Source organism: Sinomicrobium weinanense (genome assembly GCF_018863395.1).
GTDB lineage: Bacteria > Bacteroidota > Bacteroidia > Flavobacteriales > Flavobacteriaceae > Sinomicrobium > Sinomicrobium weinanense.
Map to the genome: position 1 here is coordinate 115,343 of NZ_JAHKRR010000005.1, position 115,343 is coordinate 230,685.

A 115,343-nucleotide genomic window follows, 5' to 3' on the forward strand; every position below is an offset into this window, starting at 1 on the left:
GTTTTCCGGATAATTGTAATTCCAGCACCCCGGGTGTCCGGATCCCGGGAGAGGCTTCGCCGGAAACGATAAAAAAACGGTCGCTTTCCCGGAACCCCAAAGTGGTGACCGGCAATGGCCGGGGCAGGGTATCCCGGACCGACCATTTTTCCGTTACGGTGTTCAATGCCAGGATGCGGTTTCCAAAACCCGGGTGGTTTTCCAGGATGCTGTCACGGCAACGGATCTTTTGTACCCTTTCGGGAGCGGTCGCAGGGAGTTCCCGGATGTGACGGTCCAGCTTTTCCAGCAGGGAGAATAGCTTTCCGTCAGACCCTCCGAGCATCAGTAAGTGCATACTTCCGGCAGGCATTGCCGTTCCTCCCATTAAGGTTTGTGGTTCTCCTTTGATCAAAACGGGTTTTTCCCGGCTCCAGGCACCGGTATCCGGATCATAGCCGAGATAGGTTTGGAGCAATTGTGTAGGTTTTCCGCGAACAAAATTCTGTCCCCCCACCACATAGATCTTCCGGCTGTTTCCGGTTTCCTGTACTACGCTGCAATGCTGGCTTCTCGGGGCACCCGGAAAATCATCCATTCGTTCCCAGGCCCGGTCCGTACCGTATTTCCACCGGTATACGGTAGCATAGGTACGATCATTGTCCCGCCCCCCGATGGCATAAACATAGCCCCCGTCCAAAACGGCAGACAGGCCAAACAATGGTTGAGGAAGAGAGGGGCATGATGTTATTTTTACCCCCTTATCATAGTGCAGCAAAAAGACCTTGTCGCTTACTTCGCTTTCGTTATTTCCCCCCATACAGAGAATGCCGTCCGGTGTCTTTACGGAAGCCCCATAAGCCAGGGCAACGGACAAGCGGACCTCTGACGTTTTCCATTTACCGTCTTTAAACACATGGATGTCCCTGCTCCAGGCCTTTTTTCCGCCCTTCCACGGCGGTGCCTCCGGAAAATTGGCCCCTCCGGCGGCAATGATCACCCCGTTGTGCATTCCCCCGACCATCCCCGCATATCCCGGTTGAGGGAATTCGGGGAGCATATCCATTTGTACGGCCAAATCACTATTGTTCCCCTGGGCGAAAAGGGAAAAAGGAAAAAGAAGGGCAAAAAACAGGCTGTAAAAAAATGATCGTTTAACGAAACGCATATCTCATTATCGCTTGAGGGTTGTTTTCAGTTCGTGGAAAAAACCCAGTTTTTCCAATTCGGCATACAATTGGTCATAGTTTTGGGAAGACAGGGGCAAAACAGGTGATTTTGGGTCTCCGAAATCATATCCGATCATTTTCATTATGGCTTTTTGAGCCGCCAGGCCATCGTATTGCAAAAAGGTGTCTATGACCCGGATAGCCTTAAAATAATTTTCATTGGCCTCTTGTTGGTTTCCCCGGCCATACTCCTGTATGATATTCTGGTAAACGGCCGGCATAAAATTATAAGTGCTCCCGATAAAAGTATCGGCTCCCATGGCCAAAGCAGGTAAGAACAGTTCGTCGACACCGAAGAGCATCTGGTAACGATCGCCGTGCAACTGGCTGCACAGCATAAAGTCATTGAGCTCCGGTGAGGTAAACTTTATTCCGCCCAATTGAGGCAAACGGGTTCCCAGTTCATCGAGCAGGAGGTGCATTTTAAAGTTAAGCCCGGTTTTTCCGGGAATATGGTAGTAAATAAACGGAATACTGTCCTGGCTATCGGCTATTTTTTCGATCCCGTAGATCAGCTGGTTCAGGCTGGTAATGGGATAATAGGATTGTAGGGTAGCAGACACCCCGTCGGCCCCGGTCTCTACGGCATGCCTGGTAAGGTCATTGCTGATGGCATAGCTGCTATGACTTACATTTACGATCACCGGGACCCTTCCGTCAATGGCCTCTATATAGGCTTCGGTGATCCGTATACGATCGGCAATTTTCAGCAAAAGGCCTTCGCCGGTGCTCCCCATCAGGTAAAACCCTGTAATTCCTTTTTTAATTAAATCGTCAACCAGGGCAGGAATAACCTTTACATTGACAGAGCCATCCCTGTGGAACGGGCTAAAACCTGCAGCGATCAGCCCGTTAAAATTTGTTTTTTGGTATTTCATGAAGTTATATTGGTATATCTGCTTTGCCGTTCTTCCCGTTTTCAGGAGTATCGAAACAGAGGGATATCCCCCTGTTCCGAAATCCATTAACTAAACTAAAAGAACTCAATGAAAACAATTGTTTTTAAATTTAAAATGATCTAAACTTTTTGTAATTACACGTTTGTGCTCAAACTATCCCGGTAGGGACTCGGGACTGTTCAAAAAGGAATTTTTACGTCACCCCGAACTTGTTTCAGGGTCCCATCCCGACGGCCCGATCAGTGTTATGGGATGCTGAAACCTTCAGCCGCACTCAGTGCAGGCTAGTTCAGCATGACGGATATAGACTTTTTGGACAGCTCCGTATTTTGGAGCTTATTTTCAAACGTCTGTATTTTCCTTGGGTCAGGGTTTTCTAACCCTCCGATCCCGATCAAAGATCGGGACCACCTCCCTTTGTCAAAAGGGAGGAGCTGGGAAAAATTACAAGAAATCTAAATGTTTCCTTGTTTTTATGGCATTCTGATCATATGCAATTATTTTAATAGGTTACAGTTCAAATAAAAATACTATTTCTTCGTCAGTTAGGGCCTTGTTGTATATGACCAGGTCGTCCAGCATACCTGTATAGAATGTCTTGTACTCACCGGGCGGGCCTTCCTGTGCTCCTATTTTGAAATCCTGTGCGTTGGACACTTCCTTGACTGAGGAGGCATCTCCCTGTTTTACCAGTACACCATCAACAAAGAGACTGGTAGTCAACCCCTTGCGGACACAGACTATATGATGCCACTGCCCGTCAAAAATATCTCCGGGGAGGTCGGCTTGTTCCGCACTCTGAAAAGCGCCTCCGCCGGAATCTTCAACAGCGAACTGGATCACTTTGTCATTGTTGCCAACCCTCATCCAGGCCTGGTTATCACGGGATCCGTTGGCCCCGCTTTCCTGCCAGACCATCATTTTGGAATTATTTCCTGTTTTTACCCATACGGCCACGGAAAAATCGGATGTTCCGAAGTTCAGTGCCGGATTATCGGGGATCACCAGGGCGCCTGAACCGTTGAACACCGCTGCATTTTCGGATCTTCTGTCCGTTCCGTCAAAAGTGATACCGCCAATGTTGTTTGCCGCGATATTATTGGGGCCTGCATCTGAGGCATCGCCATCGTAAGGATAATAGGCTGCGAGGTTTTCGCCGGGAATGACTACTACATAGGCTTCTTTTTCCAGGGTAGAGCTATTTTTTTCATTGGATGCGGTCAGCGTAACCTTGTATTTGCCCGGGGTGGAATAAGTAACCGTAGGGTTTTGCACTGTGGACACTGCCGGGGTTCCGCCTTCGAAAGTCCAGGACCAGGATGTGGCTGTTCCTACGGAAGTGTCCTCGAAAGTGACCTGCCCCCCCGAATATGTGCCACGGCTGCCTGCCGTGAAATCTGCTTCGATGGAAAAAGGATCGAGGACGGTGATATAATCTTCTTTTGTAAGGGTTTCGGAAGCCTCCGGATTGGAAACGGAAAGTTTTGCGCTGTAAGTGCCGATCTCCTCAAAAGTCACTACGGGATGTTGCCCCGTTGCAGTAACCACTACTCCGTTCTCATTTTTAAATTCCCATGCCCAGGACTCTGCAATCCCGGTGGATTTGTCGGTAAACTGCACCTCTTCCGATGCCAGGACCGTGGTCCTGTCTGCGCTGAAATCGGGAGAGAGCCTGCCGTAGGTTACGGTAATAAAGTCTTCTTTCACGATCTTGTCACTGCCCCCGTTGTTTGTGAGTTCCAGTGTTACGGAATATGTTCCCGGCTCGTTGTAAACCACCGAGGGGGCAGAGAGCACGGATGTGGAGGGGTCGCCTCCTTCAAAGGTCCAGTTCCAGGTGGCAGGTGCACCGGTAGATCTATCGCTGAACACTACACTATCCCCGGCAGCCACGGTTACGGTATCGGCTTCGAAAGCAGCCTGCAAGGGCATTTGGTCGTCATCATCACAGGCCAAAAACACAAAGAGGCCTGTAAGTATCGTCAATATCAATAAGGTTGGTCTTGTTTTCATGTTTTTTTATTTAAGGTCTTCTACGGATACAATCTCAAAAACAATACTTTCGTACGGGCGGCCTTCTCCTCCTTCATATAAAATACCCACTTCCGTATCCGATAGCATCACCAGGTCGGAATATGCGGAAGGACCGGAATAAATCAGCTTTTGCCTGTTCCAGGACTCTCCGTTGTTTTCACTCATTTTCAGTGTCATGTTCACCCGTTCCGTACTTGAAGCATTGGCAAAGAACAGCCTGTACGGATCGGTATCTGATGTAACCATGCTTCCCTGGCAATGCGGATCGGTCAGGGCATATACGGTTTCCTGTTCGGACCAGGTCATCCCGCCGTCACTGCTTCTGCTGATCTGCCGCGCCTTTACGGAACTTGTTCTGATATTCAGCAGCAGCGACCCGTCTTCCAGTTCGGCAACAGTGCATTCACCGGCCTGGGCCTTCGGGGCTGGATCTCCGGATTTCCAGGTTGCGCCGTGGTCGTCGGAATAAATAATGTGTGAATAGGTCTCTGCTTTGCCATTCCTGCGGGTGGTAAAGTAATTGGGAGAGACCAGCCTTCCCTTGTGTTCCCCTTTCTGAAGTTGTATGCCGTGAACAGGCCCTGTGCCGTACCAGTCCCAGCTTTCGTCCTTGACGGACGAGGTGATCTCCACAGGGGAAGTCCAGCTTTTACCGTCATCATCGGACCAGGTGTAATATACCCTCCGGGTGTCTACCCCGGTTCCGGAGCTAAGGTCCCCCCAGTCGTCATCGCCGTGATTCCAGGTCATTAAGAGGTGTATTCTCCCGGTTTCGATATCTATAATGGGTACGGGATTGCCGCAGGTGTTCTGTCCTTCATCCCATATGATCTGCATCTCGCTCCAGGTCTTCCCGTTATCCGGCGAGGATTTGACAACGAGGTCAATATCCCCGGAATCGCCGTTGCTTTTTAACTTCCGGGCCTCTGCAAAAGCCAGTAGGGTGCCCTCAGTGGTTTTGGCCATGGCAGGTATTCTGTATACCTGGTAGCCGTTGGTCCCTTCTTCATAGACCAGTGTTCTCCCGTCATCTTCGGGAGGAGTGTCGTCGTCGGGCTGGTCTACCGGGTCTTTAATTTCCGGGCCAGAATCGTCACTTCCGCAGGCTGTAAGCGAACACAATATGGCCAGGCAACTGTACAACAGGCAAATTATTCGTTTTGTTTTCATTACATCGGGTATTTAATATTATCGAGTTATACATTTAATTTCTATACAATACTTTGTGTTTCTCTGTGCCCGCTTTGTGAGTCTCTGTGATAAAATAAGGCCCGTGACAGGGATAACCGCAAAGACCACAAAGCAGGCACAAAGTCAAGCTCTTTTGAAATACTCATTCATTTTACGAGTTTGCAGATGTTTTATCATTTGATTGTGAGTTTAATACGGATATCATCTATGGCATCACTCAATAATATTATTCGTAACCTTCGGTTTGTTTTAAGTTGGGGTTCCTGTCGATCTGGACTACCGGTATGGGGAAATACAACGGCACATTTGTCCCGGACAGGTTGGGCACTTCACTATAAACATCAATGGTACCGGCATAGTGAAACCTGAGGAGGTCGGGCCATCTTTTCAGTTCCAGGTAGAGTTCCCTGAACCTTTCTTTGAGGATCTCGTATTCCACAGTATTTTTTCCCATATCTCCATTGTAGTTCCCGATCTGTGCCCTGTTGCGTATTTTATTGAGTTCGGCCACTGCTTCTCCTGTCCTGTTGAGTGCGGCCAGCGCCTCGGCCCTGAAGAGGATCATTTCGGCCAACCTGTACACAATAATATCGGAGTCGTATTCACGGTTTTCGGTAACGACCGTCCCTCTCATTTTGTTGTCAAAAACACCGATCACGGAATTATCTTCAGCAATGGCTTCAATAATGGAAATGTCCTTCCTGATGTCGTCGGGGTTTTCATCAAATGCAGCTTCGAGCTTCGGGGATGGGGCGTAACCGCTCCGGGCTCCGCTCCGGGCGTAAGGGATATCGTCAAAATTTACAGCGTCCTGGACAAAAATATCCCTTGGTTTAAGGTTTTTACTGTAATGGCTAAGGTCGTCACCCTCGTTTCCTGACTTTTCCTCAAAATCAAAATGCAGGGAAAAAATGACCTCCGGTCCGTTCTTGTTTTCCGTATCATAGATCTTTGCAAAGTCCTGTTCAAGGCTAACCCCTGCACTGGCGGCATCGACACTGGCGATCACTGCCTCAAGGTCGGCATCGCTTCCTCCCAGGACTTTTGCCTTCCACAGCAGTACATCCGCCCTTAGGGCATGTGCTGCGGCCCTGGAAGCCCTGCTTTTACTGACCAGTCCATCACCGGGAAACAGCTCCAGGGCCATATCGATATCTGACAGGACCTGGGCCATGACCTCATTTTTCGGGGCCCGGGGAAGCTGGGGTTTGGAAGCGCTTTCTGTGGGTTCGAGTTCCAGGGGGGCATCTCCCCAGGACTTCAGCAGGGTGAAGTAAGTGAAGGCCCGGATAAAATAGGTTTCCGCCACGATCTGGTTTCTGTCCTCCGCTTTCTGAAATTCTATATCTGCCGAATGTTTGAGCAGTAAATTACAGTGGTGAATAAGGTTATAGAACGTTAGCCAGTTGGGGGCGTTCTGCGGGCTCAGGTTCTGATTCCAGGCAGTGGACAAGCCTGCTTCCAGCCCGGGGACAAAGGTATCTCCCCTATCTTCGAAATAGTAGGTAGAGTTTTGCGTGTCGCGGAACTTGTTGTAGATACCGAAAAGATAGCTTTCCACATCTCCCTGTGAGCTCCAGTATTGATCGTTGGTAATGTCAGAGATGGTATCGACCTCGGTCAACTCGCAGCCTCCGAGGATCAGGACAGACACGATCAGCAGTATATGTTTTGTTCTTTTCATAAATCAAAATTTTGGATTAGAAAGAAATTTTTGCGCCCACATTGAGCTGTCTGGGCCTCGGATAGGTCCCGTAATCCCGTCCGGAATATATTTCGGGCATTAATCCGTCATAACTGGTAATATAGCCCAGGTTGTACAGGCCTATAAAAAGCTCAAGCCCGGATAAATTCAGCTTGTTCATCATGTCTGTGGGAAACTGGTAACTCAGGGAGACTTCGCGGAAGGCCAGGAAATCACCTTTACTGTAATAAAGGCTGCTGTTACTGCCTCCATCCTTGTTTCCGATCTGGTAATCCCACCTGTTGTGGTTCCTGAAATTGTAATCGTAATCACTTTGCACGTTGTACCTGGGATATTTGGCATCGTGGCCTTCGTATTGCCAGCTTTCCGTAAGCGCTTCCTTAAATGCGTTATTATTGTTACGGGCACTGCCCATGACCCTGGACTTAAAACCATTGTCTATGACATGACCCATGGCCCAGTCGGCCACAAGCCTCAGGGTAAAGCCTTTGTAGTTGAACTGATTGACGATGCCCCCCGTCTTATCGGGGCGGATATACCCCATGAACACCATATCGCGGTTATCCAGGACACCGTCGTCATTCCGGTCCTCGAATATGGCGTCACCGGCGGTCTTTGTCCTTCCGGATGCGTTCAGGTCCCGGGGTGCGGTGCTGGCTTCTTCGTCTGTCTGGTATACGCCTTGGTAGTTAAAGGCCCATCGCCCACCGAACCGTTCACCTTCGGCCAGGCCTCCGACCTTGATCTCCTGGCCGGTGGCAGGATCGTATATAAAATTTCCGTCTATGCGGTTCTTGTCCTCCCCGTTTTCCGGTAGTTCTATTACAGATGCCTTGTTATAGGCAAAGGTCATGCTCAGATCCCAGGAGAAATGGTCGTTTCTAACGGGGGTAGCACTTAATTCTACCTCAAATCCCCGGTTCCGGATGGTCCCGAAATTACTTTTTATGGAACTGAACCCGGTAGAAGACCACAGCGGTTTATCGAACAGGCGCTCCGAGGTGCGTTTATCATAGTAGTCCATCAAAAAATTTACGCGATTGTTAAAAAGGCCGAGGTCGAGCCCCACATCAAAGGAGACGGTCTCCTCCCAGATCAGGTCGTCGTTGATCAGGGTGGTATTCAGTATGCCTACGTTGCCGTCGTACATATAACCGGTAGAATATTTACCCCTGGAATCGAAAATACTAAGGCTGTTATTTCCCGTTTTTCCCCAGCTTCCCCTGAGCTTTAAATTGGAAATAACCTGGGTAAGGGGACTGAAGAATTTTTCATTATGAATATTCCATCCTGCGGAGATCCCCGGGAAAAATCCCCATTCATTATTTTTGGCAAAGCGGGACGACCCGTCATACCGGGCACTGAGGGACAACATATACCTGTGGTCGTAATGGTAGTTGGCCCGGCCAAAAAAGCTCAGTATGGCATCGTAGGATTTGGTTGTGGAAACCCGCTGTGTCTCTTCGGATGTGGCATTTAACGTGGGAATGAGATCGGTGAGCGCCTCTCTTCCACTGCCTCTCATCCTGTATTCATAATCGTGGTTATAGCTGGTTCCCAGTACGGCATTGAGAAAATGCGATCCCCTGAATTCCTTGTCATAAGTAAGCAGGGCATCGAACTGTAAATGGCGGTCGAGATTGTGCCTGGCAGAAGCAGGACGATTGGTCACGGTTTCGTTATAGGCTTCAAAATAATTTTCTATCCCTTCGGTACTGAAATAGTAAGCCGTAGGTGCAAATTGCAGTCCCGGGCTGATCTGCCAGACCCCTCCGAGCTGGAAAGTGGTCCTGTATACATTGATATCATTATATTTGGTTTTATAGTAGATCTCGTGCAGCCGGTTCCGGAATGAGGAGATCCCTTCCCCGGGTGCGGGCAATCCGTTTTCGTAGTATTTTCTATATGTAGGGGGCATAAGAACACTTCTGGCCAGTACCCACTGATAGTTATTGGGGGCATTGGCATCCCTTATCTGGAGACTGGCCTTTGCGTTTAAGCTCCAGGCATCGCCTAACCGGAAGGTACCTTTGTAAAGGGCATTGTAATTCTTATAGCTTGTTCCCCTCACAATACCTTCCTGGTTCAGGTATCCCAGGCCAAAATAATAGGTGATGTCTTCACTTCCCCCGCTGATGTCAAAGTCTACTTCCTGCCTGTAACCGGTCTGGAATGTAGCATCCTGGTAATTGTTGTCCTGAAAGATCAGTTTTTTTCCGGTCACGGGATCTTCCATGGTCTCCCATCCCTGATTGTTAATAAGGTCGGCTACATATTCCTGGCCGTACTCTCCCAGGTATACGTCCAAAAACTCCAGGGTATTCTTGGAGTCCCTGGGGTTTCCGGTAGACATCCCATATCTTCCTCCGGTGAGAAAGAAATCGGGATTGGTAGTGTTGAACTGATCGGTATTCTTTCGGGTGAGGTATACGTAATCCCTGGCATTTAACAGCGGGAGGCTTTTTTGTTGCGTGTCCACACCGCTGGTGAAGCGCAGGTTGATCCTGGTTTTCCCGGCCGTACCGGACTTGGTCTCGACGATAATGATACCGTTTGCTGCCCTGGCCCCATAGATCGCGGTAGATGCGGCGTCTTTCAGCACCTGTACGGATTTGATATCGTCCGGGTTGAGATCGCTGATATTGCGCATGGCCCCGACAATACCGTCAACAATGAACAGTGGCGAGTCGTCTTCCGGTGATGTGGAAGAACCTCCCCGTATAAATATCTCCGGATTGGCCCCCGGCTGACCGTTTTGTACCTGGAGGGAGAGACCGGCAACTTTTCCCTGTAATTGCAAAAGCGGGTTGGCACCGGGTGCTTTTTGCATTTCCTGGTCGTCTATGAGCGACAGGGAATTGGTTACGGTAGACCGGGACTGCTCTCCATAACCGATAAGAACTACTTCGTCCAGAGCACTAACATCGGGTTTCAGCTTTACATCAAAGTTGCGCTGGTCTCCGACAACCAGTTCGTGGGAAGCATATCCCAGGAACTGCATAACCAGTACCGACTGCTCTGAAGGAACATCCAGCGAAAAATTGCCGTCAAAATCGGTGGAAATACCAACAGTTGTCCCCTTTACAAAAACGGAAACCCCGGGAAGAGGGGAACCCGTTTCCGCATCTAAAACTTTACCACCAACGGTGATAGGCTGGTTTTGGGCGACAATCGATGACAGGGAAAAAACGGCAAGTGTCAAAGTCGTCAAAATTTTTGGGTGGAGTAATCGTTTCATCTGTTCTTTTTTATGTGTTTTTTAATGGTCAGATGTAATTCGCCAATGAACATATCGGTTGATATCAACAAATCTGCTACGGCTCATTTCATAATTTAAATTAAGTAGTTATGTAATTATGTAGGACAAATAAAAATAAAAAAAATCAATAAACCAAAATATTATCATATTCAGACAAAAATATAGTCAGAATAAACGCTAAAATATTGTCAAAATGATATTTATGAGGAATATATCACAATTTGAAGTACGGAAAATATGTAATATGATGGCTGAAATTATGAGCTTGTTTATAATAGGGAGTATCTGAAAACACAGGTTTTAAATCGGGACTGTCTCAGAAGTCATGAAACCGTCATTCCGGACTGTCACCCTGAGCCCTTCGGCACTTCGACTTTAGTTTATCCTGAGCTTACCGAAGGGCTCAGTGCAGGTAGGCTCAGGATAAACTAAAGCCAAAGGGTTGTTTCGACATGACGGATAAGACCTTTCAGAAGAGGCCCCTTCCCCGAGTTTGGGGATCTGCACTGTTTCCTGGTATCCATAAAAGAAATGTCGACTATTTCCCGGAGGGATAAGGGCAATGTCATTTGGTTTAGCAAATTATGCCACCCCTTCGGGGTTTATGTATTGTCTTACCGTTCCTGATCTATAATTATGTCATCCCTTCGGGATTTATAAAAGCCTGAATGGCTGACATTTTTATAGAACCAAGGGCATTAAAGAGATTCTAAACCCTGAAAGGGTGATACATTTATTATCTATGACCTTAACCAAATGATATTGGGAAAAAGAAGAAAAAGTTTATGCAATGGTATCGAAATGCGGCTTCAGATGTTCGTACATGGCCGACTGAAATTCTTCCGGCGTGCCTGTCTTTAATATCTCGTACAGTCCCTGATGGGTGACCTTTCCCTGGGAAACTTTGTCTTTGAGTTTCAGTTCGTAAGACAGCTCGTAGTCAAATACCGGAAGTAATAATTTTTGAAAACGCCCCAGAATATCATTCCCTGCTATTTTGTATAATGTAGCGTGAAAATCTATATCGCATTGCACTCTTTCCTTCACCGATTTGGCATTGATTTCTCTTTGAACGATCTCTTCCAGTTCCGATAGCTGCTCTTCCTTTATTCTGGCGAACACCAGGTGAGCCAGGCCCATTTCCAGCACCAGCCGTAATTCGAAAATTTCCTTCCGGGCATGACTGTCCAGGATATACGGGTCGAGTACCCGCTCCAGTGAATTTAAGATATCCGGTTGGGCCATGACCATACCCCGTCTTTTCCTCGTTTCGATCATGCCCAGCATTTTAAACCTGCTCAGTGCTTCCCGGACCACATTCCTGCTTACTCCCAGAGCCTCCGCAATTTCCATTTCTTTGGGAATAGGGTCTCCGGGAACCAGCCCCTGACTCTTAAAATACTCGCCCAGACGGTTCTCTACCCTGTCTGTCATGGAGATCTTCTCCAATGGTTGCAGGTTTGTATCCCCGGATCCCTTCTTTTTTTCTATCATCTGTTAAAACTTAGATCGTTAAAAAGTCCTTATGTAGTACAAATATAAGTAACTTTTCATTATAGAGGCTCATGCCCTGTCCTACAAACCTTGTATACACGTGCTCTGGCGAACAGTTTCAGTGCTGTTTTTTAGAGGTACCGGAGCATTCCAACTATACACTTCGAATATCTTAAACATTAATTATCAACGAAATATAATAAAGTTACTGTTATCCCTTATGCTTAACTATACCTTTTTATTTTCCTTCGAACCATCCTGGGCATAATCTGTGGGTGTCATCCCGAAGTGCTTCTGGAAATTCCTTCCAAAGCTCGTCTGGGACTTATAGCCTACTTTTTCGGAGATCTCATAGATCTTGAGGTTGGTGGTCTTTAGTAATTCGGCAGCCTTTTTAAGCCTGCTCATGTTTATTAATTCATAAGGCGATAGGTCTGAAATATCCTTGATCTTGCGGTAAAGTGTGGAGCGGCTCATATACATGTGTTTGGCCAGCATATCGATATTGAGGTCCGGATCGTTAAGGTTTTTGTCAATGACCTTATCGAGTTTGGACAAAAAGGTCTTGTCGGTATTCGATGTGGCCAGCGATCTCAAATGTGCAAGCGGGGAACTCGAATAATGCCCCAGTATGGTTTTTCTGTTTTTCAGCAAGTTAGAGATCTGCACCTCTAAATGGTTCATGGAAAACGGTTTTGAAATATAGGCATCGGCCCCCGACTCCAGGCCTTCGATCTTGGCATTCAGGGCACTTTTGGCCGTGAGCAGGATCACCGGAATGTGACTGGTCTCTACATCTCCTTTTATGCGTTTACACAACTGGATCCCGTCTGATATGGGCATCATCACATCACTAATGACCAGCTCCACTTCACGGTCGGAGATCACAGCCCATGCTTCCTTGCCATTTCCGGCCTGTATCACATTATAATTTTCAGACAATTCGCCATACATAAAATTAGCAAGTTCTTTATTGTCCTCGGCTATCAGGATCAAAGGGGCCTGCTTTTCAAAACCCGGCCGCTGTGTTTTCGGATCGGGAGCGCTCATCCGTTCATGGTCACTGCCTATGGTTTTGAATTCTTCATCCTGATGAAGCGGTATTTTAAGGATAAACGTATTCACAGCCCTTCTTTCTTCATCGATATAAAGTTTACCATGATGCAATTCGGTAAGCGAATGGGCCAGGGAAAGCCCGATCCCTGTTCCCGGATTTTCCGCCTCCCCGGGAAGCCTGAAGAACGGCTCAAATATACGTTTCTTCAGGTGGGTAGGGATCAGCTGGCCGTCGTTTTCTATGCTGATCTGAAATTCCGTTTCGTCCGTACTGAGAAATACCTGCACACGGCTTTCGGAATACTTTATGGCATTGATGAACAGGTTACTGAATATTTTCTTTATGGCCCCCTCATCGACAAAAGCATAGACGTCGTTCTTGTCTTTGATGAGATCGAAATGCAGGCTCCTGTCCTGGATAAGCTGGCTGAACCGAATATAAGTTTCTTCCAGGATATCGCTGATATTCACCTCCACAAAACTCAGTTTCATATGTTTCATCTCGGTTTTCCTGAAATCCAGCAGTTCATTGACCAGGTTGATGAGCCTGGCGGTGTTTTTTTCCATGATCCCCAGGTTTTTCGGGATCTCAGGGGACTTATATTGCCGCTTAAGCAACTTTTCCAAAGGATTTTTGATCAGTGTTAAGGGTGTCCTGATCTCGTGGGCAATATTGGTAAAAAACTCTATTTTGGCTTCGTAAATCTCTTTTTCCTTTTCGTTTTCGAGCTCGTGGATCTTCCTGTTGCTTTTGTTTTTTGTGTACCGATGATAATAACGCAACAGCAAATAAACCAACAGCAGGAGCAATATGGCATAGAGGGCATAAGCGGTATTACTGCCCAGGAACGGGGGCAAAACCTCTATTGCCAGGCTGCTTTCATCGCTCCAGGCCCCCTGGCTGTTCAGCGCCTTTACCTTAAAGGTATAATTTCCGGGAGGCAATTCGGTAAACCTCACCTCGTGGTTTTTACCCAGGGCAACCCACTGATCGTTCAGGCCTTCCAGTTTATACCAGTATTGGGCCATTTCGGGAGTGGTATAGCTCAGGGAGGCAAATTCCAGGCTAAAGGTCGATTGCTTATTGTCAAGGACGATCCGTTCCGAAAATGAAATGGACCTTTCCAAAGGGGAATCCTCCCCGCCCACCGGCACTTCCTTGTTATTTACCTGAATATTGGTGATGTAAACCGGGGACCGGAAATCATTACGGACAAACTTATCGGGATTAAAACTGATCAACCCGCTGACCCCGCCGAAATACATCTCCCCATCCTCGTCCTTGAATGCAGAACTGTAATTGAACTGATCGCTCAGCAATCCGTTAGACCTTGTATAGACATTGAACACCTCTGCTTCCGGGTCAAATTCGAGGAGCCCGTTTGACGAGCTGATCCAAAGGTTTTTATTATCGTCTTCGAGTATGGAATAAGTGACATTGGTGGGCAGGCCGTCTTTTTTGGTAAACCTCCTGAAGTTATTGGTATCTTCCTGAAAAAGATTAAGGCCGTTTTCGGTAGTGATCCAAAGCCTGTTCCCGGAATCTTCAAAAAGGCCGTTGATCACGTTTGAACTAAGGCTGTTGGGGTTGTTCTGGTCATACCTGTAAAACCCCTTGTCATTGGTCGCCGGGTTGTAATAATACAATCCGTCCCAATAGGTCCCGGCCCAGAATACTCCGTTATGGTCTTCGATAAAGCAGGTATAATGAAAAACTTCCGGGAAACCTTCTGCCACCTTGAACGTATCTTTTTCCGGCAGGTATTGATAAATTCCGGATGAAGTAAGCACATAAATATCCCCGGCCCTGGTCTTGTAAATAAAGAAAATAAAATCGCTCCGGAGGTTGCCTTCGTCCTCTCCCGTACCAAAATGCTTAACAACTTTTCCGGAATTGATGTCCATGATATCGAGGCCGTGTTCAAAGGTCCCTATCCACAGTTTGTCCCCGACCGGCAGCAAACCGTGGATGTTGTAGTTGGCCAGATTTCCCTTTTCACCTACGGTAGTGTAATTGATAAATTTTCCGGTTTCGGGGTCAAACCGGTTCAGGCCGGCGTCTTCGGTCCCGATCCAGAGGTGGCCAAAACGGTCTTTTTCGATCTCGCGAACAGCATTCCCGCTGATCGAATTTTCTCCGACCTTAGGAAAATACCTGCGAATGGGTGTATACTGTTTAGAATAATAATTGACTCCCCCGAAATAGGTGCCGATCCAGACGCCCTGTTCCTTGTCCAGCACCAATGCATATATCGCATTGTCCGACAGGGCATACGGATTGTTGTAGTCCTTCCTGAGATTCCGGTAGCTATGGTCCCGGAGGTCGTAAATATAAATCCCGGACTCGCTGGCGATCCAGAGTTCGTTTTGGTTCTTTTTCAGGAAATCCCGGACAAACAACGGATTTTCACTTTCTTCCAGCAGGCTGATCAGTTTTTTTTCCGACCTTTTATAAAGCAGGGGCCCGCGGTTTTTCGTTCCGATCAGCAGGGAATCCTTTCCCTGGGAAGAAATGGCCGTAATAATAAATCCTTCGTCGGGGCTATTCTGGTTAACCAGGTCTATTTTCTTCAGTGAATTGTTGTCCGGGACAAACTGGTAAAACCCTTCCCTGGCAGAGACAAACACTTCTCCCGATATATTGCTCGTAAGGAGGGAAGCATGGATCTGATTAAATTTTTCTTCTTTTCCGTCCGGGTCGTTTATATTCAACCTGTGCAGATCACCTCCCGCAATAAACCACAGGTTCCCTTTTACATCGCCCTCGATATCGAGGATAGGCCGGTCCTTTGTACTTTCAATCAGGATAAAGGATTCGGTTTGTTCGTCGTACCGGAATAATCCCATATCCGTACCTACCCAGATATAATTGCCATACTCGTGGAGGCATCGTATAAAATTGCTCCCTATACTTTTTTCATCTCCCGGCTCGTGCTGAAATAATTTAAAATTATACCCGTCATAGCGGTTCAGTCCGTCTTTGGTGCCGAACCACAAAAAACCACGGTTGTCCTGCAACATACAGATCACGGAATTATGGGAAAGCCCTTCCTCGACCCTCAGCTTCTTAAAAGCATAGGTCTGGGCCTGTGACCTTCCGATGCAGAAACAACATATTAAAACCAGCCAGAATCCTCTCATAATGCTACAAATCAACTCATTTTGATAAAAACCTCCTCATACAGATCGTACCATTCTTCTACAAATCATTTCAAAATATACCCTTTTGCGGAACTACCGGATAAGTTGAGCTTTTTTGAAGAAAAACTGAAACAGTTTCTCTGCTCCTTTCTGAAATAAAATAATCTATTTTGAAAAAGACAATACACCAATATTTTACTTACAATTTTAAACAATAAACAAAATAACAAGTAAAAACTTAACTGATCGTTAATTTCGGGAATTTTGTTTGATGCCAATGACATTGACGGGGCAGAAACATTATTTCTACAAATTGTTTCATCACAACCAAAATCCAAAAAATTTCAAAATGAAATGCTAATGAGAACTATGCTAACATTCGTTTTCAGGTTTAAATTCGCGCTACTTCTGGCCGTGTTCCCTATGCAAAATGCACAGGCACAGGACACCCTGGAAGTTTCCGGGAGTATCACCACTCCGGACGGCGCCCCCATCCCCTTTGCCAATGTCCTGGTCAAGGATACAGATACCGGGACGTCGGCAGACATGGACGGGAATTATTCCATTACCGCTTCTTCAGACGCCATACTGGTATTCAGTTATGTCGGGTTTGGCACCGAGGAAATCCCGGTAAATAATCAAACCGTAATACATGTACAATTAAAGGAAGATGTCGCGGCTCTTGACGAAGTTGTTGTGGTAGGTTATGGTACCCAACAGAAAAAGGACCTGACCAGTGCGATCTCCATCGTAAAATCCGATCAGATCCAGAAACGGCAGACCACCACGATAGCCGAAAGCCTTCAGGGGCTGGCCCCCGGGGTAAATGTCCGTGGTGGCGGACGCCCCGGGCAGGAAGCCAGGATTGAGATCCGGGGACTTAAAAACCTGCAGAGTGCCAATCCGCTTTATGTTATTGACGGCCTGATCACCACGGCAAACCGTGACTTTAACCCCAACGACATCGAGTCGGTCCAGATCCTTAAAGATGCAGCAGCAGCAGCCATATACGGGTCAAGAGCGGCCAACGGCGTGGTGATCATCACCACTAAAAAGGGAAGAAGCGGTCCGCTCAAGGTCAGTGCCAGTTCCAAAATGAGCCTCACCGAAGTGCCCCGTTACGACCTTGCCGGCCAGGAAGAATTTGTACGGCTCAACAATATGGCCTACGACAATGCCGGGCTCTCCAGGCAGGAGCTCGACCTCAATGTAAATACAGACTGGCAAAAGGAAGTTTTCAGGACCGGGCTTATCCAGGACCATAACGTCAGCTTTTCCGGTGGTGGTGACAATTCTTCCTACTTTATTTCCACCAACTATTTCGGGAACAAAGGAACGGTGATCTCTACGGATTTCGACCGGGTCTCCCTCCGTGTAAACACAAGTGGCCGCAAAGGCATCTTCAGCGTCGGAGAAAATCTGGCCCTATCGAACTCCAAAACGGAAGAAACCGGGGCCCCCGAAGCATTTAGGGGCAACCCTTTTATCGACGTGATACGCCTGTTCCCTACCATTCCCGTGTACGACGATGAAAACCCGGGAGGCTACGGATACGGAAAACAGGGAGTAGCCAACACCTTTGCGGCAAACCCGGTGGCCATTGCAAACCTCATCGACCGGAAAACCGAGAACTTCAGGATCAGGGGAAACCTCTGGGCAGAGATCGATCCGTTTCCATTCCTTAAATACCGGTTTAATTTCGGTTATGAAACCAGTTTTGACGATTATTTGTATTTGAGGCGCGAAGGGAACTGGACCCTGAACCAGCCCTACGAACCTTCTTTCACCAATCAGAACAAGGCACAATCCGAAACCAAACTCCTGGAAAACACCCTTACTTTCGACCAGGAGTTTGGTAAACACCATATTACCCTGGTCGCCGGTACCACTTACCAGAAAAACAACTATGAACAAATAAACGGTACCAAGAGAAACCTTTTGGTCAATCCCAACACAGGCGAATATTTCGATGTCCTGGACCTGGGAGACCAGGGAATAGTAGGCGGATTCCGCAATGAATCGACCCTCATATCCTATCTCGGAAGGCTGGAGTACAATTACGACGACCGTTATCTGCTCAACGCCGTTCTGAGGCGTGATGGCTCCTCTAAGTTCAGCGATGAGAACAAATGGTCCAACTTTCCTTCGGTCTCCCTGGGATGGCGGTTAAACAACGAAAGTTTTTTCAGGTCCGAAACCATCAGTGACCTGAAACTACGTGCGAGTTATGGCGAATTGGGCAGTGGTGATATTCCCGACTACCAATACATAGGGCTGATCAACACCTTCGGGGCTATTGCCCTTGGAGACGGCCAAACGCTTTATCCCTCTGCCACCCAGGTAAGACTGGCCAACTCCCAATTGCGTTGGGAGACCTTAAAACAGACCAATATCGGGATAGACCTCGGATTGTTCGACAACAGACTCCAGTTAACGGCCGATTACTTTATCGCCCGAACGGAGAATGTGCTTTTTGAATTTCCCATACTCCTAACCACCGGTAATGATGGCGGAAGCCCGCTCATTAATGCCGCAACCGTGGAAAACAGGGGTTTTGAGTTTAATGCAGCCTATAACCAGGTAGTCAATGACGATCTCAGCTTTAATGCCTCCCTGAACCTCAGCACCCTTCGCAACGAACTGATCTCACTGGGCAGCGGCTTAAACGAAAGTATTCAGGGCAATACCATAACACGTTCCGGGGAACCGGTGGGCATGTGGTATGTATTGCAGACCGATGGCCTGTTCCAGAGTCAGGAGGAAATCGATAATTATACCAATTCCCAAGGCCAGGTGATCATGCCCGATGCGCAGCCGGGGGATATTCGCTTTAAGGATGTAAATGACGACGGGCAGATCACCAATAAAGATAAAACCGTGGTAGAAAGCCCCTGGCCGGATTTTGAAATGGGATTCAATGCCGGTGTACAATACAAGGATTTTGATTTTTCCATGAACTGGATCGGTTCTTTTGGGGCTACCGTTTACAATGGCTTCAGAAGTATCGTAGACCGGTTTGACGACGACAGTAACTACCGTTCGGGAATCCAGCCCTGGACCCCGGAAAATCCGGACACCAATTTTCCGAGAGTGGTAAAGGGGACTACCCTCAATGCTCGTGGGGATAGTGACCGCTGGCTCGAAAACGGGAGTTTTGCAAGGTTGAAATACATAGGTATCGGATATAATGTTCCAACCGAACTGTTAGGCAAGATCGGTTTCGACAGGGCGAGGATCAGCCTGTCCGCCCAGAACATCATCACCATCACCAGATACAATGGACTCGATCCTGAATTCAGCAATAACGATATTTTCCAGAGAGGTGTTGATTTCGGGTCTTTCCCTAATGTGAAAACATATTCATTAGGAATAGAATTTGGCTTTTAAACATAAACCAATCGCGATGAAAAAATTATTAATCATAAGTACAGTGATATGCACTCTTTTTGCAGTTACCTCCTGCCAAAAAGACGAACTGGACCTCAAGAACCCGAATGCCCTTACTACCGACCAGTTCTGGGTAACCCCGGACGATGCCGAAAAAGGGGTCAATGCCATTTACGCCATGTTCTATAAAGACGGTTTATGGGCGAGATGGGTCTATTTTCGGCTCGACCTCACTTCCGACGAAGGTTTTAGCCAGAGCCCCTGGGTGGAACTGGCAGACTGGACCCGGTTTGGTTACATCAATTATAATTTCTGGGAAGGAAATTCGGTAACCTGGCGGGATACTTACAAGGCTATTTTCAGGGCCAACCAGGTACTGGCCAATGTCCCGGACATTGAATTTTCGGATGAGAACAGGAAGCAACAGCTCCTGGGCGAAGCCAAATTCCTGAGGGCACTGCATTATTACTACGCCGGAGTGCTCTGGGAAAATGTCCCCCTTGTACTGGAACCTTCAAAGCCGGACGATCTCCATCCGCAAAATACCAAAGAAGAAGTTTTTGCCCAGGTAGAACAGGATCTGACCGAAGCCTTTGCAGCATTACCCGAAGCCTGGGACGCTGCACAAACCGGAAGGCCTACAAAAGGGGCGGCAAAAGCCATGCTTGCCAAGCTCTATATGCAGCAACACCGCTGGGAAGATGCCAAATCTACCCTGGAATACCTTATCAAGGGAGAGGGGGCCATGTACAGCCTGGTAGATCATTACGAGGATAACTTTACGCACCTCAATGAGAATAATTCCGAATCCGTGTATGAGATCCAGTTTGGCGACCAGCGACGTGGCGGGACCGGTGAAGGCCAGGATGCCTCCGTGTCTACAACAAGAGCGCAATTCTTCGCTCCCCGGGGGATCGGATGGTCCGACGGCCAGGCCCGTTTCTGGCTCGTGAATGCCTTCAAACAGGAGCAGACCTCAGATGGAAAAATTGATGAACGGCTGCGTTATTCCCTGTTCTATCCGGACCTTTTTAAAGATTTCGGAGATAAAATCTACGGAAGGGACTGGGAATGGGGCGATCAGGAAGCCTGGTTCCGGAAATACCAAAGGGACTATTACCGCGAAAATGAGGACTACTACTCTGAAGTGAATTTCCGGTTGATCCGCTATGCCGATGTGCTGCTTCGCTATGCCGAGGTACTGAATGAACTCGGCATGACCTCCGATGCCTACCAGTACGTGGACATGGTCAGGGCAAGGGCAAACATGGCACCTCTGGCAACGGCCTATCCCGGGATCGGGAATAACCGGGAAGCGTTCCTGAACCGTTTAAAAACCGAACGTGTACTGGAACTCTCCGGCGAAAGTGTGCGATGGGAAGACCTGAAAAGATGGGGTGACCTTGAGGATCAGGCATCCGTAGATGAAATTGCGGAAAGAGACCCCGATTTCGAGAATTTCGAAGTCGGCAAACACCTCCGTTTACCTATACCCCAGGTGGAAGTTGAAAATAATCCTAACCTGGAGCAAAATCCGGGATATTAAAGGGAGCATATAAAGTGTTTACAACTGGTTAAACTTAAATAGCGACCCGCAGAGAACGATAAGATCTGTGCCTTTCTGCGGCATCTGCGGGACAAAAAGGCAAAGAAAACTCTAAATTAACTTAGAGACTGTCTAAATTTTGTTTTTGGAATATTTTATAGTGTATTTTTTCGTCAGACGAAGGTATTTTGAGGCACATAGCATTAGCTACGTGGCGAAAAATAGCTGAAGTACGGTTGCTGAGCGCAGCCGAAGCATGGCGGAAAAAGACGCATAAAAGAACCAAAGGATAAAACTTAGACAGTCTCTTAACCTATTCCGAAAAAAATATTCGGGCCATTTATACACATCATAATGAAGACAATTTTAAACTGGAAATTTTATGCAATGCTCATCCTTATTCTGGTGGGCTGTAAAGAAAAAACGAACAAAAACACAAAAACCGAAACAAAGACAGAAACAACCACCCGTTCCGTCTGGTCTGAAGAGAAAGCCAATCAATGGTATGAGAACCAGCCCTGGCTGGTGGGTGCAAACTTTAGTCCCAGTACGGCTATTAACCAGCTCGAAATGTGGCAGGAAGAAACCTTCGATCCCGAAACCATAGACAGGGAACTGGGGTGGGCGGCAGCGATCGGCATGAACACTATGCGGGTTTATTTGCACGACCTGCTTCATAAACAGGACAAAGAAGGTCTTTATGACCGGATGGATCAATACCTTGCCATTGCTGACAAGCACCATATCCGAACATTGTTTGTCCTGTTCGATTCCTGCTGGGACCCGTTTCCTGCCCTCGGTGAGCAAAGGGCGCCGAAACCCCACGTGCACAATTCCGGCTGGATGCAAAGCCCCGGGCAGAAAGTACTTCAGGATGCTTCGCAATACGGAAGACTGGAAAGCTATGTAAAAGAAACCATTGCTGAGTTCAAAGACGATGACCGCATACTTGGATGGGACTTATGGAATGAACCGGATAATATGACCGGGCCTTCCTATGAAGATGTCGAGATCCCCAACAAGGCAGATCTGGTCCTGTCTTTGCTCAAAAACACCTTCGCCTGGGCAAGAGAGGCCAATCCGAGCCAGCCCCTGACCTCCGGGGTCTGGACAGGAGACTGGAGTTCGCATGAAGACATGAAACCCATGCACAAATTACAACTGGAACAATCGGATATCATATCATTTCACAATTACAACGATCCGGAAGATTTTGAAGAAAAGATCGGACAACTCCAAAGATATGGCAAGCCCATGCTATGTACGGAATATATGGCAAGGCCCAATGGCAGTACATTTGAAGGGTTTTTACCTGTCGCCAAAAAACACCGTATCGGCATGTACAACTGGGGGCTGGTTGACGGAAAAACACAGACCAAATACCCCTGGGACAGCTGGACAAAACAATACACTTCCGAGCCGGACCTCTGGTTTCACGAAGTCTTCCGAAAAGACGGCAAACCCTATAAAAAAGAGGAAACCCAATTGATCTCGGAACTGACATCGGAAGTAAACGCAAAATAAAGACATGGATTTAACAGCCCCGATCTTCAGGACGTGGACCATAGTACCGGCCCTGTTCCTCTTTACGATCTGTAATGCCCAGCAACCCGATCCTCCCGGGCAGGTAGCGGAAGGCGAAAAACCCGAAAATGAGGCCTATCTCTTTGCACATATGACACACGAAGACTATGGCCGCCTGTATTATACCGTAAGCCTGGACGGGTTGCATTGGAATACATTGAATCGCGGGAAAAAGGTCTTTGAAGATTATCATGGCCACCCCGATATTGCCAAAGGGCCCGACAATCGCTATTATATTGCAGGAAATACGAGCGATGCATCTCCCGATATCAATATCTGGGTCTCGGAAGACCTGATCTCCTGGAAAAAGCATTCCGTTTATACCCCCGACCTGAAAAGCACTCCGGATTACGATGAGGCCCTGCAAAGGATCGGTGCCCCAAAATTGTTCTATGACGAGGCTTCCAACCAATTTATAATGACCTGGCATACCCCGCACAAGGAGGGCACCGAAGAAGACCCTGAAAGATACTGGGCGAGCCAGCGAACCTTATATGTCCTTTCAAAAGACCTGATCTCTTTTGAAGGACCTCCCAAAAAATTGTTCAATTGGGAATTCGGTACGATAGATGTCATTATCCGAAAGGTTGAAGACACCTATTATGCCATTTTAAAAGATGAGACCTACCCCACCCTCTACTGGCCTACCGGAAAAACGATCCGCATTGCACGTTCAGACGCTTTACTTGGTCCGTATTCCCTGCCACAGGATCCCATAAGCCCGAATTTCAGGGAAGCCCCCGCATTGATCCCGTCGCCGGATGGAAAAATATGGTATTTGTATTACGAACAATACCCGGGAGTTTCTTACGGCCTTTCCATAGCCGATAATCTCAACGGCCCCTGGTATCAGGCTTCCGGATATACCTTTTTCAGCGATTGGGATAAATACAGTTTGCCGGCCAAAGTGAGGCACGGCTGTATGCTACCTATTTCGAAAAAGGAATACGATACATTGGTCCAAAAATTCGGAATAGAAAACAATGAGAAATAAAAACAGGAAGGATCATGTGATCATATGCTAATACAGTAAGCGTAGTCCATGTATGACAATTCGATAATTGAAGAATAGTGTTATTTTACCACAGAGTGCCACAAAGTTGTTACACAGAGATCCACAAAGGGCCAGGCAGAAACCAGATTTCCGGCGGAAAAAACCCGCAACCGGCAACTGGCAACCGGCAACCGGCAACAAAAACAAATACATGAAAAAACAACTCATACTTTTATTCCTGCTCGCCTGCGGAAGCCTTTTCGCACAGGAGCGAACCTTTACCAACCCGCTGTTGCCTTCGGGGGCGGACCCTTACAGCACATATCACAACGGGTATTATTACTACACGCACACCCTCGGTAACAAGCTGACGCTCTGGAAAACCAAAAACCTGGCCGACCTCAAAAATGCAGAAAGCAAACTCATCTGGACACCGCCGGAAGGAACTTTATATTCCAAAGATATCTGGGCACCTGAGTTCCATATCATCGACGGAAAGTGGTATGTATATTTTGCAGCCGATGACGGGGACAATAACAACCACCGCATGTATGTACTGGAAAACACTTCGGAAGACCCCTTCCGGGGAACCTGGGATTTCAAGGGCAGGGTCGCGGCCTGGCCGGACCGGTGGGCCATTGACGGGAATGTTTTTAAATACAACGATGAACTTTACATGATCTGGTCCGGCTGGGAAGGTAACACCAACGGGCAGCAGAATATCTATATCGCCAAAATGAAAAACCCATGGACCATGGACGGCAAACGCGTTTTAATCGCCGAACCGACCTATACCTGGGAAAAACAGGGCGACCTGGACGACGAGATCAATCCGCCACACGTCAATGTCAACGAAGGCCCTCAATACCTGGAGCACGACGGAAAGATATTTATTGTTTTTTCTGCAAACGGATGCTGGACGGATTATTATGCCCTGGGCCTGCTAAGCCTGGAAGGCCGGGATATCCTGAATCCCGCTTCCTGGAAAAAGCACCCTGAGCCCATCTTTACCAAATCGGAAAAGCATTCGGTCTATGCCCCGGGGCACAATTCTTTTTTTAAGTCCCCGGACGGTACGGAAGACTGGATACTGTATCACGCCAATTCCAATCCCGGTGACGGTTGCGTGGGAAAACGCTCCCCGAGAATGCAAAAGATCGAATGGAACAAAGACGGGACCCCGAACCTGGGCATCCCTGTTTCGGAAGGCACGGTGTTAAAAATACCCTCGGAAAATTAATACCGAATGACTGTTGATCCACTAAAATTTAAGCTGTTGACGCAATTTTTAGCTTTTGACCAGGTGCTGGAACTCCCCTCTTCAAACGAGGAGGGGCGTCCCGCTTGGTGGAACGGAGAGTTTAACCCGGGCCATGACCTGGGCGGCTTTCTAACCCCCGGTCTCCGGGGTTGAACTTCAAAAATTAACATATTATCTGCAATATCGGGAACGGAAATATCAGAACTCATGAGATCATATTTTAATATACTGTTCTTTTTCTTAAGCGGATTTGCAGCCTGCCAGGAACCTGCTTCACCCAAACCCGGGGAGGGACATCAGCTATTTACCAATCCCGTAGTAGCCCGGAATTTTCCCGACCCCACAGTGATCAAAGCGCATGACGGGTTTTATTATGCTTACGCTACAAATACTACGGTAAACGGGGAGACCCTGAACATTCAGGTTTTAAAATCGAAAGACCTTTTACACTGGCAGGCCTGTGGGGATGCCCTGCCTGAAAAACCGCACTGGGCGTCTTCGGATTTCTGGGCGCCTCATGTGATATACAGGGAATCAAAAGGGAAATACTACCTTTACTATTCCGGCGAATCCGTAGCGGATGATACGGGGAAATGCCTGGGTGTTGCGGTTTCCGATACGCCGGAAGGCCCTTTCACAGACAAGGGAGAACCTTTATTATGCGGAAAGGGCTTTGTGAACATTGACCCCATGGTCTTCCAGGATCCCGGTTCCGGAAAAATATTTTTGTACTGGGGTTCAGGGTTCGAAAGTATTAAAGTCCGTGAACTTTCTGATGATATGTTAGATTTCAAAGCAAATTCAGCAACAACGGCACTGGTCCATCCCGTAAAAAACAACGATCAGCACAATTATGAAAAACTGGTCGAAGGGGTATGGGTAACGAAACACAAAAATTTCTACTACCTTTTCTATTCCGGCGACAATTGTTGTGGAGAAAATGCCCATTATGCCGTAATGGTTGCCCGGTCAAAACATCCTGCCGGGCCCTTCGAGAAGTATAAAAACGCACAGGGAACCCCCGTTATTCTCCATCAAAACCACAAATGGCTTGCCCCGGGACACAATTCGGTCATTGCAGATGATTCCGGCAGGCATTGGATCATGTATCACGCTATAAACAGGCAGAGCCCGGAAAAGGGAAGGCTTTTTCTTATGGATAGGCTCATATATTCAAACGGATGGCCCGAAATTAAAGGCGGCTCCCCCTCCATAGATCAAATAAAAACACCCCTAATAAAACAGTAATGAAAAACCGGAAATACATTGCCCTACTGTTTTTACTTTCTTTGAAAGCATGGGGCCAGGACATTGAGAAAGAACAGATATACCTGGCAGACCCCACGATCTTTAAAGACAATGGCATTTATTACCTCTACGGCACAAAAAACGACCCCAGGATCGAGGGCGAAGGGTTCCTGGTCTATACTTCCACAGACCTTAAACACTGGCAGGGGCCTGTTGGGGCAAAAAACGGTTTTGCCCTGAAAAAAGGAGATGCTTTTGGCACTGAGGGATTCTGGGCCCCTCAAATATTCAAATACCATTCAAAATATTACATGGCTTATACGGCCAACGAGCACATTGCCATAGCTACCGGTGATAGTCCTCTGGGGCCGTTTACCAATAACATGAAAGCCCTTAAAGCCCCGGTAAAACAGATCGACCCTTTTGTTTTCTTTGATGATGGAAAGATTTATTTGTATCACGTCAGGTTACAGGACGGAAACAGGATCTTCGTTGCAGAGATGACAAAAGACCTCCAGGGCATTAAACCGGAAACCCTGAGGGAATGTATAAATGCCCGGGAAGGCTGGGAAAATACAAAGGATGCGGAATGGCCTGTCTCCGAAGGGCCTACCGTACTTAAAAAAGACGGGCTTTACTATCTGTTCTATTCGGCCAATGATTTCAGAAACCCGGATTATGCCGTGGGGTATGCCGTTAGTAAAAACCCGCTCGGCCCCTGGAAAAAGAGCAAATACAACCCCGTCATTTCAACAAAAAACACGGGCAAAGCAGGCACCGGGCATGGAGATCTCATAAAAGATGACAAAGGCTCCCTCTATTATGTGTTGCACACCCACTATTCCAACCGGGAGGTACACCCGAGAAAAACGGCGTTGATCAAATTCGATTTTCAGGACCACAGATTTAAAGCCTCAAAAGACAGTTTTCAATGGATCGGGTTATAGTTGATGAGCTGAACACACAGCGGGTCATTTATTATATGTTACAACAACCATCACCGGATAATGATCGGACGGAAGCCTGATCTTATTTCCGTATAATTTTATTTCTTTCGGATAATTCCCGGAATTGACCAGTTGTTCCAGGCTTTCTCCCCTGATCTTGTACGAATCGGTCAGTACCCCGTGTTTTTTCACCTTAAAGCCGGGCGATACAAATACGTGATCTATCCTGCTTGTAGTTGTTGAATTGGGGTCGAACCCATTGTAAGTTCCTTCAGCACCGTATTTCAGCAAGGCTAGGTCGTAAGTATCGGTCAACTGTTCAGAAGCATTCAATATCTTATAGCTGGGGCTGTTCTGGTCCACATTAAAATCTCCTGTTAGTACAACCGGTATTTCTCCTGCCAGTTCTTTTATTTTTTTGAGGATAAGACGGGCACTTTCCTTTCGGGCCACTGTACCTACGTGATCGAAATGGACATTAAAAAAATAAAACTCAAAACCGGTATCCTTTACCCGGAACCTGCCCCAGGAACAAATGCGGGGCAATACGGCATCCCAGCCCTTATTCGGATATGCCGGGTCTGGCGACAGCCAGAAATCTCCCTGCTCCAGCACACTTAGCGAGGCTGTTTTATAGAATATGGCAGAATGCTCTCCTTTTTGTTTTCCATCGTCCCTTCCTACGCCTATAAAATCATATCCCGGTAATTCCGTCTTTAGCTGATTGAGCTGGTGCTGAAGCCCCTCCTGACTGCCAAAGATGTCGAAATCGTGGAAGCGGATCAGTTTGGCAACGGTCTCTTTTCTGAATTTCCAGTTATCGAGGGAATCTGACGGGTTGTCGTACCTTAAGTTATAACTCGCCACGTTCAGGGATTGTGCATAAACCGTACAAAAGCTGCATAGCACCCATAGTATGGCCAAATAATAATTACGTTGAACTTTTTGTTTCATTTTGTTCGAAAATTTCTGCTCCGGATCTTCTTTGCCCGGATATCTGTTTTTCCGTAAAATTATAAAGTTTGTCCATAACCATTCCTATTTTTCCCGGGTTTTTCCGGGTGCGTTTGGCAAACGGATTCTTTATGATTTTCCGGAAAGAAGCAATAATACCTCCTCTTGTATATTTTGTAGACGCTTTGTAGACGTCTCTTCTAAAAGTTGTAGTTGCTATGTATGCGGTTAAATCTTGTTGTGTGCCTGAGGATGCTATACATTTGTTTCCGGATTTTAAACAATTTCCTGATCTGAATCAAATTGTTATAACCGCAAAAACAGCCTCAACCGTATTGTATACTACCATCATCGGGAGGATTATTGCCTGTTTTTAACACAAAGGAAGCGAACAAAAGAGTAAACCTATATATTATCACCTTAAAATCAACAACTCATGTGGATCAGAGTATCAAAAACAAGTGTAAAACAAGTAGATGCCGCGCATCTTAAAAACCCCAAAAACCCGGGCACTCCTATGACACTCAATCTGTATCAGGCAGAAAGCAGAACAGTGTTTTTTGTGATAAAGAGTAAAAAAGCCATTGGAGAATATCTGGAAACACCGACAGGAAGGCGTATCCCGAAACGGAAATGGTCTCCCCAAATGGAGGAATTGTCAAGGAGCCAATCGGCCATGGTATCACCATTGAAAGGGGGCTTCAAAGTAACACTCCTCGGCTGGCCTGTTTTATTGCTCGTTATTTACTTAATTGGCAATGCTGTATATGAAACAGCTACACTACCGGCCCGGAAGAAAGCCTATGAGCAGGAAATGGCAGAACTGGCAACCGTACACGAAGGGGAGATTTACTTTGGCAGGTACCGGGTGTATAAAGAAAAAGGGAATTTTATGGATAGCAAAGAAAGTGGCTTTGGCTGGTTTAAGGTGATAAAGGTTGAAGATGACACCTACCACATTGCTAAAAGCGTAGAAATAAGTGACATTGCCAAACCGAAAGAAGAATTGAACAGCAGTGATTTTGAAGAAGAAAGTTTTGTCGTCAAGGCAAAAGAACTGGAAGCCTATCATAAAGCATTTGCCTCGGAAGACAGACTGGTAGAGATTGTGCTTTCCGAAAAGAAAGAATGAGTGTACCGCACTGATCATGCTGATTTAACAGATATTCGGGGATAAAACAATGCAAATACGGAAATACCATTTTTTATCTTGAAACCCTGGACGGTTTTTACAACAATGATGTGTTAAAGGACACAAAGGATGAATTTGGAGAAAATGCTTCCCTCATTAAAATAAATTCAAAAACTTATGTAAAGGAGGCAGTAAAAATAAAAACAATCAGGAGGTTAGCTTAGTTACCGGGTTTGAAAACGGATTCTTATGGATTAGGATTGAGATAGAAGGAGAAGAAAACTCAAAATTGAACGAACTCCATAAAAATAAAATAACGTATACCAGTAATAACTCTTGTTTTTAGCTGTAAAAATGATAAACCTGTTCAACAAAAAAGCCGAACCGGCAGACATCGACTATAAAGAGGGTGCTTTTTATATCAACGGAGTAGCGGTTTCCTTCCCGACTTCCGCTACGGTGCTGTATAAGGCGCTGGGAAAGCCCTCCCGCAGCGGAAAGACCAGAACTACCAAAACCACCATCGACTGCTGGGACAAGCTCGGTATTTATGCCGACTATGCCAATGCTTCCCACATATTGTATATTTTGTTGATTACAAACAAGCACAACGGCATACAAATGCAGCCCAAACGCTTTTACAACGGTGAAATTACAGTCGAGGGCAAACCGTTTGCACAACAGGGTAAACGCTCCTTATCACTGGGCCCGCACGAAATAGGCCAACTGGTAAAAGACGGAAAGACCTTAGGGTATTACATCGGATGGAACGTTTATTATAAAGAAGAAGTCCCCGCCGATAAATACACCATTCATCCCCTGGAAGAAGAAGTGATTGATTTTAACGATTTTGGGTTTAAAGTCTCCATTATTCAGGAATTGATGTATAACAAAAAATTACTTCAGCCGGCATTTGACCTCTATGAATTTGCGGAATGGTACGACAAGCGGAAAATTGATATTGAAGAAGAAGGCTATGAGCCTATTTCCGAAGTAACGCAATATTTTAAAGACTTGCCCATTCCAAAACGGCTTGCCAGAGAAGTGACCGAAATCTATCAGGATGGTGGAAATGAAATCTATCTGCACTTATTGCGCTTTGGCGAAGGCCGGGAAGACTATTGGGACATTGAAAGCACCGAAGATGCAAAACATTTTCCCAACTTAAAGAAAGCCGTTTTGTGCTATGCCAAAGAACACGTTATTGAAGAGCTTAATGAAAAGGGGATAAAAGCCAGGTGGCTGTAAGTTTAAATGAGTTTACTATTCACGTCAAGTGACCGCGGAAGGATTACTTCGTGATCCTTAACAACTCCCCTTCACAAATACCAAGCCCGCAAAGCTCTCGCTTTGCTCTTTTTGTTTTTTTCCAAAGTTTTGAAACTGCGTTTCAACTTCTCCAAAAAACAAAAATCCGCTAACAAAAGTTAGCGGACTTGGTACTTGTAGTGACCGCGGAAGGATTCGAACCCTCAACCCTCAGAGCCGAAATCTGATATTCTATCCAGTTGAACTACGCGGCCATACTCCGATCTGCCGGTAAGCGGCAAATCTGAGGTTTATTTTATGTCAATTTTTGTTTTACGATAGTAGAAATGATCTTTCCGTCCGCTTTTCCGGCCAGTTGTTTTGTGGCCATTCCCATCACTTTTCCCATATCCTGCATGCCCTGGGCACCGGTTTCGGCGATGATCTTTTCTACTGCCTCCGCAATCTTTTCTTCGCTGAGCTGTTCCGGTAAAAACTTTTCGATGATCCCGGCTTGTGCTATTTCGGGTTCTGCAAGGTCTTCTCTTCCCTGTTCCTTATAGATGGCGGCACTGTCTTTTCGCTGCTTTACCAGCTTCTGCAACAGTTTCAGTTCCTCTCCTTCGGTCAGTTCTTTGGCGCCGCTTTCGGTCTGGGCCAGTAATAATGCAGATTTTACCGCCCTTAAAGCCTCCAACGTTATCTTGTCTTTGGCTTTCATGGCAGTTTTCATCTCTTCCATGACCTTTGTTTGCAGACTCATATTTTCAGCTTTTATTACCGGACTGCGAATATAAGAAAGAATTACAAATTGTACGGCGAAAAATTACAAGATTTTTCCCTTTCGCCCAAAAACAGTTAAACGTCATGGTTTTAGAAAAAACACACAACGTTTAACGTCTTCGAAAGTATAACTTAACCCTATATTCGCTATTCCCCGACCCATGATCGCCAGGAACAGTGACCTTTTCTAGTCCACATTATCGTGCAGGAAAGAATTATTGGAACGCAACTGTATATCGTCGTTACTGTCCTTCCCTACGGAGATCCTGGAGGTGCCGTCTTCAGATGTTCTTTCGTGCAGCTCAACTCCCATTCTCTTGTATGCGGGCTGTTTTTCTATTTCGTCTATTTTGGAGGAGTTGTTGTTAAATTTATAATTAAACTCCTTCAGCTTTTTCCTGCGCTCTTCAGCTCTTAATTTAAGGCTTTCTTCTATGGAGGTATTAAAAGGGTCTACCTCCTTGTTTTCACCCCCTTCAACGGGATCGTTTACCACTTTTTTTTCAATGGCCAGCTCCTTGTCAACGATCTCGTTCTTTTTCGGGGCAGACTTTGGCTGGGCGTTGGAGAGCTTGTTTTCCATTTCCATATAGTCGTCCAGGCTATACCTTCTTACGCCTTCTTCAGAAACCTCGGTTACGGGGACAACCTCTACGTGGTCTTTCACATCATAGTCCTTTGCATCCCGATCCATATCAAAGGTAAAGACATTGGTCTTCTCTTCGTTATTTTCCTTTTTTGCAGAAGGGGCAGGCTCACTTTTTCTTGTACTCAGGGGCATATCGAAAGAAAGTGTGGTCTGCTGCTGCTCTTTTTGTTCTGCAGTTTGTACTTCTTCGGCCTGTACATCTATGTTCCTTATATTCTCGGTGGTATCTATGATCACGAAGTCCTCTTCCCTGGCATAGACTTCGTCGTATACCACATTTATGTCTTTAATAAGGTCTGTTGTGGGAACGAGATCCATCCTCTTTCCTTTATCCTCTTCGGTGAGTGTGTGTTTTATCGTCGTCTCTTTTTTTTCCTCCCGCTGAGGTTGGGCCATCACCCCGGGAAAATTCATTGTTGACGCGGTTTTGTCCGGAGTAAGGTTCTGAGTAGCCTTTTGTTCGTCTTCCAGGGTATGGATGATCTTTTTGGCTTCGGTATTTACTATTTCGTGTTGTTGTTCTATATTAAAACCTGTAGCGATAACGGTAACGGAAATAGCGTCTCCCAGGGAATCGTCTTCTCCCACACCCATGATGATATTGGCACTGTTACCTGCTTCATTCTGAATATGGTCGTTGATCTCCCCTATCTCGTCTATGGTGATCTCCTCTCCGCCCGAAACGATAAGTAGCAATACGTTTTTGGCTCCGGTGATCTTGTTGTCGTTCAGCAGGGGTGAGTCGAGTGCCTTGACAATGGCATCCTGTGCCCTGTTGCCTCCGGATGCGGAAGCAGACCCCATAATAGCGGTACCGCTATTGGACAGTACGGTCTTGGCATCCCTGAGGTCGATATTCTGGGTATAATGATGCGTAATTACTTCGGCTATCCCCCTGGAAGCGGTAGCAAGCACTTCATCGGCCTTGGAAAATCCGGCCTTGAATCCCAGGTTACCGTAGACTTCCCGAAGTTTATTATTATTAATTACAATAAGCGAATCTACATGACTACGTAGATTTTCTACTCCCCGGCGGGCCTGTTCGTTACGCATTTTTCCTTCGAACTGGAAGGGTATGGTAACAATACCCACGGTGAGTATGTCCATTTCCTTGGCCATCTTGGCCAGGATAGGTGCAGCACCGGTTCCTGTACCACCGCCCATTCCGGCGGTTATAAAAAGCATTTTGGTATTGCTGTCGAGCATACCTTTGATGTCTTCAAAACTTTCTATGGCCGCTTTTTCACCTACTTCCGGATTGGCTCCCGCCCCCAACCCTTCGGTCAGGGCTACTCCGAGCTGTATTTTGTTTGGCACCGGACTGTTATCCAGGGCTTGCGAATCGGTGTTACACACTACAAAATCGACTCCTTTGATCCCCATCTGAAACATGTGGTTTATGGCATTGCTGCCTCCACCCCCAACACCAATGACCTTTATGACATTACTCTGGTTCTTGGGCATGTCGAATGAGATGTTTCCAAAATCTGTGTTGCTACTCATAATTCTTGTTTACAGGTTTTAATTTCTTTTTCTTTAGTCAATACAATCTGTTTATTCTGCATTGTCTAAAAAGTCTTTTACTCTATCTGACCATTTTTCCAAAAAGGACTTTCGTTCCTTTTTTGGCCTCGATACAGTTTCGGGCTCATTGGTTGGTTCCTGGGGTTGCTGTATATTTTCTCGTTCGGCTTCTTCCTCTTCTTCTATGATGGCCTTTTCCCGCCTGTCCAGCGCGTTCATCACCAGGCCAACGGCTGTGGCGTAAACGGGACTGGCCACTTCAGGGTCCGAATCCCCGGCGAGGTGCTCATTAGGATAGCCTATTCTGGTATCCATCCCGGTAATATATTCTACCAGCTGCTTCAGGTGTTTCAGCTGGCTTCCTCCTCCGGTGAGCACTATTCCGGCGATGAGCTTCTTTTTTTGCTCTTCGTGGCCGTAATTCTTGACTTCCATATACACCTGCTCTATGATCTCCACGGCTCTGGCGTGAATGATCTTGGAGAGGTTTTTCAGGGTTATCTCCTTGGGTTCCCTGCCCCGCAATCCGGGGATGGACACGATCTCGTTGTCTTTGTTCTCACCCGGCCATGCGGAACCGAACTTGATCTTGAGCAATTCGGCCTGCTTTTCTATAATAGAGCAGCCTTCCTTGATATCTTCCGTAATGACATTTCCACCGAAAGGTATCACGGCCGTATGACGGATGATCCCGTCTTTAAAAATAGCGAGGTCGGTGGTTCCGCCCCCTATATCGATAAGCGCTACTCCCGCTTCTTTTTCTTCCTGGCTAAGCACTGCATTGGCCGAAGCCAGCGGCTCCAGGGTGATCCCGCCCAGTTCCAGGCCGGAACTCTTTACACACCTTCCGATATTGCGTATGGAAGACACCTGCCCCACCACAACGTGGAAGTTGGCTTCCAAGCGTCCGCCATACATGCCTATGGGCTCCTTGATCTCGGATTGCCCGTCCAGTTTGTATTCCTGCGGCAGTACATGTATGATCTCTTCACCGGGAAGCATTACCAGTTTGTAGACCTGGTTGCACAATCTGTCTACATCGGCCTCGTCGATCACCTCGTCCGAGTTAGGCCTGGTTATATAGTCGCTGTGCTGCAAACTTCTTATATGCTGTCCGGCGATACCGACAACCACCTCAGTGATCTTTTTTCCGGAGTCGTTCTCGGCTTCCTGTACCGCCTGCTGAATGGACTGGATGGTCTGGGTGATATTGTTCACCACCCCCCGGTGCACGCCCAGGCTCTTGGCTTTTCCTATACCCAATATCTCTATTTTGCCGTATTCATTCCGCCGGCCTATCATAACCACGATCTTCGTGGTTCCTATATCCAATCCTATTGCATATTTCTCCTGTTCCATAACTTATTTTTTGGTACACACCACCTGGTCATCAAACCGAAGATCGACTCTTTTGTAATTTTTCAACGAACCGTCTTTTAAAGCCTTTTGATAAAATGCTTTAAAATTAACGACCTTCTGTTCCAGGTTGTCCGTATTCCCCAGAGCTACAGTAAAGTCGTCCATTCGCAGCTTCAACTCGTATCCCGATCCCGTTGTGTGTATCCCTACAATATTCCTGTTTAAAAATCTGTCTTCATTTATATACTTTACCAGCGCATAGATTTCATTCAGGGCGTTTTCATCTACCTTCCCCGTAATCAATGGTACACGGGCGGTATGTACATGGGACAGGGGCATCTGCTTCCCCTCTCTGTCTATGTAAAACGAATCCTGCCCTTCTACACGGGCCAGGGGTTCTCTCTGTTTTACTTTTGCACCAAGTTGCCCGTTTACAGTCAGATAGACCTGGGCTTCCTGTATCATTTCGTTAGAGTTTAAAATATTCTCCAACTTATTCAAAACTAATTTTTCTTTAGGTATGCTCGTGACGGAATCCGCATTTTGTATTAACAATTTATTAACCATGGGATACGTTACAAACAGGTTGTCACCGTCCAGAAATTCGATATTAACGCTGCGTATTGTTTTTTTGTTATGTCTTTGATTGGCAAAAGAATACAGAAATACCAGCACTATAAGTACGAAAAACAACTTTATGATATATATGACTTTTCGCATTTTACGGATGTTAGTATATTATTTTTTTGTTCTTGTCTGTGTTCCTTGTCCTGTTTCGCGGTATTGCTGCCATCATTTTATGATCTTTGGGACAGCACTTCCCGGATCTTGTTCACTTCCATCCCAATGTCCCCGGCACCAAGGGTAAGCACAACCCCGGCATCGGTAGTTTCCATCAGCGGCAGCAATTCTTTTTTGCTTAACAGTTGTTTGTTTTTATTATCTATTTTGTCCAGCAGGCGACCGGAAGTCACGTCCTCGATCGGCTCTTCCCTCGCGGGATAAATATCCAGCAAAACCACCTCGTCGAATTGAGAGAGACTTTCTGCAAACTCATCCATAAAATCCCTGGTACGGCTAAAGAGGTGAGGCTGAAAAACAGCCAGTACTTTTTTCCCGGGATACATTTCCCTTACGGCCTGATAAACCGCGTTGATCTCCGTAGGGTGATGGGCATAATCGTCCACATAGACCAGGGCGTCGGTTTTCAACTGGTAAGAAAATCTTCTTTTCACTCCTTTGAACCCGGCCAGGGCATCAGCCGCTTCCCGGGGCGATGCACCTCCTTCAACCGCCATGGCGAATGCTGCCAGGGCATTCAGCAAATTGTGTTTTCCGGGCTTGTCAAAACGAACTCCGGCCACGAGTTCTTCACGCATGCGGATATCAAAAAGATAGCTTCCGCTCTCTATTTTTACACTTTCTATCGCATAATCTGCCTCTTCTTCCATGCCATAGGTAATTCCCTTCAGGGGCAATCCATATCGCACCACAAGTTTTCCTCCCGGTTTTACCTTTTTTGCAAAAGCATGAAAGGTCCTTTCCATTTCAGCCTTGTCACCATATATATCCAGGTGATCGGCATCTATGGACGTAATACAGGCTATATCGGGCGACAGGTGCAGGAACGAGCGGTCGAACTCATCGGCCTCGGTCACTGTTATCTTGTCTCCTTCTAACAGGAAATTACTGTTCAGATTTTCGGATATACCACCCAGAAATGCCGTTAGCGGTGTTCCGGTCTCCCTGAGCACATGGGTCAGGATTGCCGATGTTGTGGTCTTTCCGTGCGTTCCGGCCACGGCATAACAAAAGGAGCTTTCAGTGATCTGCCCCAGCACTTCGGCTCGCTTACTGATCCTGAATTCCTTTTCCACGAAATAGTTGTACAACACATTATCACCCGGGATGGCAGGTGTATATACCACAAGGGTATTGACCGGGTCCAGAAATTCCGGAGAGACTTTTTTTACATCGTCTTTAAAGGTCACTTCTATACCTGCTTCCTCCAATCCCTGGGTTATTTCGGTGGAAACACGGTCATACCCGCCGACGTTCTTACCCACAAACTTAAAATAGCGGGCAAGGGCGGACATTCCTATGCCTCCTATACCGATAAAATAGACGTTATGTATGGTCTTTATATTCATTTAGGTTGTTTCGTTTGAGACGCACGGCCTTTCATTCCCGTTTGAGACGCATCGTCCTTTTTTTCCGTTTGAGACGCACGGCCGTGCGTCTTTACGTGTTTTTCTATTTCATCTACTATATCCTTCGTAGCGTTGGGTAGCGCCAGTTTTTTTATGTTGGCTCCCAGTTCGTTTTGCCTGGCCTCCGAAGAGATCAGGGTTGAAAATTCGCCTTCGAACTTTTCTTCCAGATCCTTTTCCCGGATCAGGATGGCGGCATCCTTATCGGCCACGGCCCTGGCATTTTTGGTCTGATGATCTTCCGCCACATGGGGAGACGGGATAAAGATCACCGGTTTCCCTACAATACTGAGCTCGGACACGGAGCCTGCCCCCGCCCTGGATATCACTACATCGGCCGCTGCATAAGCCAGATCCATTTCGTTTATAAACGCATGAACCTGAACGGTATTATCTGTATGTTTTTTAAATTCTTCATAATACAATTTGCCGCATTGCCACAATACCTGCACTTCATGTTCCCGGAACAGGGACAATTGTTTTTCCACCAGTTGGTTTATGGCTCTTGCTCCCAGGCTGCCGCCAAGGACCAGCAATACTTTTTTGTCCGGTTTCAGTCCGAAAAACTTCTGTGCTTCTTCTTTTTTCTCGCCCACTTTCAAAAGATCCTGCCGTACAGGGTTTCCAGTCTTAAGGATCTTTTCTGCGGGAAAAAACCGCTCCAGTCCGTCATAGGCCACACATATTTTCCTGGCCTTTTGGGCCAGCAATTTGTTGGTTATGCCCGGATAGGAATTTTGCTCCTGCAACACGCAGGGAATCCCTTTCCGGGAAGCCATCTGCAACAGGGGGCCACTGGCAAATCCGCCTGTACCTATGGCGATATCGGGACTGAACCTGTTCACTATGGCCCGTGCTTTCCACAAGCTGCTTATCAGCTTAAACGGGAACGACAGGTTCTTCAGGGTGAGTTTTCGCTGTATTCCCGATATCCATAAACCTTCTATCTTATATCCTGCACGGGGCACCTTCTCCATCTCCATCCGATCCCTGGCCCCTACAAAGAGGAATTCGGCCTCCGGGTAACGGGCCTTTAGCTCGTCCGCAATGGCTATGGCAGGGTAAATATGCCCTCCGGTACCTCCTCCTGATATGATAAACCTATAATTGCTCACTTAATATCTCTAGCGGGTTTTGTTCTTCTTCCGGTACAACTTTCGTTTGTGCCATCGCTTCCTGCCGTTTTGCACTTACGCTAAGTATAATACCTACGGCCAGGCAGGACATCCATATCGATGTTCCTCCGGTACTGATAAGGGGCAGGGTTTGCCCGGTAACGGGAAACAATTCCACAGCTACCGCCATATTGATCAGCGCCTGGAACACAATGGGCAGGCCCACACCAACCACAACGAGCTTGCCAAAGACCGAATCGGCCTTGTAGGCTACGATAACGATCCGGAAAAGCAATAACATATAGAGGAACATCAACAACAGTCCTCCTGCCAGTCCGTATTCTTCCACGATAATGGCATAAATAAAATCGGAAGAGCTCTGGGGCAAAAAATTCTTCATTACGCTTTTTCCTGCCCCTACTCCTACAACGCCTCCGGTTGCAATGGCTATTTTAGCCCTTTCTATCTGGTAATCCGCATCGCTGTCTTCTCCGTTGGAAAAATTTTCTATACGACTCATCCAGGTATCTATCCTGTTGGGCAGGGCGCCCGGGAATGCCTTGTTGACCAGAATAAACATGGAAAAACAAAGAATACCCACCCCTATGATGGCCCAGATGTACTTCATTGGATATCCTCCCAAAAAACACAACACCAACACCATAAAGAACAATATGGCCGTAGTGGAAAAGTTGGCCGGGAGGATCAGCGCCATGATCAGAAATACGGGCACCCACAACGGCAGCAGGGTTTCATTAAAACTCACCTGCCGGTCTTTGATCTTGGACAGGTACCTGGCCACATAGATCAGCAACACCACCGTGGCCAGTGTTGAAGTTTGAAAACTCACCCCCACAAAAGGGATTTGCACCCAGCGGCTGGCATTTGCCCCGTTGATTGTGGTCCCCTGGGCCAGGGTAAACACCAGCAATAAAAGCACCACAGGGATGGCTATGATGGACAACCCCTTAAAATACCGGTACGGAATGCGATGCACCCCGAAAATAATACCAAAGCCCAGCAACAATAACAACCCGTGCTTCAGCAGATGTCCTACCGTAGTTCCGTTGCCCACCACATAAACCAGGTTAGAACTGGCACTGTACACCGGCAAAAAGGAAAGTATGGCCAGTAAGGCTATCACCGCCCATATGGTCCTGTCCCCTTTTATGTTCTTGAATATGCTTTGCATTGCTTTATGGTTCAATGTTTAAGGTTCAAAGTTTAAGGTTTTAATTTTTAGTTTCTTTTGTATTTACTGCCTTTGTATTCACTTCGATTTAAATAACTCATAAAAGCGGCTATTTTTTTGCTTAGGGTAACTGTTTGTCCTTTTAGTTTTTCAAATTCAACCTCATTATTATATTTCCTGTCCAATACCCTATAAAGTTGCGATCGTGTTTCGCCGCAAGATGATTTTGATATAGACAAAAATTGAATAAATTCTTTATTTCCATTTCTCTCAAATCCTTCGGCTATATTATCCATAACAGAACCGGAAGACCCATCTATTTGCGAATAAAGTTTATAATCCGATCTGAGGTTACTATTTATGGCTACATTATGGATGTCATTACAAAGAACCCTTGCTAATCGTCATATTTCCAGATCTTCAAATCGCTCAACTCCTGCCATAAATCCAAACCTTAAACCTTAAACTTTGAACATATAACTATAATCGTTTCACGGCTGCCTTGAACTGATCTCCCCTGTCTTCATAGCTCTCAAACAGGTCAAAGCTGGCACAGGCGGGAGAAAGCAGCACGTTATCTCCTTTTTCTGCTATTTTATAAGCGATCTTTACGGCTTCTTCCATAGACTGGGTTTCCACCATCAGGTCTGCGACTTTGCCAAAGGCCTCGATGATCTTGGAATTGTCCAGCCCCAGGCAGATGATCGCCTTCACTTTTTCCCTTACCAGGGGCATCAACGCGGTATAATCATTTCCTTTATCTTCTCCTCCAACGATCCACACTGTGGGAGCCGTCATACTATCAAGTGCATAAAGAACTGCATTTACATTAGTGGCCTTGGAGTCGTTGATATACTGTACATTCTGTATTTTGAGCACTTTTTCCAGGCGGTGCTCCACGCCCTGAAAATTCTCCAGGCTTTCCCTTATGGTCTTTTTTCTCACTTTTACCAGCTGGGCTACCAGGGAAGCTGCCATGGTATTCTTTACGTTGTGCTTCCCTTCCAATGTTAATGTGTCTGTGGACATAGTTATCTGATCATTATCTATAGTTAGTATTATTTTATCGCCTTTTAAATACGCACCGTTTTCGATCTTTTTCTCTAAGGAAAAAGGCAACAACCTCGACGGTACGGGGTGTTTGGCCAGCCAGTCCGTTATCACCTCATCATCTGCATCGTAAATAAGGTAATCTTCAGCGGTCTGGTTCATCGCTATCCGGAATTTGGAAGCGATATAGTTTTCGAACTTATAGTCGTACCGGTCAAGGTGGTCGGGGGTGATATTGGTGATCACCGCGATACCGGGCCGGAACGACACGATTCCGTCGAGCTGAAAGCTGCTTATTTCCAGTACGAAATATTTCTTATCGTCCTCCGCCACCATTTGCGCAAAACTGTCGCCTATGTTTCCGGCCATTCCTGCGTCGAGGCCACCGTTCTTTAACAGGTGGTACGTGAGCATGGTCGTGGTGGTCTTGCCATTGCTTCCGGTAATCCCGATCAGTTGAGCATCGGTGTATTGAGCAGCAAACTCAATTTCAGAAATAACAGGTATTCCTCTTTTTACCAACTCCGTAACTAGCGGCACCCTATCGGGTATTCCGGGACTCTTCATCACCAAATCGGCACTGTATATTTTCTCCGCACTGTGCTGCCCTTCTTCCCATATAATCTCGTATTGTTCAAGAACGTTCTTATACTTTTCCTTTATCCTTCCCTTATCGGAAACAAAGACCTCAAAGCCTTCTTTTCTACCCAGTATGGCAGCACCTATTCCACTTTCTCCTCCACCCAGGACCACTAACCTGGCCCTCTTTTCTTTTTGACCTGCCGTCATTTCAATTACCTTACTTTCAATGTTACAATGGATATAATCGCCAGCATTATTCCGATAATCCAGAAACGGGTTACGATCTTGCTTTCGTGATATCCTTTTTTCTGATAATGGTGATGCAGGGGCGACATCAAAAAGATACGCCTGCCTTCTCCGTATTTTTTCTTGGTATATTTAAAATAGCTGACCTGCAACACTACCGACAGGTTTTCGGCCAGGAATATGCCACACAATACCGGGATGAGCAATTCTTTCCGCACAGCCACGGCTATGACGGCAATGATCCCTCCAATGGTAAGGCTGCCCGTATCTCCCATAAAAACCTGGGCGGGATAGGTATTATACCAAAGGAAACCTACAAGAGCCCCTGTAAATGCAGCAATATATACGGATATCTCCCCAACCCGGGGGATATACATAATGTTCAGGTAATTGGAAAAGATGATATTACCGGACACCCAGGCAAAGACTCCCAGGGCGATTACGATAATAGCCGAGGAACCGGCTGCCAGTCCATCTATTCCATCGGTGAGGTTAGCTCCGTTAGAAACCGCAGTGACTATAAAGATCACGATGGGAATGAATATCAGCCAGGCATAATCCCTGTAATTTTCCCCGGTCCAGGCGATGATCTTTGAATAGTCCAGTTCGTTGTTCTTTACGAACGGGATGGTAGTTTTGGTGGATTTTCCTTCATCTTTCCCCATCTCTCCGACCGGCGCCACGATCTCCGTATCCGCGGTTTTCACCTCTTCCTTTACCGTAACTTCGGGATGAAAATACAGTGTAGCTCCCACAATGATACCCAGCCCGATCTGGCCAAGTATCTTAAACCTTCCTTTTAATCCTTCTTTGTCCTTTTTAAATATCTTGATGTAATCGTCTACAAAACCAATGGCCCCCATCCATACTGTTGTGATCAGGAGCAGTATGATGTATATGTTGTTGAGTTTGGCAAACAACAGCACGGGTACCAGTGTAGAAAGTATAATAATGATACCTCCCATGGTCGGGGTCCCTGCTTTTTCTGTCTGTCCTTTCAGCCCCAGATCGCGCACTGTTTCTCCTACCTGCTGCCTGCGCAGAAAATCAATAATATGCTTACCGTAAATAGTAGATATAAGCAATGAGCAGATCACAGCCATCGCTGCCCGGAAGGAGAGGAACTGGAAAAGTCCCGCTCCGGGGATCTGGTAGTGTTTGCTCAGATATTCGAATAAGTGGTAAAGCATTTATACTGTTTGTTGTTTGTAATTTATCGTTTCAGGTTATAGATCTTAGTTGGTATTTTTATCTTCTTTAACTCTTTTTGTGCGGCTTTTATTTATGCAGCTCTTTCATCATTTCCCCGGCAATCCTGAAATCGTCAAAATCTTTTCTTACGCCTTTGATCTCCTGATAGGTTTCATGTCCTTTTCCGGCGATAAGGATGATGTCGTTCTCTTCTGCCATCTGGCATGCTGCTTTTATAGCCTGCCTCCGGTCGGTGATAGCCAGTGTCTTTTTAAAATTTAGCGGTTCCACACCTTTTTCCATGTCCCGGATAATGGCTTCCGGGTCTTCACTCCTGGGGTTATCGGAGGTAAATATGGCCCTGGTACTGAGTTCTGATGCGATGGCAGCCATTACAGGCCTTTTGGTCTTGTCCCGGTCTCCTCCGCATCCTACTACGGTGATCAGCTCTTCATTTCCCGTACGGATACTATTTATGGTCTCCAGTACATTCTTCAGGGAATCCGGTGTATGGGAATAGTCTACAATCACAGTTACTTTCCTTTCGGAAATAAAATACTGGAACCTCCCCTTAACGCTTTCCAGCTCACTTAGCAGGCGGAGTATTTCCAGCTCTTCCAGTCCCAGCAATTCTGCCGTGGCGTATATGGCCAGCATATTATAGGCATTGAAACGGCCTATGAGTTTTACCCATACTTCATTCTCACCTATTTTTAACAAAAGTCCGTTGAACTGGTTTTCCAGTATCTTCGCCCTGTAATTGGCATAGGATTTCAGGGCATAGGTGATTTTTTTGGCTACGGTATTCTGTATCATCACAATACCGTTCTTATCATCTATATTGGTCAGCGCAAAGGCTGTTTTGGGCAGGTGGTCAAAAAAGGATTTTTTCACATCCCTGTACTCGGCAAAGGTGTGGTGATAGTCCAGGTGATCGTGAGAAAGGTTCGTAAACACCCCTCCCGCAAATTGCAGCCCTTCCGTTCGCTTCTGGGCGATGCCATGAGAGCTGACTTCCATAAAACAGTACTCCACTCCGGCACGGGTCATCAAATCCAGGTAATAATTTATGGTCAACGGATCGGGCGTGGTGTGGGTTGCTTTGTACTCTTCTTTATCCACCAGTATTTTCACGGTGGAGATCAACCCGACCTTGTATCCGGCTTTCCGGAACAACTGGTACAAGAGTGTAGCGATGGTCGTCTTACCATTGGTGCCGGTTATCCCCACCATCCGCAGGTCTGCCGAAGGGTTTCCGTAGTAATTGGCCGCCATTACCGCCAAGGCCGCATGGGTATCAGTTACCTGCACATAGGTGACCCCATTGACAATATCGGACGGCATTTCTTCACAGATTATGGCTACCGCTCCTTTTTCTATGGCGCCTTTTATATATGCATGCCCGTCTGCTTCAGTACCCTTTATGGCTACAAAAACATCGTTAAGGGATACGTTCCGGGAGTCAAAGCATATAACATTTACTGCTACCGAAGTATTCCCGGTAACAGCATCTATGGGCACTTTGTACAATATGTCCTTTAACGTACTCACAGGTTATGACAGTTCTAATACTATGGTTTGATCGGGCACTATTTTCTTTCCTTCGGATATGGATTGTTTTTTCACTCTTCCGTTTCCTACTACCTTGACCTTCAATCCCAGGTTTTCAAGGAGTGGAATGGCATCCATACCACTCATTCCCTGGACATCGGGCATTACCTGAAAACGTTTTTGCGCTTTGGCATAATAGGATTGGTAATCCTTCTCCGTTCCGGTTTTTTCTTTTTCAAGGTCTTCCACCTCGTCATGCAGAGGGGAATTGGTGTATATTTTATGGGCTATACTCTTAAATACAGGCCCGGAGACATCCGCCCCGTAATAGCCAACACTCCTGTCGGGCTCATGAACGACCACGATACAGGAATATTTGGGGTCATCCGCGGGAAAATAACCGGCAAATGAAGATATATATGCAAACTTTTCTTTCTTTTTAGGGCCGTAGTTTTTCTGGGCTGTCCCGGTCTTTCCTGCCATGGAGAAATTAGGGGTATAAAGCCTTTTTCCGGTACCCTTCAACACCACATTCTTCATCATTTCCTGGAGTTTGCCAATGGTCTCCGGCGAACACACCTGAGGGTTCAGGACTTCTTTTTCAAATTTCATGATGGTCTTGTCCCACTCCCTCACTTCCTTAATAAGCCTTGGCTTCACCATTTCACCGTTATTGGCCACGGCATTATAAAAAGTAAGTGTCTGAAGCGGCGTGAGTGAAACACCATAACCGAATGCCATCCACTCCAGAGCTATACCGCTCCATTGTTTTTTGTTTTTCGGATCGGGGATATAAGGTTTTCCCTCTCCCTTAATAGACAGCCCCAGCCGTTTATCGAGCCCCATATCACGGAGTTTTCCCACAAACCGTTCTGGATGATCGCTGTAATGGTCATGAATGGTCCTCACCACCCCCACATTGGACGACACCTCAAAGGCCCTGGAAATGGTTATCTTTCCGTGGCCTCCTATCTTGGTATCCCTGACTCTCTTCCTATGATAATATATAGTCCCCTTTTCGGTATCTACAATATCATTGGTATCGACCACCTTATCATCCAGAGCTACTGCAAGGGCCATCAACTTAAAGGTAGAACCCGGTTCGTGCGATTCCCCTATGGCATAGTTCAGTTTTTCGTAATATTTCCCTTCACTGGTCCTGCCCAGGTTGGAAATGGCCTTTACTTCGCCCGTTTTGGTTTCCATCACCACAACCGAGCCGTGTTCCGCCTTGTATTTTTCCAGTTGAGACAGCAGTGCATGATGTGCTATATCCTGTATATTGATATCAATAGTAGAGATCACATCATAGCCATCTTTGGGCTCGATTTCGTTATTGTCGCTGATCGGCTTCCACTGGCCTTTGGCTATACGTTGTTTTAACCGTTTTCCCTCTCTTCCGCTTAGATATTCGCTATAAGCCCCTTCCAGTCCTACATTGAGCAGGTGCCCGTTCTCGTCACGGCGTTCATAACCTATACTTCGCTCGGCGATCTTTCCGAGCGGATGTTCCCTTTCCACATGCTGCTCCACGATAAGCCCCCCTTTGTACGGGCCGAGTTCGAAAAGCGGAAAATTCTTCACCTTTATATAATCGGAATACCCGAGGTCTCGGGTTACCAGCAGATACCTGTTCTTATTAGCCCTCGCCTTCCGGAATATATTCTGATAATAGGAAGAGGGCTTCCCCAGCATTTTTGACAACTCATCGGACAGTGGTTTCAGGTACTTCTCAAAGTTTTTGGCAGAAACCGTAAGGGCATCAAAACGGATATCATATTTGGTTACCGAGGTAGCCAGGAGACTACCGTCGTCTGAATAGAGATTACCCCTGTTTGCCGGGATGGTAAAGTTTCTGATGGTCCGTTCTTCTGCGAGTTGCCGGTATTCTTCACCCTCGATCTGGATAAAGACCAGCTTTACGGCCACAGCCACAGAGAACAGAAACATGGTCCCGGCCACAAAATAGAGTCTGTGCAATATTTTCTTTTCTGTTATCGGCATTGTTCTCTTTAAAATCTGTGTTTCGGTATTCGGTAATCAGTATTCAGTAATCGGTATTCGGTGGTTGTAATTTGTATTCAGCTTATCTACTGATTACCGATTACTGAATACCGACCTCCGACCACCAGTCACCGGTCATCATTTTCTACAATCACTATTTTTTTCGGCGCTCTGTCCGATTGTTTTAAACCCTCATCTTTTAAGCGGGCCATGATCGTGGACTCGAGTTTCATTTGTTGCATCCTGGCCCTGGTATCTACAAATTCGCTGCGCAATTCCTTTACTTCGTCATTGAGCTTTGCGATCTCGTGCACTTTTTTATCCGCACTGTGGGAACTGGCTATCATCAACACCGCAAGGGCCGAAGCAAACAGGATAAACCTCCAGTTCTTCACCGCATCCTCGCTCACCAGGAACTTCCCTTTTAATATATCTATCAGCTTGTCCTTCATTTCCCGCCTTTCTTTAAATCCGTTCGGCGATCCTCAGCTTGGCGCTTCTCGCCCTGTTATTCTGCGCTATCTCATCGGCCGTCGGCACTATCAGTTTGCCCACTTTCTTAAAAGGGACATCTACATTTCCGTAGAAATCCTTTTCCGGTTCACCTTCGAACATTCCACTGCGGATAAACCTTTTAACCAGCCTGTCTTCCAGCGAATGATAACTTATAAGGCTCAACCTTCCTTCTTTCTTCAACATATCGGGCATTTGCTTCAAAAACTCCCTCAGCACTTCTATCTCCCTGTTCACTTCTATACGGATGGCCTGATACACCTGGGCCAGCACTTTATTTTCCTTTCGTCTTGGTAAAAACCGCTCCAATACATGTTTCAGATCCTCAGTAGTCTTTAATGGCAATTCTTTTCGCGCCGCCACAATGGCCCCGGCAACAGCCCGTGCATTTTTCAGTTCACCATACAAACTCAGGATGCTGCGCAACTGTTCTTCGTCATAATCATTCACTACATTATAAGCCGACAGCTCACTTCTTTTGCTCATTCTCATGTCCAACCCGGCCTCGAACCTGATGGAAAAACCGCGCTCGGGAATATCGAACTGATGAGAAGAAACCCCAAAATCTCCGAGCACACCATCTACCTGTTTTACGCCGTGCAGTCTCAGAAAACGCTTCACATGCCGGAAATTTTCATGGATCAGCACAAACCGTTCGTCGTCCAGCGCATTTTCCAACGCATCCTCATCCTGGTCGAAGGCAAACAACCTTCCCTTACTCCCCAGTCTTTTCAATATTTCACGAGAGTGCCCTCCACCCCCGAAAGTCACGTCTACATAGACTCCGTCTTCTTTCACCTGCAGTCCGTCAACAGACTCCTGCAGCAATACGGGGTTATGATAGCTCATCGTCATCATCATCTCCCATTACTTCTTCGGCCAGGTCAGCAAAATCCACAGCGGCATCGTCAATGGCCTGTTCATACTTATCTTTGTCCCAAATTTCAATAATGTTAATAGCCGAAGACAACACGATCTCCTTACTGATCTCCGCAAAACCTATCAGATCCTTAGGAATAAGCAGCCGCCCCGTTGCATCTACCTCCACCATTTTCACTCCTGCTGTAAAACGACGAATAAAATCGTTGTTCTTTTTCTTGAACCTGTTGAGTTTGTTCATTTTTTGCATCAACACATTCCATTCCTCCATGGGGTACAATTCCAGGCAGGACTGAAACACAGCCCGCTTGAGCACAAAGCCCTGCTGCAACATCGGCGAAAGCTGATTTTTCAGGGCCACAGGGAGCATTACCCTGCCCTTGGCATCCGCTTTGCACTCGTATGTCCCGATGAAGTTATTCATTATCAAACAGTAAGGTTCCGGCAATTACTTTTTCAAATATATGGAATTATTTACCACTTTTTACCACTTTTTACCACTTTGTTGATAAGTTTTGCGATTTTCCCGTTGAAATACACGATTTCGCCCTTGTTCCGGGCGTTAATAACCGTGAGTTCACCTGCTTAAACCTTCTTTTCTGATGTATTTCACCTACAAAACAGCTTACATATTTCCTAATTTTTAGTTATAATTTCTTTCGGTCATTTACTGTTGTATTTCCCTCCAGAACATTAATTTTTCATAAAAAAGGGAGGGAGGTAAAATGTAAAATTTGCCATGAAACAATTTTATGTAAATTTGCTATCTTAGAATATCAACTAACCTATTGATGGTACACGACATAAAGAAAGAAGGAAAATATTCTTATCTGGAGATCGGAGAAGGTACCCCGATGATCATTCTCCACGGACTGATGGGAGGTTTGAGCAACTTTAACGGCGTCACCGAACATTTTCCGAAAAAAGGGTATAAGGTCATTGTACCTGAATTGCCGATATACACCAAGCCGCTATTGCGAACCAACGTAAAGAGTTTTGCTAAATACCTGCAACAATTCATAGAATACAAAGGCCTGGACAAGGTGATATTACTGGGAAATTCCCTGGGAGGGCACATCGGGCTGTTGCATGCCAGGATGTATCCGGAGAAAGTGAAGGGATTGGTGATCACAGGAAGTTCGGGGCTCTATGAAAGCGCTATGGGCGACGGTTATCCGAAGCGGGGGAATTACGAGTTTATCAAGAAAAAAAGTGAGGATGTGTTTTACGACCCCGAGGTAGCTACCAAGGAAATTGTCGATGAAGTATATGCCACGGTAAATAACCGGTCTAAACTCATCAAAACGCTCGCTATTGCCAAGAGTGCCATCCGCCACAATATGGGCAAGGACCTGCCGCACATGCGGACCCCGACCTGTATTATCTGGGGGAAGAACGACACGGTGACCCCGCCCAATGTAGCTGAGGAATTTCACAGTCTTTTGCCGGATTCCGACCTCTTTTGGATAGACAAATGCGGGCATGCTCCCATGATGGAACACCCTGAGGAGTTCAATGTGCTGCTGGAAAAATGGTTGACGGACAGAAATCTCTAGTAAAAGGATGCGTATAAAATTGGCAGAATTTGTGATCAGCAATTCGGATGTGGGCAAATGCCCGACCGAGCCTATCCCTGAATATGCTTTTATAGGAAGGTCTAACGTAGGAAAGTCCTCCCTGATAAACATGCTTACGGAAAGGAAAAGCCTGGCCAAGACTTCGGGAAAACCGGGAAAAACACAGCTTATCAACCATTTTCGGATCAATAAGCGGTGGTTCCTGGTGGACCTCCCCGGGTATGGCTATGCCAAGGTTTCCAAAAAACAGAAGAGCACTTTTCAGAAATTTATCACCGATTATTTCGAAAAACGGGAACAACTGGTCTGCGCTTTTGTTTTGATAGACATCCGGCACGAACCGCAAAAGATCGACCTGGAATTCATGCAATGGCTGGGTGTTAACAACATTCCCTTCTGCATTGTATTCACCAAGGCCGACAAGCTAAAGCCCAAAGCTGCAGAACGGCACGTCCGGCAATACCTGGACCAAATGCTGGAAAGCGCCTGGGAAGAAACCCCGCCACACTTTGTCACATCAGCCACAAACAGCGCCGGAAAAGAAGATCTTCTGGCCTATATCGATAATATCAATCAACAGGTCAATATTCCATAAACTCCCCAGAATCAAGGCCGGACAGTTATTTTCTACTTTTTCTTCAGTTCGAGCTTTTCTGCAAAATAATCGCAGAAATCCTTCATGGTCGCCGTCATTTTTTCATCCTGTGTAGCCTTGTGAAAAGTGTCGCTCATAGCCACTAGGGTCTGATGAAAGAACACTTTCATTTCATCTACTGGCATATCCTTGGTCCATAAGTCAATACGCAAGGTTTCCTGTTTATTACTATCCCATATGGAAAGCAGCATGGCCTTGGCTTCTTCATTATCTACTCCGCCGTCCTGCGCAGACCATCTCAATTTTTCAGGAACCCGGTTCTCATCGAGCTCCACGGAAAGTTTTATATCTGAGTGATGTGTTTTTGCCATCGTTTTTTGTTTAATTTTAAGTTCAAGGTTGCAAGTTACAGGTTGCAGGTTTACAGTGGAATGTTAACCTGTAACCTCACTATTTCTTCGGTTTATATCCTGATTTGTTAAAAATATCTTCTGCAGATGTTTTCAGCATATCCTGCAAAGATACATTATTGTTATGCATATACGCCCTGACGATCCTCCATCCGATAAACCGCCCTACTCCTCCCGGGGATTCGTTATCGATCTCCAAGTAGAATTTAGAAAAGGGTGCCGGTTCTATAAAACGGCTCTTAAGCCTGGAGTCGGTAGAAAACAGTAAACTCCGTTCTACAAAATATCTCCACATTTCGCTTTCGTTAGCCCTTGTCCAGTCCATTTCTTCCACAGTATATCCGATCCTGGAAGCGTCGTTCTTAAACGGAATGAGGAGGTCTTTCAGATACAGTTCCTTCCCTGCCCGGATCATGGCTCCCAGAAAACTGCGATCCTGGTCCGGGGGTATTCGTTTCACGACATAGTCCGAAGCTACATCGGACACGATCTGCCCTGCGGTAAAATTTTTTTTCTGGTATTGCGGCAGCCTTTCATAAAACCGGTGATCCGTTCCGAGATAAACATCCAGGGACAGCAGGAGCAGGCTGTCTGCCCAGATCACTCGGTTTTTGTATTCCACCTCAGAAGTCAGGGTTATTACTCTCGGCTCTTTGAATTCAGGAAAATAATATTTGATATGCTGAAAAAGGGAGCGGAGTTCTTCCGTTGGTTCCGAAAAATCCGGGAATACCCTGGCTACTTCTTCGAAAATTTCCCTTTGGACCGTATCTTTCATTTTTACGATCCACACGCTATCCTTATATTGCGAAGGAAAAAGGAAAGGATAGGCAGATTTCAACTGTGGCAGGTCTTCCGGGGTGGCTTTGGAGAACTCCACATCAAACCTGTCTACCTGTACCTCCATTTCAATTTGCGCTATCTCTTCCTCCAGCAGGTCTTTACGGTCACAGGAAAAGATAACAGACAAAATCATCATAAAAATCACAATTTTTCGCATAGGTGTGAAAATACTATATATCAACGACAAATCTTTTTAATAATTTTATCCGGCTTAACAACGGGCAAAGGTAATTTAAAAAGTCGGAGGCCAGAAGCCGAAAACAGGGTTAATCCATAATACAAAACTCCGAACCTAAATAAACGAAAATAATGAAAACCGAAAAAGTAACCGATCATATTGTTCAATGGCTGAAGGATTATGCCTTAAATGCCAATATCAACGGATTCGTCATCGGGATCTCCGGGGGGATCGATTCCGCGGTGACCTCAACACTCTGTGCCCGGACAGGACTCCCCCTGCTGTGCCTTGAGATGCCCATACATCAGGCCGAAAACCAGGTAACCAGGGCTCTTAAACATATAGAATGGTTAAAAGAACACTACGATGGCGTAAGTATGGAATCTGTAAACCTCACCCCCGTTTTTGACAGTCTTGTCAATGCATTTCCCGGAGTTGAAAAGGAAGAGGACCGCTTTATGACACTGGCCAATACACGGGCAAGGCTGCGGATGACCACGCTGTATTATTTTGCAGCACTCAGGGGCTATCTCGTTGCCGGGACCGGGAACAAGGTTGAGGATTTCGGTGTAGGCTTTTACACCAAATACGGTGACGGCGGCGTGGACCTCAGCCCTATCGCCGACCTCCTCAAGACCGAAGTCTATGAAATAGCGGAACACCTGGGTATTATAGAAGAAATACGCACCGCTGCCCCAACCGACGGCCTCTGGGGCGATAACCGCACCGACGAAGATCAGATAGGAGCCACATACCCCGAACTGGAATGGGCCATGAAAATGGACGAGGAAGGAAAAAAACCCGAGGATCTGGAAGGCAGGCCCAGGGAAGTACTTGAGATCTACAGGCGCCTTAACCGGGCCAACAAACACAAAATGGTGCCGATCCCTGTTTGTGAGATCCCGGCAGAACTCAAATAAAATCATCAAGAGAGTGTCTAAAAAGTAGCATTTACGTCAACCTGGACTTTTACCCTGAGCACAGTCGAAGGGTCGTTTCGGGTTCTCATCCCGGTCGTCCAATCAGCAGGATGGGATGCTGAAACAAGCAGCATGACGGATTATAAAATTTTTCCGACACTCTCTTCTCTTTTATACCCCGTAGCCTCTTCACATTTCCCAGGAACACAAGTATTTCATTTCCATACTAATGCATGTATTTTATATGTATTAATTTTCATATTATATAGTAATTCCCTGTAATACGCACAGAACTTAACTGACATCCGTCAGACTTTAATTGTAAAAAAAAAGGAAATATTTTTCTTTAATTTTGCATAGGATATTTTTTTTAATTATATTTATACCCACTTACCCCAAGTCGCGCTTTTTGCGCTTTCCTCTGCTTATTCGCGATGGTTTGTAAACAGAACCTAACTAATCCTAATAAAAACAGATCATCATGATTAAAGTATTGATTGCCGACAACCATCCGGTAGTACAAGATGGTATTATTGCTGCATTAAGCAATAATAAGGATATCGAAGTAGTAGGAAAAGTGCGTACGACATCTGAACTTTTCGAGGTTTTACCCAAAAGGAATCCGGATATTATTCTCTTGGAAATGAATATCCCGGAGGTCAACGGGATCACGGCTTTGAGACAATTAAAAAAAGAATATTCCCAGGCCAAGGTACTGATCTTCAGTTCAGAATCTGAAGACGTTTATGCGCTGAGCACTTTAAGAGCGGGAGCTTCCGGTTATCTTTCCAAAGATGCGGATACTTCCCTGCTTGCTGAAGCCATCACAAAGATTGCCAACGGCGGCCTGTTCATTACCAATGAACTGGCACAGCGCCTAGCTTTCGACGAAAGTACCAATAAACCAAGAAAATTCTTCCGAAAACTTTCTACAAGAGAAGTAGAAGTACTGAAACTTCTTGCGGAAGGAAAACGAAACAAGTACGTAGCTGAAGAACTCGGGCTTAACGAGAAAACCGTAAGTACCTATAAAGCCCGCCTCATGCGAAAACTGAACGTAGACAACATGGTAGACATGCTGCAACAGGCCAAAGCATTGGAGTTGTATTAAATTGCTCCCTTCGGCTTTTGTTATGAATGTTGCTGAAACAGCCAGGGGAATATTACAGTACCCGGTTCAGTTTTTTTGCAAGTAATCGTTTTAACTGATGGTAATTCATGATCTCTTCCAGGATCTCCGAATTGCCATCTTTGTTTTCCAGGGTCTGGTGTTGCAGGCCCAAAACCCGTTTATCGATAAGGAAACAACGCAGGCTCAATACGGTTTCACTCACCAGCTGGGCTATTCCCTGTGACTTGTCCTTGACAAGAATATCTTTTTCGATCCATCGGTGCAGGACATATTTTTCCTCATCCATCAGGATAGAAGTGACCTCATTCGCAACATCCCCCTCCATGGTGTTTACAAACTTTTCCACAGAAAAATTCTCTTCCTCGTTGAGCTGGCGGATGAGTTCCGGATAAACCTTGCGAAAAACAGGGTTACCGAGTTCCACTTCATCTTCCTGAAGGTCCAGGAATATTTTTTCGAACACCCTGGACGTATTGACCACCCTTTCCAGTTGCAACTCTCCATCATCGTCCTGTTTCAGGATAAAGTCTTCAAAATCTTCCGTTTCCCCGCCATAAAGCAGCAAGGCTTCGATGATCTTTCGCTCCAGGATATACTGCTGGTCTACCTTTTCTGCCGGTTTGCCGGTATCTTTGACCACTTCGAAAGCCTTTGCCTTCCGTTCCTGTTTGTATTTTTTGTTGGCATCGGCAAGATCTTTTCTTCCTATCTGGGCCAGGGTATTGAACAATACCTCCTCCGAAATATCCATGATGCGCGAACATTCCTGTACATATACCTCCTGCTGTATCCTATCCGGGATCCTGGAAATACTGTGCACAATATCCCGTATGGTCTCCGCCTTCCTCACAGGGTCGTTCCGGGTCTCCTCCATAAGCAGGGAGGCCTTGAACCCGATAAAGTCCTTGGCATTTTCTTCCAGATAAAGGCTAATCTCTTCCAGGGAATTACTCCGGGCAAAGCTGTCCGGGTCCTCCCCTTCGGGAAAAGCACATACTTTGACGTTCATCCCCTGTTCCAGGATCAGGTCTACTCCGCGCAGCGATGCCCTTAGCCCGGCGGCATCCCCGTCAAAGAGCACGGTAATATTATTGGTCAACCTCCGGATAAGCCGTATTTGTTCGGGAGTAAGTGCCGTTCCGCTGGATGCTACTACATTTTCTATCCCACGCTGATGAAACTGTATCACATCGGTATACCCTTCCACCAGGAAACAGTTATCCTCTTTGGCGATGGCCTGTTTGGCGTAATAGATCCCATAAAGCACTTTGCTTTTATGGTAGATATCACTTTCCGGGGAATTGAGGTATTTGGCGGCCTTTTTATCGTTGGTCAGTATCCTTCCGCCAAAGCCCAGCACCCTCCCGCTCATGGACTGGATGGGAAACATTACCCTGCCTTTAAACCTGTCGAACTGTTTTTTTCCACCTCCGGGACTTTCCTTGACAATGGTCAGCCCGGTTTTCTCCATGAATTCCAGCTTATAGCCTTCGGAAAGGGCCTTTTTGGTAAAGGCTTCCCACTCGTCTGGAGAATAGCCGAGGCCGAACTTTTTTATGGTGTCATCCGTAAAACCGCGCTCCTTGAAATACGTATGACCTATGGCTTTCCCCGGTTCTGTGTTCCAGAGGACCTCTTCGAAATAACTTTTGGCGTACTCACTGACGAGGTACATACTTTCTCTTTCGTCTGCCAGTTGTTTTTCTTCATCGGTACGCTCGGTCTCTTCGACCTCTATATTGTATTTTTTGGCCAGGTATTTTATAGCTTCCGGATAGGTAAAATGTTCGTGTTCCATTAAAAAGGCCACGACATTCCCGCCTTTACCCGAAGAGAAATCCTTCCATATCTGCTTTACGGGGGATACCATAAAACTGGGGGTGCGCTCGTCAGTAAAGGGGCTCAACCCCTTAAAATTGGAGCCGGACTTTTTTAGCTGTACAAAATCGCCTATGACCTCTTCCACACGGGCAGCCTCAAATACTTTGTCTATGGTTTCCTTCGAAATCAATATTCAGTTTTTTCTCTTTCGTATAAAATTAAAAAGATTCCCGTAAAAAAACGGGAATCAAAAGTAAGGAATAATTAAAAAATTATCTCAGCAGATTATCGGCTATCTCCATTGTGCGATCAAGCCTCAGGCCCCATTATTCTGTAATGGCCTCTATCTTAGACCGGACGGACTCTACCTTATCATCAACTCCCTGACCTCCGCTATTCTGGTATACCAATCCAAATTTGTTTTTCTTTAAATTGATCTTCAGCGTATAATATTGGTTTCCCCTGGAATATACCACTTTTTTTCGCCTTTCCGGAAAATCCGGGAATTCCGATTTCAGTAAGCGGTATATTTCCTCGTAATCTCCTTTGTTTAATGTGGTTTTGTAAACCATCCGGTTTGTTGACTCTTCAGACACCTCCTGTTTTATAGCACAGCTTGTCAATACCAGCAATGCAAGGAAAAATAATACAGCTTTGATTTTCATGTCGCTCTCACAGTTTCAATAGATTAAACAAAAATAGATATTCTTTGCGGACAGTTTTCGGTTGAGATAAAGTTTATCACAATTCAAACCGCAATCCCAGGGAAATGTTATTTTGTTTTACGTTAGGATCTTTAAAAATCGGGTTGAGATCGTATTTCAGGTACAGGGACGTGGCTCCCCTGCCTATGTAGGCGGCAAGTCCGTAGATAAAATCATTCGTATTGTAATTTTCCTTGAGCTTCTCCTTACGCCGGTCTCCATCAACCGAGTATTTCAGTTTCTGCTTGGTCGCCAGGTTCACCCCGGCATACCCGCCTATGCCAAATGCAAATTTTTTGCGTGTGGAATACCGGAAATAATCCTCCCTCTCAATTTTCCGGGACGGCCCGAATTCCAGGAATACAGGAAGAACAAGGTTATCGAACCTCAGTTTGGATTTTTTAAGGTCATAAGGGAACTCTTCCAGGCTGGTCACTTTCCCATCCGTCATAAAATACCGGTTATCCTTTGGCTTCAAACTATTGGACTGAAAAGAAAGCCCATAGCTTACCCGCATGGCATTGCTGTTTTTAAAGATACGGGTCTTCCACTGCCATCCGAATTCGAAAAAACGGCTCCCTCCTGCTTTATACGGGCTGTCGTTAAGGGATTCGCCATCGACCAGGGCATTGTTAAACCCGAACGCCACTACAATACCGGAAGTCGTTTTTTTATCGTATTTCTTTTCTTTATCCCTGTTCTCGAATTGGATCCCGAACAGTCTGCTGCCATTATTATCATAGGTATTTCCTATTCCGATACCCAGAGTTGTTCCTCCCAGATATTCCCAGCCATTTTCCTCTCCTCTTTTTACAAGGGCCAGTTTATTTTCGAGGATGGCCAGTTTGTTCTCTATGTTCAGGGCCGTTTTTTTTGCCTCTTCCTCCTTCATCTTCCCGGCCTCTTCTTCGGTGATCTCTCCGGCATCTTCCATCTTCCTTATGCGTTCCACTTCTTTTTTGAGCTTTGCTTTTTCTTCCTTTACCACCCTTTCCTTTTCCGATTCCAAACCTTCCAGCACTCTTTCCTTACGGCGTATATCCAGACTGTCCCGGTCGGACTGCGACCATAAAAACTGGGCCGTAAGCAACACTGTCATATAAATGACATACATAATAATTCTTAACATAATAAAATGATTTGATTGATGAATGAACTACTCTTTACGGTTGGCCACAGCGGTCCGGACCCTTTTAAGCCCTTCTTTCAGGGCCTCGAAGACCTTATCCCTGAAAGATTTATCCAGCTCGGATTCCACTTCTTCCAAAAGGGCCATGGCATCTACCGTTCCGGTCTGGTTTATTAACAGGCGCTGCGAGTCTATTTCCTTTTGTGCTTCAGCCAGCAGGAGCTCAATTTCTTCGTCGGTGACTTCTCCTTTTTCTTCGATTTCCATGATCTTTGAAACCACTTCCTCTACTTTTTTGTCTTCAAAGGCAAGCGCTTCTTCTTTATGATGGGCCACTACGGATTCTTTTTCCCTGGTTTCCGGAAAAGAGACCGCTCTACCTGTTTCCGGGGATTTTACCAATGGAGTGGTGTTTTCTTGGGGTTTAACTACCGGAATGTTCACCTTAACCGGAGCCCCGGTATCCTCTTCAACCACTTTTACCACCTTTTTCCGTTCCTTTTGTCCGGTATCGGTTTGTATACCGGCAACTTTCGGGGAGTCCCCTGCTCTTCTTTCCCCCTTAAAAAACCATGCCCCAACGACAAGTAAAACAACAGCGGAAGCAGCGATCCAATAGGGCCGGATATTTTTCTTCCTATGCGCATGAGGTGCTTCATCTAAGCCCTTTTCTAACCTGTCCCAAGCTTTTGCAGAAGGAGTTATCCTGCGCTCTTCCAGTTTTTTCTTTATCCGGCGTTCTAAATTATCGTGTCCCATTCTCCTGCCTTTTTTGTTCTTTTATTTTTTCCTGTAACATTCTTCTCGCCTTGAACAACTGAGATTTGGAAGTGCTCTCCGAAATACGGAGTGTCCGGGCGATCTCCTTATGGGAATACCCTTCTATGGCAAACATCAGGAACACGGTCTTATAGCCCTCGGGCAAACCATCGATAAGAAATTGCAGGTCTTCCGTTTCCAGTGCTGCGTGCCCCTCGTCTGTGATATATCCGGTTACGGTACCGGGATCTTCCTCTATGAAGGAAAGGGATTTTTCACTCCTCAGGAAAGAGATACATTCCCGGACCATGATCCGGCGTATCCACCCTTCGAAACTCCCCGCTTTCCTGAATGTCCCTATCCGGGTAAAAACCTTGAAAAAACCGCCGATCATCACATCTTCCGCAAATTGCTCGTCTTTTATATAATAACGGCAAACACTCAACATCTTCGGGGCGTACTTCCGGTACAGCTCGTGCTGGGCCTCCCGGTCATTTGCCGAAGCTCTCCTTATGAGTTTATCTTCATCCTTATAAAGCGGTATGATCTTCAAAAGCCGTTTTTTCATCGGGTTTCTATCTACATAGACGAAACAATCCCTCCAAAGGTTGCCCGGGATATTGATTTTTATGATTTTTTCCTGAAATGCTATCGGAACGAAGTATTACGGACAGGAAATCGTTCTCCGTGATCTTTGAAAGGAGTAAGGCTTAATCCTCTTAAAGCGGGAGCTACTTCTTCCGGTCAATGACATAGTTGACCATGAGTTCGAGCGCATCCCTGTAATCAGATTGCGGGTAGCTTCCCAGCAACTGCAATGCTTCCTGCTGAAACTCCTTCATCTTGCCTTCGGCATATTCCAGTCCGCCGTTCTCCTTTACAAAAGCGATCACCTCTTTGACACGCCTGGCATTCTTGTTGTAGTTTTTTACGGAATTGATAAGCCACTTCTTGTCCTTGTCCGAACAGGTATTGAGCGTATAAATGAGGGGCAGTGTCATTTTCTGCTCCTTAATATCTATACCCGTGGGCTTACCGATACGCTCTTCTCCATAGTCGAACAGGTCGTCCTTGATCTGGAATGCCATCCCGATAAGCTCGCCGAACTTCCGCATTTTTTCGGTTTCTTCGGAGTCGGGCTTTACCGAACATGCCCCGAGGGCACAACAAGCGGCAATAAGAGTAGCGGTCTTCTGGCGGATGATCTCGTAGTACACTTCTTCCGTAATATCCAGACGTCTCGCTTTTTCTATTTGAAGCAGTTCCCCTTCGCTCATTTCCCTTACGGCAACGGAAATGATCTTCAGAAGGTCAAAATCATCGTTGTCTATGGAGAGTAACAATCCTTTGGAGAGCAGGTAATCCCCTACCAGTACGGCAATTTTGTTCTTCCACAGGGCATTGAGGGAGAAAAAACCACGGCGGCGGTTACTGTCGTCCACCACATCGTCGTGCACCAGTGTGGCTGTATGGATAAGCTCTATCACGGAAGCCCCTCTGTAAGTCCGTTCGTTCACTTTTCCGCCGGAAACCATTTTGGCTACCAGGAAAACGAACATGGGTCGCATCTGCTTCCCCTTCCGGTTTACGATATAATAGGTGATCCTGTTGAGCAGTGAAACCTTCGAAGACATGGATTCGTAGAACTTCTTCTCAAAAAGTTCCATCTCGGTGTAGATAGGTTGCTTAATTCTTGCCACAGGTTTCATCACGGCTCCAAAGATATAAAAAAGCAGGAATTAAATCAGGGACATTCCGGCCAGACCCGTCTTAAAATTAATTCACGTTTTCGTTTTATTGTAACTTGTAGTGATTTGTAATGCCCCGTAGAGATTTATAGTGATTTCTGATGATTTCGCGACACACAGTAAACCAATAGGATTTGTAATCATTGTTCCCATTCTCATCAACAAGTCACCCGCTTCCTATCAATCCATCAATCTTTTATCAATCTCTATAAACTCCAGATTACCTTACAACACCATCCTTATCAAAGAATAGTTAATTATGAAACAAAGTTTGTATGTCTTAAATAGAATTATTTACTTTAATAGATGAAAAAGCAACTTGCCATGCCCCTATCGTTCAAACGATGTACTAAAGAAGACATAGACGTCTTGCTGGACATTTCCAGGGAGACTTTTACGGATACCTATGCCACTCAGAACAACCCGGAAGATTTTAAGGCGTATATGGAAGAGTTTTTTGCCCGGGACCGTCTTATACAGGAGCTCGGCAGCGAAGCTATTCTTTTCTATCTCGCCTATGCCAATGGCAAACCGGCAGGATACTTTAAACTGAACCGGGCAGGTGCACAGACCGATATCAACGAACCGGGGTCCCTGGAACTGGAACGCATCTATCTGCTAAAGACATACCAGGGCCGGGAACTGGGGAGGGATTTGATACAAAAAGCCATTGAGATCTGCAGGGATCAGAAAGCTTCCTACCTGTGGCTCGGGGTCTGGGACCAGAATGCCAGGGCAATAAGGTTTTACGAAAAGAACGGATTTGTAAAATTCGGGGAACATCCGTTCTTCATAGGCAGGGACAAACAGAACGACTGGCTGATGAAAATAGATTTTTAAAAACACATCATCAATACTATATACAGACCTTTTATATACGCTCTTATGAAAAGAATTACGGTTTACTGCGGTTCCAATGAAGGAAACGACCCGGTTTACAAAGCCCAGGCCCATCTGCTCGGAAAAATTCTGGCACAACGCAATATCGAACTCGTTTACGGCGGCGCCCGTGTAGGCCTCATGGGTGCCATTGCCGAGGGCACCCTGGAAGAAGGTGGAAGGGCTACGGGTGTACTTCCCCGTTTTCTCCGGGACAAGGAGATCGCCCACGAACGGCTCACCGAACTGGAACTGGTCGATACCATGGCCGAACGAAAAGCCAGAATAGAAGAAATGGCCGATGGCATCATAGCCCTTCCCGGCGGATACGGAACAATGGACGAGCTCTTCGAGGCCCTGACCAACGCACAACTGCAACTGCATCAAAAACCAATAGGCCTGCTCAACACAGCAGGTTTCTACGACGGATTGGTACAACTGCTGGAAACCATGACAGCCAGGGGATTGCTCAAAGAAGTGAACAGAAATATGCTCCTGGTCAGCGATAATATAGACGAACTGCTGGACCAAATGTTTAGCTATACCCCTGCTACGGTGAACAAATGGATCGAGGAAGAAACAAATTAACCAGCCAATCCCATACTCGTGCTTCGTCTAAACAAGATACACCATATTGCCCTTATATGCTCGGATTATAAAAAATCCAAAGCGTTTTACACCGAGCTCCTGGGTTTTACCATCCTGAAAGAAACCTACCGGACGGAAAGGGATTCCTACAAACTGGACCTGGCCCTTAACGGCACATACACCCTTGAGCTCTTTTCCTTCCCCGACCCGCCCCCGCGCGTTTCCGGGCCGGAAGCAGCCGGGCTACGGCATCTCGCCTTTGAAACGGATGACCTGGAAATGGCAGTCGCCACGCTCCGGGAAAAGGGTGTCCGCACAGAAGATATCCGGACAGACGGGATCACAGGAAAAAGATTTGTTTTCTTCCGGGACCCGGATGACCTCCCTCTAGAATTATACGAAAACTAAAAGGCCTTCAACACATAATTCCGAGTGTTAAATTTATAACAACAAACCAAATATTAACAGGAAAATATTTGAACAAGATAAATATATAGTTATTTTTATCACAAATTTCGCAACCTATTGTAGGTATTTGCATCTTTAATATGTAACTAAATGATTTATTAACCCCAAATTTTTTCTATCATGAAAAAAGAAAGCCAAGGCTTGAAAAAGCCATTTTTCGCAAACTTCCTGGAACATCAGGTATCCGAGGAAAAAAAAGAAACCGTACAGGGTGGAACTACCCTTAAGTTTCCTTCTGACCAGGAAGATGATGGCGGAGGTGTTATCTCTGCTACGGTTACCTCACCTGTTCTCGACCAGGACAAAGGAGGTGATGTAACCCAGAAGTTCCCTTCCGATGATGATGAGGAAGGAGACATCATGTAGTAAAAAATTTCATCTGTGTGATGCAACAATAGCCTTCCGGGGCTATTGTTTTTTTAGACATAAGACAACAGGGCTATGGCGCAGGACTTTAATTTTCGTTGATCTTAAGTCTTATGTCCTGTTGTCTTATATCATTACAAAATTATCATAACACCCCAATCTAACCAGGATGATATTATGCCTTACCCACAGCACTGACCACTATACCGTAGATATTGTCCGGGAAAGGTGCAAAACGTTGGGAAAAGAAATGTTCCGGATGAACACAGACCTCTTTTCCCATCAATCGCGTTTTGATTATACCTGTAACAATGAAGGAACGCACTTCTGCTGGTCCGACGGTAAAACAACTTTTTCTACAAAAGACGTCGAAGCCGTATGGTACAGAAAACTCTGGGCCATGCCCCCTCCTCCTGACCTCGACCCCGGCTATCTTAAAATATTTATACAGGAATACGGAACAATGCGAAACATTTTTTTCGAATCGCTCCGGCATCTTCCCTGGATGAACCCCATGGCCACCGACCACGAAATAAACAAAAACAAGCTAGATCAGTTACAAATCACTTCTGCCCATGGATTGCATATCCCCAAAAGCCTGTTTACCAATAATCCCGAAAAGGCAAAATCTTTCTTTCATAAAGAGTGCAGGGGAAACATGATCGCCAAACTACACGGTTCGCTTTCCCGAAGCATGAAGGGAGACGCTCCCTTCTTCCCTACTACGGTCATCAGAAAGGACGACCTGGAACAACTGGACACCCTTCCCTTATGCCCTATGATCTTCCAGGAGCTGATCCCTAAGGCCTACGAACTGAGGATCATCTATGTGGACGGCACTTTTTTTACCGGGAAGATCGATGCCAGCACTTCAGTACGAGGTAAAACGGACTGGAGGATCGCCACTGACGCTGACTTTGGCTGGGAACCCTATGAACTCCCGCCGGATATCCGCGAATCCCTGACCCGGGCCATGCGGCAGATGGGGCTCTTTTTCGGAGCACTGGACATGATACGCCACAAAGACGGGCGTTACATCTTCCTTGAGGTCAATCCGCAGGGAGAATGGGGTATGCTGCAACGCGACATCGGGTACCCCATAGGAGAGACCATCGCAGAAAAACTGATTGCACGGATACAGACATAAAAAATTCAAGGTTCAAAGTTCAAGGTTCAAAGTTTTACCCGGTCCCTGAGCAAAGCCAAAGGGCAAACTATAACAACTACTTATGCAAAAAATACTGATCATCACGCATTCTAAAGACAATGCATCTATAGACACGGTCTCCGGTTTCCTCAGAGAATCAGGAGCGCAGGTCATCCGTTTTAATGTAGATGAATACCCCTTGCAATGCAGCCTGAGCAGCCGGTTCGAAAACGGAACATGGCAAATCTTCCTGGACCGTGACGGACAACGCCACAGTCTTCACGATATTACAGCAGTGTGGTATCGAAGAAGCCACAACCTCGCTTATGGCCTGAACCAGATCCTGGAAGGCACTTATCTTTCCAGCGCCCAAAAGGAGATACGCCGAACACTTTTCGGGATGCTCGAAAGCATGCCCTGTTTCCAGATAGACACCTTCAGCAAATACCGCAGGCTCGACAGCAAGGAAGAACAGATGAAGATAGCTTCTGCCCTCGGCCTGAACATTCCGGACACCTGTATAACCAACAACCCGGATGAGGCCCGTGATTTTGTGTTATCACATCCCGGCGGAGCCATCGTAAAAATGCAGAGCTCCTTTGCCATATACCGGGACGGCAAGGAGCATGTGGTATTTACCAATATAGTCTCCGAAAAGGACCTGGAAGCTGTGGACGCCCTGCAATACTGCCCTATGCAATTCCAGGAAAAGCTGGAAAAATCCAAAGAACTCCGGGTGACTATCGTAGGAGATGCCGTATTTACCTATGCCATAGATTCCCAGAAAATGGAGAATGCAAAAATAGACTGGCGGCGGGAAGGAAACACCCTGCTCGACCAGTGGGAACCCTACCAATTACCACACGAGATCGAAGAAAAGTTACTGCAAATCATGGACATTTACCAGATCAACTACGGGGCCATAGACATTATTGTCACCCCGGAAGAAGGCTATTATTTCCTGGAGATCAATGCAGCCGGAGAATATTTGTGGCTGGACCATCTTGCGGATGGAGCTATTTCAAAACAGATCGCCAGGGTATTGACCGGAGAAGCCTACCGGAGGTATACTCCTGTATTGCAAAAGGACAGACAACCGGGATAATAAAATTAGAAAGAGGTCTGAAAAGCCTGCACACTTATCATTCTGAACTGTCATCCTGAGCATAGTCGAAGGGCTCAGGATGACAGTTCAGGGTGACGTAAAGGCTACTTTTCAGACCTCTTCCTATCTATAATTTATCAGAGATTTTCACTTCCATAGGTCAAACTTATAGGTTATCCCTCCCAGGATCTGGAAGCCCTGTACCGGGTAGTTCATCCAGCGGGCATACTGGTTGTTGGCTATGTTATTGGCTTTGACAAAAACCGACCATTGCTGGTCTATGTGATAACCCAGGTGTGCATTGGCATCGAAATAGCTGTCCAGTTTCACTACTTCCCCCTGTTGTTCCTCTCCTGCGAACTCCGGTACATACATATCTTTTCGCTGGCCTACATAAAAAATATTGGCCCCGGCAAACCAGTGTTCATCGATCTGATAATCTCCGAAAAAAGAACCTTTTACGATAGGCAGGTTCCAGGCTTCTTCCTGATTATCCGTATTATAACCAAATACCTCGGCATTGATCCCGAGGGTGAGGTTCCGGTCTATATCGGCATGGATCTCACCAAAAGCGGAGAACGTGGTCACATCGTCATAAACCACACCGAAGGAATTGCCGTAAACATAACCGTGGTTTTCATTCCCCGAAATGTTGACCGGATTGGCCCGGAACAGGGGCTTGTTGTTTTCGGCCCTGTAAGACCCTTTAAGATTGTAACCAACATTAGAAGACAGCTTTCCCTTCATTCCCACATAAGCATCGTATTGTCGGTCAGTCGGTGTTACCCCCATTAAAGCAGGGGCTACATATACATTATCCTGCACAAAATCGTAATAGGAATTCTGGTCCAGGCCTCCTTCCACTCCACCGTAAATAGTGACGTATTCTTCTACCAGGCGGTAAGAAGCGTTTACCTTCGGGTAAATATAAAAATCATTATCATCGTTCTCGATGTCCATACCGTAGAAAACGGATGCCCCGAGGTTGATCGTATAGTCTTCTCCGGCGATCACAAGGTTGGGGTTTACCCCAAGCAACAGGTTGCTGTATTTTGATTTTTCCCCTGTATAGTACTCATATTTGAATTCCCCGCCTACATAATCGGCAAAGACATGAGCGGTGATCAGTTCTTCTCCCACCGGAAACCGGAAAGACGGGTTCAATACGACCCGGTTTTCCCCGGAATCGTGTGCATCCCAGAAACGCTTTAATGACAGCTCGGCCCCGGTAAAAACCGATTCTTCCACCGCTTCTATATTTCCCCCCAGGGATGCCGTATAATAGGTCTGCTTTTCATCTATGCTATTGATAACGGCCTCGTCAAACCCGGCCTGTGCAGGCAGTCCGTACCAGTTATATATCTGGTGCTGCAACCCGCCGTTAACGCCCCAGCGGTAAAACCGTCCCGCATTTTTATATGCTGCTTCCAGTTTAGTATCGAAAAACTTGGTGTCGAGTTCTGTTTCATCCAGTTGCCCCTGTGCGGAGTGATGGTTAAGCCCGATGTCAAAAGATTGGTCTTTGCTTATTTCCGCACTGGTATAAAAATCGAGCAGGGCTGTACTGTAATTCCCGAGTCCCAGAGATAGATAGGTGTCGTACAGGTATTCTCTTTTTTTCTTTCCTATCCCGGCAACCTTACCCTTAGCAGGAACAAAAGTTGAAGCTACGGGTACGGAAAAAATACTGTAATTGATCTCTTTTTTCTGCAGCAACACGGAATCCTCAGCCGCAGGGACCTCCCTGATCTTAAAGGCATCCGAAACCGTAGCCTTATAAGGTTTTACCACATTGACCGTTTCCGTACCGATATTCTCTTTTTCTTCTTTACCCTCCTTTTCCTGGGCAAAAACCCCGGAAACACATAGCAGGGCGAAGGCCAAAAACAAGAAATGTCTGTGGTTTTTGGTTGTGGGTTGCCAGTTGCGGGTTGCCAGTTGCGGGTTGTCAGTTACAGTTTTCCGGTGGCTGAGCGAAGCCGAAGCCCGAGTATTTTTATATATACTGAACATTATACTGATGTGTGATTTTAGTTATTATTAGGGTTAACGGAAGAGTTACGCTTGGCCTCCTCAGCCTTGACACGGGTCAGTTCGTTCCGCGCTTCTTCCACTACTTCCGGATAGTCCTTAAAGTTCTTGATGACATTTTCAAGGATATAGGTAGCCTGGAAGGCATCGTCCAGGGCATAGAAGTTTTTGGCCATCAGCAACAGGCCTTTGGCACCGAATTCCTTATACCCGGAATACTCTCCGGCAAGTTTTTGTACGCTTTCGTTAGAGGCTTCGTAGTTACCCTCTTTGTTCTTAAAGTAGGCATCGTAATAAAGGGCCTCGGCGGCGAGAGCACCCGTAGCTATTTTTTTCACTTCGGCATAGGCCTCTTTTGCGGTGGCTTCATCACCGGCCTCTATGGCGGCTCGGGCTATCATAATATGAGCATCACTTTTTATCCTGTCATCCGCATCTTTATTCTCCAGAACGGACCTGGCGTAGCGAATGGCCTCGGGATAATTTTTCAGCTCGTAGTTGGCCTTCATCAGGTTAGACTTCGCAAAGGTGGTGTTCTGTGAGGCTCCGGCTTCCTCTTCCAGCCGTTTCAGCACAGGTACGGCCTTTTTATAATCTTTTTTGTCCAGGAAGATCTGCCCCAGGCGGGCGAGGCTCTGTTCGGTAAACTCGTTCCTCCCGGATTCGGTTACTTTTTCATAGTGCGGCAATGCCCTGTCCTTTTTTCCCTTTACGAAATAGGATTGCGCCGTATAAAAATGTGCTTCAAGAGCGTGCAATCCCCTGGGAAATTTGTCGAGGTAAGCCTCAAACCCTTTAATGGCGGCATCGGCATTGTTCTGTGCAAATTGTTTCTCGGCCGATTCGTAAGTGGCATTGTCCAGGTCGGCATCGGTAACCTCTACAAAATCGAGCCCTCTTACCCAATTGGCATATTCATCGACCCGGCCCATATCTACATAGATCAGCTTTGCGGTAGATACGGCCTGAACGGCTTCCGGTGTGTTGGGATAATAATCCACTACATTCCTGAACTTGTCCAGTGCCTTATCGTTCTCTTCGGCATTGTAATACACCAGTCCTTCCCGGAGCAACGTTTTCGGCACAAACGGGCTCATGGGATATTCTTTGACCAACCGGTTATAGATCTCCACGCCGGAGGACACTTTGTTTTGTGAAACGTAAGCATTACCGAGTGTATACATGGCATCGGGCCTCAAGCCGGAATCGGGATAATTGTTTATAAAACTGTTAAGCTCATCTATCTTGGAATCTGTCCTGTCTACAAAACCGTAACTGATGGCTTTCTGGAAGTGAGCATAATCCACCTGCCCCTCTTTCATGGCTATGACTTCGTTATAGGCTTCCATCGCAGGCCAGTATTTTCCACTCACAAAATAACTATCTCCCAGACGGAGCCAGGCATCGTTGAGCCTTTCCCTGTCACCCTGGCTTTTGTCGTTCTTCACGTACCTGTCGAAATAGGTGATGGCCTGTTCGTAATTTTTCTGTTTAAAATAGGTATATCCCAACTGATAGTCTACCCGGTCGTATTCCGGAGTGGTAGTGGCTGCCGAAATACTCTTAAAATCCTTGAAATCCACAAGGGCTTCGTTATATTTATTCAACTCGTAGGCCGCTTCTCCTCTCCAGTAGGTAGCCCTGGCCAGGACGGCACGATCCTGCGGTTCTTTTACCGACTTCTCGAAATACGTCATGGCTTCTTCGTATTTTCCGTCCCTGAACAGCTCCATACCGTAATAAAAAGCGACTTTCTGGTAGGCTTCTTTGTTATTATAGGTCTTGTTCTCCTCCAATACCTTTAGTGCGGCATCGTAGTTTTTAGAGGTCACATATGAGTCGACAAGCAGGTTTTCTATTTCCTGTTTATAACCCGACCCGGGATATTTTTCCAGGAAAGAAAGCAGTACTTCCGGTACGCTTTGGTAGGGATTACCTATCTCGTAGCTCAAACGGGCATAATTGAGCAGGGCGTCTTCCTGTATCCGTTCGTCAAACTCCATTTGGGATGCATTCCGGAAGGCATTCAGTGCCTGTTGTTTTTTACCGGTGTTCAGGTAACATTCCGCCAGGTGGTAGTAGGCGTTCTGTGCCACGGAGTCATTTCCGCCTACGATCTTATTGAACTGTCCTATGGCATTTTCATAATCACCCTGTTTGTAGTAGGCGTATCCCAACTGGTAGAAATCTGTGTTGTTCCATCGTCCCTGCTTCCCTTTGTATCCCTTGAGATAAGGCACCGCTGCTTCGTATTCCTTGAGATTAAAATAGCTTTCTCCTATAATCTTGTTGAGCTCGGACACCTCTTCCGGTCCCGATTTGGGCAACTGTTGCTTGGCCAGGCGGATGGCTTCCTCGAATTTTCCGGCCTTGAAGTTCATATCGGCCTGGTAGTAAGACAGGTTCTTGTTGAGCTCTGCCTCTCCGGCTACCTGGTCGAAATACTGGTTGGCCTCGTTATAGTCATCGCCTTCGTAGGCCATATACCCCAGGTAATACTTGGCTTTGGCCCCGTATTCTTCAGAACCGGATACCTTGTTCAGGTAGTTTTTGGAATCGTTATAGCGTTTTACCGTAAAGAGCGCATATCCTTTTTTAAAGTTGAAGGCCTCCTGTTCTTTTGCACTCAATCCCTGATCTTCAGCTTTGTCATACCACTTGAGGGCCTGCGGATATTTACCCTTCTGAAAGTAATAATCTCCCGCATCCATATAAGCCGTGTTCCGCTTGGTGGATGTAGGATAACGGCTCACAAAATTCTCCATCAGCGTCTCCGCTCCCGATTGTTCCAGACGGATGGCACTTCCGGCAATATAATAGGCACTGTTGCCCTCTATCTCTTCGTCCCGGGTCTGTCTTTTCACTTTTTCAAAGGCAAGCTGTGCTGCCCGGTACTGCTTATTGTTGTATAGTTCCAGCGCCTTTTCGTAATCCTTATTATTATAGGTATAGACTTCAGACATTTGCGCCGTTGCCGTGAGCATAAAACAGCAACTCGCAAAAAGCGGTATAACCTTTCTGTATTGCATAGATAATATATTTTCTTCGACCAAAGATAACCGAATATACTACCTATAACGCAGGTTTCGGTTTATAATTATCCACAATGAGATTAACTGTTGAAGTTTGGGAGTTTTGGAGCTGAGGAGTCCTGGAGTTGGGTTAGCATGAGCGTCCTGCTCATGCAACCACATACTCTTATCTAAGCATATAGCTCCGCTAAAACTAACCTAAAAGGATTATACTAAAGCCTGTGACATATCCTATTGTAACGACAAATTCTATTTCAAAACCTGGTATCTAATGTGTGTCACCACACCTGTTCCGCTCACCTCAACCGGTTCGAGCCTGAGGTCCGGCACCCCTTCGAAAAGTCGCGAACCTGCACCAACAGTAACGGGGACTACATGCAGCCATAATTCGTCAATGAGACCGGCAGCGAGATACTGATTGACCGTATTTGCTCCTCCCATGATCTTTACATTTCGATCTCCTGCCGCTTCCTTCGCCTTTTTAAGTGCCGATTCGATGCCGTCCGTAACAAAATGAAATATTGTCCCGCCCTCCATTTCTATCGGCGTACGTTCATTGTGGGAGAGCACAAAAACCGGGGCGTGATACGGGGGGTTATCGCCCCACCACCCTTTCCATTCCGATTTGTCTCTCCTGTCTTTGGGCCCAAACATATTATGTCCCATGATAAATGCGCCTGCATCGAGAATGGCATCTATCTCTTTTTTATGCTTATGCTTTTCCGGCTCGGAAAACATCCAGCGATCCAGCAAGTCTGAATCGAAATTATCTCCAAACGGTTTCTCAAAACTCTGATTATGCCCGGCAGCATATCCATCAAGAGATACCGCTAACCCGGATGTTACTTTTGTTTTTTCCATGTTTATTGCTTTTTAAATTATGTCTGTTTCATTGTTGTCCGGCGCGCGCTCGCAGCTCTACCCTGACATTTGTAATGCCTTTTTAGTGCGCTACACTTGTACCGAGTTTATCGAAGTAAACGCTTTTACAATGAGCTCTCGTTTCCGCTTTGTTCAAAACGAACACCAGTTGTGGCTATATCAAACTCATATTGATTCAGATTGTTATAAACAATATTTTTCTCTGATTATATTTATATGATGTCTCTCATGACCAATAATCGACCTGAGAAATTCTTCGAGGGTAATTTTATATTGACGTGCCCATCCTTTTCGTTGTAACTGATCTTTCGACAAAGTATCAATAAAACTAACTGATGCTTTTCTTACATTTAAAAAATCCGCTAACAACAATTGCATACTCAGTTCATTAAACCGACTGTTGTTCACCAAAAATTCCTGGTCATATCCCCAAAGTTGTATTTTTTCATTCCTGCTCAATTGAAAAGCTCTAAACATTTTTATCCTTTCATGGTCAGTAATGTGCCCGACTATCTGTTTTATACTCCATTTGTTAGGTTTATATCGAAATTTTGCTTTTTCTTCATCAATTGATTGCAGGAATTCTAATGTGGGCAATACCGAAAAAATTGATTGCAACGTATCTCCTTTTGCCAATTCAAAATAGTAGGAGAAACCATCTTTTGGAGTATATTTCATAGTTTGAAATCTAAATGTTCTATTTATTTTCCTTTGGTGAGCGCCAATTTTTTGGAAATATGACAAGTGACGGTTTACAAGCTTCGGCACTATGCGCTGTTACTACCTTAAATGTAATGTTCTTTTTTTAATCATAATTATTCACATAACAAAGTATCAAACTTTATATGAAGTTGTGCCGTACCATAGCGATCTACAGCAACCCATTTGTAACTGACAAGTACATAAGCGTTGCCTCCGTCTATTTCCACCCATTCATCTATTCCTTTTGCACCGTTTTTTAAATCACCTTTAGCGGAAAGCCCCGTAGAAACAACATAACCCCTCCCCTGAACCAAATACTTACACCTGTTTATTTTTACAGCCTCTTTGGCCTGTGATTGAGAAATGAATTTTGATTTGGTTAGTGTAGGCTAGGTCTTATTTACCTGCATTGTCGACATGGAAGTTACACAGGAAGTAAGAAACAAAACCACTCCAATAATTAGATTTAGTTTAATAAACTTAACCATCTTGATCGATTTAATAATGACTCCGCTAAAATTACACAAAACTTTTAAATCCCATTACGGTTTGCTTATGATGAGTTTATGCGTCATTGCGAGAGGAACTTGCCCGCACTGAACGTGGTACACCTAGCCTACCAAAGTGCAATCGAAGTGTCCAGGGGCTCAGCACAGACTTTGTGACAAAGGGAAATCGTCCATTATATAAGGAAGAATATGTTTGAAAAGAATTATGCCACAATCAATTTTTTATTCTTTTCCAGATCTCGTTCAGACCAAAGAATATAACCGGCATTTTTTGCATGTAAAGCATCTAAAAATTCCGATTAGTTTTAGGCATGGATATTTTCATACCTTAGTTATTTATACAGTAATACAGACCAATGACGGCAGACAGGCATATGCTTCGGTCATCCGTCATCTGTCCTCCATCCAAAGCCCCCAAACTTATCAACTTAAAAACTTTGCACTTTGAACCTTACCTCATAACTCCCAACTTTTATTATTTTTACCATCAATAAAACCCGAAGTATGTCCAATACCATAGTAGAGTTAAGAGATGTTGCTATTTATCAACGGGAAAACCTGGTACTTAGTGAAATAAACCTTGCCATAAACAAGGGCGAGTTTGTCTACCTCATCGGAAAGACCGGAAGTGGCAAGAGCAGCTTTATGAAAACCCTCTACGGCGACCTCCCGCTCACCCAGGGCTCCGGGGCGGTTACGGACTTCGACCTCCGGTCGCTGAAAGAAAGGGACATCCCTTTCCTGCGCCGAAAACTCGGTATTGTTTTCCAGGACTTTAATCTGCTTCCTGACCGAACGGTAAACGACAACCTGTTGTTTGTTCTTAAAGCCACAGGATGGAAAGACAAGGAAGAAATGGCGGCCAAAATAGAGGAAGTTCTCGGCCGCGTGGGCATGAAGACCAAGGGTTTCAAGTTCCCGCACCAACTGTCGGGCGGAGAACAGCAACGTGTGGCCATAGCCCGGGCCCTACTCAACGACCCCGAACTGATCCTTGCCGACGAACCCACCGGAAACCTGGACCCACAGACCAGTGTAGAGGTGATGAAGGTACTCAAGGAGATCAACAACACCGGAAGGACCATTCTCATGGCCACTCACGACTATGCCCTACTGCTCAAATTCCCTTCAAAAACCCTGAAATGCGACGGTAGTAAAGTATTTGAGGTCGTACAGAAAAGTGTCTGAGCATAGAGGGTGAGAGGGTGAGAAAGTGAGAGAGTGAGATAAAATTTCTCAATATTACATTATACACCTTACACTAAAAAACTCCAAGACTCCAGAACTCTAAAAACAAAAAAAAGAGCACATATAAAATGTACTCCTTTTCATAAATTTCTTTCGGGGGGTCGAACAGGTTAAACCCATTCGTTAACGTGAGCCCCACCACCGCAGGCCAGTTCCCGACACGAAATGGTGAAGGTCTCGGTGAGGGGATTGTTCCCTACGGAGTCGAAGTTCTCCCTGTATTTCACAAGATAGCCTTCGGTGAAGTTCACCTCTTTGAGTTTGGCATCCGTGTTGCGCTTAATGTAGGTAATCACCCCGTTCTTGCGCTCAAAATTGTTGGTCATCCACTCAAAGAAGAAGGAATCTCCGGTAGATTCTACGGTGAGGCTGATACGGCCTCCGCGTGTCACCGATGAAGGACGACCTGTGGCATCCACTTCCTGGGCCAGGTCGTAATTGGCGCTAAGAATGTTCACTTTCTTGTCGCCAACACTTAAAGTTGCTTTAAATGACATAATACTTAAGATTTAAATAGATAAGGCTGAATTTATAAAACACCGAATCAAACATAAATTACATATCTGTGCAAGGTATTAAAGTCAGAAATATTTTGCAATAGCCCGAAGGCAAAAAACTTCTTTTTCTTTACATACCCCCGGTTATTTTTGCTCCAAAAATTGTACTTTTAAGTTTTAGTATAAAACTCCTCTGCCATGGACAAAAAAACACACTGGGAAAAAGTATATACCACCAAGGAACCCGATGAAGTAAGCTGGACGCAGGAAATTCCCAGTACCTCCCTCGACTTTATTACCTCACTGGCCCCGGACAAAAATGCAAAGATTATAGATATCGGAGGCGGAGACAGCAAACTGGCCGATTTTCTGCTCGACAAAGGATACACCGATATTTCCGTGCTGGACATTTCGGAAAAGGCCCTGGACAAGGCAAAGAAAAGACTTGGAAAGAAAGCCGGGAAAGTAAAATGGATCGTCAGCGACATCACGGAATTCGAACCGGACGAAAACTATGACCTATGGCATGATAGGGCCACCTTTCATTTCCTCACCCAATCCGAACAAATAGAGAAATATACACGTACCGCCCGGCAGGCAATAAAAGGCGCACTGATCCTGGGAACATTCTCTGAGAATGGCCCGAAAAAATGCAGCGGACTGGACATTAAACAATATTCCGAAGGAGAAATGGAACATCTTCTTACCGCCCGGGGTTTTGAGAAAATAAAATGCATCACTGAGGATCACACCACTCCTTTCGGCACTACACAGAACTTCCTGTTTTGCAGTTTTAGAAAAAACTGAAACCAAAAGAGATGCTTCGCAAGATCATAGCTACCGACCACTCCAAAACTACTATCCTTATCCGTATTATGGTCGGGGCAATTTTTCTGTCCGAAGGCATTCAAAAATTTATATACCCGGCAATGCGGGGTGTAGGCCGGTTTGAAAAAATGGGATTCCCTAACCCCGGTCTTTTTGTTTCGTTTGTCGGTACTTTCGAAATTCTATGTGGCATTCTCCTACTCATAGGGTTAATAACGAGAGGAGCTGCACTGGCTATGCTTATCAACATGACGGTTGCCATTGTCATTACCAAGATCCCCATAGCCCTGGGGGAGAGTTTCGGTCCTTTTGCCCTCCGGGAACTCAAATCATACGGTTTCTGGAGCATGGCCCACGAAATGCGGACGGATCTTGCCATGTGGCTGGGGAGTCTGTTCCTTCTGATAAAAGGCGGCGGAAAATGGTCTGCGGATAAAGTTCTGATGACATGAATAAAAATGGAAATCTCAGGGAGGTCGCAAAAGTATTCTTTAAACTCGGACTGATCGCTTTTGGTGGTCCGGCTGCCCATATTGCCATGATGGAGAACGAAGTGGTCACCAAACGGAAATGGATGTCCCGGCAGCATTTCCTGGACCTGGTCGGGGCCACCAATCTCATTCCCGGGCCCAATTCTACCGAAATGACCATGCACTGTGGCTATGAACGTGCAGGCTGGAAAGGCCTTTTTGTTGCCGGAAGCTGTTTTATCTTTCCTGCTGTGGTTTTTACAGGGATCCTGGCCTGGTTTTATGTAGAATACGGAAAAGTCCCGACAGTAGAACCTTTTCTCTACGGTATTAAACCCGCAGTTATCGCCATTATTCTCGGTGCTGTTTATAAATTAGGAAAAAAGGCGCTTAAAAACCGACAACTGGGAGTTATCGGAATGCTGGTCATCATCTTATCCTTTCTCGGTGTCAATGAGATCACTGCCATACTCGGGGCCGGACTTGCCGGGTTATTGTGGTTCGGATTGCTACAAAGAGAAAAAGGCAACAGGTTATTTTCATTTCTTCCTGCCCTGCTTATTAATGCAGGTATGATAACTGCCAAAACGATCTCCAACACCAAACTCTTTTTCGTATTCCTCAAGATCGGCGCAGTGCTCTTTGGCAGCGGTTATGTATTGGTGGCTTATCTCGACGGTGAACTGGTGGAAAAACTGGAGTGGCTTACCAAACAGGAACTCCTGGATGCCATTGCCATAGGGCAGTTTACGCCAGGGCCGGTTTTGTCTACCGCAACTTTTATCGGTTATCAGGTTAACGGTCTTCGGGGAGCACTCGCAGCCACGGCAGGAATATTCCTGCCTTCGTTCTTCTTTGTGCTCCTCCTTAATCCCATCATTCCTAAATTAAGGCAGTCCCGTTTGGCCCGCGGCTTTCTCGATGCGGTGAACATAGGAGCCGTAGGCATTATGATCGCCGTAACAGTCCGGCTCGGCCAGGAGATCCTTATGGACTGGAAGTCCTGGATGATAGCCATTCTCAGTATAGTGATCACTTTTAAATTAAAAAAAGTAAGTGCCGTCTGGATCGTTATCGGCGGGGCGGTATTGGGATATATTCTACACTTCGTTTAATCCGGAACGCCTCCTGCTCTTTCCGCTGTGATTTTTATGGCACAAAAATTGAATAGGTTTGGAAAATCAAACTCTTCTAATGATGAAATCACTTGTTACTTTCTTGTTTTTTCTGGTAGCGACGGCATTGGTCCCGGCCCAGGAAAGCGTTATCGTGGGCACGGTTACCAGTGCGAAAGACAATACTCCGCTTACGGGAGTGAACATTACTATTAAGGGAACTTCCCGGGGAACACAGACCGATTTTGACGGAAAATACAGTATTGAAGCCAACACCGGTGATATCCTGGTATTTTCTTACCTCGGTTTTAAGACCAAAGAGGTCAGGATTAAAAATTCTTCTGTAATTAATGTGGTGCTTAAGGAAGACTCCGCTTCCCTTGAAGAGGTTGTTATTATCAGTGAAGAAGCCGACGAATATGAGGAAGCCATCCCCCCTGCCCCTCCCAGAATGAAAATGGTGAGAGCAGCAGCAATGCATATCGTACCCAGACCCCGGTACCCTCAAAATACAGAATCTTATGCAGAGATAGACGAAAGCGGTTTTTTACAGACCGGTTACAAACCGCTGTCCACGTTTTCCATCGATGTGGACAAGGCTTCTTACAGCAATATGCGGAGAATGATAAACAACGGACAGAAAATACCGAAGGACGCGATAAAAGTCGAGGAGCTCATCAATTATTTCTCATACAATTACAAACAGCCGGAAGACAATTCACCTTTTGCCATTGAAACGGAATTGAGCTCCAGCCCGTGGAACAGGCAGCATCAACTCGTTAAAATAGGTTTACAGGGAAAGAAGGTACCGTTAGACGATGTTCCGCCTTCCAACCTGGTTTTCCTGATCGATGTTTCCGGATCAATGCATAGTCCTAACAAACTTCCCCTGCTTAAATCCGCTTTTAAATTGCTGGTAAACCAGTTACGCTCCGGGGACAAGGTTTCCATAGTAACATATGCTTCGGGCACTCACCTGGTCCTGAAACCAACATCGGGAAAAGACAAAAACCGAATACTGGAAGCCATTGACCAACTGGAAGCCGGAGGATCGACCGCGGGAAGGGACGGATTGCAACTCGCCTATGACACGGCCGAAGAATACTTCATGAAAAAAGGCAATAACCGGGTGATCCTCGCTACTGACGGAGATTTTAACGTAGGCCCCTCTTCGGACAAGGAAATGGAAGAGCTAATCACCGAAAAACGAAAAAGCGGGGTCTTCCTCACCTGCCTCGGTTTCGGTATGGGAAATTACAAGGATTCCAAACTGGAGACCCTGGCCGACAAAGGCAACGGCAACCATGCCTACATAGACAATATGCAGGAAGCACAACGGGTACTGGGCACCGAATTCGGAGGAACACTCTATACCATCGCCAAGGATGTAAAGATCCAGGTGGAGTTCAATCCTGCAAAAGTACAGGCCTATCGTTTGATCGGGTATGAAAACCGCATGCTCGATGACGAGGATTTTAAAGACGACACCAAGGATGCCGGCGAACTCGGAAGTGGCCATACTGTAACAGCCCTGTATGAAATTATCCCGACAGGTGTAAAGAGTAAGTTCTTAAAAGAAATAGACTCCCTGAAGTACAGCAAAGTAAAACCTTCGGGAAATTTTAAAGACGAATTGTTCACGGTAAGGTTCCGTTATAAAAAACCCGACAGCGACACCAGCAAGGAGATCGTTCATGTGGTCAAGGACAGATCTGTATCAGGTTCTCCGGATTTCAATTTTGCAGCCTCCGTGGCTATGTGGGGTATGTATCTCAGGGATTCCGAATATCTGAACGGCACCAAAAAAGAAGATATTATCGCGCTGGCCGAGAAAAACAGGGGAAAAGACCCGGACGGATCCCGCGCTGAATTTATCCGGCTGATGAAAAGTTATACGCGGTAGGTAAAGGATAAAGGTGTCTGAAAGACTTTCAGACACCTTTTTATATTTTAAATTGCAGCAGAAGCTACCTCTGCACTCCTGTCTATCTTTTTCACCAGTCCCTGGAGCACTTTTCCGGGACCTGCTTCGGTAAACAGGCTCGCCCCGTCAGTTATCATCTGCTGTATGCTCTGTGTCCATTTTACAGGAGCAGTAAGCTGTGCCATGAGGTTCTTTTTAATTTCCTCCGGATCGGTAACCGCCGTAGTGGTCACGTTCTGATAAATGGGACATCCGGGTTTGTGAAATGTTGTCTCTGCTATGGCAGCAGCCAGTTCTTCCCGGGCAGGCTCCATTAAAGGGGAATGAAATGCTCCTCCGACAGGCAATACCAATGCTCTCCTGGCACCGGCCTCTTTCAAGGCTTCACAGGCCTTGTTTACAGCTTCCACTTCTCCGGAGATCACCAATTGTCCCGGACAATTATAATTAGCGGCCACTACAATACCTTCGGTCTCTTTACACACCTTTTCAACCACGGCATCTTCCAGTCCGAGTACGGCAGCCATTGTGCTGGGCTGTAACTCACAGGCCTTTTGCATGGCCAGGGCCCGTTTGGAAACCAGTTTTAATCCGTCCTCGAAATTCAGGGTGCCGTTAGCCACCAATGCAGAAAATTCACCGAGGGAATGCCCCGCAACCATATCGGGCTTAAAGGAATCTCCCAGGGTTTTACTCAGGATCACCGAATGCAGAAATACAGCAGGCTGTGTAACCTTAGTCTGTTTCAGGTCTTCGGCCGAACCGTTGAACATAACATCGGTAATGGAAAAGCCCAGTATCTCATTGGCTTTTTCAAAAAGTTCCTTTGCTTCCTCTGATTTCTCATACAGGTCAGCTCCCATCCCTGGGAATTGCGCTCCCTGACCGGGGAATATGTATGCCTTCATAAAATTTCGTATTTGTTTTGGACAAAAATAGTAAATTGTTTATTGGCACGTCCAACCGGTGGTTGGTATTCGGTGATCGGTAATTGAAACACTGATCACCGAATACCGATCACCGAATACCATCTCCCTCCCCGAACCATCCGGAATATTTCACATAGTTATTGGCTATGCGGTCTATTTCGCCGGAAATGAGTTCCTGGCTAATGTCTTTCACCTTCTTCGCAGGCACACCGGCATAGATACTGCCGGCCTCCACCCTGGTGTTCTGCGTTACTACCGCTCCTGCAGCTATAATGCTATTGCTTTCCACCACACAGTCGTCCATGACTATGCTGCCCATGCCTATAAGTACATTGTCGTGTATGGTACATCCGTGTACTATGGCATTATGCCCTATTGAAACATTATTACCGATGTTTGTGGGAGATTTTTGATAGGTAGCGTGGATCACGGCCCCGTCCTGTACATTTACTTTGTTTCCTATCTTAATGTAATGTACATCACCCCGTATCACTGCATTGAACCATACACTGCATTGGTCGCCCATTTGTACATCTCCCACGATCACAGCGTTTTCTGCAATGAAGCAATCTTCTCCCATCCGGGGCTCTTTTCCGTTGACTTTTTTCAGGATCATAATTTTTTCGTTTCAAAGCCTCAAAGTTACGAAGATTTGTTGCCAGTTGCCGGTTCCAAGTTTGCCTGTTTAGGACCGATCATCCCTGGCATGCAAATCTCACCTCTCACCTTCTCACCTTCTCACATCTAAAATCTTATCCGTACCTTTGCATAAAAAATTGGCAATCATGGAAAAGACCACTATAAAAATACAGCCTACCAACAATCCGGCTATTATAAAGTTCGAGGCCAGCAGGTTCCTTCTCGAACAACAGAGCTATGAATACAAGAACATCGATGAGGCCCGGAATTCTCCCCTGGCACAACAGCTGTTCTACCTGCCTTTTGTAAAGACCGTGTTTATTTCCGGAAACTTTGTAGCGGTAGAGCGATATAATATTGTAGAATGGGAAGAGGTGCAGGCCGAAATAGCCGACCAGATAGAACATTACCTGAACAGCGGACAACCTGTGGTCAAAGTGGAAGAAAAAGAGCAGAAACTGCCCTATACCATCTATGCAGAAAGCACTCCCAACCCGGCGGTAATGAAATTCGTGGCCAACAAAAAGCTGGTAGACTCCATTTTTGAATTCAAGAATATCGATGAGGCCAAGGATGCGCCTATCGCCCAGGCCCTGTTCCATTTTCCGTTTGTCAAGGAGGTATTCCTCGACGAGAATTACATCTCTATCACCAAATACGATATTGCAGACTGGAACGACATCACCATGGAGCTCCGGGAATATATCTGGGTGTACCTCGAAGAAGGCAAAACGATCGTTGCTGAAGGCATCAAAGAACAAAAGACCAATAAAAACACGATAGCCAGCCCGCAACATTCCGAAAACCTCGGGGAGACCTCCAAACAGATCATAGATATCATCGAGGAATACATAAAACCCGCAGTGGCCAGTGATGGTGGTAACATCTTGTTTGAATCTTATGACGAGAACGATAAAACCGTAAAACTGATATTACAGGGCGCATGCAGCGGATGCCCTTCTTCGACCTTTACGCTCAAAAATGGTATAGAGACCATGCTTAAAGAGATGCTTCACGACAAGGTAAACGAAGTTGTAGCCATAAACGGATAATTTTTCTGACTTTCGTACGTTAGTATAGCAATACGAAAATCCCAAATTTCAAACCAATAACGGATTACTCCTTTTGGCCCCTGAAATTTGGGATTTATTTTTTTCGATCAACCGGAGGGTTATTAAAAAAGATTGCTGGGAGCTTGATCCGACTTTGTCGGAAAGATTGAATAAGATTGAGCACGAATTAAGATCAATCTCATTCAATCTCTTATAACTTCTCCTATAAAACCGGGAACGCTTTTTCCTTGACTTCCTTATAATCCTGATAGAAATCCCGGAAGAGTTCCAGCAGGTTCATGCTGGCTGTGATCAGGTCTTTGGTTTCCAGTAGCAGGCCGAAGTACAGCTTGGTGTTCTTAGGGCTGGTTTCCGTAGTACGGATACGGTCTATCTGCTTCTGGATAAGGTTGGAAACCCGGTCAAACAACTCCTGTTTTTCTTCCAGTATCGTATCGATGTCTCCAAACGACTCCTTGTCGAAGGTATATTTTATCTTGTCGAACAATACCTGCAGGTCATTGTCTATGCTTTTCAGGTCCCTGATCTGGTTAAACTTCAGGTTTTTGTGATTATTGTTGACGTGTGAATAACTGTTTTTTACGATATACCCTATGGACTGTACCATATCCTGCAGGTTATCGAGCATAAGGATATAGAACTTACTCGCTTCAATGGAAGACTCGTCGAGCGATTTGATGAAATAGAACAGTTCGCCCTTCAGTTCATCTACCTCATCTTCCAATTTCCTGAGGGTCTTTTTGTTTTTCTTCAGCTTTTTGAGCTCCTGTAAGCCCAGGTTATCCACCACCTCGCTATACAGCTTATTGGTCTTTCCGATCACTTTGGAGATATGGTGCGAACTGTCATTGACGATCTCATGTATGGTAATGATGTCTTCGGTACGGAGCTTTCGTTTCTCTTCTTCTTCTTTGGCTTTCCTTGCATGTATCCTGGCACTGCGGTACAGAAGCACGGCTGCAACGATCAACAGTCCGACAAAAGCAACTGTTCCCCCTATACTGAGAAGATAGGCAATAACGGCAGCAGAGATAAAAGCAACGATGGCCGTGAGAAACCAGCCCCCGATTACATTAAATACACCGGCCACCCGGTATACTGCACTTTCCCTGTCCCAGGCACGGTCTGCAAAAGAGCTACCCATAGCCACCATAAAGGTCACATAGGTAGTGGAAAGCGGAAGTTTAAGGGATGTACCTATCGATATCAGGATACTGGCCACCATAAGGTTTACCGAAGCCCTTACCATATCAAAGGCGGGAGCATCTTTTTTCTTCCGTTTTACCTCGGGTTGTTCAAATTGTTTGTCTATTTTGAGTTGTACGGATTTGGGAAGGAAGTAATTAATCCCGATCCCGGCATATACCGAAGTCCTTACAATAAACCTCGACAGGGCATTGGGAGAAAATTTTTCTGCACCGTCTCCCTGCCTGGACAGGTCTACCCCGGTGGCCACCACATCACGTGCCTTTTTGGATGTCCAGAGGGTGATCACCATGACGATCCCGGCAAACAACAGAAAATAAAAAGGCGCCACGATCTCATTGCTGGCCAGTCCTCCCATGGTATACGAATCGGCAGACATACCGGAGCCCGAAAATAATTCGTAAGACTGGAATGCTGCGATCGGCACTCCGATAAAGTTTACCAGGTCGTTCCCGGCAAAGGCCATCGCCAGGGCAAAAGTTCCTATGATAATAATAAGTCTGAGGATATTGACCTTAAAGACACTCATAAGTAACTGTGCGAGCCCTGTCCACAGTACAAAACTTATTCCGATAATCGTCCACTGATGTTCTTTGATCCAGTTGTAGTTTTCGGCAGAAATAAAAGAAACGCTTTTCAGGCCCTTGATCAGTATAAAAAAGGTAATAGCTGTAATAGCCAGTCCGCCGAAGATCGCACCAATATACTTTACCTTTTTTTCAAAGTGGAATGTAAAAAACAATCTCGATATATACTGCACTATGGCTCCCAGCGTAAAGGACAGGGCCACCGACAATAAAATGCTCACGACGATCTGCGTGGCTTTGGTGGTATTGATATAGCTTCCCAGGGTAGCCAGGTCGCCATCCTGCACCAGTATCTTATATATAGCAAGGCACACTGCCGCTCCCAAAAGCTCAAAAACAATGGAGACTGTTGTGGAAGTCGGCAATCCAATGGAGTTAAAGACATCCAGCAGAAGTATATCCGCGATCATCACTGCCATGAAAATAATCATGACCTCGTTGAACGTAAACATACTGGGAACAAATATCCCACTACGCGCTATTTCCATCATTCCACTGGAAAACAATGCCCCGAAAGCTATCCCCGCACTGGCGACGATCATAATGGTCCGGAGCGGAACCGCCTTTGAACCTATGGCTGAATTCAAAAAGTTAACCGCATCATTACTGACTCCTACGACCAAATCTGTTATTGCCAACAGCGCCAGGGCTATTAGCATTACCATATACACCTGTTCCATACGTATTCTTTACAGACGCAAAAGTCTGCTAACTTAATTAAAATAAGGTTAACTTAATGTTACCAAAATATTATGCAGACGTTTATAACGGTTTCTTAATCTACAATTTAAGCAAATTTATTTTAATAATGTAATCAAATTCCTTATATTTATGACTGTTAAACATTTATAAAATCATGGGTTATGGCAGTTTTAAAGGTAATAGAATTAATGTCAAATTCTTCAGAAAGTTGGGAAGATGCCACACAAAAGGCCGTGAGTCAGGCTTCTAAGACTATTAAAAATATAAAATCCGTTTATGTACAAGACCAAAGTGCTATGGTAAGCGGCGATCGGGTAACGGAATACCGGGTGAATGTAAAGATCACTTTCGAAGTAGAGTAAGGATATCCCGGCATTCCCCCTTCCGCTGTAAATTCATAAACTTATTTTAATTAAGTGTTTGAGTTGTTATGGGCGTTTCAAAAATTTTGGAACGCCTTTTTTATCCTATCTTTGGAAGAAAAACACACAGCACGCAGAAGGCTTCCCTTTGCATTTTCTCATCTCTTCTGCTTTGCTAAAGTGCAATGGCCAAAACACCAAGGAAATGTCACAACCACAAGCTAATGACCTGATCCGTGAAACCAGTCCTTACCTGTTGCAGCACGCATACAATCCGGTGGACTGGAAACCCTGGAAACCGGAAATCCTGGACAGGGCCCGGAAGGAAGGTAAACTCCTGGTGATAAGTATCGGCTATGCGGCCTGCCACTGGTGCCATGTTATGGAAAAAGAGAGCTTTGAAGATCCCGAAACCGCTGTTGTGATGAACGGGGATTTTATCAGCATCAAGGTAGACCGGGAAGAAAGGCCGGATGTAGACCAGGTATACATGAATGCCGTGCAGCTCATGACCGGACAGGGCGGATGGCCCCTCAATATCGTGGCACTACCCGACGGCAGGCCGGTATGGGGCGGAACTTATTTCCCGAAAGCGAGATGGATCGCTTCCCTGCAACACATACAGAAACTCTACGAAAAACAGCCCGAAAAGCTCCGGGAATATGCCGACAACATGGAAAAAGGCCTGCAAAGCCTTGAGACCGTTATCCCGGACACAAACAGGCCTCTTTTCTCCGCTAAACAGGTGCAACATTCGGTAAACCGGTGGAAGGATCATTTAGACAGGTCTTACGGTGGGCCCAGGCAGGCACCTAAATTTATGATGCCGTCCAATTTCCTTTTTCTCCTGCATTACGCCTTTCAGTATGAGGATACAGAGATCATGGAATACATAAACCTCAGCCTGACCAAAATAGCCTATGGCGGAGTTTATGACCATGTGGGCGGAGGGTTCTCCCGTTATTCCGTAGATGCCAAATGGCATGTTCCTCATTTCGAAAAGATGCTGTACGACAACGGGCAACTGGTAAGCCTGTATGCAAATGCCTATGCCGTCACAGGCAAGGCACTGTACAGGAACGTGGTCTACGAGACCCTCACCTTTATAGAACGGGAACTGATGCACGACGAAGGGGCTTTTTATTCCTCCCTGGATGCCGACAGTCAAAACGAAAAGGGAATACAGGAGGAAGGCGCTTTTTACGTTTGGAAAAAGGACGAATTGCAACAGTTACTAAAGCACGATTTTCCATGCTTCAGGGATTATTACAACATTAACAGCTACGGCCTGTGGGAAGGGCAGAACTACGTCCTGATCCGGAAAGATCATGAGAAGGAAGTTGCAGAAAAGCACGGCATCACCACCGCTGCACTGTCCGAAAAAATTGTGATGTGGAAATCGCTGCTCCTGGAAAAAAGGGAAGAAAGGCCGCGCCCCCGCCTGGACGACAAAATACTTACTTCGTGGAATGCCCTTATGCTAAAAGGATATGTAGACGCATATAAAACCTTCGGGGAACCTTCCTTTCTCGACACCGCCCTGAAAAACGCCCGGTTTATCACGGAAAAACAACTACGGCCCGACGGAGGACTGAATCGCAATTACAAAAACGGAAAAAGCAATATCAACGCCTACCTGGAAGATTATGCCGCCGTTACAGATGCTTTCCTGGCCCTGCACGAAGTTACCCTTGACGAACACTGGCTCATCACTGCCCGAAACCTGACCGATTACACCTTTGAACATTTTTACGACTGCACCAGCCACATGTTTTTCTTTACTTCCAACGAAGATAAAAGCCTTGTTACCCGGAGTATTGAAAGGTCGGACAATGTGATCCCCGCCTCCAATTCCGTGATGGCTAAAAACCTCTTTGTACTGGCTCATCATTTTGACGATAAGAAATACGCGGAAACCGCCGAACAAATGTTACACAATATGATACCGGGAACGAAGGAACACCCTTCCTTCCACTCCAACTGGCTCGACCTGATGCTACGCTATACCCATCAATATCACGAAGTGGCCATCTCGGGAAAAGATGCACTGAAAAAAGCAAAAAAAATTAATCGCTATTTTCTTCCGAATAAGCTCATTACCGGTGCAACAGGAGCTTCTTCCCTGCCTTTATTGCAAAACAGATTTGTAGATAACAAAACACTTATTTATGTTTGTGTAGATTTTTCCTGCAAACTCCCCGTCGAAAAGGTTAGCGACGCCTTACCCCAGCTAAAAGATGACCGCTAAAGGGAGAAAAACAACGGCAACCCCATAAACGAAATTTAAATTCCCCAAATAATGAACAGTAACAACAACCCTTAAATACATTAATACTATGGAAGATTATTTAAACCAAGGAATTTCAATGCTGGTCGACTACGCACCAAAGGTACTGGGCGCCATTGTAACCATTATCATTGGTTTCTGGATCGCGAGAGTACTTTCCGGTTACGTGAGAAAGCAACTGGAGAAGAGGAATGCAGACCCTTCCCTGACTCCGTTCCTGACCTCTATGGTCCTTATTCTTATCAAGGTATTGGTTCTGCTAAGTGCGGCAGCACTATTTGGCCTTGAAGTCACTTCTTTTGTTGCCATTTTCGGTGCACTCGCATTTGCTGTGGGCATGGCACTTCAGGGCAACCTGAGCCACATGGCGGCGGGAATCCTCATTCTCTTCTTCAAACCTTTTAAGGTTGGGGATTTTATCGTTACCAACGGATATTCCGGAACTGTCAAGGAAATCCAAATATTTACCACCATCCTTACTACGCTGGACAACAGGATCATTATCATACCCAACGGGTCTATAACCAGTGGACCGTTAGAGAACCTCACGGCCAACCCCGTGCGTAAAGTACCCATGACCTTCGGTATCGGGTACCCGGACAATATAGACAAAGCAAGGGAAGTTATAAAAAGAGTAGCGGACGAGTGCCCTTATATAGACCATAATAAACCTGTGGACATTCTTATTTCGGAACTTGCGGACAGTTCGGTAAATTTTGCGGTACGCCCATGGTGTAAGACCGAAGATTTCTGGAATGTACATTTCTATATGCAGGAAAACATCAAAAAGGCATTTGACAACGAAGGTATCGGCATTCCGTTCCCGCAACGGGATATTCATGTGTATAATCACAATCAGGAAGCCAACGCTTAAAAACGTTATTTTTTCTTCTTGGTAGTTACGAAATCCTTGAGGTAATAAGGTTCAAAATAGGCGACATCTTCAAAACCGCCTGTTTTGAACTTTTTTTCTGCCAGCACAGCCATCGTTATTGCAGACGGTGCTTCTGTTTTTTCCGGAAATACAGCATTGGAATGGGATATTACTTCCTTACACTTTTCTGCACCATTTCCTGTAAAATACACTTTTCCCCGATCCAGCCATTCCCGGAAGGAGCCTTCAGATACGATTTCAGCCCTGGTTTCCCGCAGCGGTTCATAATCCTTGCTATAAACAGCGGAATACACCTCCATACGCCTGGCATCCAGCAGGGGTAAAAGAACTCCCTCTTCTATCTTATACTTCGACGCCAATACCTGAAGGGTAGGCACCGCGATCAATGGCTTGTCCTGGGCATAACAAAGGCCTTTGGCCGTAGAAACACCTATGCGCAATCCTGTATACGAACCGGGGCCCATGCTTACGGCCACCGCATCTATATCCGGCACGTCAAGGGATGCCTCCGTCAGGACATCGCGAATAAAGACATGAAGGTTTTCCGAATGGGAGTAATTAACATCATTGTGTTCTTTCGCGGCCAGGGACATACCATCTTTGGCCAGGCAGACCGAACAGTTGGTCGTAGAGGTTTCAATATTGAGAATAACAGCCAATGCGATTTACGATTTTAGATTTTAGTGTTACGATTCCAGATCGGGTGCAAATCTAAAATCTAAAATCGTAAATCCGAAATCTTATAATTCATCCAGGGGAATACCGAAGTAGAATTCCAGCACTTTCAGTTTAAAGATATAGTCGTACTTGGTCCTTACAAGCTCTGCCTCGGCGTTGTCTACCCTGGCCTGGGCCTGGGCAAAATCGAAGCTGTTCATCAGCCCTACGTTAAAGCGTTCCCGGGCGTAGTTATAGGCTTCCCTTCTGGCTTCCAGAGCTTTTCCGGCTGCTTCATAGCTTTTATAGGAGGCACGGGTGTCGTTCCAGGCCTGGTGTACGGCATTGTCCAGGTCCAGCTTATCCTGTTCGAGCTGGTTTTTGCTCCTTTCCAGGTTTACCTGGCTCTTTTTCATAGTGTTCCTGGCCGAAAAACCGTTGAGAATGGGGATATTGAGTTGAAGCCCGTAGGAATGACCATCGTTCATTGTCCATTGATCAAAGAAAGGCAGCGGGCCTCTAACCCCCATACGTTCGCGGGCGGTAACCACTTCTTCCTGGGTTGAGGGAACCACACCGATCGGTACTATATCAAATTCTCCCGTACCCACCGATCTGTCCTGGTAGGAGATCCTGGTGTCATAACCGTAAAATGCCGACAATGTGGGCAACAGGGCTCCCTTTGCAATATCCAGGTCTTTCCGGGCCAGTTCTACATTGGCTTCCGAATATTTAATATCATTCCGAAAGGTCAATGCCTTTTGGTAAATACTTTTGGCGGAATGATCCAGCACATCTGCTTCGGGCAGTACAAAATCTTCATCGGCCACATCGAAATTCTCATAATCATCGATCAGCAGCAACTGTGCCAGGGCAATCCTGGACAGCCTCAGTTCATTTTCGGCATTCACGATCTGTTGTTCCTGTGTGGCCGCGGTAGCTTCGATCTCCAGGAGATCGCCCTTGGGCACTACCCCCGACTCCACCAGTTCCCTGGTCTTTTTAAGATCCTGTTCGGTAACGGCATACTGGGCCTTTGCTACTTCCAGGTTTTCCCTGCTAAAGAGCACCTGTAAATAACCATTGGCCACAGAAAGGGAAATATCGTCTTTCATATCTGCCAGTTTATAGCGATTGGCAAGGATATTCAGGTTGGCCCTTCGTAGGGTATTGACGTTCTGCAGCCCTTTAAAAATATCCACATTTATCACTCCCTGCGCGGATGTAAACTGAGTGGTCTGGTTTTCCAGTATCCCGGTGGTGATATTCTGGTTCAACCCGATATTCCAGGAGTGGGACACCCCTATTCTTGCCGTCGGAAGAAAATTACCTACCGCGCTTGATTTGTCGATCTCGGCATCCTCTGAATCCAGTTCGGTCTGCTTTACATTTATATTGTGCTTTATGGCATAATCTATACAGGCCTTAAGTGTCCATTTTTTGGCCTGGGAATGTACAAGGCCGGCAGTTAAAAGGAAAGTTAGCAGTATTATTTTTGTTTTCATAAGGGTTAATTGTTTTTTTGGTTTGTCGAGGCAACTGCCATACAGTACTGTATATCGGGTCCCGGTTTTTTACCGGGAGTTCAAATCCCTGCCGGAAATCCGTTCCTGCTTTTCCCGGCATTTCCTGTAAAACCCGGAAATACGCTGCTCCGTATGGCTGCGGCACGAATTTACATTATTTTTCGTAACCCTGTAAGCGGATACCGTCATTTATTAACAGGGAAAAACGATCCTGCCCGGGGTCCCATTCCGTATCTTCCTTAGTTACTTGCTGTTTCTTTCTTTTCGGGCTCGGTCTTGTTCCACACTTTTACCTTGTCACTTTCTGACAGGCCGGAAATGATCTCTATATTAATCCCATCCGAGATCCCGGTTTCCACATCCTTTCTTTCGAATTCCTGATCGCCCACTTCTACCTCCACATAAGGCTGTTCGGTTTCGCGGTCAAATTGCAGCAGGGCTTCCTTAATGGCCAGGACACTGTCTTTCTTTTCCAGGGTCAGGGAAGCATTGGCACTGTATCCGGCCCTGATGAAATGGTTGTCTTCTATAAATACATCGGCTTCGATCTTAAACTGTACTACCCCTGAGGAGGTCTCCTCTTCTTCATTCCATTTGGGGGCCACGAATTTCAGTTTTCCTTCAAATTCTTTGTCCGGTATGGCTCCGAAACTGATCTTTAATGGCGATCCCACTTCGAGCTTCCCTACTTCTGCTTCATCTACCATACCTTCGAATATCATTTTAGACAGGTCTGCTATACTTGCTATGGTAGTACCGTCGTTAAAGTTGTTACTTTCTATAACCTGGTCCCCTATTTTCACGGGGATCTCCAGAACGGTCCCGGCAATGGTGGCTTTTACATCCGTATTGGCACTGGTAGATCCGCCGGCAGACCCCTTTCGAATGATCTGGAGATCGCTCTGGGCATTGGCGAGTTCCTGTTTGGCCTGATTGTATGTAAGCTCTATATTGTTGAATTCCTGGGAAGAGATCACCCCTTTTTCAAAAAGCACCTTGTTCCTGTCATACTCTATCTTAGCATTATTCAGAGCAATATTTGCATTGCTTACCCTTCCCCTGGCAGTGTTCAGGGTCTGTTCGTTGGGCACCACCTTGATCTTGGCAATGAGGTCACCGGCCTGTAATTTGTCTCCTTCCTCTACCAGGATCTCACCAATAATTCCGGATATCTGGGGCTTGATAGCCACTTCGTCTTCCGGTATCACCTTTCCGGTGGCCACGGATTTTTCCTCTATACTGGTTATGAACGGCGACTCGCTTTCGTAAGTGATGGGCGACTTACTGTTGGATTTTATAAAGTATGCGGCCGCAAATAACGCTGCTATGATAAGGACAGCGATTCCTATGTACTTTAAAATTTTCATCTATGCTTGCTATTGGTTATTTAATTATTTTTTTTGAAATGCCTGGTTTGTCTGATCTTCCCGGGCTGATCATTCTTGTTTTGAGGCGTACGGCCGTACGTCTCTACGGGAACAGGCAGGGCCTATTCCTCGCGCAGGGCGTCGATCGGTTTTATGCTCACTGCTCTCTGGGCCGGGATCAGGCCTATGAGGGTTCCCAAAGCCACCATAACGAACAGGGCCACAAAAATATAAGGGATGGGCACTGTGGGATTGGTGTATGGAAAACCGCTGCTTCCCTGGGTCATGACATTGATTATGGCCAGGACAAAGGCCCCCAGGATGATTCCCAGTATACCCGCCACTATGGTAAGGAATACGGACTCGAGCAATATCTGCCCCCTTACTTCGCCGGGGGTAGCTCCCAAAGCCCTCCTTACTCCCAGTTCGCGGGTACGTTCCTTAACCGAAATAAGTAATATGTTCCCGATAGCGATCACCCCTGCAATGATGGTCGCAAGCCCTACGAAAAGCGATAAAAAGTTCAGCCCTTTGGCAAAACCGAACATCTTGGCAAAGGCTTCTCCCAGGTTAAAGGACCCGAATGCCCTTTCATCGTCGGGATGCACTTTATGCTTTCGTTTCAGCATGCGTTTTACATCTTTTTCAAGGGCCACAATATCGGCTTCGTCATAAGCGGCTATGGCAAGCAGGCCTACATTGTCTCCTGTATTGAACATCTTTCGGTAGGTGGTATAAGGCATCATCAGGGAGTTGTCTCCTTCAAAATCTATATTTTCGGATTTCTTATATATCCCTATCACCTGGAAACTCACATTATCCACTTTTATATAGCTTCCTATGGGATCCTCATTCCTATCGAACAGGTCGTTACGTACACGCTCTCCTATCACACAGACCCTTCTCTCTTTATTTATGTCGGATTCGTTCAGGAAACGGCCTCCTTCATATATCTTCTTTTTGAATATCTTGTCTATTTCCGGATAATCTGCAAATGCAGTATAGGACCCGGTCTTCATTCCACGGGATACCTGTGGGGGAGTCCCTCCAAAAATTCCCTTTACATTCCGGGGAGCGATAAACTGGATATCGGGTAATTTATCGCGAAGTTCCTCGACATCATCGAGTTTAAGTTGAACAGGCCTTCCTATTTTAAACCCTTCATAGGGCATGCTGGTTTGTTGTGTCCAGACAAACATGCTGTTGTTGGCAATGCCCTGGAACTCCCGTTCAAAACCGTTGTCCAGTCCTTTGGTGGCCCCGGACAATGCGATATAGACAAAAATCCCCCAAAGCACCCCGATCACAGTAATTACCGTACGCACCTTGTTTTTCCGGATGGAGCCGAAAATTTCCTGCCAGGTATCCCTTTCAAAAATAAACCGCATGCTTTTGTGTCTTATCTGTGTTAAGTATTCTATTGATTCATTCGTCCCTCAGTGCCACAATGGGCTTTACCCTTGCGGCTCTTCTGGCCGGGACATAACCGGCTATGACCCCGAAGAGTATCAGGATCAGGGTCGCCGTGATCACCACGTCCATTCCTACCTGAGGATTTGTGATGAAATAGTCTTCTTTAAAACTGTTCCCCATGATGCTCAGTATTCCTACTCCCAATACTAGTCCTATATATCCTGCAATTGTGGTAATGAAAATGGATTCCTGCAATACCAGTCCGATCACAGATGCAGGGGTTGCTCCGAGTGCTTTTCGTATTCCGAGTTCCTTGGTGCGTTCCTTGACCACAAACACCATGATATTGCTTATGCCAATAACCCCGGCGATCAGGGTTCCGATGCCCACAAAGATCACCACCCACTGCAAAACATTGGCAAACATCATATTTCGCTTTACAATGTCTGCAGTATTCCTCAGATATATACCATTCTGGTCCTGAGGGGCCACTTTGTGTTTTTCTTTCAGATATTTAAACAGACTGGTATCAAAAGCCATGGCACCGGCATATCCTATGTCGGTCTTATAGGTAAGGATGATCTGGTCTATCTTATCGGTTCCTTTATCGAGAAGCTGCCGGGTAGTGTAGGGCATATATATATACCGTTCTTCATTATCCCCTCCATCATCCTGAAAGACGCCGACCACTTTATATATTACTCCTCCAACTTCGAGGAACTTACCCAAAGCATTCTCAGACCTGCCGAACAGGTCGATCTCCACCAGCCGCCCGATGACAATGTTCTTGGCCTGGTCCTTTATATCCTTTTCATTGATATAGCGCCCTTTCATTATGATGGTTTTCTCCATGATCTGGTGAGAAGGAGCCACAGCCCGTGTAGTATAAGTGTTGGATTCGCCTTTATATCGGGCCAGGGCACTTTTGGAGATCCTGGGAGTGATATGATCGAGATAGAGGGCGAAGTCTTTTTTTATATCTTCCAGGTCGTCGTTCCGGAACTCGATCTGCCTGTCTTTTTTAAACCCCTTGTAAGGCATGGAAGTACGCCCCGGAAAGATAAAAAAGGTATTGGTGGCATCGTCCATAAAAAATTCGTTGAAGGTGTTCTTCAACCCGTTGCCCATACCGAAAAGCACGGTGAATATAAAGATTCCCAGGGCCACAGTAAACCCGGACAGGAAGGTCCTGAGCCTGTTTTTGCTTATGGTCTGGAATATTTCCTGCCAGCGGTCCCTACTGAACATATTCTAAGGCCCTTACTTGTTCTACAAAGGTGTCTTCCACGATCACACCGTCCTTGAGATGAACGATGCGCTTGCACATATTGGCAATATCGGGTTCGTGGGTCACAATGAGAATGGTCTTTCCTCCGTCGTTGATTTCCTGAATGAGGTCCATGATCTCATATGAAGTTTTACTGTCCAGTGCCCCGGTAAGCTCATCGGCCAGCAACACCTTAGGCTCAGCTGCCATGGCCCGGGCAATGGCCACCCTTTGTTTCTGTCCGCCCGAAAGTTCACTGGGAAGATGGTCCGCCCATTCTTTTAACCCTACCTTTTCGAGGTATTTCATTGCTTTTTCCTGCCGCTCCTTCCGGTTTACCTTCTGATAATACAACGGCAGGGCCACATTCTCTACGGCACTTTTATAATTGATCAGGTTAAAGGACTGGAAGATAAAACCGAGGAATTTGTTTCTGTATTTTGCGGCTTTGGTTTCATTGAGGTTCTTTATGGGTACACCGTCCAGATTATATGCGCCGGAGTCGGCTTCGTCTAGCATGCCCAGGATATTGAGCAAGGTAGATTTCCCGGAACCCGATGATCCCATGATAGCTACAAGCTCCCCTTCTTTTATGGATAAATTAAGTCCTTTAAGCACATGAAGGGAATTGCTTCCCATGCGATAGGATTTGTGTAAGTCTTTGATTTCTATCATACCGGTGAGCTTATTTTATGACAATGTACCTATAAAAATATGCATTCTCTATTAAAAATGCGTTAATCTTTATGCAGGTTACACTCCTTTAGACTCACCAGATGGCAAATTGTTACGTGCTGAAATGTAAAAAAAATGTTAATTTTTTGTTCTTTGTTCCCGTGAGTTTAAAACTCGCGGATCATTTATTCATTCAACAATCTGTAAATTAAAATAGCGGCCCGTTTGGTCTGGGCTTCGAAAGTATTGAGGTTTATAGTCTCCTGCGGGGAATGGGCTCCTCCTCCCATAGCACCGAGACTGTCCAGGCAATCTACATATTGTGCTACAAAAGATACGTCTGCCGCTCCTTTTTCCAGTGGGTCCACACCTGCTACCGGCCCCATTCCAAGGTCTGTACTCACCTGGCTCAGTTTTTCGAGCAGTTCTTTATTACCTTCTGTGGGTTCCATGGCGGGGTAACTATCTATAAATGTGATCTCCGCATTGGTTCCCGGAAGGTTCTGGCTCACAATCTCCCTCATTTTAGCCCGGGCATTTTCTTTCTGCTCTTCAGATATAAAGCGAAGGCCACCGTCTACAACGGCTTTTTTGGCCACTACGTTCGATTTACCAAAAGAATTCCCCTTGCTCAACACCTCATCGTAAGTCACATCGGTCCCGCCGAGCACTGCCCCCGGGTTAAAGGTAAGGTACTTGTCTCCGCGTACTTCGTTGTAAAAAGCATTGAGAATACGGGACATTTCGAAAATGGCTCCTGCCCCCACATCTTTACTGAAAATATCGGCAGAGTGTGCCTGTTTTCCGGTCACTTCCACTTTCCAGCCGGAAGAGCCCCGCCTGGCCATAGTAGCCTCCCCAAATCCGCCGGAGGGCTCAAAACCGAGGGCTACATCGCTCCGTTTGGCTGCTTCGATTAGGTCTTTCCGGCTTATTGACAAAGGTTTCCCGGTAAATTCCTCATCTCCCATAAGGGCAACAATGACCTGCCTGTCCTTCAGCAACCCGTTTTCGCGAAGGGCCTTCAGGGCATAGAGAATGATCACATCTCCCCCTTTCATGTCATTGGCCCCGGGGCCATGGGCCATACTGTCGTTGATCTTTTCGAGCTTCTGGAATGGGCTGTCCTCTTCAAAAACAGTGTCTATATGGCCTATAAGAAGTACTTTCTTTCCTTTTTTTCCGGGAACCTCTGCAAAAAGATGCCCGGCGCGGCTCATTTCTTCGGGCATATCTATCCACCGGGTATTAAAGCCAATATCGTCAAAGGCCTGCCGGAAGACATCCCCTACTTCCCGCACTCCTTTGTGATTCATGGTGCCGCTGTTTATATTGATCACTTTTTCCGTAAACTTTAGCTGTTCTTCCATATTTGTGGCTATGGTCTTTGCGATCTTTTTTTCCGTGCGGGACATGTTCTGGCCATAGGAAACGGAAAGCGCAAGAACGGTTATACCGAAAAGAATGTTACGAATAGGCATTGTTGATCTGTTTTTCGTTTATGAAATAATTTGCAGTAACTTATTGCGATGCATATCCCACAAGTTTCTATAAATATTTACAAATTCAGGTAAATTTAATCATTATTAGTGAATGGCCCGGATAATATCGTGTTTGGTGATAATGTGATAATTATCATTTCCGAAGTTTATCAGGATGGCGCTGTTGTCTTTATTGATTAATTTAGAAACTTTATCCACAGGAGTTGTCCTGTCAATGACAGGCAGCGGGGGCCGCATAATTTCTTTCACCGGTTTGTTGGCCACATCCTTGTTTTCCACATAGGCCCGGAACAGGCTGGTTTCATCTATGACCCCGACAAAACCGCTGGCATCTTTTACGGGGATCTGGGAAATATTGTATTTACGCATGCGTTCGATAGCGTGATACACAAGTTCTTCCGTCTGCACAGTGATCAGCTCCTGGTCATTGCGCACCAGGTCCTCGGCCTTGGTGACCTCTTCGTCCAGGAATCCCCTTTCACGCATCCAGTCGTCGTTGAACATCTTTCCGATATACCGGCTGCCGCTGTCGTGAAACAGTACCACAACCACATCATCGGGCTTAAAGTGTTCCTTTAGTTGCAGGACTCCCTTTATAGCCGCCCCTGCCGATCCTCCTACAAATATCCCCTCTTCCTTGGCCAGCTTCCGGGTGTAGACCGCAGCGTCCTTGTCCGTGACCTTGGTAAAACCGTCGATAATGGAAAAATCCACGTTTTCGGGCAGGAGGTCCTCCCCTATGCCTTCGGTGATATAGGGGTAGATCTCATTTTCGTCAAAGACACCTGTTTCGTGATATTTTTTAAACACCGAACCGTAAGTATCTATACCCCATATCTTAATGTCCGGGTTTTGTTCCTTGAGGTACTTTCCTACTCCCGATATGGTGCCCCCGGTGCCTACACCCACTACAAAATGGGTGATCTTCCCGTCGGTCTGCCGCCATAACTCGGGCCCTGTCTGTTCATAGTGAGCAAGGCTGTTGGACGGGTTATCGTACTGATTCACATACCACGAGTCCGGGGTTTCTTCTGACAGGCGCTTCGCTACGGAATAATACGACCGCGGATCGTCGGGTTCTACGCTGGTGGGACACACAATGACCTCGGCACCTACCGCCCGCAGGATATCTATTTTTTCTTTCGACTGCTTGTCGTTGATCACACATATGAGTTTATATCCCTTTACAATGGCCACAAGAGCCAGTCCCATACCCGTATTCCCGGATGTACCTTCTATAATGGTCCCCCCGGGTTTTAACAGCCCGCCGGCCTCTGCATCTTCTACCATCTTTACGGCCATACGATCCTTGATGGAATTGCCGGGATTAAAGGTTTCCACTTTGGCCAGCACCAGTGCATCCACCTCCCGGGTGATCTTGTTCAGTTTTACCAGCGGAGTGCTGCCTATGGTACCGAGTATGTTGTCTGCGTAGTTCATGGGTCTTTTTTTATGAGGTGACGTAGGAGTGTATGATTTATGACGTAGGACCTGGTTTATCTTACGTCCTAAGTCCTATCTCTTACGTCCGATTCATACGGCTTCCTAACAAAGTTACAAAGATTTTGAGTTGGATGCCGGATTGTCGGAGATGATATATTGAAAATCCATCACCCCGGATCAGTCAAAACGCATGGCTTTGGCGGGGACTATTTTGGTAATGATATAGGATGGCACAAGTAACATCACAAGGCAAAGGAGCAATGTACCGATATTGAGAAGTACAATATATACCGGGCTGATATACACCGGAGCTTCGGTAACGTAATAGGTTTCCGGATCGAGCGACACAAAGCCGAAATACTTTTGCAGCAGCAGCAGGCCTATTCCAATGACATTGCCCCAAAAGATACCCACGGCGATCAGGTAGGCTGCATTGTAGAGAAATATCTTGCGAACGGTCCAGTCATCACTCCCCAGGGCCTTGAGTATACCGATCATCTGGGTGCGCTCCAGGATCAGCACAAGCAGTGCGGTGATCATATTAAAGCCCCCTACAATGATGAGTATACCGATGATAACAGCGATATTAAAATCGAACATCCCCAACCATTCGAAAATGGACGGGTATTTGTCCAGTATGGTCTCGGAATCGAGGGTAGAAAGTGTTTTGCCGTAGACCTCATTCCCTTTTTCCTCTATATCGTCAAAATCGTTGACAAACACTTCGAAACTCCCCACTTCATCCTTCGCCCACCGGTTCATCCGTTGTATGTGGCGGATATCTGTAAATATGTATTTGGCATCAAATTCCTGGAAGCCGCTGTCGTAAATCCCGGTGATCTCAAACACCCTTTGGTTAGGTATCGTACTGCCTTCATCCTTCAGAAAAAAGGCATTGAATGTATCCCCCACTTTCAGTTGCAGGCGGTCGGCGAGATACCTGGACATAAGGACCTCGTTATTGAGTTTTCCGGAATAGTCGGGCAGTCTGCCTTCACGGAGATATTCCTTAAAATATTTCCAGTCGTAGTCTTTTCCCACACCCTTGGTGATGATCCCCTCAAAAGTATCTTCCATACGAATGATACCCGCTTTGGCAGCTACGGCCTGAATATGGGATATGCCTTCTATATTCTTAAATTCAGGGTAGAACTCCTGGTTTATCGACACCGGCAGCACAGAAACCTCAGATTCGTTATTGTCGTAATTGTATATCTGGATATGCCCGTTGAATGCCGCTATCTTTTCGCGGATCTTGTGCTTGAGGCCTACACCGGTGGCGATGGCCACCAGCATCACCACCAGGCCGATAGCGATAGCCATGATGGCAATTTTTATAATTGGTGCCGATACACTACTTTTATAGTCTTTGGACTTTATAATGCGTTTCGCTATGAAAAACTCTAAATTCAACAGGCCCTTTTGGTTTACAAACCTCAAAAATACACTTTTCCTTCGACATAAGTTTATCCTGAACCTCGCAAAGGATTCAGAAACCGTCTCTCAATTTATCCCGGAACGAAAGTTAAAAACAGGGGATGTAAGGTTTTTTCCATCTGCTAACGGCGAAGCACACACCTTTGTTGTAAAAATGATGTTATTTCTCTTCGTAGCGACTTCATGTGGCAATAATGCCTCTTCCAAAAATTCCCATAGCCCGGCTGTTTCTCCTTCTGAAATTGCTCCCATAGAAGTGGGTGCCAACCGCACTGCGGAATATCTCCCGCTTATCAGTGACAAACGCGTGGGCATCGTGGCCAATCCGACCAGCGTGATCTTCAGGGACGGTAAATCCCGGGAACATACACATCTTGTAGACAGCCTGGTAAAGCTGGGTGTAAATGTACAAAAGGTATTTGCCCCTGAACACGGTTTCCGGGGTACGGCCGATGCCGGTGAAAAAGTTAAGGACGGCAAGGACCCGAAGACAGGGCTCCCCGTGATTTCGCTCTACGGAAGCAACCGCAAGCCCGGACCGGAACAACTGGCGGACATCGACGTGGTTGTTTTCGATCTCCAGGATGTCGGTGTGCGCTTTTACACCTATATCTCTACCCTGCATTACGTTATGGAAGCCTGTGCCGAAAACAACAAGCCACTGATCGTCCTGGACCGTCCCAACCCCAATGGCCATTTCGTGGACGGCCCCATACTGAACCCGAAATACAAGAGTTTTGTAGGCATGCACCCTATCCCTGTGGCCCACGGCATGACCATAGGCGAATATGCCCGGATGATCAACGGGGAAAAATGGCTGGCCAGGAGCATGCAGTGCCCATTACAAGTAGTGGCTTGTGATAACTATACCAAAGACATGCCCTACGACCTCCCCATAAAGCCTTCTCCCAACCTGCCGAACGCACAGGCGGTCAACCTGTATCCCAGCCTCTGTTTTTTTGAAGGGACCAACGTAAGTGAAGGCCGGGGAACTGAAAAGCAGTTCCAGGTATATGGCTCTCCCGATCTCCCGGAAACAAAATACAGCTACAGCTTTGTCCCCAAACCCAATTTCGGGGCCAAAAACCCTGAACACAATGGTAAATTGTGTTACGGGGAGGACCTGTCAAAAAACGGAAGGCTGAACCGGATAGAATTGAAATGGCTTATACGGGCGTATAACAATACCGCAGGGAAAAGTGCTTTCTTCAATAAATTCTTTGTAAAACTCGCCGGCACGGAAACACTGCAAAAACAGATCGAGGACGGAACACCCGAAAAAGACATCCGGAAGAGCTGGGAAAAGGGACTGGAGACATATAGAACGGTGAGGAAAAAGTATCTGCTCTATAAGGAATCGTGATGTTCTTGAACGTCCCAAAAGTTTAAAAACAAAACATCATTCCTAACTGTCGCCCTGAGCACAGTCGAAGGATTGTTTCAGAATCCCATCACGCTGATCGGACAATCGCGTTATGGGACCCTGAAATCGAAGATTCGGCAAAGCCAAACAAGTTCAGGGTGACGAAAAAATATAAAACAAAATCGCCCGGAAAGCTGTTTCTCCCCGGGCAATTTCTCATATAATGATTGGTTGCGCTCTGTGTTTATACAACAGTTTTGGCCTTTTCCGTGGCAATAGAAGTATCGGCCTTGACGTGGGCGGCGTTGGCACGTCCGCTGGGGTCGGTGTTCTCCTGCCATTTGGGAATCCATCTCTTTACCGTTCTGGCAGCACTTTCCTGCGGGAAATGCTTGTGGAAGATGTCCCTGTAAAAATACGCTTCTTTCGTAGCCGGGGTGTTTACGGGATACTTTTCAGAAGCCCTGGCCATTTCTTCATCGGTCACCTGTGAGGCACAATGAGCTATCAGCATGTCTATCCAGTTGTAGCCCACCCCATCGGAGAACTGTTCTTTTTGCCTCCACAATACCTCATCCGGCAGGAAAGGGTGTTCGGGAGTATCAAAAGCCTTTCGCAAGATGTATTTCTCTATGCCGTCATAGGTCTTCGGTTGTTTGTGTTCCGGCTTTATTTCCATCGCAGTTTGCAGGAAAGCCTTGTCCAGGAAAGGCACCCTGGCTTCCAGCCCGTGGGCCATTGTGCTTTTATCGGCACGGAGGCAGTCGGCTGTTGACAATCGCTGTACCCGGTCTATGGTCTCTTTCTGAAAATCTTCTGCAGAAGGTGCATTCCTGAAATAAAGGTACCCCCCGAAGATCTCATCGGCCCCTTCACCGCTCAGTACTACTTTTACCCCCATATCGGTAATGGCTTTACTCATAAAATACATCGGGGTGGATGCCCTGATAGAGGTTACATCGTAAGTTTCCAGATGCCATACCAGTTTTTCCAGGACCTTTATCCCTTCTTCTATGGTGAAGTATAGTTCGTGATGTTCTGTCCCCAGGTATTCTGCCACTTTTCGGGCGGCGATAAGATCGGGTGCTTCGGCATCCAGTCCTATGGAGAAGGAATGCAGCTTTTGCCCGGTGCCTTCCAGCAACCTGCAGGCAATAGAAGAGGTCAACGAGGAATCGAGCCCCCCGGAAAGCAATACTCCCAGAGGCACATCACTCATCAATCTTTTTTTTGTAGCTGCAATAAGGCTTTCTCTCAGTTTTGTAAGATCCAGCTCTTCCGTAGCCGTTTCATGATCGAACCATTTCGGGGTGAAATAGCGTACAAATCCTGTTTTCGGAGTATAGAAATGCCCCGGAGGAAAGGCCGCAAATTCCACACACTGGTCGGCTATGGTCTTCATTTCAGAAGCGAAATACATCCGGCCTTCGGCATCCGTCCCGTAATACAGGGGCTTTACTCCTATCGGGTCTCTTCCGGCGATAAAATCGTCTCCGTCGATCACTACAAAGGCAAAAACGCCATCCAGTTTATCGCAGAAATCATAACCGAACTCTTCATACAGGTGTACGATCACCTCGGAGTCGGAAGTTGTCCGGAAGCTGTGCCCTTTCAGGACTGTATCTCTCAGCTCCTTATGGTTATATATCTCGCCGTTGTGCACCATCCAGGCGCTATCGGTCCCCTGAATGGGCTGTTTCCCGGTATGCAGGTCTATAATGGAGAGCCTTTCATGGCTCAGCAAGTGTCCGTTTTCAGTGAGGTGCAGATCGCTTTCATCCGGCCCGCGATGGCTCATTCGTTTCGACATTTCCCCGATCAGCGTAGTGTTCAGCGCAGGTTTTCTTTCAATGCTTGCACCTTCCTGAGCATATGCTCCGTTTATCACTGCTAATATTCCACACATAACTCTTGTTGTTTAAGTTTCTAATTACAATGCAAATATTATGTTTAACTTTCAATTATAAAACTAATAAATTAAAAACAGTTTCATTAAATAACAAAAATATTATACATTTATATATTTTTGAAACAAAAATATTGAGAAAAGGTTTCTAAATGAATAAATTGTAAGGAAGGGCATTCAAAAATGGGGAAATCTCCCCTTACATCCCTTGTTCCCGGCTGTTATATTTGCCTCTGACTGTTGATTTAAAGAACAGTTCCTTCAAAAATACGTACCTTTATGTTTGTATTCACTTCATCGGGGCCGGACATGGAAATCACGGATCATAGGATACTTGGGCTCAACCGGATATTCTCTGAACAGGAATTGCTGGACATCAGCGAGAGCCGTACGCATATCATCTCCATACTCAGTTATTTTGCCACTTCCCTGTTCGACAAGAACAATGTAGAGGACGTATTATGGGACATTACGGAAAACTGTATCGGCCGACTGGGGCTGGAAGACTGTGTCATTTACCTGCTCGACAAACGCAAGAGCTTACTGGTACAAAAAGCAGCCTATGGTAATAAAGAGTGTGGCGAAAGAAAAATACTCAGTCCCATAACCATTCCCCTCGGACAGGGTATCGTGGGCCATGTGGCCGTTACGGGGCAACCGGAGATTGTGGAGGATGTTACGCAGGACCGTCGCTATATCCTGGATGATCTGCAACGGAACTCGGAACTTACCGTGCCCATAATGCTGGACGGAAGGGTTATCGGCATCATAGATTCCGAACATTCCGAAAAAGATTTTTTCACTCCTTATCACCTCTTTCTCTTTGAGCTCATCGCCCAGCTCGCGGTAAAAAAACTGGCCCATATATCGCAGGACAGCCGCGGCAGCTTTACGAATGATAACGCCTACTACAAACAGCTCTGTGCCCTGCTGGAAAAGGAAAAGATATACCGGGACGAAAACCTGAGCCTCTCTGCTGTTGCAGAACAACTGAGCATAAGCGCCAATTACCTTTCCCAGCTCATCAACTCCCTTAGCAACAGTAACTTTCCCGACCTGATAAACCGATATCGCGTTAAAGAGGCCATGAAATGGCTTACCCATCCGGATTATAAAAACTATACGGTAGCAGGCATCGGATATGAATCGGGGTTCAATTCTACTTCTGCCTTCTATGCCGCTTTTAAGAAACATACAGGGATCACCCCCACAGAATACCGGAATACCGGGAATGTATCCTGATCTTTTGACTTTCAAATATCCCGGACACCTGTTTCCGGGTGTCTTTCTTCCTTTGTTATAGCGTTTAAGGTCCCGGAAAAGGGAAAACCATCAAGGCACAATTATGGGCTTCCCTTTTCTTTCCGGTGCCAACATCATTATTCAACATGTTCCCGAAACACAAGAGGCTCTTTAAAACGACTTATTATGAAATGCCCATAAGCAAAACCTTCATACCAACCAACATGATTACTTTGGGCATTACATCTGACCATTAAAATTTATGGTGAGCTTGTAGAACTAACAAATAAAAAATAAACAGATGGAAACGAAAATTTTTTATGGCATACTGTTGTTATTCAGCATATGCCTGGTAGCATGTGAAGGTGAAGATGGCCCTCCAGGCGAGCAGGGACCCCAAGGTGAACAAGGCCTGCAAGGTGAACAGGGAGAACAAGGCGAGCCCGGCACGGCCAATATCATGTATTCTGACTGGATTCCCATAGACTGGAATGTTTTGGACGGAAATGCGGTGAAAAGAATGGATATCGATATTCCACAAATCACAGAAGGGTTTTTAGACGAAGGAGGAATTGTCCTCTTTTTCGTAAGGCAAACCGATGTAGTTTACAGTGTTCCCATGTCCAGGAACAATTATACGTTGTATTTCCTGGTTTCGGGAATAGGCCATGAGTTAAGGTTTCTCGCCAGCAGAATTGAAGGCCTCAGCGGTAATATAAACGTTTCCTGGATACAGGAAGTGCGTTACGTTTTGATCCCCGACGGAATACCCCTGCAGGGCCAGTCAGACCTGAATAATTACGAAACGATCAAAAGCTACTTTCAAATAACGGACTAAAAACAGCAATCATGAAAGCTCCTAAACCCATCATCTTTCTTTTGACCTTCGCACTGTTGCTTTCCTGTGGCAGTGACAACGGTCCGGAAAAAGCCATGCCTGCTTCCGAAGAACTGATCGTAGGACACTGGACTTTAAATGAATACATAGACAACGGAACTCCGAAACCGCTTACCGATTGCAATAAAAAGTCCTTTTTTGAATTTAAAGCAGATGGCAGCATTCATGCCATATTCTATGAGGGCTCCCCCTGTACGTTCGACTCAGAATCGACAGGTGAATACAGTTTGCCAGACGACACTACGCTTTTTGTAACCTCGGGAGGAAATTCGGCAAACCACACCATTGTTTCCCTGACCGAAACAGACTTAAAATTACTGTATAGTTCCGGGGTGCAGTTAAACTTTTTAAGGGAACCTGCCGGAAATCCGGTCAATTAGGCATACCCCCCCTTCGCCCGATAGGGAACAGGCAGTATCAGGGCATAATCCATTTGTTTCTTTTCCGGTTTAGAACAAACCCGTATGGCTTAGGTATCCTGTCTTAGTAGCTATGTTGCGACATGTTTCCGGAATCGCCACCCTACCATACGGGTAAAAAATACCACTGCATCACCTATTCTTCTCTGAAAAAATGGAAAAGGAGGAAACAAAAAAGCTCCCCCTCTTCCTACTGCCCCAAATTCAACAGCTCCAGGTCACTGTCCAAAATTACCCTGCCTATATCACGTTGGCACCGTGCAAAACCCGAAAGGATCGTTTTACATCTTGAGAGCTTTTATTAAGTTATACCCGAAAGCATGCTAAAAGTCCCAATCTTTTTTACATTTTTTTGATATTGAAATTCACTTTCCAAGGGCCAAAAAATACCTCGGCATCCTTCAAAGGCAAACATCTCCTGGTTTTTGACTTTCAGCAATACAGGACATCCGTCCTCTTCCTGTTATATTTCTATGCCGCCAGATATAATACACCCAAAAAAGGGGATATTTCCCCCGACATAACAGGGAAATACCCCCTTACTGCGGAGGCTACGAACAAATACATTTGCGACCATTATTAACCATATCCCGGTTTAGCCGGGACATTAAAACAACTATTATGACGACCAAACTTTTTTATTGTATGTTATTATTATTCGGAATGAGCTTTCTGGCCTGCGACGACGGTGAAGACGGGCTTCCGGGAGAACAAGGGCCCCAAGGTGAACAGGGCCCTCAGGGAGAACAAGGGCCTCAGGGGCCCCAGGGCATTGAAGGTAATGCCAATGTAACCAAGTATATTTTCGGAGAACACGATTTTTCATTAAGTTCCAATGTTAGCCTGGACGTTCCGGGTGTTACCGAAGACGAGATCAAAGAGAGTTCATGGCATGTATATATGGTACGGCCCGGAGGAAATGTATACCCTGTACCCGGATGGGCGGTAGACGGAAAAACGGAATACCGGGTCTATATGCTTCATGTACCGGCAAACAATGGTTCGGCACGTATTGTGGTCAACATAAAAAATGGCACCGGAGAGATCTATTCCGAAATTATTGTTATCCGGGTGCTTTCCAGTAATACGGAAGACCTGAGCAGTAAAGGGATGCTACCTGATATTGACTTCAGGGATTATGAAGCCGTAAAAGCCCATTACGGCCTCTAAAAGGTGAGGGCTGGATACCGTGCGAAACGAACTGAGCATTGACCACAACCTCAAAATAAGGCAGATCACCGGATCCAAAAAACCGGTGGGTAATTCATCATTATGGCATTTCCCGGATATGGGACGGGATTGAAGTAAATCCGAATATTATCCGAAATCCCGGAAACACCCGTAAAAAGAAAAACCGTAAGATCAAAAGCGCAATACTGTTTTATATGCCTGTCCCCGGCGCCCGTCTATTGTGACGGGCGCTTTTGGTTTACGGCAAAATCTATCCTGATTTTTTGACTTTCAAAGATCCCGGACATCCGTTTTTCGGGACCTTTTTTCCTTTACTACACCATTTAAGGTCCCGGAAAGGGGAAAACCTCCAAAGCATAACCGTAATTCATCCTCTTTCTTTCCGGTGCCAAAGCAATAATTAACCATGCGCCCTACAACAGAGACAAGCTAAAAACTACAATTATGAAAACGAGATTTTTTTATGGCATACTTCTGTTATTTAGTATGTGCCTTATAGCATGTGAAGGTGAAGAGGGGCCTCCCGGAGAGCAGGGACTACAAGGTGAACAGGGCCCTAAAGGAGATCAAGGTGATCCCGGTAATGCCAATGTAAAAGTCTATACCAAGGATATTGCAGGGCTTACCTGGACAGAAGTGGCCGCTCACCTGCAACTGCAGATCGATGCCCCTCAGGTGCTTACCGCCGAAGTGGTAGATAACTATGTGATACTCGTTTATGTACGGTCAACCGACTACAGCAGTTGGGCCTTGCTTCCTTATTATACCGAGCGTAACATACGGGTACAGGCTAACATACAAATAGGAAAACTCACCTTAAAACGCGATCAGGATGGTAACCCTTACACTCAGTCTAATTTTTCAAAGGTTCGCCTGGTACTTATTGAAAATACCGAAAATGATATTATCAGTCAAATGCCGGAGAACGTAGATCTGAAAAATTACAGCGAAGTAAAACGACATTATCAACTATTAGATTAATTCATTATTAAAATCTCAAAGCAAGGCAGATCACCGGATCTTAAAAACCGGCAGATAATTTATCATTATGACATTTCCCGGATATGGAACGGAATTGAAGTAAATCCAAATATTATCCGAAATCCCGGAAACACCACCAAAACCATGAAGCCATGAAAACTTTACACCACCTCCGCAACAGGCTAATGCTCCCGGGCCTTATATTGGCCCTGACCGCAACAGCCTGCTCCGAACTCCTGCCGACTCCTGACGTCTCGGGAGAGGATTGTAACAATGTATGCACTGCGTACACCATGGTCATCGGTTGCGATAACCGGGCCGAAAAACCAGAATCGGTAGATGCTGCCACCACAGAACCCTGGAGCTTTACAGGGCAATTTTACAAGAAATCACCGGAAGGAAATCCGGTACCGCACTGCACCGGAGTGCTAATTGCCGACCGCTATATACTTACGGCTGCACATTGCCTCTACAATCAGGGAAACAATCAACTCGGTTTTGCCCTGGCCCAGGAATATGAATCCCTGCGTCCGTATGGCACTCATGGTGTACGGCGGGTATTCGTGCCCAAAAAGTTCAAGATATCAGACAGCGAGTCCTTCAGGGCCTACGATTATGGTATCGCCGAGCTGTGGGAACCCATTCAGGGGGCCACTCCTGCTCATTGGGGATATGTAGACTGGGATATACTGAAATTTAAATTTGCAAGTACGGCTGGCTATCCCGGCACTATACCGGGAGGAGGAAAGAATCTGTTGAATACCCCCTGGATCACCAACGGAGATTACTATAACCAGCAACCCTTTGGATTGATAGACAATAACCAGGCAGGATTGCTCTATACCGACCTTGACGGTTCGGGCGGCCAGAGTGGATCGGCGGTATATTCATTTCTGTTTCCCGCCGAACATTCGGGAAATGGCGTTATCCGAAAGGTGACCGGCATTCTTATCGGAAGCCCGGTTTCCGCCTGCGAAAATGATCAGAACTGGGTTTCCCGCCTTACTCCGGAAACCGTGGAACGCATAGAAAATGCCATGACCTATGGCACCGGCCCCATTGATCTTTCATGGGAGGTCATTGATATTCCGTTCAGCCCTACCTCAGGCCCTGGCAAAGCATGGCCATAAAGTAACATCAAAACCTTATTATTATGAAATCAAAAACTGTTTTCCGCACATGGACTATCCTGGCCTCATTGGCCATGATCGTTTCCTGTGAAAAAGAAGAAGAGGATCTCCTGCAACCCGAATACAGTATCGGGGATCTTAAGCAAAATCCTGTTACTCCCAAAAATAATGGCCGGATCGCATTTACAACTTTCCGCGACGGCAACTGGGAGATCTATGTAATGGACACGGATGGTAGCGGCGTGACCCGCCTTACCGATCATCCGGCTCTCGACAACCAACCGGCGTGGTCGCCCAATGGTAAACAGATCGCCTTTGTGAGTGTCCGTGATGGCAACCGGGAAATTTATGTGATGAACGCTGATGGAACCGGTATAACAAGGTTAACCGATGCCCCGGGCGACGATATCGATCCGGTTTGGTCGCACAACGGCAATAAAATTGCTTTTGCAAGTGATCGCGACGGCAACCTGGAGGTTTATGTAATGAATGTTGACGGTAGTGAACAGACTAACCTCACCAACCATCCGTCTCCCGACCGTGATCCGACGTGGTCGCCCAACAGCCAATATATCGCGTTTACCAGCAGCAGAGATGGCAATGGAGAGATTTACAGGATGAATGCCGATGGCAGTGACCCGGTTAATCTCACCAATCACCCATCTTTCGACCGCAGCCCGGCCTGGTCGCCCAACGGCCCTAATGGCAAAAAGATCGCTTTTGCGAGTGATCGTGACTTCGGGGGCAACCGGGAGATCTACGTAATGAATGCCAACGGCAGCAGTCAGACCAGACTGACCAATGATTCAGCATTTGACGATTTGCCGGCCTGGTCACCCCATGGCAAACAGATTGCCTGGTATAGAAATTCTCCAACTACTAACGATATCTATGTGATGAACATCGATGGTTCCGCACAAACCAACCTTACCAACCATCCGTCAGTTGAGCGGGATCCGTCCTGGGGAAAGGCGAAAAAATAAAAAAATCGGGTTCTCTGCCAAACAGTAAATCATAAACAACAAGGTCTAACCAGCCTCTTTTTGAGGGGTGCCAATTTGAGAAAATGATGAAAACTACAAAAGCGCCAAAAGTAACCCTACTGCTTTTGACAGCAGTAATAATCACTGTTTCCTGCAACAAAACTGACGACCCGGGATCCGAATTGCCCGAAGCCAGCTGCAGTATCGTAGAGCGCACTTCCGTAAAAGGAAATAATCAACCCAGTGTTACACAGATCAACTACAACAATGATGGCAGTCTCAGTTCGGCAAACATTACCCGCTCAAACTATAACAGCCAGGCCGCCTGGGACTATGCGCCCCATAAAATTATACACGAATGGTATAATGACGATAAAATCGTAAACAAAAAATACATCGACCTGGACGCAAAAGGCGATCCTGTTAAAATCATCATTGATTTTTATGATAACAATGGAGACGTTTACCACACCAATATGATCTCCTTTGAATATAACGGACAGCGACAACTGATAAAAAGTGTGCTGAAAAGCGGCAACGATCCGGAAACTGTCACTAACTATACCTGGGCCGGAGGAAATATGATAAAAGCAGCAGGTGAAAATTATACGGACACCTATGAATATTATACCAACCTGCCGATCCAGCAGGCCGATTATACAGCCCTGCCTTATGAGTTGAGCAGCGGGATCCGGTTCTTCAACAATAAAAACCTGCTCAAATCATGGGACAGCCAGGGCAACGGGTTTGTAAGAACCTATAATTATCAGTTTGACGCAGATGGAAAGATCAGCAAATACACCGTGAAGCAAACGGCAAACAATGTGACCGAAGATACTGAAGTCTCATTTGAATATATATGTAAATAGCCGGTGAATCTGTAACCGGACCATGATGAAATGCACAGAAGGAGGCAAAAAGGCGAATAGTTGGTATTAAAAATTTTTCCGAAGGATCTAAAAAAACCCTTGTACACCTGCAAAACGAAACCGGCTTCCCGTACTCGTCGTACAAGTTCCGAAGACTTATTTTAACACCTTTTGAAAAAGTTAATATATCCTGATATTTTGACTTTCAATGATCCCGGACATTCATTCTTCCCGCCCGTTGTTTCTTTGTTATGCTTTTAAGGCCCCGGAAAGGGAGAAGGTATCCAGGGCCCGGACTTCTCCCTTTTCTTCCGGTGCTGTAAGGATTACTAACCGGTGCCCGCTATACTCGGGTACAAAAAACTACTCACTATGAAAACTAAAATTTTTTACTGTATGTTTTTATTACTTGGGGCCGCTTTTCTGGCCTGCTCCGACGGCGAAGACGGCCTTCCCGGAGAACAGGGACCGCAAGGTGAACAGGGGCCACAAGGCCCCGCAGGGCCACAAGGGCCCCAGGGTATTGAAGGTAATGCCAATGTAACCCAATATACCTATGCGGGGAATGATTTCTCTCTTAACAGCGATGTTGTTTTAGATATTACCGGTATTACCGAAGATGAGATGAACCAAAGTGCCTGGCTGATCTATCTGATACGGCCCAGCGGAAATGTATACCCTGTACCCGGTTGGGGATTGTCCGGAAACACCGAGTACCGGGTTTATAGATTCTACCTTGGATCCAACGGAGGCACAGCGCGTACAACGGTTACCAGGCAAAGTGGCCCGGGTGAGGAGTATGAGCAGATCATTGTCATCCGGATCGTTTCCAATAATATGGAAGACATGAGCAAAGGACTGCAATTACCCGATATTGATTTTAGCGATTACGAAGCGGTAAAAGCCCACTATGGCCTTTAACCAGGAAAAATTACGGCAAAACGGCATTATAGGTATGCTCCGCTTCCCCGAATAAAACAGAAGCCGGATAAAAAGCAGGCAGGTAATCCATCAGGCGGTATTTCCCGGAACGGGCTGGGACCAAAGTGAATACAAACCTCATCTCAAAACCCGGAAACGGCCCGAAAAGAGAAACCGCAGGATCAAAACTAAATGGTGTTACCTGCCTGTTTCGGGCTCCTGTCTACCGAAAAGAGTCCGGAATCCAACAAAACCTGTCCCGATTTTTTGACTTTCAAAAATACCGGACATCCGTTCGGGCAATCCTGCTTTTCTTTATCACACCATCCGGCAACCTCTTTTAACACCGTAAAAAGGGGAAAAACCCCTATTAAAAAAGGTTTTTCCCCCTTACCCCGGAGAATTATGGATCATAGATTTGCATCGATTAATAACCTCCCGGTTTGGGTATTATTGAAATGACCGGGGCTTTAAAACCATGAGTTATGAAAACAAAACTTTTTTATTGCATGTTACTATTGCTCGGAATGAGCTTTGTGGCCTGCTCCGACGGCGAAGACGGCCTTCCCGGCGAACAGGGACCACAAGGCGAACAAGGCTTACAAGGTGAACAGGGAGAACAAGGCGAGCAGGGCGAGCCCGGCACGGCCAATGTCATCTATTCTCAGTGGGCATTTTTACAACACGCTACCCGGGATACCATTGTTGATGGTAGTCATATGAAAGTAAATCATATCAATGCCCCGGGTCTTACCCAGGATATCGTGGACAATGGCCTTATTATGGTATATATGAAGTTTGGCGGTACTGCATATGCCCTGCCCTATATAAGTGATGCGGGCGGCAAGCCCAGTGAGATCAATTTCCGGTCACAGGTGGGCAAAATATTTATCACCCGTTTTGCCTTTGACGACAGCGGTAGTGTAAATATTGGCGGTAGCCTTCAGTTCCGCTATATACTGGTACCGGGAGGCATGCCGGCTACACAGGCCAGGCTCAACTATGCTGACTACAATGCGGTAAGCGATTTCTACGGGTTTAAGGATTGATCAAGGAGTGTTTCTTAGTTCGGAGTTTTGGAGTTTTTAGTTGGGGAGTTACACCCCTCTGCCTTCGGTATCTCCCCTAAAGGGGAGACAAATCATCTTTTTGACTTTAAATTTTCTAACTAAAAAACTCCAAAACTCATTCAAACCAGATATGTGGAACTCTGGCCTGCAGGCGTGATATACGCTCCTGCAGGCTTTTTAAAAACTTCTGATGCTGTTCAGAAGACGGGGCAAAGGGTTTATGAGCCAGGCCTTTTTGTATGGCATCGACCTCTTCCATAACCGGAACGGCTTCGGGTGATATCCAGGCCAGGGTAAACTTCTCCCAGATATAATCTATTGCTGTTTGGTTAGGATGGATCATATCTTCGGCATAGAACCGGTAGTCGCGGAGTTCGTCCATCATAATTTCGTAGGATGGAAAATAGGCCTCTTTCTTCAAAACATTATGCAGAGCTGTAATAAGATGGGCTTTGCTGCGCTGGTTTTCTACAAAGCCGTCTTTTACATGACGTACCGGGGACACGGTGAAGACAAACTGAACACCCGGGTTTACGGAACCTATATGTTTAATGGCCCCTTCTATACTTTTCTCTATGGCCTCTATCGGGGCCAGTTCCCTGACAAACTGTCGTTGCGGCACTTTATGACAATTGGCCACCAGGAGCCCCGAGTCTTTCAGGCGATACCCCCAGGCTGTTCCCAGGGTAATGACTATATGTGTTGCATTTTTAAGATAATCTGCCGTATGGTCCAGAGCCTTGTTGAGACGGGACAATACAGCTTCCCGGGAATTTCCGCTCATCACGGAGTGTGCATCAAAACAATGCCACCGTCCGTTATGTTCAAAAACAACTTCTTCGGTATATTTTTGCCGGGCGGTCACCCGCGCTGTAAAATTCTCCAGGGCACCAGGATGAAACAGTATCCCGAAGGGGTTTTGCAGGCAGGGAAACTTAAAATAGTCGAGTTTGCTTCCCATATTCTCTACAAAGCACGAACCTAACAATAACAGTCTCGAATCGTAACTGATACGGTTCTTTCCGGGTGATACGGGTATTTGCGTCTGGAGTTTCAGAGTTTTTTAGTTTTGGAGTTCGGAGTCTTGGAAGCTTGGAGTTTTTACACATCAACTCCCCAACTCCAAACTATTTTCAACGATCGTCATTTCACAAACTCCCGGGCCTTTTCGAGGGCTTGTGGAATGCCTCCTGGGTTTTTGCCTCCGGCGGTGGCAAAGAAAGGCTGTCCGCCTCCGCCGCCTTGTATATATTTACCGAGTTCCCGGACCACCTGTCCGGCGTTCAGGTCCCTTTCTCCGGCCAGTTCTTTCGAAATGTAGCAGGCAAGCAGGGCTTTGCCGTTCTGTTCCGTAGCCAATAATACAAAGAGGTTCTGATGTTCTTTTCCCATGGCAAAAGCAAGATCCTTTATTCCGGCAGAGTCCAGGTCTACGCGGGTAGCGAGGAAACGTATGCCGTTTATATCTTCCAGCTGGGCAGCCAGGTCGCCCTTCAGGTTCTTTGCCTTGTCCCTGAGCAAAGTTTCTACCTGTTTTTTCAGGGTGTTGTTCTCTTCCTGCAGCGAAACAATGGCTTTAACCGGATCCTTGCCATTTTTCAGGATCGTCTTTACTTCTTTAAAGATATCGGCCTGGGTGGTAAAATATTCCTTGGCGGCATCCAGGGTTATGGCCTCTATCCTACGGATACCCGCTGCCACGGCACTTTCTCCTGTAATGATAAAATGCCAGATATCTGCCGTGTTCTTCACATGAGTCCCTCCGCAGAGTTCCATGCTCTCCCCGAAACGCACAGCCCTTACCGTATCTCCGTACTTCTCTCCGAAAAGAGCCAGTGCTCCCTCATCTATGGCTTGCTGATAGGGGATGTTCCGTTGTTCTTCCAGAGGAAGTTGTTCCCTGATCCTGGCATTTACAAAATCTTCTACGGCCTGCAACTCCTCCGGGCTCACCTTGCTGAAATGCGAAAAATCAAAACGCAGGTGGTCATTGTGTACCATCGATCCCTTCTGTTCTACATGGTCTCCGAGTACAGTTCTTAATGCCTGGTGCAACAGGTGTGTGGCCGAGTGATTGGCCGCTGTTCTCCTGCGCTGGTTTTTATCTACCACCGCCTTAAACCTTCCCTCCACATTCCGCGGCAGGCTCTTGGTATAATGAACGATAAGGTTATTTTCCTTTTTGGTATCTACGATATAAGCCACATCTCCATTATCCGATTCTATGTAGCCCTTGTCTCCTACCTGTCCGCCTCCTTCCGGGTAAAACGGCGTCAGGTTAAAGACCACCTGGAACATATCGCCCTCCTTTTTACTGCTGACAGCCCTGTATTTGACGATCTTTACATCGGTCTCCAGGGTGTCGTAGCCTACAAACTCTTCTTCATCATCTTCAACAAGGACCACCCAGTCGCCTGTGGTTACGGAAGTAGCTGCACGGGATCGTTCCTTTTGCTTTTGTAATTCTTTTTCAAAACCTTCTTCATCCAGGGTATATCCTTTTTCGCTAAGGATAAGTGCCGTAAGGTCTATCGGGAAACCATAGGTATCGTACAATTCGAACGCCTTTGCCCCGGAGATATTTTTATCTTTCGCATTAGCTATAATGGTATCGAGCAATACCAATCCCTGGTCGAGCGTCTTTAAAAAGGATTGTTCTTCTTCCCGGATAACATTGACCACCAGGTTCTTTTGCGATTTTATTTCAGGAAATGCCTGGTGCATCTGGTTGCTCAGGGTATCCACGAGCTTATAGATAAAGGGTTCTTTCTGATCGAGGAAGGTAAACCCGTAACGGATAGCCCTTCGCAATATCCTTCGTATCACATAACCTGCCCCGGTATTGGACGGTAGTTGCCCGTCGGCAATGGCAAAAGCTACGGCCCTGACGTGGTCGGCGATCACCCGGACGGCAATATCTACCTTTTCTTCTTTTCCGTATTTAGAATTTGTAATAGCCTCAATTTCCCTGATAAGCGGGGTAAAGACATCGGTGTCATAATTGCTCTGCACTCCCTGCAGCACCATACACAGGCGCTCAAATCCCATTCCGGTGTCTACATGCTGTGCGGGCAGTTTTTCCAGGGAACCGTCTGCCTTGCGGTTAAATTCCATAAATACGAGGTTCCATATTTCCACTACCTGTGGATGATCCTGGTTCACCAGTTCCTTGCCCGGCACTATGGCCCGTTCTTCCCCGGAGCGTATGTCGATATGTATCTCGGAGCACGGGCCGCAGGGACCCTGGTCGCCCATTTCCCAGAAATTGTCTTTTTTGTTCCCGGGAATGATCCTGTTCTCAGGGACTATTTCTTTCCAAAGTTTATAAGCCTCGCTATCTTCAGACAGACCGTCCTCGTCCGAACCTTCGAAAAAGGTGACATACAATCTGTCTTTATCTATATTGAGATCCTCGGTGAGTAGCTCCCATGCCCACGCAATAGCCTCTTTTTTGAAATAATCGCCGAAACTCCAGTTTCCGAGCATCTCAAACATGGTATGATGGTAGGTATCCTTGCCCACTTCTTCCAGGTCATTGTGTTTACCGCTCACACGAAGGCATTTTTGCGAATCGGTAACCCGGGACGTTTTCGGCTTTTTGTTTCCCAGGAAGTATTCCTTGAACTGGTTCATTCCCGCATTGGTAAACATCAGCGTAGGATCGTCCTTCATAACCATCGGAGCCGATGGGACCACGGTGTGTTGTTTTCCTTCAAAAAACTTAAAAAAACGGCTTCTTATTTCCTGTGATGTCATTCTGTGCTTTTTATTGACATTAATAATATGCTCTTCTGAATACGGACCAATAATACAACAATATATCCTGTATTTTTATTTTTGTCAGGGCCCTGCAACGCATTTCCCCGGATCTTAACCTTTTCTAAAATTATTGTAACTCAAAAACAATTTCTATATTTGTCCGTTACGTTAATATATATTCCTGAACAAAAAGGATTTCCCCCTGTATTCACAGGGCAAAAATAGAATTTTTTATTTATGTCGAAGGTAAAATATTATTACGACCAGGAGACACTTTCGTACAGAAAAATCGAGGGCAAAAAAGGGAAGAAGGTTAGGAACTTCCTTGTTTTTCTCCTGGCGTCGTTCTTATTCGGTATGATAGGCCTGTTTACCTTGCTGAACACCGGTCTTGTAAACACCCCGAAAGAACTTTCCACTTCCAGGGAATTAAAACAGTACGAGCTCCAGTTTGCCCTTCTGAATAAAAAAATGGAGCAGATGGAAGAGGTGCTGACAGATATAGAGGACAGGGACAACAATATCTACCGGTTGTATTTCGAGGCCAGCCCCATCCCCGAGGAACAACGGCGTGCAGGTTTCGGAGGAGTGAACAGGTACCAGGCCCTGGAAGGATTTGATAACTCCAAGACCGTCATTAACACTACCAGAAAGCTGGAAGTCCTGCAAAAACAAATGGTAGTACAATCCAAATCGCTTGACGAAATTGCTAAACTCGCGGAAAACAAGGAAAAACTCCTGGCTACGATCCCTGCTATACAGCCAGTGAACAACAAGGCCCTGAAGCGTATGGCTTCCGGTTTCGGATGGCGTACAGACCCTTTTACCAAGGCCAGGAAAATGCACTGGGGCATGGACTTTTCCGCTCCTAAAGGCACCCCGGTATACGCTACGGGCGACGGTGTGGTGAAAAGATCGGACAACCGGGCCGCGGGCTACGGCAACCACATAAGAATAGAACACGGCTTCGGTTATGAAAGCCTTTACGCTCATTTGAGTAAATACAACGTAAGAAAAGGGCAAAAAGTAAAAAGAGGAGACCTCATAGGCTTTGTAGGTAGCACAGGCCGGTCACAGGCACCCCACGTGCACTACGAGGTATTCAAGGACGGGCAAAGGATAAACCCCCTTAATTTCTATTACGGAAGTTTAACTCCGGCAGAATATGAAGAACTGCTGCACGTTGCCTCACAGGAAAACCAGTCACTGGATTAATGGAAGACCGGTAAGCGGTTAACAGTTACAAATATACTGAATACTGAATACCGATTACTGAATACCGAATACCGATTACAGATATGCATATAGAACTTCCGGAAAAACGCTATTACAGTATAGGCGAAGTGGCCAGGGCCTTTAAGGTAAACACTTCCCTTATCCGCTTTTGGGAAAAGGAATTTGACGCCCTGAAACCCAAAAAGAATGCTAAGGGCAACCGGAAATTCACCCCGGAAGATATCAAAAACCTGCAACTCATCTATCACCTGGTCAAGGAAAGGGGGTTTACCCTCGAAGGAGCCAAGATCCATCTGAAGGAAGAAAAACACAAAACACTTTCTAATTTTGAGATTATTCGTAAATTAGAGAATATAAAAACTACACTGATCAAAATAAAAGATCAGCTATAAGTACAGAAGTGTTTTGCAACTTCAGTTTTGCTTTTTATGCCGACGGACTGTAACAAATCAATAAAAATCCCCACTTATAAAAGAGAAATAACTAAAAACTGAGAATATATGAAAAAGTGGTTAATCCCTGTAATAATCCTTGTAATACTTGTTTTTGTCGGAGTGAGAACCTATAACGGGATGGTAGACCTCCAGGCCGATGCCAAAACTGCCTGGGCAGATGTAGAAAGCACCTACCAGAGAAGGAACGACCTTATTGGCAATCTCGTAAAA

94 protein-coding genes, 1 tRNA gene and 1 pseudogene (2 of these 96 running past the window's edge) are annotated in these 115,343 nt (G+C 46.1%); 43 read left to right on the forward strand and 53 right to left on the reverse strand.

All coding sequences use genetic code 11. The features are described 5' to 3' along the window. The 8 genes from KN811_RS15485 to KN811_RS15520 form a co-directional block, all read right to left on the reverse strand. On the reverse strand, window positions 1-1,147 hold the beginning of the coding sequence (locus KN811_RS15485) for a sodium:solute symporter family protein (protein WP_216334885.1). Its footprint begins 1,463 nt before the window's first position; 1,147 of the gene's 2,610 nt are visible here — the first part of the coding sequence; the start codon lies at window positions 1,145-1,147; its stop codon lies beyond the left edge, outside the window. A gap of 6 nt (window positions 1,148-1,153) precedes the next feature. Continuing rightward, window positions 1,154-2,086 carry a dihydrodipicolinate synthase family protein gene (locus tag KN811_RS15490; protein WP_187966258.1) on the reverse strand — a complete coding sequence of 311 codons (933 nt, stop codon included), beginning with the start codon at window positions 2,084-2,086 and terminating at the stop codon, window positions 1,154-1,156. A gap of 531 nt (window positions 2,087-2,617) precedes the next feature. Continuing rightward, on the reverse strand, window positions 2,618-4,120 hold the full coding sequence (locus KN811_RS15495; protein ID WP_187966259.1) for a LamG domain-containing protein: 1,503 nt from the start codon (window positions 4,118-4,120) through the stop codon (window positions 2,618-2,620). 6 nt (window positions 4,121-4,126) lie between these two features. Then, window positions 4,127-5,311 carry a sialidase family protein gene (locus tag KN811_RS15500; protein ID WP_187966260.1) on the reverse strand — a complete coding sequence of 395 codons (1,185 nt, stop codon included), beginning with the start codon at window positions 5,309-5,311 and terminating at the stop codon, window positions 4,127-4,129. A gap of 247 nt (window positions 5,312-5,558) precedes the next feature. After that, window positions 5,559-7,016, reverse strand: coding sequence for a RagB/SusD family nutrient uptake outer membrane protein (locus tag KN811_RS15505; RefSeq protein WP_187966261.1), 1,458 nt, complete (start codon window positions 7,014-7,016; stop codon window positions 5,559-5,561). Between the two features lie 16 nt (window positions 7,017-7,032). After that, window positions 7,033-10,275: a SusC/RagA family TonB-linked outer membrane protein gene (locus tag KN811_RS15510; RefSeq protein ID WP_187966262.1), complete on the reverse strand. Its 3,243-nt coding sequence runs from the start codon at window positions 10,273-10,275 to the stop codon at window positions 7,033-7,035. Window positions 10,276-11,079: 804 nt separating this feature from the next. Further along, a complete protein-coding gene (locus tag KN811_RS15515; protein ID WP_187966263.1) occupies window positions 11,080-11,790 on the reverse strand; it encodes a FadR/GntR family transcriptional regulator in 711 nt (236 codons plus the stop codon). 228 nt (window positions 11,791-12,018) lie between these two features. Next, the gene (locus tag KN811_RS15520) at window positions 12,019-15,987 is read right to left on the reverse strand and encodes a hybrid sensor histidine kinase/response regulator transcription factor (protein ID WP_187966264.1); all 3,969 of its coding nucleotides are present in this window, start codon (window positions 15,985-15,987) and stop codon (window positions 12,019-12,021) included. 360 nt (window positions 15,988-16,347) lie between these two features. Here KN811_RS15520 and KN811_RS15525 point away from each other — a divergent pair, with 360 nt between their 5' ends. From KN811_RS15525 to KN811_RS15560, 8 genes are all read left to right on the forward strand, one after another. Continuing rightward, window positions 16,348-19,374: a SusC/RagA family TonB-linked outer membrane protein gene (locus tag KN811_RS15525; RefSeq protein WP_187966265.1), complete on the forward strand. Its 3,027-nt coding sequence runs from the start codon at window positions 16,348-16,350 to the stop codon at window positions 19,372-19,374. Window positions 19,375-19,390: 16 nt separating this feature from the next. Further along, the gene (locus KN811_RS15530; protein ID WP_187966266.1) at window positions 19,391-20,920 is read left to right on the forward strand and encodes a RagB/SusD family nutrient uptake outer membrane protein; all 1,530 of its coding nucleotides are present in this window, start codon (window positions 19,391-19,393) and stop codon (window positions 20,918-20,920) included. Window positions 20,921-21,274: 354 nt separating this feature from the next. Next, the gene (locus KN811_RS15535; protein WP_187966267.1) at window positions 21,275-22,444 is read left to right on the forward strand and encodes a glycoside hydrolase 5 family protein; all 1,170 of its coding nucleotides are present in this window, start codon (window positions 21,275-21,277) and stop codon (window positions 22,442-22,444) included. A gap of 4 nt (window positions 22,445-22,448) precedes the next feature. Continuing rightward, window positions 22,449-23,498: a glycoside hydrolase family 43 protein gene (locus KN811_RS15540; RefSeq protein ID WP_247716523.1), complete on the forward strand. Its 1,050-nt coding sequence runs from the start codon at window positions 22,449-22,451 to the stop codon at window positions 23,496-23,498. A 211-nt stretch (window positions 23,499-23,709) separates the two neighbouring features. Beyond that, entirely contained in the window at window positions 23,710-24,738 is a 1,029-nt protein-coding gene (locus KN811_RS15545) for a glycoside hydrolase family 43 protein (RefSeq protein ID WP_187966268.1), read from the forward strand. Window positions 24,739-24,774: 36 nt separating this feature from the next. Then, window positions 24,775-24,912 carry a hypothetical protein gene (locus KN811_RS15550; RefSeq protein ID WP_187966269.1) on the forward strand — a complete coding sequence of 46 codons (138 nt, stop codon included), beginning with the start codon at window positions 24,775-24,777 and terminating at the stop codon, window positions 24,910-24,912. A 54-nt stretch (window positions 24,913-24,966) separates the two neighbouring features. Continuing rightward, a complete protein-coding gene (locus KN811_RS15555; protein ID WP_187966270.1) occupies window positions 24,967-26,007 on the forward strand; it encodes a glycoside hydrolase family 43 protein in 1,041 nt (346 codons plus the stop codon). Then, the gene (locus KN811_RS15560; protein WP_187966271.1) at window positions 26,007-26,954 is read left to right on the forward strand and encodes a glycoside hydrolase family 43 protein; all 948 of its coding nucleotides are present in this window, start codon (window positions 26,007-26,009) and stop codon (window positions 26,952-26,954) included. Before KN811_RS15555 ends, KN811_RS15560 begins: the two co-directional genes overlap by 1 nt. A gap of 24 nt (window positions 26,955-26,978) precedes the next feature. Here the strand turns inward: KN811_RS15560 and KN811_RS15565 are convergent, their stop codons facing one another. After that, window positions 26,979-27,908, reverse strand: coding sequence for an endonuclease/exonuclease/phosphatase family protein (locus KN811_RS15565; RefSeq protein ID WP_187966272.1), 930 nt, complete (start codon window positions 27,906-27,908; stop codon window positions 26,979-26,981). 436 nt (window positions 27,909-28,344) lie between these two features. Here KN811_RS15565 and KN811_RS15570 point away from each other — a divergent pair, with 436 nt between their 5' ends. After that, the gene (locus tag KN811_RS15570; protein WP_187966273.1) at window positions 28,345-29,040 is read left to right on the forward strand and encodes a hypothetical protein; all 696 of its coding nucleotides are present in this window, start codon (window positions 28,345-28,347) and stop codon (window positions 29,038-29,040) included. A gap of 354 nt (window positions 29,041-29,394) precedes the next feature. Beyond that, window positions 29,395-30,288 carry a DUF6892 domain-containing protein gene (locus KN811_RS15575; protein WP_187966274.1) on the forward strand — a complete coding sequence of 298 codons (894 nt, stop codon included), beginning with the start codon at window positions 29,395-29,397 and terminating at the stop codon, window positions 30,286-30,288. Between the two features lie 201 nt (window positions 30,289-30,489). Here the strand turns inward: KN811_RS15575 and KN811_RS15580 are convergent. From KN811_RS15580 to mraZ, 16 genes and pseudogenes are all read right to left on the reverse strand, one after another. Next, a tRNA-Arg gene (locus KN811_RS15580) sits at window positions 30,490-30,563 on the reverse strand. Between the two features lie 41 nt (window positions 30,564-30,604). Then, window positions 30,605-31,051, reverse strand: coding sequence for a GatB/YqeY domain-containing protein (locus KN811_RS15585; RefSeq protein WP_187966275.1), 447 nt, complete (start codon window positions 31,049-31,051; stop codon window positions 30,605-30,607). A 207-nt stretch (window positions 31,052-31,258) separates the two neighbouring features. Further along, window positions 31,259-33,223 carry a cell division protein FtsZ gene (gene ftsZ, locus KN811_RS15590; RefSeq protein ID WP_187966276.1) on the reverse strand — a complete coding sequence of 655 codons (1,965 nt, stop codon included), beginning with the start codon at window positions 33,221-33,223 and terminating at the stop codon, window positions 31,259-31,261. 51 nt (window positions 33,224-33,274) lie between these two features. Next, on the reverse strand, window positions 33,275-34,603 hold the full coding sequence (gene ftsA / locus KN811_RS15595; RefSeq protein WP_187966277.1) for a cell division protein FtsA: 1,329 nt from the start codon (window positions 34,601-34,603) through the stop codon (window positions 33,275-33,277). A gap of 3 nt (window positions 34,604-34,606) precedes the next feature. After that, the gene (locus tag KN811_RS15600) at window positions 34,607-35,323 is read right to left on the reverse strand and encodes a cell division protein FtsQ/DivIB (RefSeq protein WP_187966278.1); all 717 of its coding nucleotides are present in this window, start codon (window positions 35,321-35,323) and stop codon (window positions 34,607-34,609) included. A gap of 77 nt (window positions 35,324-35,400) precedes the next feature. Continuing rightward, complete coding sequence (gene murC, locus KN811_RS15605) at window positions 35,401-36,753, reverse strand: UDP-N-acetylmuramate--L-alanine ligase (protein ID WP_187966279.1); 1,353 nt, start codon at window positions 36,751-36,753, stop codon at window positions 35,401-35,403. Further along, entirely contained in the window at window positions 36,750-37,928 is a 1,179-nt protein-coding gene (gene murG / locus KN811_RS15610) for an undecaprenyldiphospho-muramoylpentapeptide beta-N-acetylglucosaminyltransferase (RefSeq protein WP_187966280.1), read from the reverse strand. The genes murC and murG overlap by 4 nt, the downstream gene beginning before the upstream one ends. Further along, entirely contained in the window at window positions 37,915-39,120 is a 1,206-nt protein-coding gene (locus tag KN811_RS15615; protein ID WP_216334887.1) for an FtsW/RodA/SpoVE family cell cycle protein, read from the reverse strand. Before KN811_RS15615 ends, murG begins: the two co-directional genes overlap by 14 nt. Window positions 39,121-39,167: 47 nt before the next feature. Next, window positions 39,168-39,563, reverse strand: a pseudogene (locus KN811_RS15620) (four helix bundle protein). A 37-nt stretch (window positions 39,564-39,600) separates the two neighbouring features. Continuing rightward, entirely contained in the window at window positions 39,601-40,959 is a 1,359-nt protein-coding gene (murD, locus tag KN811_RS15625) for a UDP-N-acetylmuramoyl-L-alanine--D-glutamate ligase (protein WP_187967159.1), read from the reverse strand. Window positions 40,960-40,964: 5 nt separating this feature from the next. Beyond that, on the reverse strand, window positions 40,965-42,188 hold the full coding sequence (gene mraY, locus KN811_RS15630) for a phospho-N-acetylmuramoyl-pentapeptide-transferase (protein ID WP_187967160.1): 1,224 nt from the start codon (window positions 42,186-42,188) through the stop codon (window positions 40,965-40,967). Window positions 42,189-42,276: 88 nt separating this feature from the next. After that, window positions 42,277-43,740, reverse strand: a complete 1,464-nt coding sequence (locus KN811_RS15635; protein ID WP_187967161.1) for a UDP-N-acetylmuramoyl-L-alanyl-D-glutamate--2,6-diaminopimelate ligase — start codon at window positions 43,738-43,740, stop codon at window positions 42,277-42,279. A 3-nt stretch (window positions 43,741-43,743) separates the two neighbouring features. Then, complete coding sequence (locus tag KN811_RS15640; protein WP_187967162.1) at window positions 43,744-45,744, reverse strand: penicillin-binding protein; 2,001 nt, start codon at window positions 45,742-45,744, stop codon at window positions 43,744-43,746. A 128-nt stretch (window positions 45,745-45,872) separates the two neighbouring features. Continuing rightward, entirely contained in the window at window positions 45,873-46,196 is a 324-nt protein-coding gene (locus KN811_RS15645) for an FtsL-like putative cell division protein (RefSeq protein WP_187967163.1), read from the reverse strand. A gap of 13 nt (window positions 46,197-46,209) precedes the next feature. Then, window positions 46,210-47,106, reverse strand: a complete 897-nt coding sequence (rsmH, locus tag KN811_RS15650) for a 16S rRNA (cytosine(1402)-N(4))-methyltransferase RsmH (RefSeq protein ID WP_187967164.1) — start codon at window positions 47,104-47,106, stop codon at window positions 46,210-46,212. Continuing rightward, complete coding sequence (gene mraZ / locus KN811_RS15655) at window positions 47,093-47,560, reverse strand: division/cell wall cluster transcriptional repressor MraZ (RefSeq protein WP_187967165.1); 468 nt, start codon at window positions 47,558-47,560, stop codon at window positions 47,093-47,095. Before mraZ ends, rsmH begins: the two co-directional genes overlap by 14 nt. Before the next feature lie 367 nt (window positions 47,561-47,927). On the opposite strand from mraZ, the gene KN811_RS15660 reads away from it, so the two are divergent. Beyond that, the gene (locus KN811_RS15660) at window positions 47,928-48,692 is read left to right on the forward strand and encodes an alpha/beta fold hydrolase (protein WP_187967166.1); all 765 of its coding nucleotides are present in this window, start codon (window positions 47,928-47,930) and stop codon (window positions 48,690-48,692) included. Between the two features lie 7 nt (window positions 48,693-48,699). Next, window positions 48,700-49,308, forward strand: coding sequence for a ribosome biogenesis GTP-binding protein YihA/YsxC (gene yihA, locus KN811_RS15665; RefSeq protein WP_187967167.1), 609 nt, complete (start codon window positions 48,700-48,702; stop codon window positions 49,306-49,308). 32 nt (window positions 49,309-49,340) lie between these two features. Here yihA and gldC read toward each other — a convergent pair whose 3' ends face one another. Further along, the gene (gldC, locus tag KN811_RS15670; RefSeq protein WP_187967168.1) at window positions 49,341-49,679 is read right to left on the reverse strand and encodes a gliding motility protein GldC; all 339 of its coding nucleotides are present in this window, start codon (window positions 49,677-49,679) and stop codon (window positions 49,341-49,343) included. A gap of 79 nt (window positions 49,680-49,758) precedes the next feature. Further along, on the reverse strand, window positions 49,759-50,718 hold the full coding sequence (gene gldB, locus KN811_RS15675; protein WP_187967169.1) for a gliding motility lipoprotein GldB: 960 nt from the start codon (window positions 50,716-50,718) through the stop codon (window positions 49,759-49,761). 152 nt (window positions 50,719-50,870) lie between these two features. Here gldB and nadE point away from each other — a divergent pair, with 152 nt between their 5' ends. Continuing rightward, window positions 50,871-51,659 carry an NAD(+) synthase gene (nadE, locus tag KN811_RS15680; RefSeq protein ID WP_187967170.1) on the forward strand — a complete coding sequence of 263 codons (789 nt, stop codon included), beginning with the start codon at window positions 50,871-50,873 and terminating at the stop codon, window positions 51,657-51,659. A 481-nt stretch (window positions 51,660-52,140) separates the two neighbouring features. Further along, on the forward strand, window positions 52,141-52,770 hold the full coding sequence (locus KN811_RS15685) for a response regulator (protein WP_187967171.1): 630 nt from the start codon (window positions 52,141-52,143) through the stop codon (window positions 52,768-52,770). A gap of 52 nt (window positions 52,771-52,822) precedes the next feature. On the opposite strand, the gene dnaG is transcribed toward KN811_RS15685, so the two are convergent. From dnaG to KN811_RS15715, 6 genes are all read right to left on the reverse strand, one after another. Then, window positions 52,823-54,802 carry a DNA primase gene (dnaG, locus tag KN811_RS15690; RefSeq protein WP_187967172.1) on the reverse strand — a complete coding sequence of 660 codons (1,980 nt, stop codon included), beginning with the start codon at window positions 54,800-54,802 and terminating at the stop codon, window positions 52,823-52,825. 136 nt (window positions 54,803-54,938) lie between these two features. Continuing rightward, window positions 54,939-55,277, reverse strand: coding sequence for a hypothetical protein (locus KN811_RS15695; RefSeq protein ID WP_187967173.1), 339 nt, complete (start codon window positions 55,275-55,277; stop codon window positions 54,939-54,941). A gap of 76 nt (window positions 55,278-55,353) precedes the next feature. Further along, a complete protein-coding gene (locus tag KN811_RS15700) occupies window positions 55,354-56,445 on the reverse strand; it encodes a hypothetical protein (protein WP_187967174.1) in 1,092 nt (363 codons plus the stop codon). Between the two features lie 27 nt (window positions 56,446-56,472). Further along, window positions 56,473-57,204, reverse strand: coding sequence for a hypothetical protein (locus tag KN811_RS15705; RefSeq protein WP_187967175.1), 732 nt, complete (start codon window positions 57,202-57,204; stop codon window positions 56,473-56,475). Then, the gene (locus KN811_RS15710; protein WP_247716525.1) at window positions 57,191-57,772 is read right to left on the reverse strand and encodes an RNA polymerase sigma factor; all 582 of its coding nucleotides are present in this window, start codon (window positions 57,770-57,772) and stop codon (window positions 57,191-57,193) included. Before KN811_RS15710 ends, KN811_RS15705 begins: the two co-directional genes overlap by 14 nt. Window positions 57,773-57,935: 163 nt before the next feature. Continuing rightward, a complete protein-coding gene (locus KN811_RS15715; RefSeq protein WP_187967179.1) occupies window positions 57,936-58,913 on the reverse strand; it encodes a polyprenyl synthetase family protein in 978 nt (325 codons plus the stop codon). Between the two features lie 345 nt (window positions 58,914-59,258). Here KN811_RS15715 and KN811_RS15720 point away from each other — a divergent pair, with 345 nt between their 5' ends. The 6 genes from KN811_RS15720 to KN811_RS15745 all read left to right on the forward strand — a co-directional run bounded on the left by KN811_RS15720 (window position 59,259) and on the right by KN811_RS15745 (window position 63,505). Next, on the forward strand, window positions 59,259-59,792 hold the full coding sequence (locus KN811_RS15720; protein WP_247716526.1) for a GNAT family N-acetyltransferase: 534 nt from the start codon (window positions 59,259-59,261) through the stop codon (window positions 59,790-59,792). A 45-nt stretch (window positions 59,793-59,837) separates the two neighbouring features. Then, entirely contained in the window at window positions 59,838-60,419 is a 582-nt protein-coding gene (locus KN811_RS15725) for an LOG family protein (RefSeq protein WP_187967176.1), read from the forward strand. Between the two features lie 18 nt (window positions 60,420-60,437). After that, window positions 60,438-60,827 carry an SMU1112c/YaeR family gloxylase I-like metalloprotein gene (gene gloA2, locus KN811_RS15730; RefSeq protein WP_187967177.1) on the forward strand — a complete coding sequence of 130 codons (390 nt, stop codon included), beginning with the start codon at window positions 60,438-60,440 and terminating at the stop codon, window positions 60,825-60,827. Between the two features lie 180 nt (window positions 60,828-61,007). Continuing rightward, the gene (locus tag KN811_RS15735) at window positions 61,008-61,253 is read left to right on the forward strand and encodes a microviridin/marinostatin family tricyclic proteinase inhibitor (RefSeq protein ID WP_187966912.1); all 246 of its coding nucleotides are present in this window, start codon (window positions 61,008-61,010) and stop codon (window positions 61,251-61,253) included. A gap of 169 nt (window positions 61,254-61,422) precedes the next feature. Continuing rightward, window positions 61,423-62,400, forward strand: coding sequence for an MvdC/MvdD family ATP grasp protein (locus KN811_RS15740; protein ID WP_187966913.1), 978 nt, complete (start codon window positions 61,423-61,425; stop codon window positions 62,398-62,400). Between the two features lie 82 nt (window positions 62,401-62,482). Continuing rightward, complete coding sequence (locus KN811_RS15745) at window positions 62,483-63,505, forward strand: MvdC/MvdD family ATP grasp protein (protein ID WP_187966914.1); 1,023 nt, start codon at window positions 62,483-62,485, stop codon at window positions 63,503-63,505. A gap of 147 nt (window positions 63,506-63,652) precedes the next feature. On the opposite strand, the gene KN811_RS15750 is transcribed toward KN811_RS15745, so the two are convergent. From KN811_RS15750 to KN811_RS15765, 4 genes are all read right to left on the reverse strand, one after another. After that, on the reverse strand, window positions 63,653-65,518 hold the full coding sequence (locus KN811_RS15750; protein ID WP_247716527.1) for a TonB-dependent receptor: 1,866 nt from the start codon (window positions 65,516-65,518) through the stop codon (window positions 63,653-63,655). A 17-nt stretch (window positions 65,519-65,535) separates the two neighbouring features. Continuing rightward, window positions 65,536-68,565: a tetratricopeptide repeat protein gene (locus KN811_RS15755; RefSeq protein WP_187966915.1), complete on the reverse strand. Its 3,030-nt coding sequence runs from the start codon at window positions 68,563-68,565 to the stop codon at window positions 65,536-65,538. A 252-nt stretch (window positions 68,566-68,817) separates the two neighbouring features. Beyond that, a complete protein-coding gene (locus KN811_RS15760; RefSeq protein WP_187966916.1) occupies window positions 68,818-69,429 on the reverse strand; it encodes a dihydrofolate reductase family protein in 612 nt (203 codons plus the stop codon). 204 nt (window positions 69,430-69,633) lie between these two features. Continuing rightward, on the reverse strand, window positions 69,634-70,128 hold the full coding sequence (locus KN811_RS15765; protein WP_187966917.1) for a DinB family protein: 495 nt from the start codon (window positions 70,126-70,128) through the stop codon (window positions 69,634-69,636). Between the two features lie 1,037 nt (window positions 70,129-71,165). On the opposite strand from KN811_RS15765, the gene KN811_RS15770 reads away from it, so the two are divergent. Then, on the forward strand, window positions 71,166-71,849 hold the full coding sequence (locus KN811_RS15770; protein WP_187966918.1) for a cell division ATP-binding protein FtsE: 684 nt from the start codon (window positions 71,166-71,168) through the stop codon (window positions 71,847-71,849). A 170-nt stretch (window positions 71,850-72,019) separates the two neighbouring features. Here the strand turns inward: KN811_RS15770 and tssD are convergent, their stop codons facing one another. Beyond that, entirely contained in the window at window positions 72,020-72,406 is a 387-nt protein-coding gene (gene tssD / locus KN811_RS15775; RefSeq protein WP_187966919.1) for a type VI secretion system tube protein TssD, read from the reverse strand. Between the two features lie 198 nt (window positions 72,407-72,604). On the opposite strand from tssD, the gene KN811_RS15780 reads away from it, so the two are divergent. From KN811_RS15780 to KN811_RS15795, 4 genes are all read left to right on the forward strand, one after another. Beyond that, window positions 72,605-73,213, forward strand: coding sequence for a class I SAM-dependent methyltransferase (locus KN811_RS15780; RefSeq protein ID WP_187966920.1), 609 nt, complete (start codon window positions 72,605-72,607; stop codon window positions 73,211-73,213). An 11-nt stretch (window positions 73,214-73,224) separates the two neighbouring features. Further along, window positions 73,225-73,686, forward strand: coding sequence for a DoxX family protein (locus KN811_RS15785; RefSeq protein WP_187966921.1), 462 nt, complete (start codon window positions 73,225-73,227; stop codon window positions 73,684-73,686). Beyond that, a complete protein-coding gene (gene chrA / locus KN811_RS15790; RefSeq protein WP_187966922.1) occupies window positions 73,683-74,819 on the forward strand; it encodes a chromate efflux transporter in 1,137 nt (378 codons plus the stop codon). Before KN811_RS15785 ends, chrA begins: the two co-directional genes overlap by 4 nt. 82 nt (window positions 74,820-74,901) lie before the next feature. Next, the gene (locus KN811_RS15795; protein ID WP_187966933.1) at window positions 74,902-76,722 is read left to right on the forward strand and encodes a vWA domain-containing protein; all 1,821 of its coding nucleotides are present in this window, start codon (window positions 74,902-74,904) and stop codon (window positions 76,720-76,722) included. Window positions 76,723-76,769: 47 nt separating this feature from the next. On the opposite strand, the gene fabD is transcribed toward KN811_RS15795, so the two are convergent. Further along, on the reverse strand, window positions 76,770-77,651 hold the full coding sequence (gene fabD, locus KN811_RS15800; RefSeq protein ID WP_187966923.1) for an ACP S-malonyltransferase: 882 nt from the start codon (window positions 77,649-77,651) through the stop codon (window positions 76,770-76,772). Between the two features lie 109 nt (window positions 77,652-77,760). After that, window positions 77,761-78,288: a gamma carbonic anhydrase family protein gene (locus tag KN811_RS15805; RefSeq protein WP_187966924.1), complete on the reverse strand. Its 528-nt coding sequence runs from the start codon at window positions 78,286-78,288 to the stop codon at window positions 77,761-77,763. Window positions 78,289-78,457: 169 nt separating this feature from the next. Between KN811_RS15805 and KN811_RS15810 the strand changes: the two genes are divergently transcribed. Continuing rightward, window positions 78,458-79,363, forward strand: a complete 906-nt coding sequence (locus KN811_RS15810) for a NifU family protein (RefSeq protein WP_187966925.1) — start codon at window positions 78,458-78,460, stop codon at window positions 79,361-79,363. A gap of 223 nt (window positions 79,364-79,586) precedes the next feature. On the opposite strand, the gene KN811_RS15815 is transcribed toward KN811_RS15810, so the two are convergent. Next, window positions 79,587-81,857 carry an inorganic phosphate transporter gene (locus tag KN811_RS15815; protein ID WP_187966926.1) on the reverse strand — a complete coding sequence of 757 codons (2,271 nt, stop codon included), beginning with the start codon at window positions 81,855-81,857 and terminating at the stop codon, window positions 79,587-79,589. A 183-nt stretch (window positions 81,858-82,040) separates the two neighbouring features. Between KN811_RS15815 and KN811_RS15820 the strand changes: the two genes are divergently transcribed. The 3 genes from KN811_RS15820 to KN811_RS15830 all read left to right on the forward strand — a co-directional run bounded on the left by KN811_RS15820 (window position 82,041) and on the right by KN811_RS15830 (window position 85,402). Then, the gene (locus KN811_RS15820; RefSeq protein ID WP_187966927.1) at window positions 82,041-82,241 is read left to right on the forward strand and encodes a dodecin family protein; all 201 of its coding nucleotides are present in this window, start codon (window positions 82,041-82,043) and stop codon (window positions 82,239-82,241) included. Between the two features lie 205 nt (window positions 82,242-82,446). Beyond that, window positions 82,447-84,489, forward strand: coding sequence for a thioredoxin domain-containing protein (locus KN811_RS15825; protein ID WP_187966928.1), 2,043 nt, complete (start codon window positions 82,447-82,449; stop codon window positions 84,487-84,489). A gap of 88 nt (window positions 84,490-84,577) precedes the next feature. Further along, a complete protein-coding gene (locus tag KN811_RS15830) occupies window positions 84,578-85,402 on the forward strand; it encodes a mechanosensitive ion channel family protein (protein ID WP_187966929.1) in 825 nt (274 codons plus the stop codon). 5 nt (window positions 85,403-85,407) lie between these two features. Here the strand turns inward: KN811_RS15830 and tsaB are convergent, their stop codons facing one another. The 9 genes from tsaB to KN811_RS15875 all read right to left on the reverse strand — a co-directional run bounded on the left by tsaB (window position 85,408) and on the right by KN811_RS15875 (window position 96,686). Continuing rightward, window positions 85,408-86,082, reverse strand: coding sequence for a tRNA (adenosine(37)-N6)-threonylcarbamoyltransferase complex dimerization subunit type 1 TsaB (gene tsaB, locus KN811_RS15835; protein ID WP_187966930.1), 675 nt, complete (start codon window positions 86,080-86,082; stop codon window positions 85,408-85,410). An 81-nt stretch (window positions 86,083-86,163) separates the two neighbouring features. Next, window positions 86,164-87,585 (reverse strand): TolC family protein, encoded by a 1,422-nt coding sequence (locus tag KN811_RS15840; protein WP_216334889.1) that lies wholly within the window; start codon window positions 87,583-87,585, stop codon window positions 86,164-86,166. A 260-nt stretch (window positions 87,586-87,845) separates the two neighbouring features. Beyond that, window positions 87,846-88,973 (reverse strand): efflux RND transporter periplasmic adaptor subunit, encoded by a 1,128-nt coding sequence (locus tag KN811_RS15845; protein WP_187965787.1) that lies wholly within the window; start codon window positions 88,971-88,973, stop codon window positions 87,846-87,848. Between the two features lie 122 nt (window positions 88,974-89,095). Further along, window positions 89,096-90,361, reverse strand: coding sequence for an ABC transporter permease (locus tag KN811_RS15850; protein WP_187965788.1), 1,266 nt, complete (start codon window positions 90,359-90,361; stop codon window positions 89,096-89,098). A 37-nt stretch (window positions 90,362-90,398) separates the two neighbouring features. Beyond that, window positions 90,399-91,634, reverse strand: coding sequence for an ABC transporter permease (locus tag KN811_RS15855; protein WP_187965789.1), 1,236 nt, complete (start codon window positions 91,632-91,634; stop codon window positions 90,399-90,401). Then, window positions 91,624-92,328 carry an ABC transporter ATP-binding protein gene (locus KN811_RS15860; protein WP_187965790.1) on the reverse strand — a complete coding sequence of 235 codons (705 nt, stop codon included), beginning with the start codon at window positions 92,326-92,328 and terminating at the stop codon, window positions 91,624-91,626. The genes KN811_RS15855 and KN811_RS15860 overlap by 11 nt, the downstream gene beginning before the upstream one ends. Before the next feature lie 185 nt (window positions 92,329-92,513). Then, window positions 92,514-93,809: a M20/M25/M40 family metallo-hydrolase gene (locus tag KN811_RS15865; protein ID WP_187965791.1), complete on the reverse strand. Its 1,296-nt coding sequence runs from the start codon at window positions 93,807-93,809 to the stop codon at window positions 92,514-92,516. Between the two features lie 105 nt (window positions 93,810-93,914). After that, window positions 93,915-95,270, reverse strand: a complete 1,356-nt coding sequence (locus tag KN811_RS15870; RefSeq protein WP_187965792.1) for a pyridoxal-phosphate dependent enzyme — start codon at window positions 95,268-95,270, stop codon at window positions 93,915-93,917. A 180-nt stretch (window positions 95,271-95,450) separates the two neighbouring features. After that, window positions 95,451-96,686 (reverse strand): ABC transporter permease, encoded by a 1,236-nt coding sequence (locus tag KN811_RS15875; RefSeq protein WP_187965793.1) that lies wholly within the window; start codon window positions 96,684-96,686, stop codon window positions 95,451-95,453. 178 nt (window positions 96,687-96,864) lie between these two features. Between KN811_RS15875 and KN811_RS15880 the strand changes: the two genes are divergently transcribed. Further along, complete coding sequence (locus tag KN811_RS15880; protein WP_187965822.1) at window positions 96,865-98,073, forward strand: exo-beta-N-acetylmuramidase NamZ family protein; 1,209 nt, start codon at window positions 96,865-96,867, stop codon at window positions 98,071-98,073. A gap of 244 nt (window positions 98,074-98,317) precedes the next feature. Here the strand turns inward: KN811_RS15880 and asnB are convergent, their stop codons facing one another. Next, complete coding sequence (gene asnB, locus KN811_RS15885; RefSeq protein ID WP_187965794.1) at window positions 98,318-99,979, reverse strand: asparagine synthase B; 1,662 nt, start codon at window positions 99,977-99,979, stop codon at window positions 98,318-98,320. A 279-nt stretch (window positions 99,980-100,258) separates the two neighbouring features. Here asnB and KN811_RS15890 point away from each other — a divergent pair, with 279 nt between their 5' ends. From KN811_RS15890 to KN811_RS15935, 10 genes are all read left to right on the forward strand, one after another. Further along, window positions 100,259-101,221, forward strand: coding sequence for a helix-turn-helix domain-containing protein (locus tag KN811_RS15890; protein WP_187965795.1), 963 nt, complete (start codon window positions 100,259-100,261; stop codon window positions 101,219-101,221). A gap of 301 nt (window positions 101,222-101,522) precedes the next feature. Beyond that, the gene (locus KN811_RS15895; protein WP_187965796.1) at window positions 101,523-102,059 is read left to right on the forward strand and encodes a collagen-like triple helix repeat-containing protein; all 537 of its coding nucleotides are present in this window, start codon (window positions 101,523-101,525) and stop codon (window positions 102,057-102,059) included. An 11-nt stretch (window positions 102,060-102,070) separates the two neighbouring features. Further along, entirely contained in the window at window positions 102,071-102,499 is a 429-nt protein-coding gene (locus KN811_RS15900) for a lipocalin-like domain-containing protein (RefSeq protein ID WP_187965797.1), read from the forward strand. Window positions 102,500-103,183: 684 nt separating this feature from the next. Next, a complete protein-coding gene (locus KN811_RS15905) occupies window positions 103,184-103,708 on the forward strand; it encodes a collagen-like protein (protein ID WP_216334891.1) in 525 nt (174 codons plus the stop codon). A 465-nt stretch (window positions 103,709-104,173) separates the two neighbouring features. Beyond that, entirely contained in the window at window positions 104,174-104,710 is a 537-nt protein-coding gene (locus KN811_RS15910) for a collagen-like triple helix repeat-containing protein (protein ID WP_187965798.1), read from the forward strand. 152 nt (window positions 104,711-104,862) lie between these two features. Next, entirely contained in the window at window positions 104,863-105,840 is a 978-nt protein-coding gene (locus KN811_RS15915; protein WP_187965799.1) for a trypsin-like serine peptidase, read from the forward strand. Window positions 105,841-105,863: 23 nt separating this feature from the next. Then, window positions 105,864-106,823, forward strand: coding sequence for a TolB family protein (locus KN811_RS15920; RefSeq protein WP_187965800.1), 960 nt, complete (start codon window positions 105,864-105,866; stop codon window positions 106,821-106,823). 83 nt (window positions 106,824-106,906) lie between these two features. After that, window positions 106,907-107,692, forward strand: coding sequence for a hypothetical protein (locus KN811_RS15925; RefSeq protein WP_187965801.1), 786 nt, complete (start codon window positions 106,907-106,909; stop codon window positions 107,690-107,692). A gap of 396 nt (window positions 107,693-108,088) precedes the next feature. After that, window positions 108,089-108,613 (forward strand): collagen-like protein, encoded by a 525-nt coding sequence (locus KN811_RS15930; protein ID WP_216334893.1) that lies wholly within the window; start codon window positions 108,089-108,091, stop codon window positions 108,611-108,613. Between the two features lie 485 nt (window positions 108,614-109,098). Continuing rightward, on the forward strand, window positions 109,099-109,662 hold the full coding sequence (locus KN811_RS15935) for a hypothetical protein (RefSeq protein WP_187965803.1): 564 nt from the start codon (window positions 109,099-109,101) through the stop codon (window positions 109,660-109,662). Between the two features lie 136 nt (window positions 109,663-109,798). Here KN811_RS15935 and KN811_RS15940 read toward each other — a convergent pair whose 3' ends face one another. Both KN811_RS15940 and alaS read right to left on the reverse strand, forming a co-directional pair. Further along, window positions 109,799-110,740, reverse strand: a complete 942-nt coding sequence (locus tag KN811_RS15940; protein WP_187965823.1) for a GSCFA domain-containing protein — start codon at window positions 110,738-110,740, stop codon at window positions 109,799-109,801. An 86-nt stretch (window positions 110,741-110,826) separates the two neighbouring features. After that, window positions 110,827-113,439 carry an alanine--tRNA ligase gene (alaS, locus tag KN811_RS15945; RefSeq protein WP_187965804.1) on the reverse strand — a complete coding sequence of 871 codons (2,613 nt, stop codon included), beginning with the start codon at window positions 113,437-113,439 and terminating at the stop codon, window positions 110,827-110,829. A 240-nt stretch (window positions 113,440-113,679) separates the two neighbouring features. Between alaS and KN811_RS15950 the strand changes: the two genes are divergently transcribed. The 3 genes from KN811_RS15950 to KN811_RS15960 form a co-directional block, all read left to right on the forward strand. Beyond that, window positions 113,680-114,657, forward strand: a complete 978-nt coding sequence (locus KN811_RS15950; protein WP_187965805.1) for a M23 family metallopeptidase — start codon at window positions 113,680-113,682, stop codon at window positions 114,655-114,657. An 83-nt stretch (window positions 114,658-114,740) separates the two neighbouring features. Continuing rightward, window positions 114,741-115,070, forward strand: a complete 330-nt coding sequence (locus tag KN811_RS15955; RefSeq protein ID WP_187965806.1) for a MerR family transcriptional regulator — start codon at window positions 114,741-114,743, stop codon at window positions 115,068-115,070. A gap of 108 nt (window positions 115,071-115,178) precedes the next feature. After that, on the forward strand, window positions 115,179-115,343 hold the start of the coding sequence (locus KN811_RS15960; protein WP_187965807.1) for a LemA family protein. It continues 420 nt past the right edge of the window; 165 of the gene's 585 nt are visible here — the first part of the coding sequence; the start codon lies at window positions 115,179-115,181; its stop codon lies beyond the right edge, outside the window.

Coding starts and splice junctions, on each gene's coding strand:
- KN811_RS15600 (WP_187966278.1), bottom strand. CDS start 35,323: ATGCGAAAAGTCATATATATCATAAAGTTGTTTTTCGTACTTATAGTG.
- KN811_RS15850 (WP_187965788.1), bottom strand. CDS start 90,361: ATGCGGTTTATTTTTGAAAGGGATACCTGGCAGGAAATTTTCGGCTCC.
- KN811_RS15565 (WP_187966272.1), bottom strand. CDS start 27,908: ATGAAACAAAAAGTTCAACGTAATTATTATTTGGCCATACTATGGGTG.
- KN811_RS15700 (WP_187967174.1), bottom strand. CDS start 56,445: ATGTTAAGAATTATTATGTATGTCATTTATATGACAGTGTTGCTTACG.
- KN811_RS15545 (WP_187966268.1), top strand. CDS start 23,710: ATGAAAAAACAACTCATACTTTTATTCCTGCTCGCCTGCGGAAGCCTT.
- ftsZ (WP_187966276.1), bottom strand. CDS start 33,223: ATGAGTAGCAACACAGATTTTGGAAACATCTCATTCGACATGCCCAAG.
- KN811_RS15745 (WP_187966914.1), top strand. CDS start 62,483: ATGCAAAAAATACTGATCATCACGCATTCTAAAGACAATGCATCTATA.
- nadE (WP_187967170.1), top strand. CDS start 50,871: ATGAAAACCGAAAAAGTAACCGATCATATTGTTCAATGGCTGAAGGAT.
- KN811_RS15685 (WP_187967171.1), top strand. CDS start 52,141: ATGATTAAAGTATTGATTGCCGACAACCATCCGGTAGTACAAGATGGT.
- KN811_RS15880 (WP_187965822.1), top strand. CDS start 96,865: ATGATGTTATTTCTCTTCGTAGCGACTTCATGTGGCAATAATGCCTCT.
- rsmH (WP_187967164.1), bottom strand. CDS start 47,106: ATGAGCTATCATAACCCCGTATTGCTGCAGGAGTCTGTTGACGGACTG.
- gldB (WP_187967169.1), bottom strand. CDS start 50,718: ATGCGAAAAATTGTGATTTTTATGATGATTTTGTCTGTTATCTTTTCC.
- KN811_RS15860 (WP_187965790.1), bottom strand. CDS start 92,328: ATGATAGAAATCAAAGACTTACACAAATCCTATCGCATGGGAAGCAAT.
- KN811_RS15490 (WP_187966258.1), bottom strand. CDS start 2,086: ATGAAATACCAAAAAACAAATTTTAACGGGCTGATCGCTGCAGGTTTT.
- KN811_RS15640 (WP_187967162.1), bottom strand. CDS start 45,744: ATGCCGATAACAGAAAAGAAAATATTGCACAGACTCTATTTTGTGGCC.
- KN811_RS15750 (WP_247716527.1), bottom strand. CDS start 65,518: ATGTTCAGTATATATAAAAATACTCGGGCTTCGGCTTCGCTCAGCCAC.
- KN811_RS15820 (WP_187966927.1), top strand. CDS start 82,041: ATGGCAGTTTTAAAGGTAATAGAATTAATGTCAAATTCTTCAGAAAGT.
- KN811_RS15720 (WP_247716526.1), top strand. CDS start 59,259: ATGAAAAAGCAACTTGCCATGCCCCTATCGTTCAAACGATGTACTAAA.
- murD (WP_187967159.1), bottom strand. CDS start 40,959: ATGACGGCAGGTCAAAAAGAAAAGAGGGCCAGGTTAGTGGTCCTGGGT.
- KN811_RS15780 (WP_187966920.1), top strand. CDS start 72,605: ATGGACAAAAAAACACACTGGGAAAAAGTATATACCACCAAGGAACCC.
- KN811_RS15915 (WP_187965799.1), top strand. CDS start 104,863: ATGAAAACTTTACACCACCTCCGCAACAGGCTAATGCTCCCGGGCCTT.
- KN811_RS15845 (WP_187965787.1), bottom strand. CDS start 88,973: ATGAAAATTTTAAAGTACATAGGAATCGCTGTCCTTATCATAGCAGCG.
- KN811_RS15740 (WP_187966913.1), top strand. CDS start 61,423: ATGATATTATGCCTTACCCACAGCACTGACCACTATACCGTAGATATT.
- KN811_RS15955 (WP_187965806.1), top strand. CDS start 114,741: ATGCATATAGAACTTCCGGAAAAACGCTATTACAGTATAGGCGAAGTG.
- KN811_RS15725 (WP_187967176.1), top strand. CDS start 59,838: ATGAAAAGAATTACGGTTTACTGCGGTTCCAATGAAGGAAACGACCCG.
- KN811_RS15840 (WP_216334889.1), bottom strand. CDS start 87,585: ATGAAAACAAAAATAATACTGCTAACTTTCCTTTTAACTGCCGGCCTT.
- KN811_RS15770 (WP_187966918.1), top strand. CDS start 71,166: ATGTCCAATACCATAGTAGAGTTAAGAGATGTTGCTATTTATCAACGG.
- KN811_RS15855 (WP_187965789.1), bottom strand. CDS start 91,634: ATGTTCAGTAGGGACCGCTGGCAGGAAATATTCCAGACCATAAGCAAA.
- murC (WP_187966279.1), bottom strand. CDS start 36,753: ATGAATATAAAGACCATACATAACGTCTATTTTATCGGTATAGGAGGC.
- KN811_RS15525 (WP_187966265.1), top strand. CDS start 16,348: ATGAGAACTATGCTAACATTCGTTTTCAGGTTTAAATTCGCGCTACTT.
- KN811_RS15615 (WP_216334887.1), bottom strand. CDS start 39,120: ATGCAAAGCATATTCAAGAACATAAAAGGGGACAGGACCATATGGGCG.
- KN811_RS15555 (WP_187966270.1), top strand. CDS start 24,967: ATGAGATCATATTTTAATATACTGTTCTTTTTCTTAAGCGGATTTGCA.
- chrA (WP_187966922.1), top strand. CDS start 73,683: ATGAATAAAAATGGAAATCTCAGGGAGGTCGCAAAAGTATTCTTTAAA.
- KN811_RS15930 (WP_216334893.1), top strand. CDS start 108,089: ATGTTTTTATTACTTGGGGCCGCTTTTCTGGCCTGCTCCGACGGCGAA.
- KN811_RS15815 (WP_187966926.1), bottom strand. CDS start 81,857: ATGGAACAGGTGTATATGGTAATGCTAATAGCCCTGGCGCTGTTGGCA.
- KN811_RS15785 (WP_187966921.1), top strand. CDS start 73,225: ATGCTTCGCAAGATCATAGCTACCGACCACTCCAAAACTACTATCCTT.
- KN811_RS15530 (WP_187966266.1), top strand. CDS start 19,391: ATGAAAAAATTATTAATCATAAGTACAGTGATATGCACTCTTTTTGCA.
- tssD (WP_187966919.1), bottom strand. CDS start 72,406: ATGTCATTTAAAGCAACTTTAAGTGTTGGCGACAAGAAAGTGAACATT.
- KN811_RS15760 (WP_187966916.1), bottom strand. CDS start 69,429: ATGGAAAAAACAAAAGTAACATCCGGGTTAGCGGTATCTCTTGATGGA.
- KN811_RS15510 (WP_187966262.1), bottom strand. CDS start 10,275: ATGAAACGATTACTCCACCCAAAAATTTTGACGACTTTGACACTTGCC.
- KN811_RS15660 (WP_187967166.1), top strand. CDS start 47,928: ATGGTACACGACATAAAGAAAGAAGGAAAATATTCTTATCTGGAGATC.
- KN811_RS15540 (WP_247716523.1), top strand. CDS start 22,449: ATGGATTTAACAGCCCCGATCTTCAGGACGTGGACCATAGTACCGGCC.
- KN811_RS15795 (WP_187966933.1), top strand. CDS start 74,902: ATGAAATCACTTGTTACTTTCTTGTTTTTTCTGGTAGCGACGGCATTG.
- asnB (WP_187965794.1), bottom strand. CDS start 99,979: ATGTGTGGAATATTAGCAGTGATAAACGGAGCATATGCTCAGGAAGGT.
- KN811_RS15705 (WP_187967175.1), bottom strand. CDS start 57,204: ATGGGACACGATAATTTAGAACGCCGGATAAAGAAAAAACTGGAAGAG.
- KN811_RS15710 (WP_247716525.1), bottom strand. CDS start 57,772: ATGAAAAAACGGCTTTTGAAGATCATACCGCTTTATAAGGATGAAGAT.
- KN811_RS15865 (WP_187965791.1), bottom strand. CDS start 93,809: ATGCCTATTCGTAACATTCTTTTCGGTATAACCGTTCTTGCGCTTTCC.
- KN811_RS15735 (WP_187966912.1), top strand. CDS start 61,008: ATGAAAAAAGAAAGCCAAGGCTTGAAAAAGCCATTTTTCGCAAACTTC.
- KN811_RS15825 (WP_187966928.1), top strand. CDS start 82,447: ATGTCACAACCACAAGCTAATGACCTGATCCGTGAAACCAGTCCTTAC.
- KN811_RS15575 (WP_187966274.1), top strand. CDS start 29,395: ATGATAAACCTGTTCAACAAAAAAGCCGAACCGGCAGACATCGACTAT.
- KN811_RS15515 (WP_187966263.1), bottom strand. CDS start 11,790: ATGATAGAAAAAAAGAAGGGATCCGGGGATACAAACCTGCAACCATTG.
- KN811_RS15910 (WP_187965798.1), top strand. CDS start 104,174: ATGAAAACGAGATTTTTTTATGGCATACTTCTGTTATTTAGTATGTGC.
- KN811_RS15900 (WP_187965797.1), top strand. CDS start 102,071: ATGAAAGCTCCTAAACCCATCATCTTTCTTTTGACCTTCGCACTGTTG.
- gldC (WP_187967168.1), bottom strand. CDS start 49,679: ATGGCAAAAACACATCACTCAGATATAAAACTTTCCGTGGAGCTCGAT.
- KN811_RS15830 (WP_187966929.1), top strand. CDS start 84,578: ATGGAAGATTATTTAAACCAAGGAATTTCAATGCTGGTCGACTACGCA.
- KN811_RS15765 (WP_187966917.1), bottom strand. CDS start 70,128: ATGAAATATACTCCAAAAGATGGTTTCTCCTACTATTTTGAATTGGCA.
- KN811_RS15890 (WP_187965795.1), top strand. CDS start 100,259: ATGTTTGTATTCACTTCATCGGGGCCGGACATGGAAATCACGGATCAT.
- yihA (WP_187967167.1), top strand. CDS start 48,700: ATGCGTATAAAATTGGCAGAATTTGTGATCAGCAATTCGGATGTGGGC.
- KN811_RS15935 (WP_187965803.1), top strand. CDS start 109,099: ATGAAAACAAAACTTTTTTATTGCATGTTACTATTGCTCGGAATGAGC.
- KN811_RS15500 (WP_187966260.1), bottom strand. CDS start 5,311: ATGAAAACAAAACGAATAATTTGCCTGTTGTACAGTTGCCTGGCCATA.
- KN811_RS15570 (WP_187966273.1), top strand. CDS start 28,345: ATGTGGATCAGAGTATCAAAAACAAGTGTAAAACAAGTAGATGCCGCG.
- KN811_RS15645 (WP_187967163.1), bottom strand. CDS start 46,196: ATGAAGGACAAGCTGATAGATATATTAAAAGGGAAGTTCCTGGTGAGC.
- KN811_RS15810 (WP_187966925.1), top strand. CDS start 78,458: ATGGAAAAGACCACTATAAAAATACAGCCTACCAACAATCCGGCTATT.
- KN811_RS15950 (WP_187965805.1), top strand. CDS start 113,680: ATGTCGAAGGTAAAATATTATTACGACCAGGAGACACTTTCGTACAGA.
- KN811_RS15560 (WP_187966271.1), top strand. CDS start 26,007: ATGAAAAACCGGAAATACATTGCCCTACTGTTTTTACTTTCTTTGAAA.
- KN811_RS15925 (WP_187965801.1), top strand. CDS start 106,907: ATGATGAAAACTACAAAAGCGCCAAAAGTAACCCTACTGCTTTTGACA.
- KN811_RS15495 (WP_187966259.1), bottom strand. CDS start 4,120: ATGAAAACAAGACCAACCTTATTGATATTGACGATACTTACAGGCCTC.
- KN811_RS15505 (WP_187966261.1), bottom strand. CDS start 7,016: ATGAAAAGAACAAAACATATACTGCTGATCGTGTCTGTCCTGATCCTC.
- fabD (WP_187966923.1), bottom strand. CDS start 77,651: ATGAAGGCATACATATTCCCCGGTCAGGGAGCGCAATTCCCAGGGATG.
- KN811_RS15715 (WP_187967179.1), bottom strand. CDS start 58,913: ATGAAACCTGTGGCAAGAATTAAGCAACCTATCTACACCGAGATGGAA.
- KN811_RS15695 (WP_187967173.1), bottom strand. CDS start 55,277: ATGAAAATCAAAGCTGTATTATTTTTCCTTGCATTGCTGGTATTGACA.
- KN811_RS15520 (WP_187966264.1), bottom strand. CDS start 15,987: ATGAGAGGATTCTGGCTGGTTTTAATATGTTGTTTCTGCATCGGAAGG.
- KN811_RS15870 (WP_187965792.1), bottom strand. CDS start 95,270: ATGAACTACGCAGACAACATACTCGGTACCATAGGCAGCACTCCGCTG.
- KN811_RS15920 (WP_187965800.1), top strand. CDS start 105,864: ATGAAATCAAAAACTGTTTTCCGCACATGGACTATCCTGGCCTCATTG.
- mraZ (WP_187967165.1), bottom strand. CDS start 47,560: ATGAATAACTTCATCGGGACATACGAGTGCAAAGCGGATGCCAAGGGC.
- mraY (WP_187967160.1), bottom strand. CDS start 42,188: ATGCTTTACCACTTATTCGAATATCTGAGCAAACACTACCAGATCCCC.
- KN811_RS15585 (WP_187966275.1), bottom strand. CDS start 31,051: ATGAGTCTGCAAACAAAGGTCATGGAAGAGATGAAAACTGCCATGAAA.
- KN811_RS15805 (WP_187966924.1), bottom strand. CDS start 78,288: ATGATCCTGAAAAAAGTCAACGGAAAAGAGCCCCGGATGGGAGAAGAT.
- KN811_RS15905 (WP_216334891.1), top strand. CDS start 103,184: ATGTTATTATTATTCGGAATGAGCTTTCTGGCCTGCGACGACGGTGAA.
- KN811_RS15755 (WP_187966915.1), bottom strand. CDS start 68,565: ATGCAATACAGAAAGGTTATACCGCTTTTTGCGAGTTGCTGTTTTATG.
- KN811_RS15895 (WP_187965796.1), top strand. CDS start 101,523: ATGGAAACGAAAATTTTTTATGGCATACTGTTGTTATTCAGCATATGC.
- alaS (WP_187965804.1), bottom strand. CDS start 113,439: ATGACATCACAGGAAATAAGAAGCCGTTTTTTTAAGTTTTTTGAAGGA.
- ftsA (WP_187966277.1), bottom strand. CDS start 34,603: ATGGAACAGGAGAAATATGCAATAGGATTGGATATAGGAACCACGAAG.
- KN811_RS15535 (WP_187966267.1), top strand. CDS start 21,275: ATGAAGACAATTTTAAACTGGAAATTTTATGCAATGCTCATCCTTATT.